The organism is Ignavibacteriales bacterium, from assembly GCA_026390595.1.
GTDB lineage: Bacteria > Bacteroidota > Ignavibacteria > UBA10030 > UBA10030 > UBA9647.
Genome location: JAPLFQ010000025.1, coordinates 115,343 through 230,685, shown reverse-complemented (window position 1 = coordinate 230,685; position 115,343 = coordinate 115,343). Strand labels below are relative to the sequence as shown.

Here is a 115,343-nt window from a genome sequence, read left to right as displayed (position 1 = left end):
CGCCCTGCGAGCATCGTCGCTGCCTTCGGCACAATGAGCACTGCGCAAATCCAGACAACGAGCAGGATAAGGAACGAAACGCTGGACCTGTGTGTCAACGCGGAAACGAATACCCCCAGGAGCATGAAACACGTGGCATAGAGAATGGACGCGAGGACAAAGATTGCATATTGCCCCCAGGAGGACGCGCTCAGATTCACTCCGAGAAGAACGAGCAGGAGAACTCCGACAAGGAATGAGATCAGAACAGGGGCGAGGATTGCGAGCCAGCTTCCGACGAGTTTGCCCACAATATACTCCGCTTTCGAAACTCTGTTCGCAAAGACAAGCTTCAGCGTGCCGCTCTCCTTCTCGCCGTTGACAGCGTTGTACGTAAAGAGAATCGCGATGAGGCTCAGCACGATCAACACGACAAAAGTCGGATCGAGAAACTGAAACGCCGCAAGCATGGGGTCGTCTGAATACTCGCTCCGGACGAGCCGGACGTCCCGGTACGGTCCGATATCCGAATACCGGCCGATGTCGCTGTTTACGCCGTTGGAGAGGATCTCCATCGCTCCCGGTTTCCGCCAGGCGGAGGGGCTCACCATCATCCAGTTGGTTTGCTGGGACGCGAGATCCAGCATCATCTGAACGCCCTGTTCGTACTGGGCGGACCTGGCTTTGTAATGCGTGATGCCCAACCAGATACTCATCACAATAAGCAACGTGCTGACGCTGGCCGCGACAAGAAAACGTGTACTCTGGAGATGATCCCGGAGTTCTTTCTCAGCGATCGTTTTCCACATACGAATCCGTCCTTGATAATGAAGAAGTCACGAGGGACCAGAATGAGAAATCAAAATCGAACTGCGCATTAGCGCAGATCGAATCTCAGAAACGCAACAAACGCCCCGCCGAAGAACAGCGCATTCAAGACAACGAGCAAGCCTAGATCGAACAAGGATGCGGCGATGGTGCTCCCGAGCGGGCGGGGTTGCGCGACAAACTCGGGAAGCTCAGATGGATTCAACTTCTTCTGTTTATCCTCGTCGCTCTGCGTGCTGCTGAATCGCCTGATCACCACGCGCATATAGTCCGCCATCGACCCCGTTTTCGCCTGTATGAATTTCGCATAGGAATCCTGGTAGCGGTCCAGCTCCTGCAAGTACCGGAACTTCATCCCGACGTCCGTACCCGAAAGATTCATCGCCGCAATCTGGAATACGGCGGTCGGCGAGACCCTTGAGATCCCGAATGCCCACTGCTCCTGCCAGTCCTTCTTGTTTCGCCAGTCTTCGTTGAGCCTGCCATAGAAGTCCTGCCGTTCCTGTTCAGATGATTTCGTCACACTGTCCTGGTAGGCGGCGAATTTCGATACGAAACTTGTATCCATTCCCGTCGAACGGCTGCTGAACCACTGCTGCATCGCCGCCATCCGCTTCGTCATCTGGTCTGCGGTGAACTTCCGCTTCTGCGATTCGATCGCATCCATGCTGGGCACCGACGCAATCTGCGACGCCAGCAGGACGCTCCCCTTCGGAACAATGAGAACGGAGAAAATCCAGACAACCAGAGACAGCAGGAACGATACGCTCGAGCGCGTGACCATCGCCGAGATCATGATGCTGAGCGTGAGAAAGACGCCGAAACTGAGGAGCCCGGCGAAGATGAGCAACCCGAGCCGGATCCATTCGTCCCCGCTCATCGGCACTCCGAGGCCGAGCAGCATCAGGCAGCCGATCAACAGCGGCACGAGCAGCGGAACGCCGAGGGCGATCACGCTCCCGAGCAATTTACTCATGATGAAGCTTGCACGCGAGACTCTGTTTGAAAAGACGAGCTTGAGCGTCCCCGACTCCTTCTCCCCGTTGATCGCGTCGTAGCCGAAGAGGATCGCAAATAGACTGAAGACGATGATGACGACAAAGTTCAGATCGAGAAATCTGAACACGGCAAACAACGGATCGGCGCTGAACCGGCTGTTGATCAGGGTCAGCTCTCCCGAAGAACGCATGTCGGTGGTTCGGCCCACATCGTTCGTGACGCCGTTGACAAGCACTTCCAACGGCTGCGGTTTCCGGAACACCCGGTTCTGAACCTGCCTCCAATCGGTCGCCGCGGCAATGGATGCGGAGTTCGTTGCCTTTGCGGCTTCATATTCCCGCATGCTTTCGTGGTAATTTCGTACTCCCACGTAGAAACTGAGCAACACGAGAACCGCCGCGGCAGCAAACGTGATGGCGAATTTCGTCGAGTAAATGATGTCACGAAGCTCTTTTTCGAGGAGAATCTTCAACATGGCAGTGCCTTTATCATTCTATGGATGCCCGCGACAACATCGGGTCTGGGAATCATCAAGCGGCGACTTTGCCCTGGATGTAATCCAGGTACAGTTTTTCGAGGTTCTCGTGTTCAAGCTCCGCCCGCGTTTTGATGGCGAGGAGCTTTCCTTCGCTCATGATGCCGACAGTGTCCGAGATCTCTTTTGCGCGGAAGATATCGTGCGTGCTGATCAGAATTGCACGCCCCTGTGCGCGGAGTTGATGAAGGATGGTCAGGAATTCGTTCGCCGCTTTCGGATCCAGCCCGCTCGTGGGCTCATCGAGAATGATCGCCGGAGCTTCTTTGACGATCGCGATGGCGAGACCGACCTTCTGCCTCATGCCTTTCGAGAAGCCTTTCAGCCTTTGCTCGAACGCCTTCTCCTGCAGTCCGACCTGTCGAAGCACACTATAGTAATCGTCCTTCTTGAGGTTCTGTCTCCCCCCCAGGCGGGCAAAAAAGTCCAGGTTCTGCCGGGCGGTGAAATTCGGGTACAACATCACCACGTCGGAAAGATACGCGACGTGCTGCTTGGCCGCGAGAGGATCTTTCGTCACGTCAATCCCGTTGATGAGTGCGGTCCCTTCGGTCGGATTCAAGAATCCAAGGAACAGGTTGATGGTCGTCGTCTTCCCGGCGCCGTTGTCCCCCAACAGACAGAAAATCTCCCCCGCTTTGACGGAGAACGAGACGTGATCGAGCGCGCAGAGTCCGTCTTCGTAGACTTTGGTCAGCGTCTGCGCTTCAAGTATGTTGTTTTGATCCATGAACGATCCTCTTGACTGATTGTGTGTAATGTTGGATTTCTACTCTTGGATCCCGCTTCGCGGGGCCCATTGCTTTTCATTTTCTATTATTCTCTTTCGTCAACCCGCCTGCTGTTCTTCGACAGTTGTACTGTCGAAGAAGGCCCATGCTGGCGTTAGACTCCAGAAGTCCTGATGAGTTAGTCGAGGGGCTCTACCTGCCGTATTCTCGGGCACAGGTGCCTTGCTCGACGAGATCGACGCCTTGAGCGAGATCCGAGAGTGGAACTCTGGCATGAGTTCAGTCCGACAGTTCAACTGTCGGACAACGGGGAACAATCCTCTTGACTGAGTGTGGTTATCAGTGATAATACATTGAGGAAATACTAAGTACGAATATCGGAATCCTAACGTTTCGTGAGACGAATTCCGAACACGACAATGCCGATGACCAGGCCGACGATGAGAAGTACAATTGCCGCTGTGCCAAAGACGCTCGCCTTGGCCGAGACCTGTATGGTGACGGTCTTCGGCTCGGCTTCGAGCGGCTGGTTATCCGATCTGCCCGTAATGCGGATGCGGATGTCGTACTTCCCCACACCCACATCCTGTGCCGGCTTGAAGGTGAAGCTGATCCGTTTTTCTGCCGAAGGATCGAGGCGGTCCAGCGTGTTCGGATCGATCACCTTCGTCCAGTTCAACGGCAGATCGGCGTCGACGCGAATATTGTCGAGCCACCGGGAACCTTCGTTCACAATGTCCAACGTCATCGAGACAGTCTGATCCGGATTGATCTCATAGTACAGTTGTTGGGCCCGGATCTGGAACTGACCGATCCCGCGCGGAACCAGCTCGAGCTGCGCGTATCCGATATTGAGGGCGCGCACTTGCTCGATGGTCATGTTCTTGGAGCGGTCGATGCGAATGCCGCTGTTTTGGGGAATGGCAAAAACGTAGAACTTGATCGGTTGATCGATCTTGAGCTCTTCGTTCGCACGCGCAGGCAGCAGGACGTTGAGGGAAACATCCTTCGTGTTCACCCCCTGGGTGTACTTCACCTGCGTCAGGCGGGCCTGCGTCAGCGGATCCTGGAAATAAACGTTCAGCTGGAGCGGAAGATTGGCAACTTCGAGCCGGAACGTGTTCTCTGTGCTGGAGAAGAGTTCCATCCTCATCCTGTACGTCGCCGTCGATGCGAGCGGTGCCTCCTGGCTGAACTGCTCCGCAACGATCGCCACACGGTTGGAAGCGGCGTCTTTCTGGAAATAAATCTTCTTCGAGTCCTGGTTCTGCGAGTAGATCAGGCGAACGGTCGCCACGTCGACATCCTGAAGCAGCGTGAACTCGATCGTCGGCGGCTCGCCGACCTTGAGCGCTTCGATCTTGATCTCGTACGGCTGACTGATAATAGCCCCCTGATCATTCAACACCGCAACATAGACATCCGTAATGACGTCAGGTTGCACAAGGGAGTAGAGTCCTTCCTCGATGTTCAGGAGCCGCTTGATCTCACTCGTCCCGCTCGTCATGTTCGCGATCGTGAGCTTTACCCTGCGCTGTCCATTGGGGAGCTGTGACTTCACAGCTTTCTGGATCGCGATGTACCGGCGTTCGTAGATGACCGCCAGGAACGACTGCTGGTAATTCACTTCGGTTTCGCGAAACTGACTCTCAATCCGCTGCAGATCCGCGGCTGAGGCTAGGCCTTTGTCAAAAAGGGCCTTCTGCCTCTCGAAATCAGTTTTGGATATGTTGTAGGCAGCGAGTGCGCGTTTGAGACCGAGGAGCTTATACTGGTCGTCCCGGGGATTGAAGTTTGACCCCTGCTGGCAGAACAATGCGAGAGGAGCCGAGAATAGAAGGGCGAACGAAAGAAGCGCGATGAGAAACTTCATAGGATTGGTCAGAGAGCTTGTCATTGGTATGATCGCATCGAGTGGAACAGTGGATTAGACGGGGATTCCTGCCGGTTGTTCCTCGATTTCCGCGGGGCTACTCAGCCCCCGCTGCAGGAAGGGCAACTTCTGCCGACGTGCGCAGAAAGATAGGAAGAATAGATGTGATTTCCCAAGCTCAGAAGGTGCGTGAGGAGTTCATTTTTCCCCATCTTTTTCTTCGTGCCTTTTGCGCCAGAGGCGCACGAGCCTTTGGCTCAGCGTCCTTGTGGCAAAGTGAACGGAGTCAGTCGGCATGAACCGCGAAATACGCTTCCAGCTCTTTGAGCGTATTTTCGTTGGTTTCCTTGTCGTTGATGATATTTCCCTTTTCGAGAACGACGATTCTCCTGCAGACTTCGGTAACGTGGTTCAGATCGTGGCTCGAAATAAGTAGCGTCACGCCCTTCTCGTTCAACTCTTTCAGAATTCTCTTCAGACGGATCACTGACGACGGATCAAGGTGGGGGAACGGCTCATCGAGGATCACCAAGGCCGGCTCCGGCAGGAGAGCGCCGACAATTCCGACTTTCTTCTGATTCCCCTTTGATAATTCACGTATGAACTTCTTCTTTCCAAGGATTTCACCGCCGAAGAAGTCGGCGTAAGTCTGGATTCTTGCACTCGTGGTTTCTTGTGTAAGACCGTGAATGCTGCCGATGAAACCGAAATACTCTTCCGGCGTGAGGAAATCAACCAGAAAGCTCTCGTCAAGATAGGCCCCGGTGTAGGCTTTCCAGTGGTCGCTCATTTTCACATTCTTCCCCCGCGAGTGAACAGTCCCGCTGGCCGCTTTGATAATGTCCACGATCAGACTGAAGAATGTCGTCTTGCCCGCCCCGTTATTCCCGACGAGTCCAAAGCTCTCCCCTTCCCCGATTGTCAATTGAGGTATGTTGAGAACTGTAACCTTGCCGTACACTTTGGTGAGATTGCGGGCTTCAATCATCGAGGTGCGCTCCGGAATCGAAGGGATCATAGTTGTCTGAATCCTTCCGCCATGATGTATTTTCTTCGCTCAAATTGTCTCGTGAGAAGCACGAGGATCTGATTGTGGAAGACAAATCCCAGCACCCCAAGCACTCCAAGGCCGAGAAGACCGGCCTGCCCTCCGATCAACCACTGGAGAGTAAGAAACGGGACCGCCACAACGATCATAAGCACGAATATCGCCACGAACTGATTCGCTCCCTTCCCCTGGGTGCTGAACACGCTGCCGCTCAAATCGAATCTGCTCTTGTTAAACGTTGACAGGTAGAGGAAGTAGAACGTTGAGCAGCCGATGTTGAACAGAAACATGAGACTGTTCACCACGAACACTCTCATCCCAAAGTAGATGTAGAAAAGAGATAGAATGTATACCAGCGTGGTGACCAGCAGCATGAGATAGTACCGCGCTTTGAGATATATGAACATGTCTATCCTGTTGGTCAGGATCAGGCTGAAGTGTCTGCTCTCATAGCAGAACGTTGTGAGTCCGTAGGACATGATGAAGAAACCGGTAATAAACGTACCTACGAATATCAGCATGAACTCCGTAAATGCGGAACCGATGTTGAAATGCTCCATCCGGTAAAACAGCAGCCCATAGAACACCATGAGGAAGGGCATCCAAAGACTGATGCGCGCTCGTTTGTTCCGCATCATCAACTTGAGGTCCAACGAAATGAGCGTCCCGATTTCGCCGAATCCGCCTAGGAGCGGGAAATGTTCCCGGAACGATTTCGCCCTGCCTCCAGCCACAAGGTCTTCGAGATACAGATGATCTATCAGAAACCGGAGATTGATGCCATAGATCGCTGCCGAGGCGAGAAGCGGGACGGCGGCGAGAAACGGGTGGTGGAGCACTGAACCGAAGAGCTGAGCGCTGAGCAATTCGAACGATAGAACCTGGAATTTCTCAAGGAGGACAATCGCGACAAGAACGCCAACGGCGAGAACCGTTTGTATCGGATGTGTGAAGAACTTCATCTTTGAATAGTTGGCAAGGAAGGTGTTGAATACCAGGAGCGAAAGCAGTGAAACGAGCCAGGCGGTGGAAGCAAGGAAGGGATGAATCCTCAGCACACCGGTGAAGAAGAACGGAATAAGGATAAAGAGCGGAAGGAAGTTGACCGCAGTCCCCATCGTCTTCACGAGAACGAAGTGCGCAATTCGTTTCCGGCTTACGGGCTGCAGCACATATTGGCGGGCCGTAATCGACCGCAGCTTCTGAAAAAAAAGTCTCAGGATAAAGTCGATGCCAAAGTAGAATACCAGCACACCGTCAACAAGGTCGACGGAATCGCTTCCGGGAGGGAGGTTCCGGCTGAGGATGCGATCCAGGAAAAAGCCGAGGAGCAGAAATTCCAGAGCCACGATGAGCATCAGAAGTCCAAAGATGATGTTCGCGGCGACTTTGCTCCGGAAATCGCTGGATCTTCTGATGGATTTCCACTGATGCTGAAAAAGCCAGAGTGTCATGTTATAGAAGAATCATGAACTGCATTGAGTCAAACTCCAGCGTTACAAGACTCGACCGATTGCCGGGACAGGCACGGACAGCGCTCCTCCCGCGGGGACTCACCTGCCGCTGATCGTGATGAGGATTGAAGCCAGTTCCTGCGGAGCTGAGAGAAACGGGGAATGATCCGTCTCAAGCGTGTGAATTTTTCTGCAGGGGGAGTTTGCGTGCATCTCCCTCTGGACGCCGATAGAAATGGCCCGATCGTGCGTACACTCGACGTACTGGCGCGGCACCCGGCCGTACCTTGCCTCTGTAAGCTGAAGCGGAGTCATAAAAGGCGCAAGAGCCTGTGGCACCAATCGCGACTGAGCAGAGGACGCGTCGTTGAGCGAGCAATTCGTGTAGAACGTTTGACGTATCATGCCCTCGGCTACTCTGGCACTCACCTGGTCCTGGGCAACAACCAGGTTTGGCATTACCAGCGCATGAGAGTCACGCCCGGCTACTCCTCCAAGGGTTTCTCCATTCCGGAGCAGAAACGCGCAGACGTACACAAGTGACTTGACCTTTTCCGGGCGTTTCTCCGCCGCCTCGCTGATGACGAGCCCCCCCATGCTATGGCCGACGAGTATTACCGGTGCGGGCTGCTGGTCGAGCAACGCAACGACAGAGTCGGCGTACTTCTTTAACGTGATTTCTCCAACCGGAGTCTGATCCCCGCCATGCCCGGGCAGATCCGGAGTGAGCACCGGATGCCCGCTTTGCCGCAGTAGCTGAGCGACCTTGCTCCAACACCATCCGCCGTGCCATGCTCCATGGATCAGTACAAACGTGCTCATCGTTCACCCCTCATCAGCTTCCGGAAATCGATCCTTGCTTCAGTCGTTCACGCTCCAAATCGACGAGCCGAGCCCCTTCAGGGCCGAACCGCAAACGCCGTTTCCACGGCGTGCCAAAAATAGGAAACTCCGGGTTCATTGTCAACTTCGAGATGCGATGTGCGAACAGGGAAATTCCTGACGGGAACACATCGCGCGGGACCTGAAAGTCGGGAGATTTTTATTAGATTGTCTGAGAGTGATGATACCGAACCCATTTCGCAGCCACCAACATTCTGCCGGAGTTCTCATGAAGAAAACCATGCTCTTGCTCGCGCTCATGTGCATCGCCCTCACATTGTTTGCACAGGCTCCTGACACCACAACCCTGACGAAAGTTGGTCAAGCGGTGCCGGACTTCAACGTGACGACGCTGGATGGAAAGGTTTTGAAGATCGCGGACCTGAAGGGCAAGGTCGTTCTCATCAACTTCTTCGCGACGTGGTGCGGGCCATGCATGGGGGAGATGCCGCACGTCGAGAAAGAGATCTGGCAGCAGCTGAAGAACGAAAGCCTTGTTGTCCTGGCGATCGGACGGGAACACTCGAAGGAAGAGCTGGTCAAGTTCAACAAGGAGAAAGGATTTACGTTTCTCATCGCCCCCGACCCGAAACGGGAAATCTACAGTAAGTTCGCAAAGCAGTTCATTCCGAGAAACTATGTGGTTGGGAAAGACGGAATGATAGTGTTCCAATCGATGGGATACGCGACTGAAGAGTTCACGAAGATGGTTGAACTGATCAAGTCGCAGCTCAAGCCAAAAGTGTAGCAGCCACCTCGGGGAGTGCGATTGGGTTTGCGCCTGCCATTTCAAGCGGATCGGATTGCAGCTTTCAACGCGGGGACGAAGAACCCTCAGAGAATCGGTGAAGAAGATTTTTGACAATCCCTGCAAACCTCAGCGATCTCTGAGACTCTGCCTCAGAAACCACAACACAATACAATTTCCCCTTCTGGCGATTGCGCCAGCTCCTGAGACAGGGAATACCTATGATTTCTCTGTCGAAAAATGCCGGTGCAGGAGTCTCGAGAGTTCATCCAGACGGAACGGTTTTTGGATCTTGTCTGTGAACCCATATTCCGTTGGATTCGCAAGCACCGGATCGTTGGAGTAGCCGCTGGAGACAAATGCGATGACGTTCGGATACTGCTCTCGCAATTTCCGGATTCCCTCCTTCCCTCCAATTCCTCCGGGCACGGTCAAATCCATAATCACCGCATCGAATGCCCTTCCTTCCGTGGAGGCCGAATGGTAGCAATCGATTGCCTCCTGACCCTCCTGCGCGCACACCACTTCATACCCCAGGCTCTCGAGCATGTCCTGTGTTGTCTCGCGAATGGACTCCTCATCATCCATCACGAGGATACGCCCCTTCCCGATGTGCTTCGTGACAACCTGCGGCGCCTCCTCGACGATCGTAAGCTCGGATGCGGGAAGATAGACGTGAAACGTCGTCCCCTTATCCTGCTTGGAATCGACCGTGATTGTTCCGTTGTGTTTCTCGACAATTGAATACACAGTCGTAAGTCCTAGCCCGCTCCCCTTCTGCTTCGTTGTAAAGAACGGATCGAAGATGCGCGGCAGGATGTTGGGGGGGATGCCTGTTCCAGAATCCGTCACAGAAAACCGTACGTAGTTGCCGGCGTCGAGAGGGACACTGCTCTCGGACGTGAGGCGGACGTTCTGTGCGGAGATTGTAATTGAACCGCCAAGCGGCATTGCCTGCTGAGCGTTGATGACCAGGTTGTCGATTACCTGACCGATCTGGTTTTCATCGAAATCGCACAGCCAGAGATCGCTCTCCAACGCAAAGGCCGGTGAGACGCTTGAACCACTCAGCGCGAACAGTGTGTTTTCTCTGAGCACAGGCGCGATGGAACCGGTTTTCCGGTTTGGAGCTCCCCCTTTGGAGAACGTGAGCAGCTGCTGGGTCAGGTCCTTCGCCCGATTGAACGTTGTCATCGCCTTCTCGATATAGCGTTTGGCTTTTTCATTCGGACCGCTGTGATTCTGCGCCAACTCGAGATACCCGAAGATACCACCAAGCAAGTTGTTAAAATCGTGCGCGAGCCCCCCTGCGAGTACGCCTAATGACTGCAGTTTGTCCGCGCGCTGCATGTTAGCCAGAAGCCTCTGCTTCTCGGTCGTATCGCGGAACACGAGCACCACGCCGATGATGTTGCTCTGTTTGTCGAATATCGGTGCCCCGCTGTCTGCAACGACGATCTCGTCTCCGCTCCGGTTCACGAGCACAGTATGGTTCGCCAGTTCGATGACCCGTCTTGTTTCCAGGACCTCTTCGACCGGGTTCTTTCGATTCTCGCGTGTATGTTCATCGATGATGCGGAACACTTCGCTCAGGGGTCTTCCCACCGCTTCATCCAGAGGCCATCCGGTGAGGAGCTCCGCCACGCGGTTCATCAGGAGGATATTGCCCTGGAGATCGGTCGTGATAACCCCGTCTCCGATGCTTCGCAAGGTTACCGCCAGGCGCTCGCGCTCTTCAGAAAGCGCCTCTTCGGCCCGCTTTCGTTCCGTAATGTCCTCGACGACTCCGTCGTAGTAGAGCGCCCGTCCTCCCTCATCGCGCACGACCGTGGCGCTCTCTCGAACGAAAATAACCGTGCCATCCCTGCGCCGCCAGGCGCTCTCAAGCCCTTTGATCGTTCCATCCCGCTCAAGCTTCTCCCGGAATTCAGACCGCGGATAGTCCGGATCAAAATCCTGCTGCTCAATGTTCTTCTGCATGAGCTGGTCAAATGAATCGTAGCCGAGCATTTCCACGACAGCAGGGTTCGACATCAGGACACGACCGTCCGGCGTGGTGCGATACAGGCCCACTGTTGAGTTGTCGTACAGGCTCCGGAAACGCGCTTCACTTTCCTTCAACGCCTCCTCCGCTCTCTTACGTTCCGTAATATCGCTGCTCATCCCTACCAGTCCAACGACGTTGCCGGCAGAATCCCGCAGCGGAACCTTTGTTGTCAGGTGCCACCGGGGCTCGGCAAGCTCCTTGTCGTACGTGATCTCCTCCCTGTCAATAAGCGGCTCGCCCGATCGAATCACCTCTTGCTCATCTTCGAAAAACCTGGAGGCCTGATCGCCGGTAAAGTAATCAAACGATCGTTTCCCTATCACTTCATCCTGACTCGTGGCACCAAGCGAGCGGATATGTGCGAGATTGTTAATCACATACCTGCTCGAGCAGTCTTTGATGTAGATAAAGACCGAGTCCGGCAGGCTGTCGATCAGCGTGCGAAGAAGGTTCCGTTCCTGCTGGAGGGCCTCTTCGGATTGTTTTCTTTCAGTGACATCTTCAAACACCCCAAGAACGCCAAAGATCGACCCGTCTTCTGCGACCAATGGAATTTTTGTGGTATCAATCCAGCGCCCCGGACGATCGACGTTGTTCGAGCGGTGGACGATGTGATGTTTTGGCCGGCCACTCTCGATCACCCCCCGGTCATCTGCACAGTAGGCCTCGGCAATGTCATGGGAAGGGGTCAAATCATAGTCGTTTCTACCGATCACCGCACCCGGAGTGTGGAAGCGTGTATCGCGGGCAAAGGCCTTGTTGCACCCAAGGAATGTGCCATCGCGGTCTTTCCAAAAAACCGACTGGGGTATCGTATCCAACACCTGTGCGAGCATCGATTGCGCCTCCTGCAGCCGCTTCTCCGAAGCCTTGCGGTCTGTAATCGTGCGCACGAAAATTGTGAAGCCTTCGATCGTTCCGTCCACGGTTCGAATCGGCGTATAGACCTCTTCATTGATGGCGGTGCCTCCATTCGCAGTTGGAGAGGAAGACTCCAGGGTCACTTGTTCGCCCTTGAGCACCCTCCCCCCCGCCTCCAGCACCACCCTCCTTCTGTGTTCTGGAAGCATATCCTCAAGCGGCATTCCCACAAAGGGTGTGATCTTGTTCAACTTCTGGACACGTTCAAACACAGGTTTGTTGAAGGCCATCACGTTCATCTCATTGTCGACAGCGACAATCAAGTCCTGCGTACTGTCGAGAACCGACCTGAGAAGCAAACGGCTCATGATTGCTCTCTCTTCGGCTTCTCTGCGGGAGGATACCTCGATTTGCGAATCCCCGAGCGCTTTCGTCAACGAGCCCGTGATGAAAAGTTGTAAGTACCAAATGAGTACCAGAAGCGCCGTGTAGTTGAAAAAGAGAGAGTACGGCGTGATGGTCGATGATGATTGAGGGAGAAGACCGTTCGCCTCAAGAGACGCAAGGCCAAAGGCCACTAGGATCGTCGCGGCCACGGAAACAAACAGTGCTTTTCTTCCCAGAAGGACAGCGGCCGCGAGTGAGAGCACAGCGAACAATAGGAAAACCGGGGACCTGAGCCCTCCGCCAGTCAAACATAATGCGGTTGTCATGAGCCATCCTGAGCCTAGCATGGAAATCGCCGCCACCCGGAGTCCGACCCTCCCAAGGAGGAGGTGCGCGGCAAGAGCGATCATCACGCAGCCGGCAAGGATGAGCGCGTACCGGGTAATGTTCGATGAGAGCACAAGACTGCCTATGAAGTTGATTCCACCGCTGAGGACAATTGCCCAGATGGAATTCCGCAGCAGCGCCACCAACCTCGCCTGATCGGGTTCAGGATTGTCGGGCGATCTGAATACAAATTGAGAGAATTCCTGAAGTTGCTTCTTCATGGCTTCATCCGATCGTTACTTCCCCTTTTCCGGAATTGAGGGGACTTCAAGGCTGAGCGGGATTTTTATGATGATGAGATTCGACTAATTTGGCAAAAGTGTCAATACGCTTTACAGCGTATTAATCACATGGTCCAGAGAATCATGCCTGGAAAATGAGGCGTTTCCCGATAAATCATGCACTATGTGATGAGAGTCGATAACGGGAAGCCGGGGAGGCGGAGGAGAATTTCGGGAGAGCGAGGGGCCATGCGAGGGTCACTTACGAGCGACCCGTGCTGGCTTGTTCCCCCACCCCGCGGTGTAGTCTGAGGAACTTCAACGGACGTGCTCAGGGAACGATTTGAGTTCCCTGAGCGGCCCCTCTTGGCAGATGCGAGGGTTGCTTCTTTCCAAGCCGTGCCCGGCTGGCACAAGCGGGTCGATGTTCAACGTACGATAACGAGCAGAGGAGAAGTCACTCGCATGTATTTCCGGGCAACATTCTTGACGTCAGCGAGTTTCGCATTTTTCAATTGTTCAAGGAATCGCTGGTCGTAGGTCTCATCATTGTGGAAGTAGACCGACGTGCCGAGATAGAAAGCCTGATTGATACTCGAAAGCCTGCGGAACATCATTCTCCCAAGGTACATGTTGATCGATTTTTCCACCTGGTCCTCGGTCAGCGAGTCCAGCACTGACATCTGGAAGAACTTCGGATACTGAGGCACGAGCTTATCCACATTTTGGGGCCTCGTACCCTGCGACACAAAGAACAGCGCCTTGTCCTGGATGATTTCCACACCGGCGGACATACCGTATGCCATTCCCTGTTTCTCCCTGATGTCAAAGACGATATTGTCAGACAGAACAAGCGAGAGGGCCTGCAGGAAAGGGGCATCGGCCGGGTCGATCTTGTTGATGGCTCCCCAGAATACGTACGACCGCTCACCGTTTCCTGCTTTCTCGATCTTCACAGGCTGATCGTGAGAAACAAACGTGGGAGTGAAAACAGGCGGCTCCTCTTTTGTTGGCGAGAAGCCAAACTGGTTGAACAATGAATCGATGCTCTCCGGGGCGGCTGGCGAGACAACCGAGATGATCATGTTCGAAGGCTTGAAGTACTCCCTGGCGAACGCGGCCAGACCATCGTACGTCAGCACGGGCCGCGGCTGAGGAACTGGCTCGGGCGCGTACACGACCGGTTTATATGTTTCATCGAAGAGCTTCTGAGGTTTGTTTCCTCCCATCAACATCGCTTCGATTCCTTTGTACTTCTCAATTGCCTTCTTGAACTCATCCTCTGTCGGCACGAAATCTTTCAGCTGACCATTGAGGTACCTGATTGCCCCGGGAATGTCGTCGGCGAGGCCTTCTACTCTGACATACCCGAAATCGGGGTGGAGATAAATATCGTCCATCGGGATAAACGGATTGTCGTTCACGGTAAACGTGAAACCGAACTGACTGCTCGCTTTTCGATTCGCGTCGGACTTCAGCCGCTGGTCCAGGCACTCATGGAGAATCTTGGAAGCCTCGTTGCCAAACTTCGCCTCAGACGCCGACTTGTGTTTCACCAGGTAATGAACAGCGAGCAGCTTGCTCGCCTCGTTCTGCGCTACGATAAGGTTCTTGCCGGATGCGTCATCGCGGAAGCGCCTCGTCAGTCCGGCTGCCCGGGCCTTTGCCGTGTCCTTCTTCGCCGAGGGGGCCTGGATAAGGACCATAGGATGGAATCCCAGTTTCAGCGTTGCGAGTTCCCCTGCTGCTTTGATCAATCCGTCGCCGGTATACGATCCAAGGACAGATTCAATGCCGCTCTTCGCGATGCCGTCGGCGTTGTAGATTCCGAACATGTGCGGCTTCTCGATATTCCTCGCAAACTCCGTTCGTGCCTTCGTCACCTCGGACTTGACGACATCAGGCGCCAATGCGAAATTCAGTCCGGCCAGTTTCACCGACAGCGAGCTCACCACTGCATCAAGATTGGTCCCGGGTTTCAGAATGATCGCTGCCTCGAAGAGGCTGCCGAGATGCGAGACGCGCGTCGAGAGTTTGACAGATTTCACGTTCTTGCCGAACTCAGCTTTCACAGATGACTGCAGTGCGTCCTTGTTCTTTTCGATAACGAACGACAGCAACTGATAATACTCGGACGGTTTGGACGGAGGGAGCTGATACAACGCCTGAAGGACAACGTCCTCGCCTTCATAGAATCGGTGATACGTTTCAGAGTTTGGAGATCCCGTCAACGAAGGGATCTGAAAGCCGGTTGCCCATTCCAGGTCTTCCTGACGTTCGACACGCCCCGGCCGTGCTTTGCCATAGATTTCCTGAACAAGAGAGAGCATTGCGCTTGTCCGGAAATTCCCGATGACGCTGAGGATCATGTTGTTTGGGACGTAGTTGTTCTTATAGAACGAGTTGACGTCATCTCTGGAAAGCGATTGAATTGTGGAGTAGGTACCGAGCGTTGGCAGTGAGAGCGCGTGCCCCCGGTAGAGTATGGATAGAGTGTTGCGTTCGAGCTGTTCCTGCGGGTCGGCCAGGCTTTTTGAGATCTCTTCCAGGACTATCCCCTTTTCCTTCTCAAATTTGTCTGTCGGAAGCGTCGAATTGAAGAGCATGTCCGCCTGGAGTTCCATCCCCTTTTTGATGTTTTCGGCCGGCGTGACCATCATGTAGTTCGTATAGAATTCCGCTGTGGTCGCATTGTTGTAGCCGCCGATCCGATCCACATCGTCGTACAGCTTTTTCTGCATGCGCGATGTCGTTCCGTTGAAGAGCAGATGTTCCAGCATATGGCTCATGCCGCTGGTTGAAAACGTCTCGTAGGCCGAGCCGACCTTCACGACGACGTTGGCGCCGACCATCGGGAGGGCCGGATTCTCGATCAGGAGGACCTTCATGCCGTTGTTGAGCTGGTAGACAGAAACCCCCTTCGGCAGCATCTGTAGGCGCTGCGCAGAATCGCCAGGGACCACGGCATTTGCATGTGGAAACGCCAAAGCTCCATTGACTGTCAGCAAGACGACAATTGTAATAAGAATTCTTCGCACGATCGATATCTCCATGAGTGAAAGAATGTGAAGATTTGAGTGACGTTGGGACTCTTCAGACCTCTATGAACATACCCAGGCGTTCGCGGAATGTCAACCGATTCCTGCGATCGACGAAGGAATGATGACGAAAGAAAAAGCCCCGGTCACTCTCGCCGGGGCCGCGGTGCAGCAGCTCATGTGTCTTCCGATGTTCCCGAAACAAATGTCTCGCGTCGAGCAATCCCGAGCTCCGGCCCACCTCAGCACCGTGCTGCCCGGAAATCCCTATGATCGATGCCTCCCAAAAACCTGATTCACTCGACTTCGCTCCGAAGTCCAGCCCCGCATCCAAACCGGCCTGCATGCGCCGACATCCTCAGTCGCGGCAGCGCAATTCCATCGTCATCCCAACCACGGCATCATCAGCATTCGGCCCGGTGCCAGTTGTTTTTTCGCCCACATACCCGTATCTTTCAATCGCCAACACGGCCTGCGACAGTTGCCGTTTTGAGCCTACCCGCCACAACAAGATCAGTGAGGGCAGGCGGGCGTCCCGATCTCCATTGCGAATCGCTGAATTGATCGGGATCTGTTTTGCTGCAATCGGCGTGACCCGAAGGATACTCAATTTCAGACTGGAGTCGAAGAACTGTCGGGATCTGCGCTCTTGTCATAAGCACCAGTGACGAAATCGTCGGCCTGGGTTCATCCCCCGAATCGACAATCGAAAATCGGCAATCGAAAGTCTTTTTGCACCCATAGCTCAATTGGATAGAGTACTTGACTTCGGATCAAGTGGTTGGGGGTTCGAGTCCCTCTGGGTGCACTACTGAATTTCGGATTGCGAATTGTCAATTCCGAATTGATCGTTGGCAATTGACAACTAGCCCCGGAATTTCGCTTCCCCATCTGGAACATCATCCAAATCGGCAATTCACAGACTCTCGTCCCCACGGTATTTCCACAACCCACTCGACATCAATAGCCAAGTCCTTCTGGGTGCACAATGCAATTGCGAATTGTCAATTTGGAATTGATGACTTCTTATTCATTCATTTCGCAATTCCCAATCCGCACTCCGCAATCTCCTTTCAGTTCTTCATCACCTCCGCAATCGCTGCCAACACCTTCTCAACGTCCTTCGCCGTTATCCAGTAGTGCGTGACAAGCCGAAGGTCAGCCAGAATTCCCCGCTCTTTCAAACGGTCGAGCATGTGTGGAACAGTCACTTTTGCTGAAGGGGCCAGATGGAAATAGACCATGTTCGTTTGCGGCGACTCTGTCTCGAGTACAATTTCCGGGATGCCGCGCAAACCATCGGCCAGGCGGCGGGCGTTTGCGTGGTCTTCCTCTAAACGCTGGATCGCCGTCTTCAACGCGACGATTCCAGGGGCAGCTACCACACCCACCTGCCTCATCCCTCCCCCCACCTGCTTCCGATTCCGCCGCGCTTCGGCAATGAACTCCTTCGTTCCGCACAACATCGACCCGATCGGCGCGCAGAGTCCCTTTGACAAACAAAGCATCACCGAATCGGCTCCTCCGACCAGCGTTTTCATCTCCACCCCATACGCAATTGCTGCATTCGCCAGCCGTGCACCATCCAGATGCAGTTTGAGACCCCGGCTATGGGCCAGTTCAGCAACACTGCGCGTGTATTCCGGAGTCAGCACAACACCGCCGCAGGAGTTCTGTGTATTCTCGAGGCATATCAGCCGGGTGCGTGGATAATGCACGTCGTCCTCCCGTATAGCGCCGGAGATATCCTCCAATCTCAACGTCCCATCCGGCTGATTCGGCACATGGTTCGCCTGTATGCCGCCAAGCGCCGCCATCCCGCCAACTTCGTGTAGAAAAACATGCGACCGATTTCCCATGATCGCTTCGGTTCCACGCTCACAGTGTGTAAGCAATGCGACCAGGTTACCCATCGTGCCGGAAGCCATAAACAGCCCGGCCTGACAACCGGTCATCTCCGCCGCCATTTCTTCCAGCTTGATAACAGTACAATCATCTCCGAACACATCATCCCCGACATCTGCATCTGACATGGCGGCTCGCATGGCGGGCGTGGGATGTGTGACGGTATCACTTCGCAGATCGATCAGACCATTTTTGAAACTCATTGACAAATCCTCCAGATCAGCATTGTCAGACGGAAAGATCCCGGCTTGTGGATTGAAAGCAGAGTGTAGGCTGTTGGGTGCAATATGGGACCTTGCGTGAGGAAAGCTACCGCACTTCGTTCTCAAAATCAACCAGACGATGGTGACTCCTGTTCCGCATTGACCTGGACAATTCTTGCGGGAGAATGAGAATAGCTTTATACTGTGACATACGCAGCACCGTTCTCTTTTGCAGCCTCACGATCCCGGGGTTCACCTATGACACAACGATTCCTTCTTTTTGTCTCGTTCGCGCTCCTCACGCCGCTCTCACTTTTGGTTGGGAGGCAACGCGCAACAACCCTCATTCCCGGCTTCTCGATCAGTCCCTATTTTAGCGAGCAAGTCACCACCTTCAAATACTATCCTGAGGTGCGGATACACATCAACGCCCCGGCCCCCGATTCGTTCGATCCGTCGAAACCGACAGCCCTGATCTTCTTCGCTCTCCCCAACGGCAACACTATTGAGCAGACTGTCGGGAAGCAGCTGCTGCCGGGCGATGACTGGCACTTCGATATTCAACATATCGGGGCGCAGAGCCGGTTTCTGCGGAAGGCGGTCAAGGACACCAACATCGTTACCATTTATCTCGAGGCAAACGCATCCGCGGGTTCACTTGCTTGGTCGACCTGGAGAAACCAATACGCCAACAATGCCGCCATGATCAAAGGACTCGTCGATTCGATGATGACGCTGTTTGCCTCGTATCACCCCTATGTCGTTCTCTCCAGCCATAGCGGAGGAGGAAGTTTTACCTTTGGTTACATGAACAGCGTAACCTCGATACCGAACGAGGTCCGACGGATCGCCTTCCTCGACAGCGACTACAACTATGATAACTCGTACGGCGCGAAGCTCCGGCAGTGGCTGGATGCCTCACCGGAGCATTTCCTCAGCGTCCTCGCGTATAATGACAGCATAGCCCTATTGAACGGCCAACCGTTCGTGAGCGCGACGGGAGGGACGTGGTACAGAACCCGGATGATGGCTGCTTACCTCTCGGGATTCTATTCTGTCACGACGACAGTGAGCGACACGTTTATCACCTGCCGTGCGCTCAACGGCCGCATTTCCATCATCCTGAAACAGAACCCAGCACGCGCAATCCTGCACACAGTGCAGGTCGAGCTGAATGGGTTCATGCAAACGGTTCTCTCCGGCACGCCTCACGAGGAGCAGGGATACGTATACTACGGACCGAGGGCTTACTCGCAGTTCGTGCAAACCGGCAAGGCACTCCCGAAACTCGTGCAGATCCCGGCCCGGCCGACGGGCTCCATGACCGGCTCGCAATTCATGACCTCGGTCAATTCCATGACGTTCGATCAGCGTGAATCAGAAATCTACAAGGAGATTTCAAAGGGGAACATTCCCGATTTCATGCGCTATCTCAGGAAACTTCAGTCCTCTTTCACGGATGCCAGCGGTGTCGCACATTCCGTGATCTACGGGGTCATGCCTGACTATCTCTGCATCGGCTCAAACGAAGATTTCTGTCGAATCCCGATGGGACCGATCACCGCTCAGAAGCTGGCCAACCTATTCGGGGCAACCATGCCGACGCCGAAGATCGTTGACGACATCTACCTCAAGGCCGATGTGAAACTCGCACCTGTCACGTACACACCTGTCGGGAACCAAAATGAACTCGTTTCGAAATTCGTCGAGCACAACAGTGCGATTGAAGTCCAGCGGACTGCAACTGGCAAACCACTTGGTTCGATTGTCGGCGGCACAAAGAAAGATGTTGTCCTCAGCAATAAGATCACTGATCCGGCAAGCGCGAATCACGTTGTGATCTACGGTTGGCATCAACTGAATGGGGTCCCCATCCAGCCGGCCTACAGCGGCCACATCAACTCCTACGTGGATTACAGCCATGGCATACGCCTGATCAACAACGAGATGCTGGTCGACAGCGTCGTGATGACGAGCGGGCAGATCCTGACGAACGCAACGATGTACAAGATCCTGAGCAATGAGACCAGCCCGATGTCCCAAACAAGTTATCTCAAGGATAACTCAATTCCGGCGGTGCCGAAATCTTTGGGGATAAGGCCGGAATCAGGGACATCCCTGCGCCTCGTCATCAAGCCGGACTCATCTGCAGCGCAGTACGTTGTCGTCACTGGAAAAAACGGGACGACCTTTCCAGACTCTCTCACATTCGCTTCGGGGAACATCGTCGTATCGAATCTGCAGAAGGACTCCCTCTACTTCATCAAGATCAAGGCCGTGAACCTTATCGGCGCATCGGCATTCTCTGAGGTTCTTGCGGGGGTTCCATCTTCGACCCAGCCGCAAACGCTGGTTGTCAACGGATTCGACCGAGCCTCATCCAACAACACGCGCGATTTCATCAGGCAGCACGCGGGGGCGTTCATGGCAAACAAGACGCCAATCGCCTCGGCGACAAATGATGCCATTGCCGACGGATTGTTCTCCCTCGGAGATTACACGATCGTCGACTACATTCTGGGAGACGAAAGCACGGCGGATGAAACATTCAGCGCAGCGGAACAGGCGAAGGTAAAGACATACCTGCAAAACGGGGGAAGACTTTTCGTTTCTGGCTGCGAGATCGCGTGGGACCTCGACGCGAAAGGGAGTGTCACAGACAAAGACTTTTTCAACAACTATCTGAAAATGAAATACGCCGCAGATGCCCCCAACGGATCATCTTCCTCAACCTATCAGGCTGAAGGCCTGACCGGGACCGTCCTGGCGGACGTGGGAATCATCTCCTTCGATGACGGGACGCATGGGACGTTCGATGTTACGTGGCCGGATGTCATCAGGCCATTCTCCGGCTCTGTAGGGTGCGCGAAGTATGCCGGCCTGGACACATCGTTCGGCTTCAGCGCAGTCTCTTTCCAGGGGATGTTCCCTTCAGGCATGAAGGAAGGCCGGCTCGTCGCTTTCGGGTTTCCGTTTGAAACGATGTATCCTGAGAGTATTCGCACCCAGGTGTTTGCGAACATCCTGAAGTTCTTCTCAACGATTTCCGCTATTGGGCACGGGGACGCGTTACCGGAGGGGTGTCTCCTGTTTCAGAACTACCCGAATCCGTTTAATCCAACAACAGCGATCAGCTATCAGCTGTCAGCCGTCAGCTCCGTGGCGCTGAAAGTGTTCGATGTCTTGGGCAGGGAGATCGCGACCATCGTCAGCGACAAGCAGCAGCCGGGCACCCACATCGTCCAGTGGAACGCTTCTCATGTGCCAAGCGGCGTATACTACTACCGCCTGGAGACAAACAACGTGTTCCTGACGAAGAGGATGCTCGTCCTCAAATAGCCCCCCTTGGTGATAAAGGACTTTCCTGCGGCACCCCTACCCGACCTTCAATGCGACAGATATTCCTGCACAACTTGAGACACTTTCTCATCTTGGCCTGTAAAATGTAGAATCTCCACTTCGGCCGGACCAAAAACCCCCGTAGAAACCTCTCCTCGATTCAAATGCTGTGTGGCACGCAGATTGAATCACTGCGTATGTGATTTGTCGCCCTGCGGGTCTTGAAATCATCATCCTCCGGCACCTGGGGAACACGCTCAAAGGCCCTGTGATACGCGTCATTTGACATGACTTCCAAAATATGGTATCATACCCCAGCGAGCGGAAGATCCCGTGAGGGAAAGTGTCCCTCATTTTGAACAACCAATGTGAATTAGAGGAAGGACGATACTGTGGGCACGGGTCAAACGATCCTCACTATGGGAGCCTTGGTACTCCTTAGCTTTACGGTACTGCTGACGAATCGTACTTCGTTGCAATACGGCACGATCATCAACCAGACTGAAATCGATATCTACTCCGTTTCGCTCGCGGAATCCATCATTGAAGAAGCGGCCGGAAAGGCGTTCGACCATTACAGCGCGAGCGATACGGTAGCTAGCGGCATGGTCATTACAGCCCTGGCACAGCTTACCGACCCAACCTTGCTCGGCAAAGAAGCCGACGACAACTACACGGATGTAAACAAGGGTTTCGATGATTTCGATGATTATAACTCCTGGTACAATACACCATATGTCATGTATGTCGCTGGAGTCGATTCCTTCCATATAAAAGCCGAGGTATTCTACGTAGACACGACGGCTCCCGATTTCAAGCTCAACACGCGAACCTGGCACAAGAAAATGATTGTGAAGGTGTGGCCTACAATCGTGCCGTGGGGAGAGACCACAGCGTCCGGCAAAGCGAAACCCGATACAGTAATCATGTCATACATATACAGTTACTGGTGGTTCAGGTGATCCTATGGGCACAAGTACTATTCTCGACATCATAACGTCCGCTGTCATGGCCGGGGTGCTTCTTCTGATCGCGCTCAGACTGAACGCTCAGGCGAACGAATCCACGACGGTGTACAACGGCAGCGTCATTCTTCAGCAAAATATCACAACCCTCGTCGGCTGGATCGAGCATGATTTTCGCCAGATAGGATATTGCAGGGATTGGACGAAGATCCCAAAGTCATCAGATTCATTCAGAAGAGCAGATACATCCGATATCACGTTCTGGACGGATGTAAACAATGCCGGGAACAAGGACTCAATTCGCTGGTACATCGGCGGTACCAATGACAACATCGTCAATCAAACGCCGAATCCTAATGACCGGCTTATCTATCGCGTCGTCAACAATGGGACGCCAAAGGGATGGAATCTCGGCGTGACGCAGTTCAGATTGAGGTATTTCAGATTGAACCGCACGGAAATGACGGCTCCGGTGTCAAGCCCTGACGAGATCTACGAAATCCAAATCTCGATCGCCTGCCAGAGCCCGTACAAGTTCTCCGAACAGTGGCGAGCTTCCGCGGGAGGGACCGATAGCGTCCAGGACTTTCAGGTGTTCTGGCGACAGCTTCGCCTGGCGGCCAGGAATCTAAAAAGCAGATAAGGAGAGAGGAACCACAGATGGGACGATCGTCATTGATCATGGTTATGGGGTTCAGTATGGCCCTCTTGCTGAAAGGGTTCAACCTTTCAGCTGTTTCCTCTGATGCCTACAATAATGTTGTCAATTACTACACCAGGGCCGCGTCGCACAATATCGCCGCGGGTGTCGCCAATATGGGATGCAATGTCATCTACCGCGTGCCGAATGCCTTCCCAAAATGGACAGGCCTCGCTTTTGGCGGCGGCACCGTGAATCTCTGGACGAAGACAGAGGACTCGCTCGGAAGAATACGGTTGACGGCTGCGAGCAACTACAAAGGATATCTCGACACCGTCAGCATCGTATGGGGACAGAGCAATTTCTCGAAGTTCGCATATTACAGTCAGATCGAGGGAGCAATCAACTGGGCGGGCAAGGACACCATCTTCGGACCGTTCCACACCCAGGACAAGATGACTGTCAATGGAGGCACGCCGCCTATAGCTAATCCGGTCTTCTGGGGCAAAGTGACGAACAAGCTGGGGATGACGAAAAGCCCGGCAACCACAACGCCCGAGTTCCACAACGGATATCAGTCAGGCATCGACATTCCAATGCCGACGGATTTCGCCCCATTGAAGAATGCAGCCATCAGCGGAGGGAAGTACATCCATGGTTCGGATGTGACTATCGCCTTCGATAGCGCGAGCACCGGATATATGACAATCAAGATCGGAGCAGCGGCAGCCACAAGAGTGCTCATAAGCACCTACTGCCCAAACGGTGCTCTCCTGATCGACAGCGGAAATGTCCGCATCAAGGGGAAGTTCAAAGGCCAGTTGACGCTTTCAGTTCAATCGGGGGGAAAAGCGGGTAAGGGGAAAATGTATCTTGATAGCAGCGTTGCCTATTGCCGAAACCCGTTGGACCACCCTAACCCGCCGGATCTGCTCGGTCTGTGTGCTGAAGACAGCATCGTCATCACGAACAACGCCAACAACGCCAACGACGTCACAATTCAGGGAGCTCTTTTTTCTCTGAAAGGGGGATTGGGCGTCGAGCAGTACAACAACGGTGATATTCGGGGAAGAATCAACTTGCTTGGAGGAATCTCACAGAAACAGCGCGCCGCAGTCGGCACGCTCTCTGGTGGCGTCGTGAACTCCGGCTTCTCAAAAAGCTACAGGTATGACGATCGGATGATGAATCGAAATCCACCTTTCTATCCAACGACAGGTAGCTATGAGATTCTCTCCTGGTATGAACGTTAGCGCAGCGACCGGGAGTTTGGTTTGATCTGAAGAAGCTAAATTACAGTGGAAGGCCCGAAATCAAGTAACGATTCCGGGCCTTCTTGTTTTTCTGCCGTTCAGGGGAATCGATCTTCGCTCCCCCGCTTGCGGCACAAACCTTTTTAGTGCAGACGCAACCCAATCACTGTGCGGGATGAGACCACGTAAGCGTCCTGCACAATCGTCGCTTCTTTGTCGCCCGGATCCGCGAAATCGTGGGGACTGGTGAGAGATGTATCGAGGAATCGACGCCATTGCCTCACGCCCGCGGGTGGCGGAAGACGGAAGGTCAGTTCGTCTGAGAAAGCGTTGAACACGAAATACAGGTCGTCATCCTGCCCGTCGAACTGGAGTTCCACTGCAATCGACTTCGAGTGCCACGACCAATCCGGGCTGTATGGTTCGGTGCCATGCCATATGATCCTTGGAATTTCAGACCCTTGCCCAATGAATTTTCGCTGACGGAACAACGTGTGACTGAGCCGGAACGCGATGAGGCACTTGAAGAACCTCAGCAGATCTTTGTTGTTTTCTGCAGCAACCCAGTCAAGCCAGCTGGTTTCATTGTCCTGGCAATAGGCGTTGTTGTTTCCACTCTGCGTCCGCCCGATTTCATCTCCTGCCAAAATCATCGGGACGCCCTGGGAGAGAAGGAGCGTCGCGGCCAGGTTCTTGATCTGTCGATTGCGGAGCTTCTGGATCGACGGATCCGCAGTAGGTCCCTCCTCCCCGCAGTTCCAACTGTCATTCCCATTGAGTCCGTCGCGGTTCTGTTCCCCGTTCGCCTCGTTATGTTTCTCGTTGTATGACACGAGATCGGCCAGCGTGAATCCGTCATGGCTCGTAATGAAATTGACGCTGTGGAACGGCGCCCTGCCGCTCCCGCGATACAGGTCAGCACTCCCGCAGAACCTCGTCGCAAGCGAGCGCACTTTGTCAGGTTCCCCTTTCCAGAATTGCCGGACATCGTCGCGAAAGCGCGCATTCCACTCAGCCCAACGCCCCCAACTCGGGAAACTCCCCACCTGATAAAGACCGGCGGCATCCCATGCTTCGGCAATGAGCTTCACGTTGGCCAGAACCGGATCAGCGGCGATCCGTTCGAGCAGCGGCGGATTCGCGAGCACGCTGCCGTCTGTTCCTCGCCCAAGAATGGATGCCAGATCAAATCGGAAACCGTCAACGTGCATCTCTGTCACCCAGTAGCGTAGGGAACCGAGTATTAGATCCCTCACGACCGGATGATTGCAGTTCATGGTGTTACCGCACCCAGAGAAATTGAGGTACCCGCCTGTATTCGGATCGACGATGTAATAGATCGGGTTGTCGAGTCCGCGGAAGGATATCGTTGCCCCCTGTTCATCCCCTTCACCCGTGTGGTTGAAGACCATATCAAGGATCACTTCTATACCGGCATCATGGAAGTCTTTGACCATCGATTTGAATTCACGGACCTCGGCACCGAGGGAGGGATTTGAAGCGTACGAAGCTTTCAATGCGAAGAAGCTGATGGGGTGATAACCCCAGAAGTTCAACAGCTGCTCTCCTGTGGCCGGGTTGCGTACCAGGCAATCAGTCTCCAGAAAATCGTTCACGGGCATTAGCTCCACAGCGGTCACCCCCAGGTCCCTCAGGTAGGGTATCTTCTCCGAAAGGCCATGGAATGTTCCCGGATGGCTGACACCGGATGACGGATGGCGCGTGAAACCGCGGACATGGAGCTCGTAGATAATAGAATCAGCCAGGTGCCTGTTGAGAGGCTGATCGTACTTCCAATCGAATTCAGGATCGATGACGCAAGAACGTCTGAGCCAGGAAGCGCGACGGTCTGTCCGTCCGCGGCCCCAGATTTCTCCTCCGCTCAGCGAGCGGGAATACGGATCGACCAGGATTTTGTCGGCATCGAACCTGTGGAGGTGAAGAGCGGGATTGCCGGACATTTCAACCCTGAATCCGTATTCGACTCCCGGGTCGAGACCCCGGATGCACGCATGCCAAATATCCCCGGTCTTGTTGTATCGGGGATCGAGTGGAAACTCCGCCAGCGGCTCCGCCTGCCCCTGGGCAAACAGCACGAGGCTCACGTCGGTGGCGTGTCGGGAGAAGAGCGAAAAATTCACGCCTCCCCGGACGGATGTGGGCCCGAGCGGAAGCGGGTGTCCGCGCACAATTTCGAACTGCTCCGTCACAACATCCAGTATCGATATCTTCTGCTTTTTCTTCGTCATAGTCGATTCCAATGAATTGATTTCCCGCATTGCGGGACTCAAATGTAAGGTTAGGAAACGATTTCCACAACCACAACAAAGGGTTGGTACACAGTTAGTCGCAGTACTGTGCGGGGATGCGGTTGAGAATCACGTTGACGTGAATTGGAGGCTTTCCATCTGTTCGGACCCGGATTCAGAATGGCGTTCATTCCGTGGAACGATCATTCGTTGATTCCACTCTTTTTTTTGTGCACATTAGTCGAAATTGGAAGACAGAAAAGAACTTACCTCGATGATTGAGCAGATCAGACAGCAATTCATGACGGTCTTGAAGCCCGCAAGGGATTTTTTCATCAGGCATCCCGCGGTGCTCTCTGGCTACATCATCTATGCGTACTTCTTCGTCACGACGATGAACTTCTACCGCGACGTGAAACAATCCCATTTTAAGGTGAGGGGCATTTTTGAACGATTCGATGCGCTCATCTGGATGTGGCTTCTCGCCGTCGTCCTCGTTAAAGTCATCGAGTACCGCAACAAGTTGAACGAACAGGAGAAGATACGGCTGGAGAGGGAAAAGGAGCTGGAGCTGAAGGGTGTGCAGCTGGAAACCGCCCATCAACTGATCCGCACACTGCAGCACCAGATCAACAACCCCCTCACTGTCATCCTTCTCTATGTTCAACGCGCGCTGCGCAAAGGAGAAGGCACACCCGAGTCTCTCGACATCCTTACGCAAATCAAAGAGAGCGCGGAACGGATTTCAGCGACACTGCGCGAGTTTGCCCATGCCCAGGGAATCGAGACTGTTGATTCTCCCGTCGGCGGCCTTATTACACCACGCAAACAGGATGACCCAGCACGATCAATGGATGAAACAGGCCCTTCGCGAAGCTGAGTGGGCATACGAGGAGGATGAGGTACCCGTCGGTGCGGTTGTCGTGCAGAAGGGGAAGATCATCGGCCGCGGGCACAACCAGATCGAGCGGTTACAGGATCCGACGGCCCATGCAGAAATGATCGCGATCACCGCCGCCACAAACCATCTCGAGTCTCGTCGGCTCGAAGATTGCGTTCTCTACGTTACACTCGAACCCTGCTCAATGTGCGCGGGAGCAATCGTCCTGTCGAGAATTCCTACGCTTGTATTTGCCACCTTCGACCCAAAAGCAGGGGCCTGCGGCACCTTGTACAACATCGTGCACGACAAGCGCCTGAACCACACGGTACACGTCATTTCCGGAGTTTGTGACAGGGAAAGCGAAGAATTGTTAAAGGTTTTTTTTGGCAGAGTACGAAAGGTCGGTGCACGGAAGTAGCGATACCCGATCAGACCTCTGACTGGAGTTTTTCCGCTCTGTCTGCCACGCGCAATCTCTCAATCATCTCATCCAGATCACCGTCAATCACGCCGGCTAGATTGTAGAGTGTCAGACCAATCCGGTGGTCCGTAATCCGGTTTTGGGGAAAGTTGTACGTCCGGATCTTGTCGCTTCGATCGCCGCTTTTGACTATCGACTTCCTCGTCGCGGCAACAGATGCGTTCTGCTCGTTCACCTTGGATTCATACAGCTTGGCCCGAAGCATCTTCATCGCCCGTTCGCGATTCTGGAACTGCGAGCGCTCCTGCTGGCAGGCCACGATAATCCCGGAAGGCCTGTGTGTGATACGCACCGCCGTCTCCACCTTGTTGACGTTCTGCCCCCCTTTTCCCCCCGACCGATAGGTGTCGAAGTCCAGGTCAGCCGGGTTGATTTCGACTTCAACCTCTTCGACTTCAGGCATCACGACCACCGATGCTGCCGAGGTGTGAACTCTGCCCTGTGCCTCTGTCTCGGGCACGCGCTGCACGCGATGAACGCCGTTTTCAAATTTCATCTGACCGAAGGCGTTTTCGCCGGACACGGCGAACACAACTTCCTTAAAGCCCCCCTTCCCGGTCTCGTTCCAGTCCATCAGCTCGACTTTCCAGCGCTTGCGTTCCGCGTAGCGGGTGTACATCCGGTACAAATCAGAAGCAAAGAGTGCGGCCTCCTCGCCCCCGGTTCCCGCTCGAATCTCCATGATGAAGTTCTTCGTGTCGTTCGGATCCTGCGGAACAAGGAGGAGCTTCAGCTCTTCTTCAAGAACGGCGACCTGCACTTTCAGCGTATCGTATTCTTCCTGTGCAAGCGCCTTCATCTCGGGATCACCGGCAGACTCGAGCAATTCCTTGCTCCCCTTGTAGTCGTTGCTTGCCTTTTTATATCGTTGATAGGAGGCAACGATCGGTTCCAGCGTACGGAGTTCCCGCCCCAGGTCGCGAAAACGTTTCTGGTCTGCGGCAATCGCCGGATCAGATAGAAGCTGCTGGATCTCCTGCACTCTTTCTACAATTTTCTCGAGCTTATCAAACATACTTAATCAGAGGGGTTCGATGACCCTTTGGTTTTTATTTGAGGAATTAGTTGGCCGATGCCGCCGGGACGCTCTCAGCCTCTGACCGTTCATGAAGAGGGTACTTCGCGGGATCGTCGAGCCCCAGGGCGCACTTCAGGGCAACAATGGCAACTTCAACCTGCGATTCGTCCGGTTCCCGTGTGGTGACACGCTGCAACCAGAGACCGGGAGCAATCAGGAGTTTTCCCCACCACGTGGCTGTGTGTTTCGCGGAGAACTTAATCACCTCATACGAGATACCGCCGACCACCGGAATGAACGGGAGATGCGTGAGGAGACGCGTCACGATCGTCAGGCTTCCAAGGATCTGGATAAGTACTGCATCGAGAAGACTAAACGTGAGAATCGCGACGAACATGACAATCAAAAGAAAGCTCGTTCCGCAGCGGGGATGGAACCGGCTGCGCCCGGCGACAACTGGCGGCACAAGCGTATCGGAGAGCTCGAAAGCAAAAACCGTCTTATGCTCTGCGCCATGGAATTGGAACAACCGCTGTATCTCCTTCGAAAGCGCTATTGCCGACAGGTACGCCAACAGGATGCTGATCCGAATGAGGCCAGCGACCAGGTTGAATTCCAATGCGCTCTGCTCGAAGTGAAACACTTTTGTCGTGATGACAATTGGAAGGATGAAAAAGATTCCGATGCCAAGAGCGAGCGCGAACACCAGGGTAGCGGCGAGCGCAAGTGACGATTGGCTCTTCTTTTTCCGGCCGTTCTTGTTCTGTATTCCATTGTCCGGCTCAAGATCCGCCATGGCGATCTCGGCTGAAAAATTCAGGGTTTTAATGCCCAGGTACATCATGTCCACGAGTCCAACTGCTCCCCGGAGAACCGGCAGCCTGAGGATCTTGTACTTCTCCACCACAGACATATAAGGCTCCTGCCTGACGACAATTGCTCCGTTCAAACGGCGCACGGCCGTCGCCACGGAACCGGACGCCCGCATCATGACCCCCTCGATGACGGCCTGTCCCCCGACCTGCATGGGTTTGGCCGGGTCATAAAGCGGATTTGTAGGTACCCAGCTTGATTCTTGATTTTCTGGTGCCAATTCTCTCTCCTCACAATAATCGGTGCTTGAGACAATATACCAAAGAATGGTGCGACTATCAACGCCGCGATCCAGTCCGGACCGCTGCGAGATGTCATCAACCGTCCTACAGTGAATTCAACGCGGCAGTGATGTTTCCGAGAAGGATGGCAGGGTCTGCTGAATGCGGCGCCCGAGCCGCGTCAACGATGTCGAGTTGAGCGGCGGCCGGAACAAATTGACCGTTAGCGTAGTAGCTTTGAACGAGCAACAACCTGAGACGCCGGGTTGTTACTTTTCCATCGTGTAAGAACCCGTACGCGGGATTCTCCGTCAATGCGGAGTTCGCGTAGAGGACCGCATCGGGAAACATGTTGAGGGCATAGAGTGTGAACGACAACCCCACGCGGGCGTCGTTCAGGACGTTTGCCGCAATGCCTGATGTCGCTATTGCCGCAAAGAAATCGCTTTTCGCATTCGGCAGATCTCGCTTGTACATCGAAGACCAACCTCTTCCTTCGAGAGCCTCACCCCGGATCGCTGGTGTCGAGGCCGCGGCATACGCGCTCGTGAAACTCGACGCAGCCGAGTCATACCGCTGCGCCTCGAACTGCTGCCAGCCTTGTGCGAGATGGTCCTTGTCTGTCAGCGTCAGACCGGGGCCGGAGGGCGTGGAATCCTTCGAGCACGCGAGAAGCGTGAGGGCTGCGAACAATCCTGCCAGTATTCTATGAGAGAAATGCATGACTTATTGAGTCGCTACCTCCATGAGATCCTTCGGATTTGACACTAACATCGTTCTGATGCAGCCTCCATGCAGCGAAGCTGCATGCAACGCCGCCTAAGGAAGCCTGCCGAATTCCGCAATGAGGAACAAGCGAAACGGCGGAGCATGATCGATGGAAATTCCTGTCCGCCGTTTCCATACTACTTCACAAGCACAAGCCTTGTCGTTGCGCTGAATTGTCTATTCGATCCCTGCGCCGATTCCTTCGCGTCCATCCGGCAATAATAAACACCGCTCGAAAACGCAACTGCGTTCCACTGCTCGGAATAGGTCCCAGGGTTCAACTGACGATCAACAAGAGTCTTCACACGGCGTCCCAGAGCATCGTAAATCGTCAATGTCACCCGGGCCTGAACTGGCACATCGAACCGGATCGTCGTGCTTGGATTGAACGGGTTCGGATAGTTCTGCGCCAGGGCGAAACTCGCCGGAGTGAATTGCTTGTCATGCTCGACCGAGACCAGGCTCCCCTGGATTTCGAGGTTGTCGATCAACCATCCCCATCCGGTTGTTCCGGGATCGGAATACATCCTAAAGCGAATGAACACGACATCACCCGGGGAGAACCTGCCCAGCAGATTCATGACGTGTTTCTTCATGAGCGAGGGCGTCCCGGCTGTTTTCGCGTTCCAGGCGCTCAACCAATCCGCCTCCCTCCGTGAATCATATCCATCCTCAATCGGAATCCATGTCGCCCCGTCCTTCGTTGCTTCGACGACGCAGTAATCATAGAATGCGGTCGAGCCGTAGAGGGAACCTGGCTCACCGGGCTCGACCAGTACGACCTCATCGAACCTGAGAAACGCGTTCGTTGGCTGCACCGTGATCGGAATTGTCAACGTCAGCGTGTAGTTACGATTGCTCGAATAGTTGTGCGGCGATCCATATGCCGAATCTGCAAACCCCGACGGCCGCTGGCGCGTCATTCCGCTCAAAGCAAAATTCGAGGTTGCCGCGTTGAAATTGTCGACATAGGATGTGCGCGGTGCCTGGGCAAGTATCACATTCGTGCCCCGCACAGGTGTGACGTACGGCTTTCCTGCCTTGAATGACGTTACACTCATCGTCAACGATTCGGCCTTGGCGACCTGGAATCGAACGATCGTATCCTTTGCGCTCGCGTTGGACGCCAGGGTGAGGTACTTCGCTCCCTTGACAAACACCTGGGTCGAATCGTATCCCGAACGGAGACTGATGTTTATCCCCAGACCGCCGTCAGGTCCCTGGGCGGGCTTGTTCAATCGGGGCGAGAGGGTGACCGTCGGCGGCGGAGCAGTCAGCAGCGCGGGGATCTTGACCGACCAGATGCCCCGGCCGTGTGTAGCAACAACGATTTCGTCGTCGACCACGCGCATCTGCCAGATTGCGACAGCCGGCAGCACGTCATTAGAGTACGTCCATGAAACGCCGTTGTTCGTCGAGATGAAGAGGCCAATCTCCGTGCCGGCCCAGATCTCATTTGGATTGTGCGGCATCACCAAGAGGCTGTACGTCGCAACATCCGGGAATCCGTTGGTGCTCGCGGTCCCGGATCCGAACCCTGAAATATCCTGCCACGACTGTCCGAGATCGGTCGTCCGTAAGACTTTCGGACCCTTGGCAAATGAGAAGAGGGCGAACGCCGTCCTGGAATCTTTGGGATGCGTGGCGAGGCCCGAGAGACGGCCGAGCGTTGCACTGGCATAGTTTGTTGTCGGCGAGAAGGTCACACCACCGTTCGTCGAAACATGGATTTTTCCAGTGGTGCCGCCGTTCGACATTCGGATGCCGGCCCACACAACCTGGGGATCAGCGACGGAGATCTCGGCGTTTGCGCCCGTTCCAAAACCCCAGTTTGCAGACGCGATGGTGAACTGTGTCCAGTTGTCGGCAAAGTTATCCGACCTCCAGACACCAGTGCTGCCGACTACGAACAACATGTCGGGATCGCTGTTGGATTTCCCGACTTGCGTGATAAACGGACCGAGGCCGCTCCCGACATCCGTGAGATCGCCCGTAGCTGAGGAAAAGGACGTGCCGCCGTTTGTGGATCTGCGTATGTCGTTGTAGTACAACGTTCCAATGATCTTGCTGGGGTCTTTGTAGTTCCAGATGCTCGCAAAACCGTCTCCGCCGATCACAGCTGTCCAGGACGATGTGGCAGTCGGCGCAGCAGGCGAAAGCCACGTGCCGTTGTCCTGAGTCCCGCCGATGTATTGACTTTCTCCCGGCTTCTTGTCGACTCCGTAGAACTGGCTCGTGTTGTACCCAAGGTTTGGGTTTGCGAACGACGTTCCGCTGTTGTCAGAGATGCCAACTCCGCCATCGCTCCCGTTGAGCATGCGAAAACTCTGTGTGGACTGATTAAGCGGAATGATGGTAATGTTGTGGTGGTCCGCGTGGACGTACGGCTGCGACTGGTTTTGGACCCAGTTCGTCATGCGCGCCGTTGTTCTGGTTCTGCCCACGATCAATCCATAGTTAATGCGGACATTGGACGTTGGAAGGTTGCTCGCGGTCCAGGTCCCCCCCGTCGTCAAAACGGGCCACAAGGCGTAAATGTTCTTGTATCGTTCGCCCCCCGTGATGGCTATGCTCCCGTTCGGGACCAACGGATCATACGGGACAGCGTGAACAAAAATGTACTCACGCTGGGGGTTCGCAGCATCATACGGGATGAGTTTGTAGACACCGGAGGTATCGGTATCCCTCCACGACGCCATCAATTGCCGGTTGCGCGTGACATCCCAAACCTGGAATGGAACGGTCACATAGTCGAGATACGGGTACTGGAAACTCGCTCCGGAAACAAACCTATGGGCCTTCTGGCTCAGGCCCGGACCGAATCGGATCTCGATCGATGTGTACTCCGAATCAGCGAGGCTTACCGGCGCGCTGGTGGTACCGTAGAAGTCCTTCCCGGTTCCAATTCCGCCCCCGGCATATGGCCCTCCCCAGTTCACAAAACTGAGAAACGATGATGTCCCGTTTTGCGTCACGTCCAGTACACCCGGTGTCTGTGAGGTTCCGGCAGTAATCTGCACCTTGTAGATATCAAGACCACCGACGTAGCAGATATCCCGGTCATATGGATGAGCTGCGACCGCGTTGTCGTACCACCCCTGTCCATTCAACCAGTTTGGCGGAGTTCCGCTGTTGTGCGCTGCCTTTGCCCATGATGTGCCCGCATCATCCGATACATAGAGATCTGAAACTGTGCTGCTGGTTTCCACGGCAAGAAACAGGCGCGCGGTATCGGCTGGAGAGATATCAAGCTCGCCTCGGGCGCCAGATCCGACACCTGTAGAGGATGCGGACCATGTCAACCCGCGGTCCCGGGACTTCAGGACACCGTTTGAATTGCGCGTTGCATACAATGTGTTAAAGTTCTGGGGATTCGCGATAATCTGTTGGATCCTGAATGACCCGCCGTTCCCTCCACTCGAGTAGACAGCAGTCCACGTGGAACCGCCATCCGTGGACCTGAAGATTCCTGTATTGGTTGCCGCGAACACGACATTGGCGTTTGCGGGATCTACGATGACACGATTGACATACGAGAAATCTGTGTTCGACGCAGTGCTGGCGAGCTGTGTCCAGGTTTCGCCGCGATTTGTACTCTTCCAGATGCCGTCACCGCGGATGGCGTCGGTGTTGCCGAATCCTTCACCAGTCCCTGCATAGATAACCAGATGATTGGAGGCCGCCATCGCGAGCGTGACTGTTGCAAGATTGGGGAGTCCGGGCGTCTTGTTAGTCCACGTCGAACCTGCATTCGTCGTCTTCCAGATACCGCCTCCGACCGATCCGGCAAACCACGTGTTCTTCGTCGCATCGTCAGGATCGACGATCATTCCGCGCGTCCTTCCCCCGACATTTCCCGGTCCCACCTCGGACCAGGGAAGTGCCGCGACCTTGTTCAGAGAAGCTGCTTTCCGTTCAACTGCTTTCTGCACCTCCAGAATCTTGTAGTTGGGGGAGTATGCCGGCCCTGCTTCGCCATCCCGCGTGCGGATATCTCTTTCGTAGCGCTCGAATTCTTCCGGAGCATCGGCCTCATCCGCCTTTCCTTCATGAACATCTGGATCGCGCACGACGACGGGGCGCGGCAAGTCTTCAGTGATGGAGAACTTTTGAAGTGCCGGACGCTGCGAGAGCGCGAAAAACATCGCGCAGACTGCCAAGGACATGCAAAAGTGTAACAGTGTGCGTTTCATGAAAAAGCCTCCCCTGTGATAGTCACCTGACATTGACGCTTTCGAGATCTCTGGTTTTCCTGCTGCGAAGATCGAAGATATAACCCTGCCGTGCAGCCGGTGTTTTGTCATCGTCTTTTACCGTTCCGGGAAACACATTGACGACCACCGAAACGTCGTCCATCCAGCTGACCGAACCATTGGGCAGATTGTCTTCGAACAATACGGTTCTGGCCGCGATATCATAGACAAAGAAGGCAATCTGCCGCTGCGGTTGAAGCTGTGTCGGTTTTGAACTCTTCACGCACAGCACTGCGGTCCCCGACGTATTGCGTATGAGATCTGCTACCTTACCATACTTCTGCAGGGCAAGAGATTCATACTGTTCAGCCTGAGTTTCATGTTTTTTCGCCTCTCGGCTGCTGCACGAAACCAGCACAATGACCGAGAGAATTGCCGCTATGGAGTTCAGGATTCTCATGGCTGAAAGGAATATACCCTTTTTCCCAAGTTTCCAAAATGTTTTGCCACACGAGTTCATATACCCAGCAACCGCAACCAACGCACGGCCGGGGACTATCGCAACAAGACCATCTTCCTGGTCATCGCCGAACCTCCGGCACGCAATTGGTAAAGGTAAACTCCCGACGAGACCGCCTCACCCCTGCTGTCTCTGCCATCCCATCCCACCGAGTGGCTTCCAGGTGCCTGGACCCCATTGACAAGGGTCATGACTTCTCTTCCAAGCACATCATACACTTTCAGCGCCACGGAGCTGACGGCTGACAGCTGATAACTGATCGCTGTTGTCGGATTGAACGGGTTCGGATAGTTCTGATCCAGAGCGAACCGGCCAGGAAGGTCTTCAACCTGACCATCCACCTCCCCTTTCTTCATCACAGTAAGAACACCGAGCCGGGATAATGAGGCCGACAACGCCCCGGTGGATTTGTCCAGCACAGATGGAACCGCGAGCCATTTCCCGTTGCGATATTGGGCAATCGTTGACAATTCATCAGTTTGAACACCCGAAATCCGGACGGCTGATGGGTGCAGGAGTCCCATATCTGGAGGGCCCACTGAGAAGAGACCCGAAGATGATCTGGCAGTTGATAGAGCAAAACCGGGATCACCGGCTCCATCACAAGCCGTCACGTAGACGGATGAGCCAACCGAACCCGCATCAAATGATACAGTGAGCGAACCCCCGGGTGTCGAAATCGTCGCGGTCTCATCGGCCCTCAACAATCTGGCATTGAAGGTGACCGTTGTGTCGGAAAAGAATACACCGTATTTCCTCGCTCCCCGCACCCTGATCGAGACCGGGCCGCTGCCTTTGAGTTGCTGCGTGCTGTCGAGAAAGACCTTCGATGTTCCGGGTACGGCGGAGAATTTCAAGATCGATGTGCCGGTCAATTGCGTCACAGAGCCGCTCAAACTCGAGATCCTGAGGTCGGAAGAACTCGCTGCGACGACATCGATGTACTCGCTGAGAAGCGGGTTTTGAAGGTACCCGACCGCGAGCGGCGGCGGGGCGCTTGAATCACTATATTCGAAAACGGCACGGATCATGACGTTGAAACCGTCGAGTTGATGACTGTTGACAGCACTCACTTCCGTCATCGTTTCCCAAGTATTTGGAATCCTCGTATACTTCGGGCCGCGGTAGACATAGGAGTAATCCCCCTGCGTGAAATTGTCAACCGCGAGGTATGTGCCGACCGAGTCGCCCGCATCCTCCATGAACCCCAGATAGACCGGCCCTTTCAGATTCGTCAATGATCTTTCGTACGCTGAGAGATCGATCTCGGCGAACGATCCGAAAGGATAGAGGTCTCTGTTCACACTCACAAGAAACGGTTGAATGAGATCCGTGCCCGGCCGGCCGTTCCGGTCCCCCCAGACGTGGAAAACAAAGTTCTTACTGTCGCTCGGAAGTGCCGTCCCGTTGCTGAACTCCTGATTGAACGCTACCATCATTCTCGCCTTGCGCAGGATGTTTCCCCCGGCTGACGGCTGAAAGCGGACCGCCATGCCCTGCGTGGCGGAGTTATTTCCGAACCCGAGATACGGGGAAAATCCCTGGGAGAAGGGATGAGGCGCGCCGCTGTCATACGATTCCTCGGCGATGAAGCGTGTCAACTCTCCCGTCGCAGAAAATGAGTACGTTGTGATCAAGACCGGCTGCAAGTCGGCCACCACAAACACGACAGAAGTGAACAGCGTCCCCAGCTCGGGAGATGTGAACTCCACTCCGCTCGCGACGTCTCTCACCCGCACTGAGGACGGGCCTGATTCGATCGCTCGAACAGAAACTCCCGAAGGAACGGCGAACGTTGCCCGGAAATTCTTCGCGCCAGCGAAAGAGATGTACTGCACTCCCAGTTGCTGGAGCGTATCAGTCCGCTGCACATTTGGGTCCACGTAGTCGGCCCTCAGGACCGGCCTCACACCCAGCGCTGATGAGTACCGGGTGGCCGGGTCGGCTCCGGCTGTGCCCAACCAGTTAGCCGCAAAGAAATTCAAAGCCGTCGTGCTGAATGACGTCGCGTAGCCGGACTGAACGAGGGACTGATCGAACGCCGAAGTGCCATGGCCCGGATTCTGGACGAGTTTCTTAAGGAACGAGATTCCAAATTGGTCGGCGACGAACCGGGTCCAGAGTGCGGCACGGCTGTAGTCCTCCACGGTACTGTTCCAGCCCGTCAGCATGAGATTGGTGTTGCCGAAGTATCCGGACGCGCTGCGGAACGGAAATCCGCTCAGATATTCGGCATACTCCGAAAGCCCTTCGTTGAAGAACGTGAATTCCGAAGGATCATAATTCCAGTGAATGAGGTGCTGAAATTCGTGAGCAAGCGTGGAAAGAGCCGTGCTCGTGCGGCGATTTCCGTTGTAGAAAATGCCGGGGTATGAATCGATATACAACATGTCGCGCTTGTTGCTGGTGTTGACCGCGCCGCTGTTTGGGTCCACGTCTACTGAGTAGAAGTATCCTGCTACGTAACTCCCTGTCCCCTCCCATCCGTCCTGTATGTCACAGAGAAGGAAGTGGGTTCTACCGTCACCCCCCCCTTTCTGAAAATTCGCGTTGATATTGGGAGGATCGCCGTACACCTGGCGGTCGATCTGCAGGATACCTTTGGTGGAATCAAGCGAAGTCCTGCTGGTGGACCGTTCGAGAGCACTTGACACGGCATCGACTTCTGTTGACGTGACATGACCGTTGTTCCATTCAGCCAGCGCCACCCACACGTAGCTGATCGTCCCGATTGTCTTCAGTTCGGCACGCACCGTGTCAAACACTCTGTTCTTGATGCTGTAGACCCAGAAGAGATTCTGGTCACCTGCACGGAGATCCACGGTCCCCTTCTGCAAGCCCCGTTGTTGCATCGACTCAATAAGTCCGGGGTGCTGCAGGCGCGTGTTTGCCCATGCTTCCCGAATCAACCTCGGATCGTTGACCGCAGGGCTCGCGCAGATTGCGTGCGAACCGTTCTCCATAGGAATAAGGTCCTGGGCGAAGGCTGAGTGCGCCCACGCCGAAAGAGCGAGGAAGGTCCACGTCACCGCTCTATGGAATCTTGACCAGTTCAACATGCTCGACCACGATGGAGGAGGTATCTGATTGTGATTGAGTTGATCTGAATTGCACGCGCAGCCTCTGACCCTGGAGTTCGATCAGCTTCCGGACGATCGCCGATGTGTCTTTCCGGATCTTCACCATCGCGCCGTCCGCTGTTTGGAGAGAGAGATTTGTAAACGGCACATTGCCGGTGATGCAGACAATCCCCACCACCGTACACAGCGCAGGGGGGAGTTCCTTCTGCGCAGAACACGCGCAAAGAAGCATGACAGCAATGAGACAACCGCCGCTGGATACTATTCGCACAGTGGAGCCCGATGAGAGATACACGGATTGGCGATCAGGATCGAACAAACATTTTCGAGAGCGCGTCCCTTGTTTCCTTGATATCCGCACCGTCGAAGACCTTCAGCACAAACACGAGAAGAACGAAGAGGACTGTGGAAACGATCTTGACAGCTATACCGACAGCAGTAGCCGGTGGAAGTCCCAGCAGAAGGACCGGGACAACGATTGCGAATGCCGCGAGCGCGAGACGCGCCAGACGTCCCCATTCGTACTCTACATGATACAACCGCTGCGAGGGGAAATAAATTCCGATGGCCATGACCATGTAGCTGAGAAGCGTAGCCAGGGCAGCACCGGTGATTCCGAGCTTCGGTATCAGGGTAAGATTGACAACGACATTGACCAGCGCTCCTGCGCCGGTGATATATGGGAGGAACTTCGTCTTCTTCTCCAGATATATCCCGACGACGAAATTCACGTACGCACCGGTAAAAACATACGAGAGCAGTATAATCGGGACAATCGAAAGGCCGCCCCAGAAATCCGGGTGAATGAAATACCGGCCGAAGAACCTGATCCGAATCACGTCTTCCACGAAGAGCGACCCTGTCACAAACACGAGCATGAGAAGTGCGACGAAGTATGTAAACACTTTCGAGAAGAGCCTCGGTGCGTCGTGATCCCGCGCGTGGGTCAGGAAGAACGGTCTCCATGCGTAGTCGAACATGCCGACCACAAGCATCATCAACACGCCGAGCCTGTAGTTCGCCTGGTAGACGCCGAGGGTGTCATCGTTTGTCAACGCCTTGACAATCGGCCGGTCAATAACCTGGATGGCGATGCCTGCAAGTCCGGCCGGGATATAGGGAAGCCCGAACCGCAGCATATCCTTGAACAACCTGCCGGAGAGCCGAAGGGTAAGTTGAGGGACAATGATCCAGATCAGGAACACAGCAGTGGCAGCCGAGGCGGCGAGGTTTGCGATGAAGACGGCATCTTCCTTCATCCTGAGTCCCACAAGCAGGAACACCGTCAGACAGATGTTGATCAGGATGTTCACCAGACGAAGGCTCGCGAACAGTCTGGCGCGATTCTCCATCCGGAGATAAGCGAAAGGAACGATGACCAGCGTGTCGAAACAGAGGATCCAGCCGGCATACCGGATCAGGTTCACCTGAAGGGGATCGACCCCGATGGCACCGGCAATGGATGCTGCGTTGAAGTGAACCACCAACGAGAAAAGTATCGAGGTGACCACCAGCGAATAGAAGGGCATGCTGAGGGTCTGCTTCTTGTCGGCCGGATCCGCAGAAGACACAAAACGCATGTACGCGGAATCCATGCCATAGCCGTACAGCACAAAGGCGAACGCGATGTAGGCAAAGACGTTCGAGACGACACCATACTCCCCCTTCGAGAGGTAGTTCGTCAGGACCGGCACGAGCAGGAAATTAAGGAACCGGCCGACGATCGAACTGAGACCGTAGACGGCTGCTTCTTTTCCCAGCTTGAAAATGCGATCGAGCATGGAGGAGGGGATGGGGGGAGAGGTCAGCTCTTCCCGCCCTCATTGACCAGCATGATGGGGATATCGTCTTTCACCTGGTAGACGTGTCCGCAGGACTTGCAGGTGAGAGTTTGTTGATCTGCCTTGTAGTCAAGGTCCCCTTTGCAGCTGGGACAGCAGAGAATTGCGAGGAGCTCAGGTTTGAGCATGCTACTCCCGGAAATTGTTCATCGCTTCTTGCAGCACCTGGAGGAACTGCGCCGGCGCACGCGTGGGACGCCCGGTCGATTCATTGAGAAAACTATGCACCGTGTACCCTTCGACGATCGGTTCGGTTTCACCTTCGAGCATGATGCGGTACTCAATGCGAATCCTTGCGACCGGCATTTCCGAACACCTGGTTTCCACCGTCAGGACGTCGTCGTAGCGGGCCGATTTCCGGTACTTTGCATATGCTTCAACGACAGCAATCAGGATGCCGTGCTTCTCGATCTCCGTGTAGGGCATGCCGATCTCCCTCAAGAGTTCAGATCGGCCCTGTTCAAAGTACTCGAAATACTTACCGTAGTATACAAACTTCATTGCGTCGGTATCTGCGTACCGCACGCGGGTTGTCGTCGTGTTCTTGACCATAAAGCCCTGACTATTCCTTCCACGCTCCCATCTTCGAGAACTTCTCCACGCGTTTTTCCACAAGTTTGTCGGGCTTGAATTTCATCAACGCTTTCAGTTCTTCCAGCAGGATCTTTTTGAGTGTTGATGCCACCATTTCATGATTTCGATGAGCTCCGCCTGGCGGCTCGGGCACAATCCGGTCGATGATCTTTTGTTCCAACAGATCTGCCGCCGTCAGCTTCAACGCCTCCGCCGCCTGTTCCTTGTAATCCCAGCTCCTCCAGAGTATGGAAGAACAGGATTCCGGAGCGATCACGGAGTACCAGGCATTTTCGAACATCAACACACGGTCGCCCAAACCGATGCCAAGTGCGCCCCCCGATGCCCCTTCACCGATAATCACAACGACGATCGGTACGAGCAGGCGGGACATTTCAAACAAATTGCGCGCGATTGCTTCAGCCTGACCCCGTTCTTCCGCGCCGAGACCCGGATAGGCTCCCGGTGTGTCGAGCAGCGTAATGACCGGCCTCTTGAACTTGGCTGCGAGGTGCATCAACCGGAGGGCTTTTCGATATCCTTCCGGATTCGCCATGCCGAAATTGCGAAACACGTTCGATTTCGTGTCTCTCCCCTTCTGATGCCCCAGGATCATGACGGGCTGATCGCCAATGCGTGCAAAGCCGCCAACAATCGCCTTGTCATCTGCGAAGAGGCGATCACCGTGGAGTTCCACGAAATCTTCGGTCATCAGGTGGATGTAGTCCAGCGTATATGGGCGGTCCGGATGCCGGGCCAGCTGTACGCGCTGCCAGCGCGTCAAGTTCGAAAAGATCGATTCACGGAGCTGATCGACTTTCTTCTCCAGCGTGGAGATTTCGTCTGCGATATCGAGGTTATCGGCATACCTCCGCATCTCCTCGATCTTCTGCTCCAACTCCATGACCGGTTTCTCAAACTCCAGTACCAATTTCGCCATAATTGCTCCTCGTGCCGGCAGCGTGTACGCCCGGTGCGTCAGGGTCTACTGCCGTGCTTGCAGCACGGTCTTTAGAAGGATTTCTACGTCCAACGCGAGTGATTGGTTTTTTGCGTAGTACAGGTTGTACTGCTCACGTTCCTGTTCCGAAAGTGTGCGGTTGCGCTGCAGCTGGATCAAACCTGTGAGGCCGGGCTTTCCGAGATACAGCGAACCTCCGTGTCCCTGAGAACCTGCGAACCCGCTGGCTTTTGCTTCGACCGCTTGCTGGAATGTCTCTGGCGGGCCGACGAGGCTTCGTTTCCCGGATAGAACCGCAGGGAGCCGGAGTATGAACTGCGAAGCCGAAGCCCCGGTGACGATTCTCTTCAAATATAGGAAAGGATAGATCGAAATCAAAAGCAGGAATGACACCCCGATGTCGAACAGTCGCTTGAGCGACCGATTTGTGGTCTTTTCGATGTTATAGGAGATTTGGACCAGCGGGAGCTCGTTCAGCGAATCAACGCTCCCCTTTCCGATGATAACTTCCAATGTATTGGGAACCAGGTGGAAATTGACCGACTGCTCACGTGTTCGCCCTATCACGGAAAGGATGTCGGTATAGGAAAGCGTCTGCGTGGAGAAAATCACATCACTCACTTTGAGGTCCTGGATGACCTTCCCGATGTTATCCGTGCTACCGACGATGGAAAGTCCCGAGAGCTCTTCCCCAACCCGTTTCCTGTTGATGTCGATAAAACCGAGCACATCATATCCATCGCTCACGCGGCTTCGAAGCCGGCGGAGCAATTCCTCCGCAGACTTGTCTGTACCGACGATGAGTGTGCGACGGCCCAGGATGCTTCTCCGCCCCTCCGATGAACTCCGTCCCATCATGCGAAGCGCGAATCTCCACGTTGGCAGCAGCATCGTGCTGAGCATTCCTGAAATAATTGTCACGCCGCGGCTGAATCCGTAGTCCTTGAAGAAAAAGACCAGGGCAGCGATGCAGACGTAACTGATTGCCGTCGCCAGGATTGTGCGGGATACCGACATTCGCCGATGTGTGTACACGCCTGCCCAGAACATCCCTCCCACGACAATCAGCGCCGGGACGGAATAGATTATCGGGTATGCATGCGCCGGCAACCGGAAGACGGTACCAAACCAGATGAGCTCGGCTAGTACCAGCGACAGATCGACGAGGATGATATCGACGAGGGCAACAGCCAGCGGCCTCAAGAAGGCCCGGAGGATGGCGATGCGTGAGGAGACCGTGATCGCTAGACGGAGAAGAAACACAAATACCAGCGACCCACGCAGATGTTTTTGCACAAAGAGGTGCATCGCCTGGTAGAAGGTCCGGATTTCATTCAGGCTGCTCCGTTTCGTGCTCTCTCCTTTGTAGTGAATGATCTGCGTTGTATGGACGTAGTAGTTTTTCCACCCGGAGCGCTGAATGCGATAGCACCAGTCAAGGTCCTCCCCGTACATGAAGAAATCTTCGTCCAACCCTCCCACCTGCTCATAGGCCTCTCGTCGGACCATCATGAACGATCCGCTCACGGCATCGATTTCGTACGTTTCGTCGGGACTGAGATAGGTGAGATTGTACCGGCCAAACAGGCGCGACCCCGGAATGAGAGCGCTGAGACCTGTCATCTTGGTGAACGCAGCCCAGGGAGCCGGGAAACTGCGGCGGCATGCAAGCTGGAATGTCCCGTCGGGGTTCATGATCTTGCAGCCGGCAAGACCCACGTCGGGATTTTCCTCGAAAAACCGGATCATCACCTGGAGCGTATCTTCCTGGACGAGCGTGTCGGGGTTGATGAGAAGGATGTACTTCCCGCTGGCTTGCTTCAATCCAACGTTGTTGGCCTTCGCAAAACCGAGGTTAGACTTGCTGGCGATCAGGTGGACTTTCGGAAAGCGCCGACGGACCATTTCGACGCTGCCGTCATCCGAAGCATTATCGACTACAATGATTTCCCCGCGGATCCCCTTCATCGCCTTCTGCAACGACACCAGGGCGTGATGGAGAAAATCACGCACGTTGTAGTTGACGATGATGATGGAGAGAAGTGGTATGTTTTTCTTTGGTCTTACAGCCATGGTAAGATATCACGCAAAGGCGCAAGATGTGCACTTCAAATGTCTTGGCGCTCTCTGCACACTTTGCGGTTTGTTTCTAACCGCCAAGGCCGCAAAGGGGCGCAAAGGACTTTTAGATATTACTCATCTAGATTGTTGACGACCCGTCTAATTCCTTCTTTGATCCGTTTCACGTTGAAGTTGATAAGATATCCAAGTTTACAGCCTGACAGCTTCAAGTAGGTAAGGATTTGGGCCAGATGGACATCATTGAGAGCTTCCACAGCCTTCACCTCAATGACTACTTTGTTTTCGACAAGAAGGTCGATCCGGTAACCGCAATCGAGTTTCACATCTTTATATATGACCGGAAGGGCTTTCTGAACCTCTATGTGCAGTCCCGCATCACGCAATTCATGACAGAGGCAAGCCTCATAAGTGGACTCGAGTAATCCGGGCCCCAACTCTTGATGCACTTGAAATGCACGATCAACAATGATTTTGCCAACCTCGTTTTCGCTCACGCTTACCTCGGGTGATGTCAGCGTCAACGTTCACTTTGCGCTCTTCGCGCCCTTTGCGGTTTGCCTTCTCTTCATCTTCGAGGCGGGGGCGGGAAATCACCTGCCATCAAAGAGGCTTCGAAATTTCAGCCGCCACACCATCCAGACCGCTTCGTAGACTATTTTCTTCGACATCTTCGATACGCCGATCCTCCGGTCCACAAAGACGATCGGAATTTCGACGACGCGGAATCCCTTCCTCCACGACTTGAAGTTCATTTCAATCTGGAATGCATAGCCGTTGGAATGAATCGCGTCGAGGTCGATGCTCTCGAGCACTTTCCGCTTGAAGCACTTGTATCCGCCGGTGGCGTCACGGACCGGCATTCCTGTGATCACGCGGGTGTAGATGTTTGCGAAATAGCTCAAGAGCAATCGCTTCATAGGCCAGTTGACTACGTTCACCCCTTCGATGTACCGCGAGCCGATGACAAGGTCATATTCTTCCGCCTTTGCGAGGAGTTTCGGAAGCATCTCGGGATCGTGCGAAAAATCGGCGTCCATCTCGAAGACAAAGTCGAAGCCGTTGGCCAGAGCGAACTTGAAGCCGGCGACATACGCCGTCCCAAGTCCCATTTTGCCGGGTCGTTCGAGCAGATGAATTCTCGGCTCCGTCTTCTGCATCTCCTTCACGAGCTTCGCCGTACCGTCCGGAGAATTGTCGTCGACGATGAGGACGTTGAAATGGGTCCCGAACTTGAGCACCGCTGGGAGGAGCTCTTGGACATTATCGGCTTCGTTAAATGTAGGAATAACAACCAGGCAGCGTTTCATAATGATGTCGTGTTCGACAGTTGTGGTGATAGTGAATTTGTTCTACTGCTTGCCCAACCCTTCCAGGACTGAATGAGCTATGAACCGCTGTTGTTCTTCGGTCAGCTCAGTGTGTATCGGAAGAGAGAGAACTTCTGCTGCCGCCTGTTCGGTCACCTGGAAGGACCCGGCCGGCTTTCCTGCAACCAGGAACGCCTGCTGTTGATGCAGCGGGATGGGATAATAGATTGCATGAGGAATCTTCTTCTGCGTGAGGTATTCATCCACTTTGTTCCTGTCACCGATCCGCAGCGTGTATTGGTGGAAGATATGACGCGTATATGGTGCTTCGTACGGCGTCGTGATACCGTTCACCTTGAAAAGCTTATTGTAGAAGTGGGCCGACGCCCGACGGGCATCATGCCATTGATCGAGGTATTTCAGTTTGACGTTGAGGATCGCCGCCTGGAGCGTATCAAGCCGGCTGTTCACGCCAAGGACCTCGTGGTAGTACCGTTTGCGTGAACCGTGCATGATAATGACCCGGAGTTTGTCGGCGAGCTTGTCATCGTTCGTCACGATCATACCTGCATCGCCGAACGCACCCAGGTTCTTGCTCGGGAAGAAACTGATGCACCCCATCGAACCGATGCCGCCGACTTTGCGTCCCTTGTAGTCCGCTCCCATCGCCTGGGCTGCATCCTCGATGACCGGAATTCCGTGCTTTCTGGAAATCTCCATGATCGGATCCATATCTGCTGCGTGCCCGTAGAGATGCACGGGAAGTATCGCCTTCGTTCTGGGTGTGATCGCGGCTTCGATGGCCGCCGGGTCGATATTGTAGGTCTGTGGATCGATGTCCACATAGACCGGCTTTGCACCAAGAATGGCGATCGTTTCCGCAGTAGCCACAAATGTAAAGGGGGTCGTAATCACCTCATCACCCGGACCAATTTCCAGCGCCATCATGGCTACCTGGAGAGCGTCCGTGCCGGAGGCACAGCCAATGGCATGGCGCGTGCCGAGGTACTTCGCTGCAGCGACTTCAAATTCCCCCACTTCCTTCCCAAGGATGTAGTAGCCGGAATCAAGGACCTTGTGGATTGCCTCGTCGATTTCGGGCTTGATTTTCTTGTACTGTGTAACCAGGTCAACCATTTGAATATTCAGTGTGCTCATATCAGGTATGTCCTTTTCCCATTATCATGACATAAAATGTATTAAAAAGTATCTTTAAATCCATCCGCCACGACATGTTCTCGATGTAGAAGAGATCATATTTCAACTTCACTTTCACATCTTCGATGGATTCGTCGTACTTGTGCTTGACCTGCGCCCAGCCGGTAATGCCGGGACGCACCTTGAGACGACGCTTGTAGAGCGGTAGTTCCGCCGAGAGTTTCTCCACGAAGAACCCACGCTCGGGACGCGGACCCACCAGACTCATGTCTCCGCGCAGCACGTTGATGAACTGCGGAACTTCGTCGATATGCAGACGTCGGAGAGTTCTTCCGACCGGCGTGACGCGTGGATCCTTCTTCGCGGCCCACACGGGCCCCGATTTCTTTTCTGCATCGACGTACATCGACCGAAACTTAAAGATCCTGAACGGCTTCCCGTTCTTCCCCAGCCGCTCCTGGCCGTACAAGACCGAGCCCGGAGAATTCAACCTGATGACCACGGCGACCAGCAACCAGAACGGCAGTCCCACGACCAGGATCACGAGGGAGGCGAGCATATCGAGAGCGCGCTTGAGTGATTCCTCCCACGGCTTCATGATTTCGGGGTTCACCTCGATCAGGGGTGCACCGTAGATCGAGCTCACGCGGGCCTGGCCGCTCACGATATCATACATATCTGCCATGATCTTCAAACCCACTTCATAGCCGGCACACTCATTAATGATGCGAATAAGTTTTTCGTGTTCGGACGAATCGAGGCCGATCAGCACCTCTCGAACATCATGCTGAAGTATGAGCGACGACAGCTTTTCCATCGAGCCGAGAAGCGGAATATCTTTGTAGTCACCTCGCGTGCGTTTCGGGGTCTTTCGCTTCGCCGTCTCGACAAACCCCACGAGTTTGTACCCCAATGCCGGGTACTTGAGGACCATATCACTCAAATCCCTGGCGCTCTCAGACCAGCCGACAATAAGTGTGTTGCGGGCACCGATCCCGTTTTCGAGCAACCGCTTTTGCGTGGCCCGCATGGCCAGGCGTCCGATGCTCACGAACCCAAACAATACTATCCAGTAGGCAGCGATGAGCGTGCGCGTACTCGACTGGGGGTGCGTCGCTGTGTCATCGATGAAGACAAGGAAGAAGAGGACAAGAACCCCTGCCCCGGTTGTTCTGAAAAGCGTGATAATTTCGTCGAGACGGGATTGGGCGTACCACGACCGGTAGAGACCAAAGAAGGCGAACAGGAAGAGCCAGTAGACATAGATCGTCAGCATCGGCAGGTACAGGTCCGGCTCGATCGGATTGTTGAACAGGCCGCTCCGCACCCGCAACACGTAGTACGCGGTGTACGCCAGGTTGATGGTGAAGAAATCGAGCAAGAGTAGGACTATTCGCTCTGTGCGTTTGTTCATTGGAAGACGCTAAGTCTGATTAGAACATATCTCAAAAAGGGTTGTCACTCCCGACTTGTTTACCCCGAGGACTTTCCTCGGGGCCCCGAATTCCTTTTCGGGGATGTTTCAATCGGGAGTCCAGAACACGCAGTCTGGATACCCCGCCTGACCGCTGGCGGGCTGGCCACCAACCACGAGCGGGAATGACAGTTGAGGTGGCTTTCAGTCCAATGTGTCGGATAGATCGAGATCCCCTTTATTGGATAGATACCACCGGACGTTTTTTTCAAACCCCTCTTCGATACTGTACCGGGGCTGAAAGCCCATCGCAAAGATCTTTTCGGCATTGTGACACGTGGGCGTATTGAACTTCCGGATCCTCGCCGACGTAATCGGAAAATCCCGGCGAGTGATATTGCCCAACAGATCGAACACGCGCGCAACCGAGAGAGCGAGTGGCAGAGGAATTCTCCTGCTTGGGACTGTTACTCCGGCCTTCTGTGCGATAATATCGACGATCTCTTTCGTCGTCAGCTGCGGCCGATCGGAGTAGTTCAGCGTCAACACGCCGGGAGCCATCGTGTTCAGTAGCAAGATCGTCGCATCGACAAGGTTCTCCACGTACGCTACGGACTTGATATTGTCTCCCTTGCCAACCCAGATGAACTGCTTGTCGCAGACTTGCCTGACGAGCCGGAAGATGTTCGCACGATTCCTCGGTCCAAACACTACCGTTGGACGCAGGATGACGACTTCCCTGGCCGGATCTTCCGCTGCCCATACGCGGACTGCGTCCTCTGTTTTCAGCTTGGAGGCGCCATAGTCGTTGTTTGGATTCGGGAGTGTGCCATCAGATGAAGGCTGCGAAGCACCATAGACCGCAACCGAGCTAAAAAAGACAAACTTGTTGATCTTCATCTCCGACGCAGTTCGCAACAGCATTTTCGTTCCATCGACATTGACGCGATAGTATTGGTCTCTGTCGACGCCAAAGTCCTTGTGTTCGGCAGCAAGGTGGATAATGCAATCGGCGCCTTCCATGGCTTTGCGAACAGAATCCTTCTCAAGGATATTCCCCTGCACATGATTGACGACATCTTCGGAGTCACGCAGCGGCCGAAGATCGATCCCATGGACCTTGAAGCCCTGTTTCACAAGAGCTTTCGTGAGATACGTTCCGATAAATCCAACGTTTCCGGTTACAAGGATCATTTCAAATTCCGATTCTGTGCGGCTGCAGGTACGCTTTCTTGCAGATGAGCCGTGAGACCCATCGCCCTGAAAATCTGTTCGTTCACATTTCTCACGTCGAAGCGTTCCTCAGCGAGTTTTCTGCTCTCTTTGCCCATCGCTGCTCGCCGGTCTGGATGAGCAATCATGTCCTTCATAGCTGCTGCCAGCGCATCAGCATCCCGCGGCGGAACCAGCAACCCGTTCCTGCCATTCTCCACCGTCTCTCTGCAACCAGGGACATCTGTCGTGATGATCGCTTTGCCCATCGCCATCCCCTCCAGGACCGATCTCGGCACCCCTTCGCGATACGACGGGAGGACAACCACATCGGCGCGACCGAGAATGTCGCGAACATCGTCGGCTTCACCAAGATACTCAACAAGTCCGTCATTGACCCAACTGCTGACGACCGAACCCTCGATGTGGGTTGGGTTGTCGGTGTCGATTTTCCCCAGCATCTGGAATCTGGCATTGGGTTTTGATTCTCTGGTCATCCTCGCAGCCTCGACAAACTCGAGCACTCCCTTGTCTTTAAGGATCCTTCCCACAAACAGGAACGTGCAGTCCGACTTGTCGTTTGGGCTTCCGACGTAATGAAACCGATCGGTATCAACACCCGATCCTGGGATGACTACGGTTTTTGCTTCGGTGACGAGACGATGGTCAACGAAGTACTTCCTGTCGTCTGGGTTCTGGAACAGAACCGTATGGGATCTTCGCAGCGCGCGCCGGTATAGCCGGTGAACCAGTGGACGCAACATCCGCTGCACCAAACCTTCACCGATGAAAACGAATCCGAGCCCTGAGATCATGTTCACGATCCTGCCAACACCTGCAAACCCGGCCGCCAGCGATCCGTAGATCACCGGTTTGATCGTATTATGGAGCACCACATCCGGCCGTTCTTTGGAATAGATGCGATACAATCGGGCGAGCAGGAGCAAATCACCGAAGGGATTCAGCCCTCGACGGTTCATCCGGATCTCAACGTACCTTGCACCCAGTTCTTCGAACCGGGGCGACCATTCGTCTTTCGGCGCCAGGGCCACGACGTCTGTCCCGGCTGATGCCAGATCACGAAAAATTTCTCCCCTGAAGTTCTGGAGGTACCAGGATGTATTTGCCGCGATTACTGCTTTCAAACTCACTCCCCTCAACAATTTGCGCGATTCACGCAAAAAGAAATTAACCACGGACTTACACGGAAAAGACACGGATCAGATGGATTGACCGCCTACGCAACACCTGTTCCACGATTGCCCTTTTCGAGTTCGACATACCATTGCACGGTCCGTTTGAGCCCTTCTTCCCACCCAACTGTCGGCTTGTAATTGATCGTCCGTTCTGCAAGCGAGATGTCAGCGAGGGAGTGCATCACGTCCCCTTTTCGAATCGGCTGGAAGATCGGCGAGATGGTTGTGCCAAGAGCTTTGTTCAATCCGTTGACTAGATCGAGAAGAGTGCGGGTTTCTCCACACGCGATATTTAACGTTTCACCGGTCATGCGCGGAGCACTGGCAGCAAGAAGGTTGGCGAGTACAATATTTTCGACGTAGCTGAAATCCCGCGACTGCAGACCGTCACCAAAAATCACCGGCTGCTTCCCATTCATCATCATCTTGATGAACTTCGGAATCACGGCGGAATACTGTGAGTCCGGGTTTTGGCGAGGGCCGAAGACATTGAAATACCTCAGCGCCACAGCTTCCAGCCCGTATAGTTTGAAAAATACCTTGGCATAGTACTCGGCAGCCATCTTTGCAACCGCGTATGGCGAAAGAGGCCGGGGTGGAAGGCCTTCATGCTTCCGGTCGATGTCAACGTCGCCATAGATTGATGACGACGAAGCGAACACCACACGCTTCACACCCTCGTCTCTGCTGGCCACGAGGACGTTCAAGGTCCCGCCGGCATTCACTTCGTTGCTGTTGAGAGGCTGCTCGATCGATCGTGGAACCGATGGAAGCGCACCCTGATGGAGCACGACGTCCACTCCACGTGCAGCGATTCGCACGGTTTCGAAATCGGTCAGACTTCCTTCAACGAGCTCGATGGAATCGCCAAACGGGCGGAGGTTTTCACGGTTGCCCGTCGAGAAGTTGTCAAGAACCCGCACACGTTCGCCGCGCTTCACAAGCTCAGCGACAATGTTCGATCCAATAAAACCAGCACCACCGGTGACGAGAAAATGAGCCATTTCTTCAACCCTTTCTGGAATTTCTATCGCACAATCGCCAAAAACTCATTTCAATGCTTTCATCGCAGAGACGCAGAGATCGCCGAGCAACGCGGAGTTTATGACTCTTTTCCTCTGCGATCCTCCCCGCCAGACCGCATGGCGGGCTGGTGCGGACTCCGCGACTCTGCGTTAAGAACCTTGATAATCCAGACCGATACATTTCACAGGGAATGTCGGGAAACACTACACTGATTGCCGGTCGATATACACCCGGTTCCACAGTTCGAAATTGAGCAGGAACCAGAGCGCCGTATCGTATACTTCTTTCCCTTCGCTGTGCAGCTTGTAGAGCTTCTCGATATAGGGCGCGTTGAAATAGCCACGACGTCGAGCCCGCTCATCTGTCAGCGTTTGAAAAACAAACTCCTTGAGCTCTCCTCTGAACCAGGGATCCGTCGGAACGGCGAAACCATGTTTTGGTTTCTTCAGCACTTCCGGAGGAACCAGACTCCTGACTGCCTTCTTGAGTATCATCTTCGTCGAAGTCCCGCGGATCTTGTATTTCCCGGGAATCTGGAATGCCAGTTCGACGAGGCGATGGTCCAGGAATGGGAGCCTTCCCTCGAGACTGACCGCCATCGTGGCTTTATCCACCTTTTCCATGTAGGTATCGGACAGCCACGTCTTGAGATCGACATACATTATCCGGTTGAGATGATCCAGCGATCGAGGACCATTCAATTGACGGTTGTAGTAATGTGGATAGGGCCAGGTCGGGTCGTATCCCTCGATCTCTTTCTGGAATTCCGGCCGGAACAACTCTTCCCTCATCTCGCGGGAAAACACTTCAAGCCACGCCCCATAACGAACTGCGGGATCAGAGATCGGCAGCGTTCGTGCTATGCGTTTCGTCCGGCGAAGACGCGGGACTGCACCGACAAGAGCCGGAACCAGCGATCGGGTGATGAGCCCGGGTAGTCTCTGGTACCTCTGCGCCATGAGGTCGGCAGCGTACCGTCGATACCCTCCAAACAGCTCGTCTCCCCCCTCGCCGGCCAGAACTACTTTTACATGTTTTCGCGCAAACTCGCTGATCAGGTAGACAGGAAAATTGGCGGCGTCCCCAAACGGCTCATCGTACTGATAGACAAGCTTCTGCAGCGTCCCGATCATATCGAGATGATCGACCCGGAGCTCGTGATGCTCGGTCCCGAGGAAGTCGGCAACTCGCTTCGCGTCGGCAAGTTCGTTATACGCTCCGCCGATCGTGAAACCGAGCGAGAATGTCTTGACGCGTTCACGTGTATGCCTGCACATCAAAGCGACGATGGCGCTTGAATCCACTCCGCCACTCAAGAATGCGCCCACTGGCACGTCGGCCACCATCCGGCGCTTGACCGAATCATCGAGCAGCGCGAGAATTCTCTCAGCATACTCTTCTTCTGAGAGTTCTTTTCCGTCGGAGATCTGGGGCTCATCCCCGACATCCCAGTACTGCCTTGTTTCGACCTTGCCTCCCGCCGCGATGAGGTAATGTCCCGGAAGAAGTTTGAAAATGTCCTTGTACATCGTGTCCGGAGCCAGGGAGTGGCCAAACGTCACGAAGTTTGAAAGTCCACGCGGATTCACCTCTCGCGGAATTGTTGGATCTGCCACAATCGACTTGATTTCAGACCCGAAGACCAGTCGATCTCGTCCCCTGAAGTAGTAGAGAGGTTTCTCCCCTATTCGGTCGCGGGCGACAAAGAGGGCTTGCTTCGCGTCGTCCCAAATGGCGAACGCGAACATGCCGTTGAACTTCTTGAGGCAATCGATCCCCCACTCTTCGTAGGCGTGCAGGACAACTTCGGTGTCTGAATGTGTTGTGAACAGGTGTCCGCGTGATTGCAGCTGCGGACGCAAGTCTTCGAAGTTATACAGTTCACCGTTATAGACGATGCAGCACGATTTCTTTTCGTTGAATATGGGTTGATGCCCGCTCACCAGATCGATGATACTGAGCCTGCAATTGCCGAGAAACACCTGCTCGTTCGCCCACGTCCCCTGTTCATCCGGTCCGCGATGATAGATAGCTTTCATCTGTTCCGCGGTATGAGCGAAATGGGAAGGGTTCGTCGAAAGTATGCCGAATATTCCGCACATCAGCGTTTGCCCTTTTGAAACTCTTCAAGCAGCGATGCAAGGCGCGGTGCGGCGACCTGCAACGAATAGCTCTGCTCAACCTTTCCTCTCCCTTTCCGCCCCATTTCCAACCGGAGCGAACGGTTCTCTTTCAGCGTTCTCAGCGCCCGAACCCATTGGTCCGTCGTCGACGCCAGAAAGCCTGTCTTTCCCTCTTCAACGATCGTGCTGTTGACTCCAACCGGCGAGGCAACAACAGGACGGGAGCAGCCCATGTATTGGATCAGTTTGTGTCCGCATTTTCCCCGCTCCCAGGGGCCGTCGATGAGCGGCATAACTCCAACGTCGAACTTCTGCATCTCTTCCACTTCCGTCTTCTCGCTCCACAGCCTGTGTTCACAATGAACACCTGACAATTCAACTCCTTCCGCTCCTATCGTCACCACCCTCGCTCCACCTTCGCGGCCCACGACTTGCAGCGCTTCCCGTATTTCGTTCAGGTAGTGGACCGTCTTCGGTGTTCCGATCCAGCCGATCGTGAACTCGTCGGACTGTGCCGCCGGCGTCACTGGATATTTTTCGAGATCGATGACGGTGGGCAAAATCTCCACTCGTTTCGCGCCCGCCTCCCGGGCGCGTGATGCAAGGTATTCGTTTCCGGCAATAACCAGGCTCGACCGGTTCATGAGGTGATCGATCTTTTTCCCCAGGGCTGCCCGCACGACGGCAGAAGGATGCCGGTCATAGCGATGAAAGATCGCATCGTCATAATCCAGAACAAAAGGTACCGAAGACGACAGGAGCATCGACTCCATCCAGTATGGGATCCACGGCAATGCCTCGTATTCAATCCAGAGGAGGTCGAATTTCCTCTTCTGCAGCATGAGCAGCTTTCTGTGAACAAGTGCTGCGAACACGTCGAACACGGGCATGCTTTTTCCGGCATACAGCCGCTGCAGATAGAGATTGCTGAGCAGCGGTGCAACCTGAACCGTATGGCCCCGGCTTCGGAGATACGGCAGGTATTGATAGCTTCTGTACCGGCTGCTTGCTCCGAGTGTGTCGTATCGGCTGAGTAGCAGAATCTTCACTTCAATTCCTTTTTTCAAATACAGCAAGCATGGTGCTTCTCAACTGCGCCAGAAACGGGAGTCTCGCAATGATGTACCATCCACCAAAGACCATCGTCAGGCCCGGAGAAGACAGCGGGACCTGTTCCAGGAATTGAAGAGTGCTGAGTCTCAATTCCCCGATTCCGTTCTTCATCGCACCCGGCGTGTTACATCGATGGAATGTGGGAAACACGTCTTCGGCGGCTGTGTGAAAAGTTTTCCGGATCAATCCTTCCTTCAGGCGATACGGCAGAAGACCCGGGAAGAACACCAGTGGGCTCAGGCTGTTGGTCGTAAGAACGACCATCTTGCCGCCTGGTTTCAGAATCCGTTCGATCTCCTCAAAATCCCCGGGGATTTTTTCGAGATGTTCAACTACCATTCTCAATGTCACAATATCTGCGCAACCCGAACGAAGGGGGATGCTGCGCAAACTCGCCTGGATGAAAGGAGCGTTTGCGAGTTCCGGATGAATCATCGCGTCAAGACCGACCGCGAGTTTCGTCTTGGTTCCGTAGACCGCGACATTTTCATTACAGCCACACCCGACATCCACCCAAACCTTATCGCTGGAGAGTTCTCCCGAGACCAGTTCATTGTAGACCTCGTAGCGATGGCGATAGCCTGGGTTGACCTTTCGAAAAAGAGATTCCACCACCGTCCGCCTCATGCAAGGTCAGAAAATAACCGCAAAGACCGCGAAGAGCGCTAAGAGTGAACCGCTGTTATCCGCAAAGCGCTGATATTTCCTTTGCGTTTCTTGGCGCCCTTTGCGGTTCTCTTTGTCAAGGCACCGGTCGCATTGAACCGACTCCCTGCCACGACAGGTTGGCAACCTGTCCGACAAGCTTCTCAGTTCTCAAGCCGACTTTCTTCCCCTCCCAACCATCAGCAACGGCAGCGCACCCCATAGGCGGGCATAGCCCTTCACGGTTTCGCTGATTGTTTCACCCGAGCCCTTCAGGATCGCGAACAGAATCCGGGTGATCGGCTCGATGAACAATGTGGCAACGGCAACCATCGTCGCAGTCATTCCGTCAAAGTTCTTGTAGAAGAAGAGGATCCTGCTCCTCAAGGAATAAAACATCCTTGTCGCCCTGATCTGGTCGGTTGTTCCTCCCCCCTTGTGATAAGCCGGAGCCGTTGCAAGGTAGTAGCTTCGCAAGCCAACTCTTCGGGCCCGGAGGGCGAAATCCACCTCTTCAAAGAACACAAAATATCTCTCGTCGAAACCGTGAAGCGCTTTGAACAGCGCGGTTCTGACCATGAAAAACGCCCCGATAACCTGATCTACTTCACGGCTTTCCCTGTGATCCCACTCAGTCATGAAATGACTTCTGAACGCCCCCGGAAACAATCGATCCAGGCCGAACATCATTGAAAGGAATCTCCCAGCGGTCGGGAACCGGGCACAGGAACGGGAGATTGTGCCGTCATCGTCGATCAACTGAATCCCGAGGATCCCGGTTTTCTGCTGTTCCGGAGAACTCATGCACGAAACCGCCGCCGCGAGGGAGTTCTTTGATAACCGCGTGTCGGGGTTCAGAAACAACAGGTGATCAGCCGCGCTCTTTTCTGCCCCTTGGTTGCACGCCGAAGCGAACCCCCGATTTTCGTTGTTGTGCAAGACAGTGATCGGAAGTTTCAAATCCGACAATCCCTGAGTTGAACCGTCCGTTGAGGCGTTATCAATAACTACCACGCGCCGGACTTCGCAACCTGCCAGATGCGACTCCTCGATGGATTGCAGGCACGGACGCAGATAGTTGCCCGCGTTCCAATTAACAATCACGATATCAAGAGACGGCATGGTCGTTATCTATCACGAACGTCGCTTCCTTGGATTCACTGACTCGTCTGAAGCCTCGCCGGCGCTGCCGACAAAGCAGGGACCGCTCGGACCCGGATATAGCGCAGAACGGCATACATCACGACGACATTATACACGAACCAGAGAAATCCAAGAGGGCTATTGAAGAATGTCATGAACATCACGAACATTGCAACGCTGTAGAAAGCAAGGCTTCGGATGTTTGGACTAGTCCGGAGCCAGTAGTAGGCTGAAGCGATACCCCAACCCACAAGAGCGGGAATGATTGCAATTCCGAATGTTCCGAAATCTCGGTAGTAAGTCCAAAATGCAGTGTAAGTATTGTAGTTGCTGGTCAAATAGGGCGTGTCGACCATCCCGAAGTATTCGCTGATCCAATGTTTAAGGCCCACGAGGGCCGTCGTGAAATCAAAGGTGTAGTAGCCGTACGCCAGACTGTCGAGTTGTTGCACCGCTCGTGCGAAATTTTCCAGGTTCATCACAACGTACATGTAAGGCTCAGTGAAGATCGCGTACGCAGGAGAGAATTTCATTGCGGCCGATGTATACAGAAACAATACCAGGACCTGGCCAGTGCGGAGTGATGACACAAGAAGGAAGAACAGGCTCGTCCCCAAAAAGTACCAGATGACGGTCGACTTCCTGAGGTGCGATGTTGTATAGTAGATGAGCGTTGCACAAACGATGCCCGTCATCATGATCTGAAGGCGCTGAAGCAGGAAAAAATACGTGAGCAGGGATATTGCGGTCATCGCCAATACGACCCGTTTCTTTCGCTTTTCACCTCCGGCAATAAGCAGATAGACAACCGAGAAAAAGACAACAACGACAACGTTCTGAAGAAACAGCCCGATGCCAAACATCGTAAAGTCATGTCGGGCAATCCATGGCTTGGCACTAAAAAGAGGAGGTGTCACCCCCTTGATAAACGTTATCACAAAATAACCAAAAATATAGAGGGCGAATGTAACGGCAATACTTATGAAAAGCCTGTGCTCGTCAACGTCTTTCGTCCAGGATTTGCGCATCAACTCGACGGAAAGTAACTGTCGCCCGATATTCTGAACAAACGCTATCAATGTGCCTATCAAGTAGCTGGACACACCGATGATCAGCTGGATCCAGCTTGTGATTGACCAGTTCTCCTGTAAGCCACTCAATTTCAAATTCGTGAGACCTATGGCAAGTGCCCAAACAAATCCGAGCACGCGCGCTGGAGACAACGCGTCCGCATCCCGCCGCATCGCGCTGGCAACAATCGCCAAGCAAATCATGAAACACAGGAATGATAGAGCGTTCATACAATACGTGTCAATGTATCGGGATCAGAGTGCGCGACTGAACAGCTTGACAGAGTTCTTTTCTTGTGCAAAATGCCATTGGATTATCGCACCAAACCGGGGGTGTTCTCAGACCGAGGCATATGGGCCGCATTGCCCGGCTGCTTCGTTAAAGTCATCAAAAGTTCTTCCCCCGCCCTTGGTGAAAACGCACGTACGATGGTCTCAGCGATGAAGTATACGACAGTCATTACTACTTGCCACTTCGTTAGCGGTCGTTCCACCCATGCTCCCTTCAACCTGATGCTTCGGCTTATCACCAGGATTTGCCCCGCATAAACTCCGGAGGAACCGAGGTGATCAACCGAGAACCCTAACGGAACTGCACCCTCGACAAGCGCTGCAAGTGTCTTGAGAGACAAAAGGTGAAGGTGGCGGGGAGGATCGAGCTCTCGCCAAGCCGCGCCGAACATTCTATGGCCGAAACTTTCGATATTTGGAGTCGCTATCGAGAGCTTACCTGTAGGCTTCAATATCCTGTGACATTCTCGAAGCAATGAGCCAGGTTCTTCAACGTGTTCGATCACATGAGTCAAGGTTATTGCGTCAAAGGACCTGGAATCGAATCCTGCTTCGGTAAGCGTGCCGTTGAAGACCGGGATACCAAGTTCTTCTTGCGTCTTTCTCGCAGCGCGAGGATCCGGTTCTACTCCCATTACGTCCCAACCCAGATGCTTCATCCTGGCAAGGAACGAACCATCGCCGCAACCAACATCCAGAAGCCGGCCTCCCCGTTGTCCGTGAAGATTCATGACATACCGCCACGCGATCTCTTTCACCACCGGGACATGCGACAACAAACTCGCACCGGGATTGCGCGCTGAGCGATCATCAGCTTGTCTCTCATAGCCGAACCTGGACATCACGACAGGACGGGCCACTTTCTCGATGAATTCCTCCATTCTCCCCTTGTCAGACCCCGCGTTGTGAGTATAGTAGCTCTGGTAAGCTTTGCCAAGGTCGGATGAGATTGGCCGGGGACTGAGCCACATCAGGCCACAGTCAGCGCACTTGAAAATATTCCACATCCCCGGAGCATCGAACAATCGATCTTGGAGACCGGCATAGAGCATGGTTCCTTTGGTCTTGCAGAGGAGGCAAGTTCTGACCTCTTCCGCGCGGATCTCTGAGTCTGGACTCATCGCGTTCCTTCAGCCAGAAATCCAAGCCCGCGAGCGATGGAAGCAATCGAGTGCCTTTCTGCCGGGCCCAGCACATAGCGCCAGGAAGCGAATGCGAAAAGGCCCACTATTCCAATCGCAGAAATCGCCAGGGCAATTCGGGGTATTCCCATCAATGAAAGGGCAATCAAACCAGATGCAAGCAAAAGAACCGCGGCAAACCCCCGCACCATCTCTTTCCCAAGATCCAGATGCACCCCCACCACCGGGCCCGATGCACCAAAGAGCATCAACGCATCCACCAGAACACGAGTGCTCCAAGCCAGAGCTGCGCCGCGAATCCCAAAGTTGGAAACCATGAACCACATCAATGGGACGGTCAGCACCAACTCCAGCAGATGGAACTTTGCTGTGAGGTCAGGTCGTCCAAGCCCTTGAAGGAGTGCGAAGGGTATCTGCGCCATCGAGTTGAAGAGAATGCCCACGGCGAGAACCTGGAAGACGAGCGCGCTATTCTCCGCAAACTCGGTTCCAAGCCACAGGCGCAGAATATCGCCGGCAAACAAAACCAGGAGCATCACGAGAGGCGCCATCAACAAAAAAAGATACTTCACAGAACGGCTGTAGAGACCCGGCAGCGCATCTCGCGAAGAGGCACTCATTGCGCTAAAAGCGGGGAACAAGGTCATGGTGAGACTCGCTGGAAGGATCCATAGTCTGGTCACCATCTCATACGGAGCGGTGTAGTAGGCCACAGCGGCGATAGAGATCATCGATCCTATGAAGAACCGATCGAGGTAGACCAGGATCGGATTGACAAAACTTGAGATGCTCACCCATCCGCCGAACGTCAGCAGGGCTTTGACCCTGTTGAAGTCAAATGATACGCTTTCCCTCAACACCGGAAAGACCTTGAAGCAGAGCAACAAATAAGCCGTCGCACTGCAAAGTCTCGCAATCATCAGAAGCAGGATGATCCCTCGAACATCAAAACCTAAGAGGATACCTGCAACAGGCATGAGAAACGTGAATGAACTGGAGATGAAATTGACCGAGCTTACATAATCGAAACGCTGGGCCGCCTCCAGAGTGCCCCGGAACACTGTTGAAACCAAGACAATCGGAGTAGAAACGGCAAGAATCAAGAACGTCGTGCTTGCTACATCAACCAATGCCGGAGGGATCCGGAATACACGTTCAGCGAGTACGGGAGCTAAACCAGCGACAACCGCCGCGCCGATGATGCCCATGAAGAGGTTCGTTCCGCACGAACTCCAAAACAGCGTCCTCAGGTTCTGCAAAGCATCGTTGTGCACAGCCTCGGCCACGAACTTCGTTGTGGCTCGTCCGAGTCCTAGGTCGAAAAGCGTGAAGTAGCCCAAGAGCATCCATGCGAGCGACAAAATGCCAAACTGGTCGATACCAAGGCGTTGAATGATGAAGGGGATTGAAATCACACCCACGACGAGAGGTATGAATTGTCCCAGGAAATTCATCACGCTGTTGCGGGCAATCAAACCGCTTCTTGTGTGTCCCATCTCCATAGTTTCAGTTATTCGAATCAAAAAGAACTCACCGACTCCAGCGATTGCAAAGGATGAAGCAGGGAAAAGGGGAGAATTGTACGGGGCACCTTCCCTCAACTTCAGATTCTCGATCTATCTCTTGGCTTTTCGTGTCCATCTCAGGCCGAACCAGTCAGTTCGCATAGTCGACCACAAGGACTTGAACCGATCCGGATCGAGCGCCTCCAGCTTCTGCACACCTTCGATCGCGAAAACGATGCCCAACACGACGATGGTCGAAATAACCATGGCCAGGAAGCCGTAGAGCGATACTTTAGGCTTCGCCTTCCTCTCTGGAACCTGGGCAGAGTCGAGCACGATCACGGAGGGGGTGGCCCTCTGCTCTTCAACCTTGGCCTGCTCATAAAGCGGAGTCACGAATTGCAGAATCTTGTACTGAATCTCGACTTCTCGGTAGAGCCGCACATAGGCAGTTCCGAGCCGCGGAGCTTGTTTGAAAGGAACCAGGACGCTCACATCTCCGGGCGCTCCGGCTGTTCCGTTGTTCAGTTGACGAATCTTGTTCCGCATGGCGTCGAGCTCGATTTCAGCAGCGCGTATGCTCGGGTGATCCTTGGCAACAGTCTGCCGGAGAACGGTGAGCCCGACATCCTGCACCTCCATCTTACCGTAAATCTCCGCCATCGCCTTGATGGACGCTTCCAATTGCTCCGGGAGAGCGATGACGCCATATTTCTGCTGGAACGCTTTCAGGGAATCTTCCGCCCCCTTCAGGTCTGCGAGGTTCTTGTGGTACCGGGTTTCAACGAACAGTCGGTTTGAGCGAGCGTTCTGGACCTGAAGTTGCGAATTGGTCTCGTTCAGAACATGCACAAAGTAGTTCGCCATATCTGCCGCCCGCTGCGGATCCGTATCGTACACGATAATCTGCAGGTTGCCTTCCTCTGCGACCTCAAAGCCGACGTTGGAGAGCAGCTCTTTGATCGTCTTTTCCCGCGGGTAGTTCGTAATCTCGTACACTTTAGTAAGGTCAAACCGCTCGATCACTTTGAGGAGAGCGCTTTCGCTTGTCAGGATGGCCCGGTACCGATCCATCTCTGAAGATCCGGCCAGCCCCGATAGCGCCCGGCCGGGCGAAATGGATTTCACCAGGGATGAGATCCCCTCCAGTCCGGCAAACATATCTGCTTTCTCAGCCGGGAACACCGACGCGGTGGCCTTATACCACTTAGGGCTAAGCAATCCGACCGCGACAGCGATGACAGTGATAATGAAGACCGTTCGGGTGATCAGCTTCCGCCATTTGGTAATGACCGCGAAAAAGTCCAGCAATGCCGTGCCAAGCGGCCGGGGACCATCCGTCTCGGGCTGATTCGTCACGGGACGGTTCGTCTGATCGCCGAGTGGTTCTGTCTGTTTTGATTTCATCCTGATGCCCTATGCTGTGTATGAATCCAATTGCTGCGATGTCACGCTAGCTTTGCAGAGCCCTTGGAGTTTCAAAAGCAAAGATAAACCGCAAAGGCCGCCAAGATCGCCAAGAGTTGATAGTACGGTTCAAACGAATTCCACGACAAGATCTCTGCATTCCATTGTGTGCTTTGCGGTTCTTGGCGTGCTTGGCGGTTTGCTTTTTCACCAGATAGCCGATGGCACCGCACTACTTGCGGCTGATATAGATCAACGTCGCCACCGAGATCACGACGGAGACCACATCTCTGACGATGCCGAAATACGCCCAGAAATTTCTTTTCACTTCCTTCGGCACCCAGACGCGGTCGCCCGGCTCGATCGTTGTATCACCCGGCTTGAACCAACTCGTCGTCCCCTCTTTGATGATCCTCACTTCTCCCTCATCAGCGTACTGCTGATAGTCACCAGCTTTCTTGATGTAGTATTTATAGTCCGCCCCCGGAACAAACGCGAGGTAGCCCGGATTGGAAACCTGACCTTGCACCAACACGGACCGCTCGTTCGACGCGATATAGAGGAAATCCCCGTGTCGCAGTGTGACATCGCAGGTAGTATCGTTTTCAAGCAGAAGCTGCTTGAAATTGACGACCACCGGCTGCCTTCCAACCTTAAGGTCGAGGAAGAAATATGTGCTGTCAACCAGGTCGAATTGATGTGCCCGGAGAAATGTGAGATATTCGAGCTGGGCAACATCGGGAATTGTGTACTTTTCATCTTTGCGCCACAGGACTGATCCGCTGGGAAATGCACGATTCGACAAGCCACCCGCCCCTTTGATAATCTGGCTCAGTTTGGTCCCCTGACGCGTGATCGGATAGTCTCCGGGGGAATTCACCTCTCCGGCAACAGTCACGTAGAAATCCCTTCTTCTATCTGCCTGATGCGGAACGAGTACGCGGTCGCCGCGCTGCAGCGCAAGGTCAGGAGCGGTCTTGTTCAGCACAGCATCGAGATCGACGATGAGCTCCGTGCCTTTCTCCGTCACTCTGTCCGACCGGTAAATCGTTACTGAGTGCCGATCAGCCGTTTCAAGAGTACCCTGCGCAATTTGAAGGATGCCCACGAGGCTGTCCCCCTGAACAAACTCATATCGCCCGGGAGAATTCACTGCGCCGTGGACGCTGACAAAATTCGTCGAAAGGGTCTTGCTCGGCACCACGATCAGGTCCCCATCAACGAGGAACGGGTTGTATCGATTGTCGAGCGTTGCGTAGTATTTTGGAATATCAACGCGCAGCGTGTCCCCGCTGCGACGAATCAGGCGAATATTGCGGACGGAAGTCTGTTCGTCGAGTTCAGATTTCGCGCTGATTCTCGGAACCCTGTAGTCATCCTGGAACACAGGCAGCCCGCTCGGCGTGAGGGCTGGAATTGAGAAGGTTGTATTTGGCGTACTCACGTTGCTTGCAGCCTGCAGGATTATCTTCTCCACTCGTTCAATAGCACTCGCGATGTATTGCCCCGGCCGCGACACAGCACCCCGCAGCGTCACAATGAGTGATCTTGGCCTGACGAGTGTCATCGACACTGCCCCGCGGAGGTACTTCTTTTCGACCGCTTCGGCCACCCGCTTCTTCGCCACAGCCAGAGTCGCGTCAGCAACCCGCACCTCTCCGACGGTCGGGATCAGCAACGTACCTTCCGGAGTGACCGCTATCGTGTATTCCATCGGAGGCACGCCCCAAAACGTGAGCGCGAAGATGTCAAAGGGTCCGACGACATACTGGGTCGGGTCAATCGGCCCTTCCATCGGTATGCCCGTAAGCTTCGGTCCGGAATCGTCCTTTTCTTTCTGATCGCTTTGGGACGATTTTGTCTTGGCCTGATCCCAGACGGAACCATTCTTTTCCTGCGCCTGACTGAACCCCAGGCAGAAACACAGGCAGACGACAATCGAGATCGTTGCGCGGATGTTCATGCGGTACCGCTCCTTAGATTTTCTTCAAAATGATTTCTGCAATCCTTTGAGCCGCGTGGCCGTCCCACAGTTCGGGTATCCGGCCTTTCTTCGGCCGCCCATCGAACACATCGAGACTCTTCTGTACGATCTTCGTCACATCGAGACCGCAAAGCTCATTCGTCCCTACTTCTGTCGTGCTGGGGCGTTCTGTATTTTCCCGCAGCGTAAGGCAAGGCACACCGAGATAGGTCGTTTCCTCCTGAATTCCCCCGGAATCTGTCACGACCAGCTGCGCCTGATCCATCAGGCACAAGAAATCAAGATATCCGAGAGGATCCGTAATGACAAGGTTTGGTATTCTCCCGGCATGTCCTCCGAGGCCGAAACGCTCGAGCATTTTCCGGGTCCTTGGGTGGACAGGGAATACAATCGATGTCCGGCTTGCGAGCTGTTCGAAGAAGCTGACAATCTTGCCGAGCCCTTCCTCTGTGTCCACGTTGCTGGGCCGGTGGAGTGTCACAAGCGTAAACTGTTTTTGTTTAACCTTGAATTGATCCAATGTCGAAAGGCGAGCAGCTTTCTGGCGGTAGTGAACGAGGGAATCGATCATCACATTCCCGACGTAGAATATCTTGTTCTCTGCTACTCCTTCCCTGCGCAGGTTGTGGAGACCGCTGGGCTCACTGACGAACAGGAACTCGGAGACTACGTCCGTCAGCATCCGGTTGATTTCTTCCGGCATCGTCCGGTCAAAACTCCTCAGTCCTGCTTCGACGTGCGCGACGGGAATGCCCATTTTCACGCTGACGAGGCTCGCGGCGACGGTGGAGTTCACATCACCCACCACGATCACGAGGTCCGGTTTTTGCTCCGTCAGTACTCGTTCCACTCCCAGCATCACCTTCGATGTCTGCTCGGCGTGCGTGCCTGATCCGACGCCGAGGTAGAAATCAGGGTGCGGCAGTTCGAGGTCGTCGAAGAATACCTTCGACATCGCGTCATCATAGTGCTGACCGGTGTGCACGATCAGGTGGCGGACGGAATCCGAATACTGCTGGAATGCCTTATGCAAAGGGGCGACCTTCATGAAGTTCGGCCTTGCCCCGACGATGCTGATGATGGTTTTCACGGGTGGAACAGAGTCTGGTTAATTGGTGAGTTGGTCAATTAGGTAAATGGTTAATGGCTGATTCAGCAGGCTGTAGTCTGCAAACTGCATTCTGACTTCTGGATTCTGGCTCCTGCATTCGCAATCCCCACACCTCACCTTCCCTCGTACATCTTCCTGTAGTATTCTTTGTATTCGCCGCTGAGAATCCGCTGCCACCACGGCACGTTTTCCCGGTACCAGAGAATCGTCTGAGCGATGCCTGCCTCAAATGTGTGCCGGGGCTCCCATCCAAGTTCCCGCGAGATTTTGCCGGCGTCGATTGCATACCGCTGGTCGTGCCCGGGACGGTCCTTCACGAAAGTGATGAGTGATTCAGGTTTCCCGAGCGTGGCAAGAATCGTCTTTACCACGTTGATATTCTTCTCTTCGGAATTCCCGCCGATATTGTAGACCTCTCCGGGAACCCCCTTGTGCAGGACTGTGTCAATCGCCGCGCAGTGGTCGGAAACGTGAATCCAGTCACGGACATTCGCTCCATCACCGTACACCGGCAACGGCTTGTCGTTCATTGCGTTCGCTATCATCAGCGGGATCAGTTTCTCGGGAAACTGGTAAGGGCCGTAATTGTTCGAGCAACGTGTAACCACGATCGGGAGCCCGAAGGTGTGCTGATACGCAAGCGCGAGCAAATCGGCCGATGCCTTGCTGGCGGCATAAGGACTGTTGGGGTGAAGCGGAGTGTCTTCCCGGAATTTCCCGTCTTTCCCAAGCGAGCCGTACACCTCGTCCGTGGAGATCTGAACGAATTGCTTCAACTGGTATGCTTTCGCCATCTCGAGCAAGACATTTGTCCCCATCACATTCGTGCGGACGAACTCCGCAGCACCGACAATGCTTCTGTCGACGTGCGATTCGGCTGCGAAATGGACGACAGCGTCGAAAGTGCGCTTTTCGAAAAGCGATCGGACCAGAGCGTCGTCACAAATATCCCCATGGACAAATGTGTATCGGGGATTCCCAACCACGTCTTCCAGGTTCTCCAGGTTCCCGGCATATGTCAGTTTGTCCAGGTTGACGACGCGGTATGCCGGATGTGAATCGAGCACGTAATGGATGAAATTACTGCCAATAAAACCAGCGCCGCCGGTGACAAGAAGATTCATATCTATTGTCGATTATTGTTAGAAGAAGCCCATCGTGATTCTAGAGAACATTACTCAAAATTATCGATTGCCAATTTTCTGCGCCATAGGCGCATCCCCGCCAGCCTCAGTACCGCATCGAGGCGGGCTGGCGCCTTCGGCGGAGATTTTCGATTGAAAAAACGCACTGCGCCCTTGTAATCAGGCAATTTAGCAAAGAATGGCCGAAGAAAAAAGCCTCACAAGCCTGAGAGCGCGGCAACGAGTCTATCAAAAGTGTTATGGTACGAGAAAACGATGGATGGATCAGTAAAGCAGTAGCAAGAGGAAGGTCTGTAGGGCCTCAGTGATGGTTTTAGTGCTATGACAACGTAGCGAAAAATCGGCCGAGTGTCAACGGCACATTCCTGATCATTGGAAACTGTTACATCCGGTCTGGCGCTGAAATACCCAATATTTTGCACCCATTTGCGAGTACAGTTCTCGTCGCTGAACAGAGAGCAAGCCGCGCAACTGAGAGATCACGATCCGGCGTGACAACCCGATGTTCATGGTAGAACTTGTGAAATGCCGTCGCAGCATCATGGAGATACGTTGTGAGCCGTTGCGGCTCAAAACCAAAGCACGATGACTCGACGATCTCGGGGAATTCCAGCAACAGCTTCACGAGTGCAACCTCTTCGGGCTGCACGAGGAGTGAAAAGCTCACGGCGGGCTCGCCTGCTCCGGGAACGGATGAGTACAGCCCCTCGCTTTCAGCGAACCGGAGAATGCTCGCGATGCGCGCATGAGCATACTGCACGTAGTACACCGGGTTCTTGTCTGATTGCTCCAGAGCGAGGTTGAGATCGAACGCAAGGTGCGTCGATACTCCGCGCATGAGGAAGAAATACCGTACGGCGTCTGACCCGACTTCTTCGATGAGCTCGTCCAGCGTCACCATGTTCGCCGTCCGCTTTGACATCTTCACTTCCTGGCCGTCACGCCAGAGAGTCACAAACTGGTGAATAACCACTTTCACCTTATCGGGATCATATCCCAGCGCTTTGACGCCGGCAAGAACGTCGGGGATTGTTGCGATGTGATCCGCACCGAAAACGTCCACGACGAATTCGAATCCGCGTCTGAACTTCTCCCTGTGGTAGGCGATGTCCGGCAGACGGTATGTCGGCTCTCCTGTGCTCTTCACGATAACGCGGTCCTGGTCGAGACCGAGGGACGTCGCTTTCAGCCACACAGCCCCTTCGCTGTCATATGCCAGCTCCAGTCTCCGAAATTCCTCGATCACTTCCTGGATCTTGCCGCTTTTGTAGAGAGAATCCTCATTGAAGAAAACGTCAAATTTGATTCCCATCCGTCCCAGCACGTTCTTGATTGCCTCGAAGAGAACCTGTTCGGCATATGTCTTGCACTCTTCAATCGCCTTTTCCTTTTCCATCCCAGCGAGTTCATCCCCCCGCGCTTCGCTGAGACGCTTCGCAATCTCGATGATATACAGCCCCTGGTAGCCGTCTTCAGGGAAAGGAAACGCCGGGTCGGAAATCTGACGATACCGCGCAAATGTCGATTCTGCCAGCAAACGCATCTGTCTGCCGGCGTTGTTATAATAGTATTCGCGTATTACGTCGTGTCCGGTCCACTCAAGCAGGTTTGCGATGGTATCGCCGATGGCTGCCTGACGCCCATGCCCCACGCTCAACGGCCCCGTCGGATTGGCGCTCACAAACTCCACCTGGGTCTTCTTGTTTCCCCCGGCGTTCGACCTGCCAAACGACTCTCCCTGCGAGAGAAGCGTACCGACCTGATGATTGAAGAACTTCTCCGTAAACCGGAAGTTGATGAAGCCGGGACCGGCAATCTCCACCTTCGAGACAAACTCGGGTTCAACCTTGAGCGCTCCTGTGATTTCCTGCGCAAGGGCACGTGGATTTTTGCCGAGCGATTTCGCCAGAAGCATGGCGATATTCGTCGTCAGGTCGCCGTGTGCTTCGTCGCGCGGCTTATCAAACGTGAGCTTTGCCGCACCTTCATAGTTTAGAGATGCGAGCGCTGTTGTAACTTTCTCGGAAAGGTAACGCTTCATGGAATTCTATCAGATCACGATGGAGTTTTCTTCGTTCGGCGGCCTGAGGCCGGACTTTTACGCTTTGCCGGAACGCGGCCCTTAGCCCGCGCCGCGGGAGGAGTGTCCTCGACGGGGATCAGTGTTGCATCCCCCCAGAGACGCTCCAGGTTGTAGAACGGGCGCACGTCTTTCTTGAATACATGCACCACGACATCAGAATAGTCGAGAAGTACCCACGAGAGGGACCGATACCCTTCCGAGTGCCACAAGGAAATACCAATTCCCTCCGTACCCACTCGTACGGCATCTGAAATGGCCCTGGCATGCGTGTCCGAGTCCGCCGAGCAAACGACAAAGAAATCGGCCGGCGCCCTCAGTTTTCGCAAATCCATCAAGAGAACGTCAGAAGCTTTTCTGGAATGAGCAAACTCTGCAATTTTCTTGGCAAGAGTTCTTGAGGTCAATATCGGATCCTCCCCTTGTTATTTGAACGGTTTGAGTAACCGGAAGTCTTTCCCGATTACCACTGTGACATCAAGATACGCATTGCGGTCAATTTGCTGCACGACGGCGGTTTTGGGAACACCAAGAGCCTCGGCTACCTGCTGGGCTGCCTCCTGGTGTCCGGTGCGGTCAAGGACGCGCGTGTTCTCGACCTTGGAATCCTTGTAGTTTCCCGTCTCCACAACATCGAATCCGCGCGCACGAAGATAGTCTGTAAATTTCTGACTGAGCTTCGGAACTCCTGACCCATTGAGCACGTCGAGCTGAATCGTGTGCGCTGTCCCCCCTTGTACCGTTTCCGGTTTGACGGGAGGATCGATGAACATCCTGTTCACGAATGACCAGATAAAGAAAATCACGATCACTGCAAAAGCCAGAATGAGTCCATTGCCTCCGATACCCTTCCAACTCGTGCGGAAGCGGCGTTTCTTCGGCTTCGACGGAGCCGGCTGGGCTTGTCCCTCTTCGGGAGGAAGCTCAGGAGTATTCAGCGGTTGCTCGGTCTCGTTCACCATTCAGCGATAGACACAAAAAAACCGAGCGCTCGTCTGCCAACGCAGACCAGTCACGCTCGGTGTGGAAAAAGAGCAGAGATTCAATTCAGAGATTTAGCGATTGTCGTCCTGATATCGGCTGAATCCGCCAAAGAAATTGTTTCCACCCATGTACCCATATCCCATCAGAGATCCCGCCGGCACTTGTTGGAACTGGACCTGGAATAGTGTGTTCTTCCAGGGCCTATAGGTCAGTTCCGCCCGGTTCAGAAAAAGTCCGCTCAGACTGCTTTGATATTGCTTCCCCAACGTGTTGTACGGCGAAGCCATCAGGCTGATATCAGCCTTCACATCGAGGTCATCAGAGAACTTGTATGCGAGGCTGTTGGTGTACATCCCCATTGACAATCCCTGGCCACCGAAAGTCTGGTACGACAGGGAGAAGCTGTGATGCATGCTGAAATTGTTTGGATTGAACAGACCGAACATCAATCCGCCGTCATCCGATCGAAGGATGGACTCTGCAACAGTCGACCGGGGCTCAATCGTGGACTTGAATTGCGCTGAAGCAGTCGTGAAGCAGAGCATCACGGCCAACATACACACACCCACTGCCATCTTCTTCATGAGTAGCCCTCTCGCTGTCGATTCCATCGGAATGATACTCAAATGTAGAGTGATAGTCAAGACTCCCCACTACTGGAGAGCCTCCCAGTTTGATTGTGGTTTTCAACGCGGAGGCGCCGAGTCCGCGGAGAAACGCGGAGAAATCCCAAGATTGTGGGCCCTCTGCGATGAATGATTTCTATCAAAGAAGGAAACTATTGATCACCAGGCCGTGCATTCAGAATCCCCCTTGCCTGCTCGAGCTGGTCAAACGTATTAATGCCGTGGATTTCATCCTCATGCTCTGCCACCAACGCAGAAACGGTCCAACGTTGCTGCCAGAAATACTCGAACACGTCGGTCAGATAGTACTCGTTCTGAGCGTTGTCGGGTGTAATGTGATTCAGACCGTCAAACAGCTTCTCTTTATCAAACACATAAATCCCGGAATTGATTTCCGCAATCGTTCTTTCCTCCTCCGACGCGTCCCGATGCTCGACAATCTTCTTGACAGAACCGTCGGGATTGCGAATGATGCGCCCATAGCCTGTCGGATCCTTCATCTTAGACGTGAGAATCGTCGCAACGGCACCAGTGTCAACATGATGCCGCATGAGGTTCTCCATCGTTCGTTTTGTCAGGAGCGGCACATCCCCTGACAATACGAGCACATCGCCTCTGAACGTGTCAAGCGCAGCAGCGGACTGCATCACGGCGTGACCTGTCCCCCGCTGAGGTTCCTGGATTGCACACGATACGGAGGGGTGGTTTCCCGCCAGATAGTCGATCACGATTTGACGCTGATGACCCACGACAACGACAATTGCGGAGGCGCCCAGTTGGCCGGCAAGATCGACGACGTAGTGGATCATCGGTTTGTTGTTCAATTCGTACATCACCTTGGCCCGGGAAGGGTCCTTCATCCTTTTTCCCTGTCCGGCGGCCATGATCACTGCGGCGATTTCTCTTTTCGATCCGGGTTTCTGTTCATTCGGCATGTATCTCTCCCAGGCTGCGATGCAACGACCCTAAGGTCGCGATTTCAGATTATCCTCTTTCCAAAAGCGGAGGAGACAAGTTCAACTGCGATCTCGGCTGACCGGTTTCTATCGTCAAGGATCGGGTTCACCTCGACAACCTCCATCGACGTCATTTTCCCCTGGACAGACAGGGTTTCCATGAGTAAATGGGCCTCGCGATAGTTCAACCCGCCTTTTACCGGCGTGCCGACTCCCGGCGCCAGTTCGGGATCCAGTGCGTCAAGATCGAGACTGACGTGCAGCAGGTCCATCCCTTTCAGCTTGCGAAGAGCCCGCCCCATCACGACCGACATGCCTTCTTTGTCAATATCTTCCATCGTGAAAATGGTGACGCCATGCTGTCCGATGGCCTTCTTCTCGGCCTCGTCGAGATCCCTGATTGCGATGAGCACCACGCGTTTGGGATCCACCTTGCGGTAATCCCCGCCGATGGAAGTGAGCTCCGGCGCGCCGATGCCGACCGATGCGGAGAGTGGCATACCGTGGATGTTCCCGGAAGGAGATGATTTGTTTGTATTGAAGTCCCCGTGGGCGTCGATCCAAAGAACGCCGAGCTTCTTCCCCGTGCGACGCGCTTCTGCCGCCACGCCCGCGATGGTTCCCATGGCGATGGAGTGGTCCCCGCCAAGTACCAACGGGACTCCGCCGGCGCGCGAGACTTTTTCGACTTTCGATGCGAGGAGCGTGCAGGCACGCACGACTTCGGGGAGGTACTTCAGTTTCTCATTGTAGAGCGGTTGCAGCTCAGGAACGGTGGTGGGAATATCTCCTTCATCAACGACGGTGTGTCCCAGTGAACGGAGACGTTCCGCGACCGCAGCGATGCGTATTGCAGACGGGCCCATGTCGACCCCCCGCCGCCCAGCACCCAAGTCCATCGGTACGCCAATGATGTGGATCTTCATACATCGTCAGCCCTGTAACAGTTTCAGCACTTTCGTGATCGTCTCTTTCATATCCTTGCGATGCAGAACGATATCGATGAATCCTCTTTCTTCGAGGAACTCCGCGCGCTGGAATCCCTTTGGCAGATCGCGGCCAATCGTCTGCTTGATCACGCGGGGGCCTGCGAAACCGATCAGGGCTCCCTGCTCGGCAATGTGGATGTCGCCGAGCATCGCGTAGCTCGCGGTCACTCCCCCCGTTGTGGGGTCAGTCATGACGGAAATGTACGGAACCCCGGCATCCGAAAGCTGGGCGAGTTTGGCGCTGGTCTTCGCCAACTGCATCAGCGAATAGGCAGCCTCCATCATTCTCGCGCCGCCGCTGGATGAGATGATGATCAGGGCACTCCGCTTCTTGATAGCACAGTCAATCGCCCTCGCGATCTTCTCCCCCACCACCGAGCCCATACTGCCGCCGATGAACGAGAAATCCATGCAGGCGATGACGATCGGCACTCCGTTGATCTGCGCCGTTCCGGTCCGCACTGCATCATTCAGGCCGCTTTTTCGGGTTGAGTCCTTGAGGCGGTCCACGTAGCGCTTCGTATCAACGAAGTTCAGCGCGTCGACGGAGCGCATCTTGGCATCCATTTCCTTGAAGGACTTCTGATCGAGCAGGATTTCGAAATACTCCTTGCTGCCGATCCGGAAATGATAGCTGCACTTGGAGCACGTGAAGAAGTTTTGCTCAAGCTGTTTCTTATGAATAATCTCACCACAGCCATCGCACTTTGTCCATTGGCCATCGGGGATGTCTTTCTTCGTGCCTTCAGATGAGATGTTTTCTTTGGAACGCCTGAACCACGCCATGGGGATCTCCTTGGTGAAATCCGAACTGTTGTTTATCTCTGAGATTATGCCCGGGTCAGAAGGGGCTGAATCCTCTCAGAGTTTTGTTGCTACCATTCCTATGAGGCTGTCTCAAAAGTACTGACAACCTTCTGAATTACGTCGAGATTCTGTCAATTACTACGTTTTCAGCATCCTCAACGTGGTCGAAATTACATTTCGACCTACATTTGAGACAGCCTCCCAAAGACATCTCTGATTACCCGGCTGTGCATGCCTTCCATCCCCGACCTGCCCACCTTCGTCCTCCGGACTACGGTGGGTAAAAAGGTCGGGGATACGACATTGAAGGTCGGTGCTACGACACGGGCTGAGCCGACCGGATGACAAAATCCTTCAGATACATCGGCTCCAGAGACGGAGCATCTGCAAATTCCTGCCTCATCGCCCCCGCATACCCGAGCGATGCCACGACGTCACCGCGGCAATACGTATGAACATCTTCAATCGTCGCCCCAATGTCAAGAGCCCGAGAAAGCTGATCGACCTTGTCCGTCAGAATCAGCGCACATTTCTCTTCTTTCAATAAGGATGCGGCCGCTGCAAGCGATCTGACCTCTACCGGGCCTGCCTCACGAACGCTTCCGTCGGCAACGAGAAATCGCCCTACGTACCATTCCTCCTTCTTCGCATCGATCAGGACTGCTATCGGTCCCGATGCCCCTGCCAGCCGGCGGGCCGCTTCCGCGATAGCTCCGAACGTCGAAACCGCGACCAGAGGCTTGTCGAGAGCATACGACAGCCCCTTTGCTGTGCTCAGCCCGATTCGCAGTCCTGTGAACGAGCCGGGTCCAATGGAGACGGCGATTGCATCCAGCTCCTTCATTCCGATGCCCGCTTCCTTCATGACTTCCTGCATGAGCGTCAACAACTTCTCGGAGTGTATATGCGACTCGCGCAGTGAATGTTCAACACCAGGCTGTCCCTCGCGGAAGAGCCCGACAGAACAGACGGCAGTGGATGTTTCGAGGCCCAGAATATTCATGATACCGTCGATACCTTTCGCGATCCCGTTCCGCCCGCTCCCGCGTTCAGGGCCTCGATGGAAATCGTGCGATCAGCGTCTTTCTCGCCATAGACCAGCCGTACATCATAGCGCTTTGGCGGCAGGAGATCTCCAAGCTGTTCGGCCCATTCTATCAACGTGATACCGTCACCGTAGACAAACTCCTCAAAGCCGAGATCATAGATCTCCTCGGCTGATTTCACACGGTATAGGTCGAGGTGATAGACGAACAATTCCCGTTGATCCCTCCCCGTTCCCTCATAGCGGTTGAGAATGACGAAGCTCGGGCTTGAGACGTGCCGGTTCGCTCCGAACGCTTCGCACACACCTTTTACGAAACGTGTCTTCCCCGTACCCAGCTCACCCCACAGGGCAACAACATCCCCCCGCTCGAGTCGGCCGGCGAAGGACTGTGCCAGCGTGAGCGTCTCCTCTTCTGAGTGTGTAAGGTGTTCGTTGAGCATTGCCATTCTTTGAAAGGACAAGAAACCACGGATCAACACAGATCTCGACGGATGTTCACGGATGAGAACACACATTTCATTCTCTCAATCCGTCCGATCCGTGCTTCTTCCGTGATCATCCGTGGCAAATTTCTTTACCTCTTGGGCGTGAGCGTCACCACGGGCAGCATCATTTCTTCCATGGAGATGCCGCCGTGCTGGAAGCTGTCGCGATATTGAGCGAGGTACCGATGATAATCCGTCGGATAGACGAAGTAATAGTCTTCCTTCGCAAGGATGTAGTTCGTTGTCACGCTTGCCCGCGGCAGTTTGTAGTCCTGCGGATGCTTCACAAATACCGCATGCCGTTCGTCTACGCGCAGGTTGCGGCCGAACTTGTACCGAAGGTTCGTCGAGGCCTCACGGTCACCGATTACTTTCGACCCGCGCATACAGCGGATACTGCCGTGATCTGAGGTGAGGACGATCTTCACGTTCTTCTGCGTCGAGAGCACCTTGAGCATGCTGAACAACGAGGAGTGCTGGAACCAAGAGCGCGTCAGCGACCGATAGGCTGCTTCGTCCGGTGCAATTTCCTTGAGGAGTTGAGAGTCGGACCGGCCATGGGCCAGCATATCCACAAAATTCACCACCACCGCCGTCAGCTTGCCCTTGGTATAGGAGAGGATGTTCCCCTCGACCTGCCGCCCGAAGTCCGCATCCAAAATCTTGATGTACTTGGGCTCGGGCTTCAAGGCAATGCGCTTTCTCTCCAGCAGCTTGTCCAGAAGCTGATGCTCGTCCCGGTTCCGGCTGTTTTCATCATCGTCGCCGGGGGCCCAAATCTCCGGGAACCGCTGTTCAAGCTCGACGGGAAACAAGCCGCTAAAAATCGCGTTGCGGGAGTAGGGTGTCGCCGTAGGCAGAATGCTGAACTGGAAGGAACGCTCGACCGAGAAGTAATCTGAAAGGAAGTGCTCCATCACAAGCCACTGGTCCAGCCTCAGACAGTCGATGATAAAGAGAAACACCGATCCCGTGTTGTCGAGCTCCGGAATGACGAACTGCTCAACGACCTGCGTGGAAAGAACCGGCTTGTCCGTTGTCTGGTTGATCCAGTTCCGGTAGTTCCTTTCGACATACTTACCGAATTCCGCGTTGCATTCCCGTTTTTGGTCGACAAGTGTCTGACGCAGGCCCAGCTCGGGATGCTCATCGAGCTCCATGTCCCAGCCCGTGAGTTTGGAATACAACTCATACCACCCGTTGTGATCCATCGGATTCATGAGGGCGAGAGAGATCTGGCTGAATTCCGCCGAATAGTCGCGGGACACGTGCTCGCTTGAGATCTTCTTCCCTTCCAGAATCTTCTTGCAGGCAAGCAGAATCTGACTGGGATTCACAGGTTTCGTCAGATAGTCGCTGATCTTCCCACCGATTGCCTCCTCCATGAGACTTTCGGCTTCGTTTTTCGTCACCATCACGATCGGGATCTTCGGATCAAGATCCTTCATTTTGGAAAGTGTCTGGAGTCCGCCCATCCCCGGCATCATCTCATCCAGAAAGACCAGATCGTACCCCTTTTCCCTCGTCATCTGGAGAGCATCTTCGCCATTCGTGGCTGTTTCCACAGTGTACCCTTTCTCTTCCAGGAGGCGCACGTGCGCACGGAGGAGATCAATCTCGTCGTCGACCCACAATATTCTTTTCTTCGTCATCATTTTCCTTCTATGAAAGTACCCAATCTAGTCCTGAGAATCAACGAACGGGCACGTTGCCCGCCGTCTGCCGTGCAATTGCGGGATCAGCCCTCGAGTTGTCTGGCGCAAAGATCGTTCACGAGCTCGTCGAGACGCTCCAGCAGCTTCTGCCGTGGAACCACCGCAAGCTTCTCGTCCAGCGGATACATGAACTCATACAGAAATCCTTCGGTAACATATTCGCGGATGAACTTTCCCTCCGCCGGGAGCGAAGACTTCTTTGAAACAGGCAGATGGGAATAGAATATTTCTGACTTCTTTCCCATTTCGATCGCCTCCTTCGGAAGCGTGTGACCAAGACCGATTGCCAGGATGATATGGTTCGTATCAGACTCGTCAATGTTGAGAGCATTGAACCAGACAACCCACTCGGCGGTGTCGGAGACTTTTACACCCTGCGATTCAAACCACCGTGTCAGATGTGTGTGGATTTCTCCTTGGCCAGCCACGGATGGTCGATACATCGACAGCGTCTTAATGCGAACGCTGGCCATTTTGTCGGGTCGAGCTCCAGCGGAACTGACTGCGGCTAGCGCACAAGAGAGGATGATGATCCAGGTAAATCTGCTCAGGTGATTGGACATGGTGACCTCCGGGACAAAATGTTCATCGAACGGTGAACTAAGATGTCGTGAACAAGGTCCGAAAAGTCACCTCCGTGGAATGGTCATGTTTTGAAACAAACTTCCGCAGCAAAAGAAGATCTCATCAGGGCTGGATAGAAATACGAACATCCAGCCCCCCCTCATTCGTTGTTGAACCAGGGATGCGCGAGCCGCCTTCGTCGGGCTTGAGCTTCGTGTACTTGTAGTATACAGAAGCTGTGACTCTCGCACTGAGAATGTACCGGATACGGGGTTCCAGAATCGTCCTGCTGGAGCCCTCAAGCGGCGTCCCTTCCGGCTTGAAGTTGTCGGAGTTCAGATCGTACACGCGCCGTGCGTTCTTGGAATTGCTGTACGAGAAACTGACTTCAATGTCGTTGGAGAGGGCCAGACCGAAGAACGGAATCTCGAAGCCGCTGCGTGAGAATCCGCCGGTGATAGTCATGTCTATAATGTCTGACTGGACGATATTCTGCGCGGCCGGAGTCAGGTCGTAGTTTGTCGAAGTCCCGTAGCGGAAGTTCGCTGTAAAATTCCCCTTCAGAATCTGCTTGAACGTAACATTGAAACCGACGAGCGGCGCAAAACCGTAGCTCACACCCTGACTTTCAGTGATCTGGTTCCCCGTCGGATCGATTCTCCAACGCATCTTGTAGCCCGATGTATAGCTGTGATCGAATGCGATGCGCGTGGTGATCAAATTGAAGAGAGGTAATTTTTCAAGGCCGTCCCACCGGATCGTCCAGTTCGGACGGGGCACCAGGTTACCCAGGAACTTCTGCGCGAACGGCAGAGCTTCCAGCCCTTTTTCAAACGCTTCCGAGATTTTCGCGTCGCTCGAGCGTACGTCACTCGGATTATCGCGCGCGAGCACATATTGTTTCTGAACCTGCTCGATGCTCGTGTTCAGGAATTTGAAAAACAGAATGGACGGGAAAGAAAGATAGGATCGCGACACATCGCCGCTGACGACCTTGCTGTTCACCGTCGTGAACCCGAGACTGTCCGACTGGATCGTTTTGTTGACGTTGTAGTTCCAGTTGAGGTTCCAGTTCAGCTCAATACTCGCCCCTTCCCACAAGGGACGATTCGTCCTCATGGTTAAGTTGTTGGCCTGAGAATACTGATCCACAAGATTGCCGTTCGGAGCACGGATGCCTGGAATCGTATAGCCGCCGATGAATGGGAACTTGTTGGTGCCCTTGACGATCACCTCGCCGTGAGGATCAGAGGAAAGCCCGAGCTGATACATCAACGATGGGCCATTCTCCGGGAGTGAGCTCTCAACAAACGGGATGCGGCCGAACATGTTCGCGAATCCGGGTCTGCCGATCACGCCGCTGTTCTGCGTCCTCGTTTGCTGCGTGAAAGCCATGCTCAGTTTTTCGAAATCGAAAATCGTGGTCTTGAAAAGGACCCGCGACGCACGATCCAGCGTCTTCGCCAGATTGAATGCGCTCTTCCCTTTTCCCGTGTCGGTTGCGGCTTCCGGCGCACCCTGCTGCTGCGACCAGATTTGCTCGCCGATAACCTTCATATTGACGTCGAAGTTCAGGCTTGCGTTGCCTGCAGCACCGGCGCCTTTCCCGAGGCTGCCTGCCTGAAGGTTGTTCACCCAGTCATAGCGCGCGGAATAGCGTGTCGAGACAGAGAATATCCGGTCCAGCATGAGGATGGGAGGAATCAGAATCCTCGGATTGATATTGATGGACTGTCCGTAGTTCAGATCATTTCCAAAATCGATGAGCTTGGACTTGCCAAACATCTCAGACATGATCTGCGAGAATGACCGCTGGCGGCCGAAATCGTCTGTCTCGAAGTTCAGCAGCGTGCTCTGGACATCAAGGGAATATTCAGTCCCCAGGTTGAGCAGCCCCCCATCGGTAAACTGCCACGTGAAGGACATTGACCGGCCCGCGGCGAAGTTCCGGACTGTTGGTTTGGCGATAGTCTGGTCCCGCGCCTGCTCCTTCGTCTGTCCCCGCGCAAAGGACGCAGACACGTTGAAATTGCGCGGCGAGAAATAGATCTTGAGGTCTTTCCAGCTCTTCGTCAGGAAGAAATCCCCGAATGGCGCGAAGGGAGAAATGAAGTTCCGGTCGCTGAATGTGAGACCGTAGGCCGCCCTTGCATTCCACTGCCACTGTTCCATAGATTCGGTGACGGGGCTTCGCTGCGACGACCGTGTGAACGAATACGAGAGCGACAACTTGTTGATCGTTTCTGTCACCAGCCACGAGTTGACCGGGACGTTGAGTTTGATATTCGGAAGCGCAAACGTTTCCGAGACGCTCAGCGTCTGTGTGCGCAGACGGACGGAGTCTGCTTTTCCCTGCACGATTGCGTCCGGGGTGCCCTTCGCCCGCTCGGCGTCAGCGACCACCTGTGAGGCCTGATCAACGAGGATGTCCGTCCCCGGCATGTATTTGGGATTCTGGAGCTGCTCCGAACGTGAATAGGAAAAGGAGAGTCCGGTTCCCGCCCAGCTCTGCGGCAGGAATCTTTCGAACGCAACGGAAGCTGCGATAGCCCAATTGCGATCCTGATTACGGGTGCCGAATCGGTCTTCCAACGAGTGGAAGTTCGCATCGCGCTGAGTCATGTTGAATGTCACGTTCGCGATATCAGCGATCTTGACAGACGAATCGAACCGGTACGCCCAGCCGGGCGTGTTGTCCACATCGGTAAGGCGGAGTTCGTTAACCCACACTTCGGTGGTGACGACGCTCGGGCCTTTGAATGAAGGGTTCTGAACACCGACAACAATTTGCCGTATGTTCGTCAGCGTTGGCAGCCCGCGAACCTGATAGGTCGCTCCGGGCGGTCCACCCGGGACCGGAATTCTCGGACTGAGAGTGGTGAGAGAGTCACGGCCGAACTGTTTGATCGCCGTGATCTCTGCGAAACTGATATTGACATCGTTCAGATCCCATCCGGCATGAATCGGCGCCCGGTATTCATAGTAGTTCAGGGAATCGGATCCAAAGCGGAGGAAGAGTTCAAGATCATAGTTCGTCGTATCGTTGTAGTGGATGCGCGTCCCGGGGCGCTCGTCGCCGTGAACGAACATCTGCATCGCCCGGTAGCTGAACAGATCCAGCGGCCGCGTGGGGAATCGCTTGATGGACTGACGCGATTCTCCGTCCTTCAGGCCATTGACGATCAGGTTGAGGGATTGCTCGTTCAGGAGAATGACCTGGTCCGGTTGATTTGGATCTCTTTGCCTAGGGAGCGACGACGGCGACACATAGTTCGGGTTGTCCTCGATGTTCACGACGCTCACCCTGAACGTGCTGTCGTTCTTCACGAGTTCTTCCCACTGGTTTCCGACAAGGTTGAATTCCGCGATCCGGATCAGCGTCTCGTCCTGGGCGCCCGTCAGCCAGACACGCATCGCTTCAACAGTGCCGAACGAGGGGTCACCGATGCTGCGTTTGAAGCCATTGAGGGGAATGCGTACCTGGTACCACCCGTTGTTCCCGCCGGTGACGAACTGGCGAAAATCGTTGCTCAGCGTGTCGAGGGAGAGCTCGTATTCGAAATAACTATTCGTCCTGTCGACGTTGTTGTTCCGGTTCAGATCTTCCGAGTCGGGGAAGCGGCCGACATCGCTCTGCGCGTTATTTTCCGTCCCGTTGATTCCCCTGTAGTCATTGGGATCCAGGGACTGCGGATTCGGCCTTACCCAATCATCGCCGGACGGATCTTCGGCATACTCCGGATATCTTGTGATGAAATCATGGTATTGGATTTTCTCCTGGTCATTGCTGTATCCGTCAATACCAATGTCTTCCCCGGGCCGGAGAATTCCGTTCTTGATCCCGCCGTCGAGACCGTCTTCCGTATCGAGCCGGTTGTTGGGGATGACGTCCTCGCTGATAAGCCCAAGGTCGATGTTGAGCTTCACGGTGCTTTGTACCTTGTTGAGATGCACCCACAGTTCGATGAAGTTGATATTTTCATCGAGAAGGTTCGTCGCGGTAGATCCAAGCAGCCTCTGGATACCTGCCCAGGTCTTCTGATGATTCGCTCTGAGCTTTGTATCGAGATCCATGGAGTAGTTGTACGCCGCACGTTCATTCGGGCGGTACCAGAGGTTCAGCACCGTTACCTGGTCCTGGCCTGCGCGAACGCTCTTGTTGGGCCAGATCTGCGTGGCAGACACATCGCTTGGCTGCACAGTATACCAAACGAGCTTGGCCTTGTATTCCATCTTCGCCTGACTCGTCAGCTTCAGCGGAGTATCCAGCGTCGAGATGAACTCGGGCACGCTGGCGTCACGCCATGCCCCATATTGGGTGGCGAGCGGAATGGTTTTCCGGGACCCCTCGAAGTCATCGATGTACGCGACTGACGCACCATGGTCAGTGGAGATCGGGCTTGTGCGCGTATTCGGATTCGGGCTCATATACGCCGCTTCCCCCTTGACGGAGATGTTGGAGACGGCATTCGTCTGGACGCCCGGCAGCCAGTTCACAGCCCGCGTCAGGAAGTCAAGGTCAAACGTCGTGCCTCCGTCCAGGCCCAGGATGGTATTGCTGATTGGTTCCTCACCCAGTCGGATTTTATCGCTGAGGGACTGCTGACTCAGATTCATGACCGTGAAACCGAAGGAAGAGTTCTTCCCCAGGTTCAATTCGCCGCGCGCTCCAAGAAGCGATTTGGACGCGAGCTGCAAGAGGTCGTTCGCTTCGTACTGGATCTGGAGATTTGCGCCGGGGACCAGCAGGGCCTGGTTCTTAATCGTCACCTGTCCTGAGATATAGTCGACGGAATAGTCGGTGTTGAGAACAGCCTGATTGCCGTTGACAACAACTTTGACGCTTCCTTCCACCGTGTTGAAGCCGATCTGATACGTCGAGGCCATCGATGACGAGGTTGACCCGCGGATCAGGAACTTGTTCCTCTGGCTGTTCGATGCACCATTGAACGTCGTGTCATACACTTCCCTGAACGCGAACGAGTCGGCCTGGGCGACCGACAGCCCCTTCGACAGGAAGAACTTCCGGACTCCATCCAGGAAGGGCTCCGCACGCGGGAAGATCAATTCTCCCCTGCTTTCGTTGATGGTAAGAAGCGGTGCATAGTCGAACTTGCCGTCAGGCGGCGAGCCGGGTTGTTCGCCGTACCGGTCGAGGCCAAAGACCTCGAGAAGATTGAACAAGCCCAGGATGTTGTCCTGAGGTTCCTTGCCGGGTACTTCGTAGACGAGCTTGAGTTCGAATCCTTCTTTCTTGATACCGCGGCCGCCCAACGGATAGACGTTTTTCATCATCATCCGCCAGGCCGTTTTGTACTGCGGGCCGAGTTTCTGCGGGCGGACGAGTTTCATGACGAGCTTGGATGTTTTCGCAGTGTCGCGGGACCCGAAATTACCCACGCTGACGCTCTTCTGCGGATTGGTCGGATCTGGAAGCGCATATGCCACTGCGATCGCCTGCTCGGTCTGCAGCGAACGGTTGAGCGTGATGTAGCCGGCGTACTGATGATAGGTGTAGTCTGAGTTGGGATCGAGTCGAATGAACCTTCCAACCTCGACTTCACCAGGCACCATGTCATATTCCTGCCTTCGGGCAGCCGGATCACCCTGTTTCGTCAGAACTTGATTCTGGTCCATGAACGCGACGACGTCGCGCTCGTTCGGATCTTCATTCCCGATGCGGGTAACCCACACCTCGAGGTCACGTATTTCTTTCCGCAGGTTCACGACCGGCGGAATATTGATGTAGGCTGAATCGAACCAGGCAATGTAGCTGGTGTCGATAAAGTAGTAGTCTGTCGAGTAGTCTGTCGCCCGCCTCTCGAACGGCGTCGGCTTGCCACCTCCCGAGACCGAAAGCGCTTTGATCTGGCCTTTCTTCTGCGAAGCGACCGTCGTCAGCTTCAACGGGCCGATCTGGAATCCCGCTTTGATTCCAAACAGGGCCGAACTGCTGGAAATGAAAGAGGAGTTCGTCGTCAGCGAGACGTTTCCGGCCTCGACGCTCTGAATGATGTCGTCGTCATACCCTTTGTAATGAACCTTCAGCTGGTTTTCGTACTCAAACTGACGCTGGGTGTTCCAGTCTGCATCGAGTGTCAGCTTGTCGCCAATCTGGCCCTTGACGTTTACCTGCACCTCCTGGCTGAAATCGGGTTCGCTGCGGCTCTGCGCCAGCGGGTTGTTGAGGAACAGGTCCGATGCAGTATTCCGGAATGCACCGTGGATATCCACCGCGCCGTTGATCTGGATGCGGATGATGTTCGGACCGAAGATGCTGAAAATGGGGTTTTTGGGGACCGGGATCTCGATATTGGTCACCGAACCGAAGAGATCGCCGAGCCCTTTCTTCTTGTCCGTTTCCAATTCATACGCGTGGGCTTTCGCCTCCCAGTTCTTCCGAATCGTCTGCCGCAACCTGAGTTCGCGGTACTCATCGAGCGTGAACGTCTGGGGAATCCGTGTATCCATGGTCCCATAGAGCCGCCGCACACGGTATTCCAGCCTCGTGGAATCCAAAGTCTGTTGTGTGCGGATGATCATCGGATCGGGAAGGTAGAGAGCATGGCTTGGACGGCTCAGCAGGTTCACGACCTGCTCATCCCGCCGGACATGCTGAAAGGCGAGCCTTGCGGAAGAGTCACGCGGCAGTGCTTTGATCGCTTCGAGGATTCGGGCAGCTGATTTGGTGACGTCGGTCGTGTCGACCGATTGCGATCTCTTTTCCAGCGCGCGGGCACGGCGCGACATCGTGCCTGCCGGCCGACGCCGTGTGGTATCCTGAAGAACGGGGGAACTTCCCGGCGATGCAGCGAGTACTTCTGCTTTCTCGCGCGGCAATGCGGCGAGGGGTGCGGCAAATGAATTCGTTTCAGGAATAAGGGATGAAGCGAGGGAAAAAAGCGCAAGGATGAGTGCTGCAGCACCACCCATCAGTCTGCCAAGGGACAGACTTTGCCTGCCCGACGTCTTCGGACTCCGTAACTCGCTACCTTGTCTCACGCCGCTCTACGAGATGTGTCAGTAAGTGACCACGAGAACTTACTCTCGAGGAATCAATGCACTGGTATGGTAGCGAATGAATCGATAAATCTCCGTCCGTTGACGTGAACAAAACGCCCTGATGGGCTGGTGAAAACTTAAAGAAAAGGAAGAACAATAGCAAGTTTCTTTTGATCCAGAGCTCACGGCCGCACTATTTCTGCGGCGGGCTTCCGTTTCCGTCGTGAATGGCGTCGTAGATGCGCGCAAGAATTATGTTCGGCACGTACGGCTTCTGAACGAAATCGATCGCGCCTTCCTTGATCATGTCCATTCTGAGATCCGGATCGAAGTACCCGCTCGCGAGGATACACCGAATTTGGGGATTCATTACTTTCATCCTGCGAAAAGCTTCCCAGCCTCCGAGTTTTGGCAAACCCATATCGGAAAGCACAATACTGATTTCATTTCCGTGTGCCGTGTACACGTCCACGGCTTCCATGCCATCCTTTGCTGTCAGCACGCGGTATCCATTCTCTTCAAGGAGTGCTTGAAGGAGATCGAGCAGCATCTCTTCGTCTTCAACCAGCAGCACCGTTTCGCCTGAGCCCTGCACCGGCTCCTGATAGAGGTCTTCGGAAGAAACATGTTCCTCGACAGGCACGACGGGAAAGTACAAAGAGATCGACGTTCCTGTTCCCGGTTCAGTCTCCACGTCAATGAATCCGCGATGGCCGTCTACAACACCATAGACGACCGAGAGACCCAATCCTGTTCCCTTCCCTGGGGGCTTGGTCGTGAAAAAAGGCTCGAACATTCTCCCCTTCGTCGCCTCATCCATACCAACCCCCGTATCCTGAACGCGGATGAGCACATACTCTTTTTCCACAGCAGCGGGGAATCGGCCGGTGAGGCCGCTCCCCTGCGCGCGAGCGGTTTCGATCGTCAGCGTCCCTCCAGCCTTTTTCCCAACCGGACCATCGATCATAGCGTCCCGCGCGTTGATGCAGAGGTTCATCATCGCCTGTTGCAGTTGACCAGGATCGGCGAGAAGCAGAGGAACGTTCGCTCCAAGCGTGACATCAAACCGGATGCTCGAAGGAAACGCTTCGGTCACCAATACGGTCAATTCCTGGACGAGCTCATTCACGCGGACGGCTTCCTGGACACCGCTGGTCTTTCGGGCAAATGTCAGGAGTTGCTGGACCAATCCGGTTCCGCGCGCGAGCGCCTTGCGGATGGAATCGACAGTGTGGGCCTGCGACGCGGGATCGGTTCCCTGCTTCTCGAAGCGCGCGAGGTATCCGATTGCAATCGAAAGGATGTTGTTAAAATCATGAGCGATGCCCCCCGCCAGCGTGCCGACACTTTCCATCCGCTGGACCTGGCGCAATTGCTCCTCGAGCCGGTGTTGTTCTGTCACGTCGCGGAGAATGCCGCGGTAGGCAATCACGTTGCCCGACAGATCCCGGACCGCCGTCGTGGTCTCCAGGACCATGAGCTTCCGCCCGTCTTTCGTTCTCGCCTGTGTCAGATGCTCTTTCAGATACCCCTGCTCGGCGAGCAACTCGCCGGCTCTCATCCTCGCTTCGGAGTCGATGTACACGTCATGAGCAATATCGACCTCAAGTAATTCTTCTTTGCTGGAATATCCAAAGAGCTCCACTCCAGCCGGGTTGATGTCGAGGAATTTTCCATCTGGCGTGCTGATGAAGACCACGTCTTTTGATTCCTCGAAAAGGGCTCGGTATTTTTCCTCCGATGTCCGCCGTTCCTCCTCCGACCGGAGCCGCTGGGTCACGTCCCGAAAACTCCAGACCCTCCCGACCGTCTTTCCCCCGATCTTCTGCGGCTTTGAATAGCGTTCCACGATCCTTCCATCTTTCAATCCAAGGATGTCGAAGCTTTCCATCTCGGGTTGAGCGTACACGGCCCTCAGCGTCTCCTGAAAGTCACGATAATCCTCGACCTGTTCGAGCATCGAGGCGATCGTAATGTTTTCATCTCGTTCGAGCATGATCCTTTGAGGGATCTTCCACATCTCGACGAATTTCCGGTTGTAGTTCACAACCCGGCCAGTCTCGTCCACGACAAGAATGCCATCCGTCGACGATTCCAGCGTCGCGCGCAGGACAGAGAGCGATTGTTCCAGTTCCTCTTCGCCGCGTTTGCGCGCCGTGATGTCCTCGATGATGCGTACGGCGTACAACGGAGTCCCATCAGCTTCTCTGACAACAGACACGGTCAAAAGTCCCCAGATCACGTCTCCCTTCTGCGTAAGGAAGCGTTTCTCCGTCCGGTAATTGGCAATCTCCGCCTTCGCGAGAAGCTGGATGCGCTCAACGTCCTTCCCGACATCCTCGTGATGCGTGATGCCGTCAAAAGTGATTCTCCGGAGCTCGGGTTCGGAATATCCCACCATGGCGCAGAACGCCTTGTTGACTTTCAGTATCTCTCCGTCGAGTTTCACGAGCATCATGCCCACCGGCCCTTCTTCGAATACCTGCCGGAATTGTTCAACGCTGTTGCGAAGCGTCTGCTCGATCATCACTCTGTCGGTTTCGTCGAGAACAAATCCCTGGATCTGCACGAGATCATTCTCGTCATCGAACTCGCCCGTGATGCTCGCCACGACGTAGATGCGGCTTTCATCCTTCCGCCGCATGATCATCTGAAAGTGCTTCAGTTGCCGGTGTTCGCGCAGCAGCTCCGTAAAGTTCTCAAATGCCCGGGGGCTCTCATAGAAGTTCGTTCCCTCCGAATTCATGACCTCCAGCACGGAGACGTACCCGAACATGGAAGCGAACGAGGGATTGCAGGCGAGAATCTTCCCCTGGCGGTCGGCGATAAAATTCCCGGAAAGGTCTTCCTCGAAAAACTGACGGTACCGCTTCTCACTCTCCGCGAGGGCGACGCTGATGACCCGCTGCTGCCGCTGGATCTCTTCCGGGGCGGACACCGCGACCATAACCCGGTGGACTCCGTAGAGCCCAAAGAGGAGAACCACCAACCCGGCGATCTTCGCGAGATAGAATAGTACAAGAGCTGCGGAGTTCGGCAATCCACTCGCCCCCAAGAAGAGCCCCCCCTCCATAGTCGGGCGGAGGACGAGGTCCAGCAGGAGGAGCACGAAGCCGATTGCGATGAGCACAAAGGACGGAAGGAGAGCGCGGGAAAGGCGCCTGGCGAGAAGAACAAACGCGCTGATCAAGGCGATCAGCAGGAGTATGCGGGCCCCAGCGAGGTAATCCACTACCGATCCATCATTAGGACGCTATCACTTGAAGAGGTCATTGGAATTCGTTTACGGAGAGAGCCGCTCGATCACCCAGACACCCCCCTGCAGGGAATACCGGATGCGGTCATGGAGCCGGTTTTCCCGCCCCTGCCAGAACTCAAATACCTGTGGCAGCAGACGAAACCCTCCCCAGAAAGGAGGCACCGGAACCTCACGGCCGGCATAACGCTCTTTCAAATCGAGGACCTTCTGCTCCAGGTCACTCCGGCCGGGAATCACCGCACTCTGTCTCGACGCCCATGCGCCGAGCCGGCTCTCGAGAGGCCGTGCCTTGAAGTACTCCTCCGATTCCCCGCGTGAAGTTTTTTCCACGGTCCCTTCGATACGAATCTGCCGTTCGAGTTCAACCCAGAAGAAGAGCAGCGCTGCGTTCGGGTTTCTGAAGAGCTCGGAGGATTTTCTTCCCTCATAGTTTGTATAGAAGACGAAACCCCGCTCATCGTATCCCTTGAGAAGAACCATGCGAACCGAGGGCTTCCCTTCTTCTGTCGCAGTGGCGAGAGCCATCGCGTTCGGCTCCGGCACGAGGGCACGCAGCGATTCCTGGAACCAGCAGCTGAACTGCACAAGCGGATCAAGATCAACGTCCGATTCGCTCAGGGCGTGGCGTGAGTATTCTTTTCGCAGGCGCCCAAGGTCATCAAGGTTCATGAAACGACGGCTCGTTGATTCGTTGGAGTTCCTCGTGAAATCTTTGACGCTAAGATACACAAAGCCACAGAGCAAATCAACCAAACCCTTGTGCTCTGCGCCGGGGACGATTCAGGAATACGCACCTGCGACGCCTGCAGAGCCGACACGACGTCACTTGTAATCAGAGACCATTCTGAGTATATTTCCAATAGTATGTCCATTCTTTCACGCCATATTCTGCAGCGGCACGTAACCCCTTTCTTATTTTCAGTCTCCGTCCTTGTCTTCATTTTTCTGCTGCAGTTTGTCATGCAGAAGATGGACCAGTTGGCGGGGAAGGGGCTGAGCGCCGGCGTCATCGCCGAGCTGATCGTCATGAACCTCGCGTGGATGCTCGTTCTCGCCGTCCCGATGGCCGTGCTTGTCGCCACGCTCATGGCGTTCGGCAATCTCTCATCGGGGAACGAGATCACGGCGATGCGAGCGAGCGGGATAAGCCTGTACAGGATGGTCGCCCCGGTATTCCTTCTTTCGATGCTTCTCTGCTACCTTCTGGTGCTCTTCAACAACAGGGTGCTCCCCGATGCCAACCACCGCGCAAAGATGCTGATGACCGACATCTATCGGAAGAAACCGACATTCTCGATCATGCCCGGCATGTTTTCGGATCCCCGCGAGATTCAGGGATACAGCATCCTGGTGCGGAAAACCTTCGAACACACCAACGACCTCGAAGGAGTGACGATCTTTGATTATACCAACAGCGCGGTCAGCACGACCGTCACAGCGGACCACGGAACAGTGTCGTTCTCGCCGGACTACCAGAAGTTGATCATGGATCTTTATGACGGGGAGATCCACGAGCTGAGCATGGCCGATTTCAACCAGTACCGGAAGATCCGTTTCGAAAAGCACCGGATTGCAATGAACGCCGAGGGGTTCGATTTTCAGCGCTCGCAGGAGAGTGCTTTCTCACGGGGCGACCGTGAGCTGAGTGCCTCTGCCATGACGACGATTGTCGACAGTCTCCGCCAACTTCTCGATACATCACGGGCCCATATTGCCGCCCTTGTGCAACGTGAACTTGACGCCGTGTATAACCCGAAAAGGAGCCCGGACTTCCAGGCTCTGTACCTTGGAGATCCGATCACAGGAGCTGAGGCCCGGATGGCATCACTCTCGTCATCGCTTGAAGGTGAACAGGCACGCGCAGGCTACTTCGCCCGACGGATTCACGAATACTCCGTCGAAATATACAAGAAATATTCGATCCCGTTTGCTTGCATCGTGTTCGTACTGATCGGAGCGCCGCTCGGCATCATGGCGAGGCGAGGGACCTTCGGCGTCGCTGCCAGCCTGAGCCTCGGGTTCTTCCTCCTCTATTGGTCATGCCTCATCGGTGGTGAGAAGCTGGCCGACCGCGGGTTTATCGACCCCTGGTTCGGTATGTGGTCTGCCAACATCATCATCGGAATCATGGGCCTCTACCTCACATTCAGGACCGCCCGGGAGAATCTGACCATCAACTGGTCCATGCTTCTGCGGCTCGTCCCGAAGCAATGGCGTTCCGAGGAAGCGTCCGCGTGACCATCCTCGACCGCTATATCATCCGTCAGTTCCTCAGCACCGTCATCTTTGGCCTCGTCACGTTCCTGCTGATTTTTGTTGTCATCGACATGATGGAGCACCTGGATGACTTCATCGACGCGAACGCACCACTCATGACGATCGTTCAATACTACCTCGCCTTCACGCCGGAGATCATCAAGCTCATGACGCCGGTGGCGATGCTCCTGGGAGCGCTGTTCGTCGTTGGCCGGTTGACGAATCAAAACGAACTTCCGGCCATGAAGTCGAGCGGACTCAGCCTCTACCGGTTCCTCACGCCGTTCATCCTCGTTGCTCTCGCCGTCAGCATCCTGTCGATCTATTTCAACGGCTGGATTGTGCCGTACGCCAATCAGAAAAAGGCGTCGATCGAACGAACAAACCTCAGACCCTCGCTGAGCAATCGAAGCATGCTGCCGCTGTTCTTTCAGGACGGGAAAACGCGCCTCGTTTCGATCAACTATTATGAGAGTGTGAAACAGGTCGGATACAGGGTCAGCGTCGAAGAATTTGCGGATTCCAACGCAACTGTGCTCCGGAGACGATATGATGCGCGGCAGATGGAGTGGGGACATCCCTGGGCGAACGAGGGAGATTCACTCCGGGATGGATGGATTCTGATCAACGGCGGTATCAGGGAATTCGAAGGAGAGACCGAGCGTATCACACCTTTTAACCGAATGGCGCTGGGGAGGCTCAGCATCAGCCCCACCGACATCGAGAAGAAGCAGCGGAAGCCGGACGAGATGAACTACACAGACCTACGGGAGTTCATCACGAATCAGCAGAAAGCCGGGCAGGATGTCTCGCGGTGGCTGGTCGATTACCACAACAAGATCGCATTCCCCTTCGCGAGCGTCATCGTGGTCCTCTTCGGCGTCCCCTTCGCGTCGATCAAGCGACGCAGCGGCATTGCGATCGATTTCGGCGTGTGTGTGGCAGTGACGTTTATCTACCTGGGCTTCATGAAAACGAGCCAGGTGTTTGGTTATAACGGGGATCTCAATCCCCTCCTCACTGCCTGGCTCGCCAACATCATTTTCCTGGCACTTGCTCTGGTCAATCTGCTGAGGGTTCAGAAGTAGGATCACCTGTTGGACAGCTTGTCAACCTGTCCGACAAGATTGCTGCTACGACAAAATCGCGACCACTTTTTCCTGCATCGGTAATCCTGTTACAACCGCCTCTTTCGACTTCGTGATATACATGTCGATCTCAGTCCTCACACCGAATTTTCCGGGCAGATAGATTCCGGGCTCGATGGAAAATGAAGTCCGGGGGATGATCTTCCGCTCATCGCGGGTTTCGAGGTTGTCGATATTCGCCCCGTTGCCATGGATCTCCTCACCGATGGAGTGCCCCGTGCGATGGACGAAATACTGATCGTATCCCTTCTCTTTGAAGTAGTTCCGGGCGGCGTCGTCGATCTGGAAACCGCAAATCTCCTTCCCCGCCTTGAATGAATCCTGCACGAAGCGGATCGCGGCATCGCGTCCCCCCTTCACCACTTCGAAAATCTTCGTATACTCATCGGGCACTGATTCCCCGATATACCCGGTCCACGTAATGTCCCCATACACTGAACGCGGTTTGTTCTTCTTCGCCCACAGGTCCAGGAGCACGAAATCCCCCTTGTGCAGCGGGCTGTGGATTTCCTTCGTCGGTTCATAATGGGGGTTCGCGCTGTTCGCGTTCACCGAACAGTTCGGGTCGCTCTCGGAGAAGAGATCGCGCTTCTTGAACTCGGAAAGCATGAACAACTGCACATCGTATTCCGTCGTCGGCGTCCCGGCATTGATCCTCTGCTTGATGAAACCGAATGTCACATCGACGATCTGGCGAAGGTGCTTCGCCGTCATCATGTTGTCTTCGGTCTGCTCATCGTCCCATGTGGACTCGAACCGCGAGACCAGATCTGCGGACGTGACAACTTCCAGCCCGAGCGAACGTACGAGCTCCACCGTTCCGGCATCGACATTGGAGACGTAGGGGATGTTGTTCATCGGCGAGTACTCCATGGCGACCTTCTTTGCTCCGCCGACAATCTTCCGGATGCCTTCCCGCAGCGACTGCCAGCTGACGTACAGCGTCTTGTCGCCGGGGATACCGTCGAGGTTCCACTGTTCGATGTTGTGAACGAGTTTCTGCGGCACGCCGGAGGCCGGGATGAAGTAGAAATAGCGGCGCGTTTGCATGATATGCGCCGGAAGGCTCAGGATGCGGGTGGCAAAAACATTGGAACCGCGAAAATTATAGAACAGCCAGCCATCAACGTGTTCTTCGCGAAGGACTTCCTGAATCAGTCTGACTGTTTCTGGTCCGAGCGTTGGCATGGGTCATCTCCCTCATTGGAATGATCAAATCCTCTGTTCGAGGATTATTCTGTCTCTAATGAAACAAAAAAGCCCGCAGCTAGCAAGCGCGGGCTTTCTCAAAAGGTGAATGGAGGGACCTATTTGTTCACCGGCTCCGGTTCTAACTCGCGTTTTGCCGGTTCGTTCGGAACCACCTTCTTCTCCGTCATCCTCCGGCGGCGCCGGTATTTTGTCTCCACGACCAGCTGCGGTTCGGGCTGTTCTTCCTCGACATCCGGATACGTGAAGATTTCATACTTGTAGTTGCGAAGGATGATATCTTTCCCGTTCCGTCCGAGGACGTATTGCGGCAGCAACGGTATCTTTCCGCCGCCGCCCGGCGCATCGATCACATAGTAGGGAATTGCCAGGCCCGACGTGTGCCCGCGCAGCTTGTCCATGATCTCCAGACCCTTGCGAACCGGGGTCCTGAAATGATTGGTCCCCTTGGTCAGATCAGCCTGGTAGATGTAGTACGGCCGGACACGCATCTTGAGCAGTTTGCGATGGAGATCAAGCATGACGTCGGCGTCATCGTTGACCCCTTTCATCAGAACCGCCTGGTTACCGACCGGGCAACCGGCATCGGCCAGCATCGCGCACGCTTTGTCCGCTTCAGGCGTGCACTCCCATGGGTGATTGAAGTGGGTATTGACGTAGATAGGATGGTATTTCTTCAGCATCTTGCACAGTTTCGGCGTGATGCGCTGAGGGAGCACGCATGGCATTTTTGTGCCCAGACGGATGATCTCGACGTGAGGAATCGCGCGCAGGCTGGAAAGGATGCGCTCGAGCACGTAGTCAGTAACCATCAACGGATCGCCGCCCGATAGGATGACATCACGAATCTCCGGATGCGCCGCAATATAGTCAACGCCATCCTGGATCCACTTCGAGTTGATCTTGGTGGAGTCGCTCACCTTGCGCTTCCTCGTACAGAACCGGCAATACATGGAGCATTGGCTCGTGACGAGAAAGAGCGCCCTGTCGGGGTAACGATGCGTGATGCTCGGAACAGGACTGTCAGCGTCTTCGTTCAGTGGATCTTCCAGACCGTTGCGATCTTCGAGCTCCACAGCATCGGGGATGCATTGGAGCCAAATGGGGTCGCCGGGATAGCGGATCAAGCTGAGATAGTACGGATTCACTCGGATGTGAAAGAGCTTGTTCAGCCTTTCGGCGAGCTCCTTGTCAAATCCAAACCGTTCGACGAGATCCTTACCGCTGTCCACACTCTGTCGCAACATCTCTTGCCAGAGTTCCATACAGGTTGTTTGTTCCTCCTCAGAGGTATTTGATGTACACCACGAGCCCGTCGCCACGAGCATAGTAGTCGTTGATGCGCGACGCCTCGGTGTAATGATTGTGCTCGTAAAACAATCGTGTCTTCTCGTACTTCGGCAGCGAGGAAGTCTCAGCGACAACAAGTTTGCCGCCGTGTTCTTTGATGTACTCCTCACTGTGCCGAAGCAGCTGCTTCCCGATTCCCTGACCATGGACCCGGGGATCAACCGCTATCCAGTACAAATCGTATGTGGATTCTGTCATAGGTGTCTGCCCTATGCAGTAGTATCCGCGGATGGTGCCGCTCTCATCTTCATGCGTCGAGATCACATAATCCTTCTGCCCGGGCTGCCTGGCCACTACCTCCATCAACTCCCGCGCAACATCCACTTCCTCCGGCCGGAATACATCCGTCGCTTTCACCAGGGCCACAAGCGGTTCAAGATCTTCTGCACGAAACGGGCGGATGGCCATGGCTTCTCTTACGGTGTACGCTCAAGCGCGTACTCCACAATCTTGTTGATGATTTCGTCGAACGAGTATCCGTACGCCCGCGCAGAGCGCGCGAAGCCCGCATCGTCGCTGATGTCGGGATTCGGATTGACTTCGATGACATACAGGTTGTTGTTTTTGTCGAGCCGCATGTCGACGCGCGCGTAGTCGCGGCATCCCATGACGCGGTAGGCCTGCAGAGCAATCTCCTTCGCCTGCTTCTCGACCTCCGGAGGAATCTGAGCCGGACAGACACCGACCGTACCTTTGTACTCGTCCGTTCCCTCCAACCACTTCGCCGCATACGTCACAATCTTCGGCAACTCGGCTGGCAGCCCGGAAAAGTCTATCTCTGAAATCGGCAGAATGATCGGCCGCCGGTTGCCGATGATGGCAACGTTGAGTTCCCGCCCCTCGATGTATTCATCGACGAGAGCCGGCTGATCGAAGTTCTGGAAGATATGGCGGACACGTTTTTTCAGAGCAGGAAAGTTGTCGACAACCGAACCATTATCAATCCCCACGCTCGCGTCTTCAAGCGAGGGCTTCACAATCACCGGAAACTTCAAGTTGAAGCTGTCCTCAACGACCTCGTTGGCGTTCTTATACAGGGCGAACTTGGGGACCTTGATATCATAAAAGCTCAGGATCTGCTTGGTCCGCGCCTTGTTCTGGCACGTGCCGAGAGCAAATGCGCCAGCCCCGGTGTAGGGAACTCCCATCAGTTCGTAGAGACCTGCAACAAACATTTCATGCGTCGCCTCGTCGCCGACAGACTCACACAGATTGAAGATAAGATCGGGTTCTTTTTCTTCGATGAACTGAATAAGCCGTTTGATGTCGCTGTTCATATTAAAGAGCGACGTCTTGTAGCCGGTCTTCGATAACGCGTCCTGGACTTGCGCCCGTTCTTCGAGAACGCCTACTTCAGACAAATCGACGGACTGCGCCTGGTTCGCCGAGATCACCTGTGCGCGCGTCACGGCCGCCTCGATCTTCCCCATCTCCGAGATGAATTTCCTCCCGGTTGATGTTGCGACCGTGGGCTCGTTGAACACGACAGCAATGTGTACCTTCTTCGCCATACTCTCTCCGCACTAGTGTGAACCGGTAACCGGTTTCTTATTTGCCGGCAATCGTTTAAGCAATTCCATATCTCTGGATGGCTGCATCCAAGACAGCGTTAAGCATTGCGTTATAAGAAAATCCGGCCGCCCGCGCCGCCATCGGAAAGCTCGAATGATCATCGGGATTCGGCAGAATTCCCGGAAGAGGATTCAACTCAACGATATTCGGCGTTCCGTGCTCATCCAGACGAATGTCGATCCTCGACCAATCGCGGCATCGTAAAACAGTGAACACCTTTATACAAGTCTCTTTGATGCGGCGTTCAAGGTCGGCATCAATTTTCGCCGGACAGTCATACATTTCCACCGGATGGTCGCTCTGATCCCACACCCATTTTGCCTCATATGAATAGAGGGGATTGACCCCGGCGGGAAGTTTGTCCAGGCGAATTTCTACTATTGGGAAAACACGCAAAGATTGGCCGTTTCCAAGAAGCGCGACGGTGAATTCGCGACCGGGGAGGAACTTTTCAACGAGAGCCGGTTCCGCGTATTCGTTCAGAACGCGTTCGACCTGAACTTCAAGTTCATTCTGCGTCCGGACGATAGAAGCGTTCAGAATCCCCTTGCTCGATCCTTCGTGCAGAGGTTTCACGACGGACGGGAATTCGACAGAGCAATGCCGAAGCTCGTCGACCGATGCGATGACGTGAAATGCCGGATTGGGGATTTGATAAAAGGAAAGAATCTCTTTCGCGCGCGCCTTGTCCAGACAGATTCCCAGCGTTACAGGATCAGATCCTGTGTACGGGATTCCAAGCATGTCCAGGATGGCGGGGATCTGCGCTTCTCGGGAGGGTCCTCTCAATCCTTCCGCGATGTTGAACACAATATCGGGTCGGGCTTCGAGAAGTCGTTGGGGAGCATCCTCAGTCGCTTCGAACATCGTCACGCTGTGTCGCTCCGCCAAAGCTGCCTTCACGGCGAGAATGGTCGCTTCGCTGTCCCATTCTGCGTATGTGTCGTGTCTCGTCTCCTGAAGTTTCGTTTGCGCTGCAACCGACACCTCACCCTCTCCATTGCCACCACTCCGGGGATGAGTCGAAACTTCATCCGCGTGTTCCTTCTTCATGTTATAGACGAGCGCGACATTCAATCGCGGTAACAAGCAGGTTGATCAACCTTTCAGATGTGGGAGGACGACCTATCAATGAACGTGTATCGTTGATACAAATATAAGCTTTTAAACGTCGTTGTCAAGTCTGAGACGGGTTTTTCGCGCTTCCAACGCGCGATCTTCCTTGACACGATCCGCGGATCGGTCACCACGCGCGACTCGGTCGGAGGTGATCACGCGATGTCAACGACCGACCGCGCGAGGTCGCGCTCACGGAGCAAGCGTCGTCGACCGAGCGAAGGACCATGAGGATCTTCTCAGGTGAGAGAGGAGAGAAGGGATGGATCAAGCGATGCTGCCGAGCGCGAGAGCATCTCGGTAGCGCTCTTCGAAGTGTTTCCGGAGGTTCTTGTGAGATGATAACCGGAGCTGGGGATCCTGCTCAACCAGAAGAAATGCTTCTTTTCGTGCGATTGCGATGATATCGCCGTCCTCCACGGGGTTGGCGATGCGGAATTCCGGTATGCCGCTCTGCCGGATGCCGAAAATCTCCCCCGGCCCCCGGAGTTTCAGATCCACTTCGGCGATCTTGAAACCGTCGGACGTCTCCACCATCGTGTCGAGCCGGATCTGGGCGTTCAACTTCTCCCTCTTCAGCTCGCCGACTTCCTTGCCCCTCCGGTGGTCATCGAACCAACCGTAGTTGGCCACGAGGATGCAATAGGACTGGTCGGCCCCTCTCCCGACCCTCCCGCGGAGCTGGTGAAGCTGCGACAACCCAAACCGCTCGGCATTCTCAACGATCATGATCGTGGCATTGGGAATATCGATACCGACTTCGATGACGGTCGTGGAAACGAGAACGTGGATCTCGCCGGCCTTGAATCGTCCCATGATCCCGTCTTTTTCTTCGGACTTCATGCGGCCGTGGAGCAGGCCCAATGTGTATTCAGGAAACACCGCGGTCTTCAGATGTTCGAACTCCTCCGTCGCCGCCTTCAGATCAACCTTCTCCGATTCTTCAATCAGAGGGAACACAATATACGCTTGGCGGCCGCGCCGCACTTCCTCGCGCACGAATTGGTACACTTTCTCTTTCTGATTCTCCAGGCGCACGCCGGTCTTGATCGGCTTGCGGTCCGCGGGCATTTCATCGATCACCGACACGTCAAGGTCGCCGTAGACCGTGAGAGAGAGCGTGCGGGGAATCGGCGTCGCTGTCATCACGAGGACGTCGGGGTTGAGTCCCTTTCCGCGGAGCGTCGCACGCTGCATCACGCCGAAACGATGCTGCTCGTCGATCACCACAAAACCGAGCTGCGCAAACGAGACGTTTTCTTCTATAAGAGCATGGGTACCGACAACGATATGCGCCCGGCCGCTCCGGATATCCTCCAGGACGTCTTCGCGCAGCTTCTTTCGTTGACCCCCGGTCAGCAACCGCACGGTCACAGGGAGGTTTTTCAGATACCCTGCCAGCGTGCGAAAATGCTGATCCGCGAGTATTTCTGTCGGCGCCATCAGCGCGACCTGATATCCATTCTGCACCGCAACCAGCATGGCAAGGAGTGCGACGATGGTTTTCCCGCTGCCGACATCTCCCTGCAGCAGCCGGTTCATCGGCTTCGGTGCGCGCATGTCATCGGCGATCTCGTTCAGGACCCTGCGCTGCGCCCTGGTCAATTCGAACGGGAGCGAGCCAGCAAGCGACCGCGCCAATTCGCTTTCTGTGGAGTAGGTGATCCCCTTCTTCTCCTCACTGAGACGCCGTTTGCGAAACGCGAGCATCAGCTGGAGAAAAAACAACTCGTCGAATTTCAGCCGCCGGCGCGCTGCTGCAAGTTCGTCCTGATTCGCGGGAAAATGGATCTGTCCAAGCGCTGTACGACAACCCGCAAGGTTTTCACGCGCGCGGATCTCATCAGGAAGGAATTCCTCCACCGTGTTCAGGTGACTCTTCAACGCACTGCGAGTGATCCTGCGAAAGCCACGACTGTCGAGACCGACTTTCGTCAGGTCTGCCGTAGAGCTGTACTTCGGGATGATGGAGCCGGTATTGAAGAGTTTTCCCCAGTCCGGTTCGTCTTCTTCTTCCGCTCCCTTGAGGCGGTCGAACTCGGGATGCGTGAACTGGATTCGACCCAGCTTGTCAAAGTCCGGGTAGGCGGACACCGCCAGGAGTTCGCCTGCTTCGAACGCATCTTTGAACCACTGTACTCCCTCGAACCAGACACACGGCAGGTGCCCTGTCGCATCCTCCAGTGTCAAAATGAAAATGAGACGGTTTGAACGCCGCGAGCGACGCATCTCCTGACGAAAGACCTGGCCGATGACGGTCACGGGCTTCTCAGCATCGACATACTTCTTGAGGTCGCGGATGCTGACGATACTGCTCCGGTCGAGGTAATCGAAGGGGAAATTGTGCAGAAGGTCCCGCACCGTGCGGATCTCGACGGATTCGAGCGCGGCCGCCCGCTTGGGCCCAATACCCTTAACGTACTGGAGCGGCGATTCAGCGCGTTGGATGATATTCGTCTTAGGTTTGGTCGGTGGTCGGTTCACGATGATCGTCGTCTGATTGGGTGAATATAGCAAAGTTTCCCCGTTGGCGGGATAACGACAGGGCGAAATGAACTTCGCGCTGCAACTATTCCCCCCCTTCCTTCAATCTTCGGGATATGTCTTTGAGTGATGTCCAGCTCTCCAGGAGCTCAGGGATATATTCCGATGTCGTGATGAAGGTCCAGATATACGCGACGATCGAATAGATCGCACCAGTGCTGAAGTTGTCGAGGTCAATGGAGATGTAGAGTACAGCGATGAAGATCACCAGGAGTGCAAGTCTCATGATGCCAAAATTGAACGCTCCCCAATTCGCGATGCTCTGCTTGAGGGAAGTCAGCCTCGCATAGTAGGATTTGACCTCTTCCACACTTTGACGTGCGAACACATCAGTCGTGGTCTCAAAGTTGTCGTGATATTGCTTCTGAAGCGTGCTCACTTTCCGCGTGTAGACACCCGTAACCTGCATAAGCGGCAGGATGATCGTAAGGCATGCCACCGATAATCGCCAGTCGAATGCCGCTAATGCAATGACCGCCCCCGTGATAGACACGATCTGATCGATTATCTCGGGCATGCGGTACTGGAGGAAAGAAATGTACTGCTCGGACAGCTGAGTGAGGGCGACGGTTTTCGAAACCGTGTATTGCTTCCTTTGGCTGCCGGTGGCCACGCCGGTTGCGAGTTCGGCGTAGATCCGGAGGTAGATCCGCTCATCGACGATGCGTCGAACTACTCCCGTACCGGAATTGACTGCAAAGACGATGATCCAGAGAAAAAGGGGCGTGACGTTCAGGGATTGGAGAGCGGGACCCTCAGTGCTCGCGCGATCGATCAACGCATCGATCACCTTACCGAACAAGGCAGGTTCAATGATCCACGCGACGTGCTCGATCACGACGAGGGAAAGGGCAATGAAAATTCCTTTTCGGAATCTCCGCGCCAGATCAAGAAGGTTCATTCGCTCGCACCGCGAAGTGCTGTCAGTTGATCAAGATTGCCCACCCGATCACTTTGCGTACACAGTTTTTCCGCCGACAATAGTCATCTCGACGCTGACGGTTTCGATCTTGACAGGATCGATCGTGAGGATATCATCCGAAAGGACGACAAAGTCCGCCATTTTCCCCGGCGCGATCGAACCTTTCTCATTCTCTTCGAACACGGCGTAGGCGCAGTTGACCGTGTAGGCTTCGATCGCTTCCGCGACTGTAATCTTTTGTTCAGGGAACCAACCGTTCGGATTGGCGCCGTCTGTCGTCCGGCGTGTTACAGCAGCATAGATACCAAGCACGGGGCTCAACGGTCCGACCGTCCAATCACTTCCGAAACACATCCTGACGCCGTTGTCGAGAAACGTCCGGAACGGATACGTCGTCTTGCATCGTTCGCGCCCGATTCTCTGCTCCGCCCATCGCCCGTCGTCGATGGCGTGGTAGGGCTGCACGGACGCGATCACGCCGAGCTCTGCAAATCGCCGGAAGTCCTTCGGCGCGATGTGCTGAGCATGTTCAATCCGGAATCTTCTGTCCCACTTCGGATTCGCTTTCGCAATCCTCTCGAAGATATCCAGCGTGAGGCTGTTCGCGCTGTCACCGATCGCATGAATCGAAAGTTGAAGCCCGGCCTTGTCGGCACCCATCGACCATTTTTCCAGCTGTCCGTCGAGCACCACATCCATGGCAAGACCGTGCGTGCCAGGATCGGATAGGAATGGTTGAAAGAAGAGAGCTGTTGATGAACCGAGCGATCCGTCTGCGAATTCCTTCAGAGAGCCCATGCGAACCCATTCATCGCCAAACGGGACCTTGATGCCCACCGCGGCGAGATTTCCCCACTGACTGAGGGGCACCCTGCAGTGGAAACGCGCAGTGAGTTCACTCTTGTCCCGCAGGATCTGGTACACGCGCACATCACCCCCGGAGGAAACGTCTTGTATGCTGGTCACTCCAAATCTCCGCGCCTCGGTAAGTGCCAGCTTCGCAGCTTCGATCATTTCCGGCTCACTGGGATCGGGCACATGCCGGTAGACAAGATTCATCGCGGCATCCTTCAGAACTCCTGTCGCTTCCCCGGTTTTCTTATCCCGGACAATGGTTCCCCCCTGCGGATCGGGTGTGTTCTTGTCGATGCCGGCAAGTTTGAGCACATAGGAATTCGCGAGTGCCATGTGGCCGTCGTACCGGTTGACAAACAGAGGAGTTTGTGCCGTGAAGCGATCGATGAGTTCTTTCGAGGGGAGGTTGCCTCCGGGCCAGTTGTCGTGGTCCCAATCGCCTCCCGTGATCCACCGGCCGGGATATTTTTCAGCCCTGGCTTTGATCAACGCCGCAAACTCCGATTCGCTCTTCGCATAACGGAGGTCCACGCTTTGGAGCTGAAATCCGCCGCTCATGAAATGAGTATGATTGTCGATGAAACCGGGGAGCATGCGTTTCCCCTTGAGGTCGACGATCCGCGTCCCGGTGCCGGCAAGTTTCAGTATCTCGCTGTTCGAGCCCACGGCAAGAATCCGGCCCCGCTGGACAGCGAGAGCTTCTGCGCTTGGTTTTGCCTTATCCACAGTCCAGATCTTTCCATTGACGAAAAGGACGTCGACTGGCTGCCCCTGACCGAAAGCGGGGGCACCAAGGAGGACGAGGAGCATGCTGTGAAAGAGTAGGCGCATAAGAAATACCTCTCGGATTTTGGGGAATCAGGTGAGCATACCGGTGTGGAGAAAAGATAGCCAAACACCGGCTGAAATTCAACGATTCACGGCCTCAGAAAATGGGGGTTGACTTTCCACTGCCATCTCTCTAATTTGGAGGGCGCGTGAACCCCCCATCACCGCATCAACCCAATGGAAACGAGGATTACATGAGCACAATGGTATCGAAGTGTTTTCTTTGGACACTGATGGTGTTACTCATCGCGGCGGCTTCTCCTGCATCAGGCACTCCGGCAACTCCGCAGAACCAGAACCGCGTCTTAAGTCAGGCGGAAAAAGGCAAAAAAGACTCCGCCGACAAAGCGGGATTTGCGAACGTCGATGAAATGGCGAGGCGGGTTGACAGCCTTCAGTTCATCGTGGTTTACAACGCGCAGCTGCTCCGGCGGGACCTGGATTCAAAAGTGGTTTGGATCTACGTGATGCTGGGGGTCATGATCATCGCGAGTATGATGATGTACGGAGCGCTGAATCAGGCACAACGACAGCGCAAAGATCTTGAGGCAAGAGTATTCGACTCGCTTGCTACTTCGGCGGCGGAACTGGATGCGAAAATTAAACAACTTGAATCGGCAATTCAACCGCCTGCACCTCCGAAGCGTCCCCCCTCCCCCAGGAAGAAAAAATAGCTCAGTGATGCAGACTGAGCAAAGCGACATGATCAGCAGTACAGCAAAAAGTCCCGCCGGATAATCTTCGGCGGGACTTTTCTTTCTATGTCCTGTACACATCTGACAGGCATCGGCACCTTCACTTCTTCGATGCAAGCTCCTTCAATTCTTCCCGCGCTGACGCGGCGAGAGCAGCCTTCGGTGATTCTCTCAGGACCGCTTCGAACATGGAAATTGCCTGCCGCCTCGCCCCCAGCTGCTTGTAGGTTTGGCCCAGGACAAAAAATGCGTCCGGCCTCATGCTGGACCCTTTACGATCTGTGATAGTCTTGAGTGATGCGGCAGCCAGATCGAATTGCTTCAGGTTGAAATAGCTCACACCAAGCATGAAGCGATACTTCTCCTCGAGATCTTTCGTAATCCCGGGCTGCAGCAATCCTCTTAGGACTTCCACCGCCTCCTTATGATGGCCTGCTTCGTAGAGCCGCACAGCCTTCTCGTCCGCTTGAACCGCCGGTTTCGGCTCGGGCGCGGAGGGTTTGGCCGTTTGGGCGGCGGTTTTTTTCGATGAATCTCTCTGGTCTCCTTTGCGGGAGGTTTCGAGACGCTGCAGTTGGTCCGTGAGCGCTCCGATGCGTCTGTCCTGGTCTATCTGCCGCTTCACCAGTGTATCCGCTTTGTTGTCCCACGCCGAGAGATTGGCAGGAGCTGCCGGTGCTTTCTGTACTGGGAGACGATTGACCGACTTGAGGGGTTCGAAGAACGCCTCGTCCCCAGTAGCCGCCTGCTTTGAGCTTCGACACGCTCCAAGAAGCGCACTCACCGCGAACAGGAAGGAAAGCGAAACGAGAATATGACGTGTCGATCTGGACATGAGATTGCCGGTCATTCCACCACCGGGACTTTTTTCATCGTCATCATATAACTGAGAAAGCCGAGAAAGCCGCTCGCGATGACGACCGCGGTGAGCTGATGTTCCAGCGTCCGTCGTCGGCAGAAGATCATCAACACGCCACTGGGTACCATCGAAATACGAATTGCCCCGCGGCAGAATCACATCACGGACAACTCCCAAGGGCGGAATAGTCTGCACGGCGGGCTGCGACTTTGTTGAATCGTAGAAGGTTGACAAGTTCCGTACCGGTGAAGGCATAGTGTGGATGGAGATTGTTGCCTTCGGCCAATCGATGCGCATCTCGGCTGGAGAAATGTTCTGGGCCTGGAACCGGATCCCCGGATCGTCCACGCGGAATTGAATCATCAGCTGCTCGTCCCGAAACAGCATGTCCTTCGATCGTTCCGGTCCGGTCATGGAAACAGAATACTTGTACTTGTTGCCGAGCGCAGATTGGAGTCTCGACGACGCCGTGCACCCCATGAGCACAAGTGCGGGCAGCAGAAGAATGAAGAACTGTCGAGACATCATTACTTTTCTCCAGGATGAACGAGTTCTATCCGGCGTGTTCTTTCGCCGCTTTCACAAAGTCCCGAAACAGGGGATGCGGATTGATGGCACGGGACTTCAGCTCGGGATGGAACTGTCCGGCGACGAACCACGGATGATCAGGGAGCTCGATAATCTCGACAAGCGTATTGTCGGGGGAAACGCCGCTGAAGACCATTCCCCCTTCAGCAAGTCTCTTCCTGAACTTGTTGTTGACTTCGTACCGGTGACGGTGGCGTTCAGAAATGAGATCTTTGTGATAGGCCTTTATCGCCTTTGTCCCTTTGGCGACGATGCATGGATACGCCCCCAGCCGCATCGTCCCTCCCATGTTTTTCACCCCTTTTTGATCCATCATCAGATCGATGACGTTATTTTTTGTCTTCTTGAACTCCGCGCTGTTCGCCCCCTTCAAGCCGCACACATTGCGGGCAAACTCGATCACGGCACACTGCAGTCCCAGACATATCCCCAGGAACGGGATCTTGTGCTCGCGAACGTATCGGATCGCCTGGATTTTTCCCTCGACCCCGCGCTCCCCAAATCCACCGGGGACCAGCAAACCGGCGACATCGCTCAGGTAGTGCTCGGCTCCGTCATGTTCAATATCCTCCGCTTTCACCCAACGCACCTCCACCACAACGTCATTTTCCGCCCCGGCGTGTACAAACGCCTCGTTGATGCTCTTGTACGCGTCGAGAAGATCGGTATATTTTCCGCACACTGCGATGGTGACCTTCCCCCGCGGGTGCTTCACGCGATTCACGAACCGGGTCCAGCGACGCAAATCCGGCTTGCCGCACTTCAAGTTGAGCTTTTCGAGGACAATCTTCGGAAGCTGCTCGCGTTCAAACAATAACGGGACTTCGTATATGGATTGGGCGTCACGTCCCTCGATGACGGCTTCCGTTTCGACGTTGCAGAAGAGCCCGATTTTTTCCCGCAACTCGCGGCTCAGGTGCTTCTCGGACCGGCAAATGAGAATGTCCGGCTGGAGACCTATCTCAAGCAAAGTCTTCACGCTGTGCTGCGTCGGCTTTGTTTTGAGCTCACCCGCAGATTTGATATACGGGACCAGGGTCACATGGATGTTCAAGGCGTTGCGGTGGCCGACCTTCAGCGTGAATTGCCGGATTGCCTCGAGGAACGGGAGGCTTTCGATGTCGCCAACCGTGCCCCCGATTTCGGAGATGATCACATCATACTTGCCGGTCGCCGCGAGCGAAGCGATACGCCTCTTGATCTCGTCGGTGATGTGGGGAATGACCTGAACCGTCGCACCGAGATAGTCCCCGCGCCGTTCCTTGGCGATGACCTCATAGTAGATCTGTCCGGTTGTCGCGTTATTCTGGCGTGTGGAGCTCACGTCAAGGAATCGCTCGTAATGCCCAAGATCGAGATCTGTCTCCGCTCCGTCATCGGTCACATAGACCTCGCCGTGCTGGAACGGGTTCATCGTTCCCGGATCCACGTTGATGTACGGATCGAATTTTTGAATCGTGACTCTCAGGCCTCTCGCTTTCAAGAGCAAACCAAGTGAGGCGGCGGCGATCCCTTTACCCAGCGACGACACTACACCGCCGGTGACGAAGATGAATTTGACATGGTTTTTTGGCATGGCTTCGTTCTATCCAGAAAAAATGAATATCCTATTGTTGAGCCCGCAACAGTTCGATGACGCGGCGAACGTCATCAGGAGTATCGATCGGGACGCTGTCGTGTTCTGTAATACCAACCTTGATCCGGTACCCGCGCTCCAGGATCCTGAGCTGTTCCAACCGCTCCGCCTTCTCGAGGCTCGATTCCGGCATCGAGGCATACCTGAGAAGGAAATCCTTCCTGAAAACGTACATTCCAACATGCTTGAAAAATGTGTGATGTTTCAACCATTGGGATTGATCAGGGACATCCCTCAGAAAAGGGATCGCAGTCCGGGAAAAATAGAGCGCATCGTTCCCGGCACTCACAACCACTTTGACGACAGCCGTGTTCGCGAGGTCATCCACGGATTCGATCTTCCTGACGAGCGTCCCGACCATCACCGCGGGATCATCGAGGAGGACGCGCGCGGCCTCATCGATCATGGCTGGTGCAATAAGCGGCTCATCCCCCTGAACGTTGACGAAAATTTCTCCCGGGAGTTCACGCGCAACCGCCGCAACCCGGTCGCTGCCGCTCTTGATGTCAGGCGAGGTCATCATCACCTCTCCTCCGAACTTCCGCACAACATCTGCTATGCGTTCATCGTCAGTTGCAACAATGACACTTGTGGGTAACGAGGCTTTCCGGACTCGCTCGTACACCCGCTGGATCATCGGCTTACCAAGAAGGTCCACCAGCGGCTTCGCCGGCAAGCGCTGCGACGCGTAGCGCGCCGGGATGACAGCGATGACACGCTCCATGGTCAATGGTCCCCTATGACTTTGGGAACTTTGAAGAATTTCTCGTTCTTCGCCGGCGCATTCTTCAAAGCGTCTTCCTGGCTTACGCCCGGCCTGACGACATCCACGCGAAAGGCATCTTCGAGTTCGATCACATGAGCGAGCGGTTCGACGTTCGTTGTATCAAGCTTGTTCAGCTGCTCGACATAGGCAAGGATGGAGTTCAGTTGATGTGTAAACGTCGCCTTTTCCTCGTCTGTGAACTCGAGACGGGCAAGCTTCGCAATATGATCGACATCCTTCAGCGTAACAGACATATGACCTCTTATCCTTGTTCCGTGAAGGCGGCTGCGATGGCCTGGCGTACCTGTTCCATCAATCGTTGTTCCCCGTCCCTCCCGTCGATCGCCGTAGTCTGGATGGGTTCACCGAAGACCAGTTCGATGTCGGCAGGGTTTACGCGCAGCGATCCTCTCGGCAGAATCCTGAACGTGTTGTTGATTGTGACAGGTACTATCGGGTTCCCGGCCTTGACGGCCAGCGTAAATGCTCCGCGCTTGAACGGCTGCAGCCTGCCGTCACGCGTGCGGGTCCCCTCTGCAAAGAGAATAACCGAGGCACCGTTGCGCATGTGCACAGCCGCCTCGTCCAGACTTTTCATAGCATCGCGCGCTTTTCCGCGATCGATGGTGATGTAATGTCCGTACTTGAGCGCCCATCCCCAGATGGGGATTCGGGTGAGTTCTTTCTTCAGAACAAACCGGATACCATCCGGGATGCCGACAACCACGGCGGGGATGTCGAATGCACTGGCGTGGTTCGAGATATACACATATCGCTGTTTCGGGTCGAGCAACTCCGCCCCTTTGGTCCTGATCTTGATGTGAAAAAGCCAGAGTATGAAGCTGCACCAGAGGCGGCTCATCAGGTGAAACGTCACCCCCGTCCGGTCAAGCGGGGTGGAAATGAGTGCAATGATCGACACGGGAATCGCGGCAATCCAGATAAGGCATATCTTCAAGGACGTAAGGATCATCGTTGCGCCCCCGACGCTGTGCGAATGGCCGCGAGGTCAATCGCTCTGATCCGCTTTTCAATGGATGGGTGACTATGGAACAGGAATTCCACCCATGGATGGGGTGACACGTCAGCAAGATTGATTGACGCCAGTTTCTTGAGGGAATTTCCAAGCGCTTCAGCGTTTCCCGTAAGGCGAACAGCAAATCTGTCTGCCGCGTACTCATGCGCCCGCGAGATCATGTTCGTGATCGGGTTTGCGACGAGTGAATATACGCCAAGCCAGAGCGCGAGCAAAGGAAGCGCCGCAATCTGATCGAGCGAAACAAATCCGAACCAGGTCAGGCTATGCGCATACACAAGCGCCGTCAGATAGAGACCGAAGAAACTACTGACGGTGCCGAGAGCCATCATCACGGCGATATGCCTGAGTTTGTAATGTCCAAGCTCATGGGCAAAAACGGATTCGATTTCCTCGTCCCGGAAATTAGCGACAAGCGTATCGCCGAGTATGATCCGCTTCGACTTCCCTATCCCCGTGAAGGCCGCATTGGCCTTCTTCGTGTTCTTGCTCATATCGAATACAAACACTCCCTGCACGGGCATACCAACGTTGTGGCAGAGAGTGAGAATCCTCGTCTTCAGCTCACCATCCTTCAGCGGCTTGAACTTGTAAAAGAGCGGGAGAATGAGCACAGGAGCGAGCCTCGCCAGGACCACGGATACAAGAAAGAGCAACGATCCGACCGGCAGCCACCAGAGTGAACCGAACGTCCGCACACAATAGTACAGCACCGCAATCAGAGGTACGACGATCGGGATACTGACCAACGATCCTTTTAGGCCTTCCCACATCCATGCGCTGAGCGTCTGATTGGAGAGGTTGTATTTATGTTCAAGGTAGAATCCTGAGTAGTACTGCAACGGAAGAGTTAGGATGACTTCTGCCACACCAAGCGCCGCGGTGAATACGAGCAGGACACCGTAGTCGTTGTCAAAGAACCTTCGCGCCGTCTCTTCAAGAATCCTCGTCGCATCGCTGGCAAGGACACAGATGGTCAGCACAAAGAACAGAGCGGTGCCCAGCAAGCTCAATCGCAGCTTGATTCTTGCATACCTTTTGGCAACTGAGGCCGTGTCTTCTGAACGTGTTGAGATGTTTGTCTGACGGGACTGCTGCGCCGGGGGGTCTACCGCATCATGGGGTGATTGCTGTCGCACGGTGAAGTTTGCGGCCTGCTCCATGAAACGAATGACTATGCGCGTGAGCTTCTCTGTGGTTTGTCAATAATACCAAAGGGATGGCTGAAAAGCAAGGAGGGAAAAGCTCGAATGGAAATGCCTTGACGAAAACGGACGGCAGATTGCTTTTCCAAAAAATCAGGTTATATTTGAGTCATCGACTCAACTGCATTGAGGAAAAGAATGTCAAGAGAGTTCACCGCGGTGATAAGGAAAGAAGGCAAATGGTTCGTGGCCCAGTGCATCGAGGTGGACGTTCCGAGCCAGGGAAGAACTGAAAAATCCGCCCTTAAGAATCTGCAGGAAGCTCTCGAGCTCCATCTCTCAAGGCCAGAAACTTCTATTGTCTCCGCCCCGTTTCGCTGAACCAGAACTCTTTTGAAGAGAGGTTGTCCACCCACGCCTGTGTCATTCCCGAACGTATCTGTCGGGAATCCAGACAGGAGTCCAAAGGACGACCAGGCTACTCTGCGCAATGTCTGGATTCCCGCCTACGCCTTGCGGGAATGACATCTGTCGAAAGGGCTGCTTTTTGGGGAGCCGGCTCAGTCGTAGAGAAGATACTTCTGACGCTCTACCATGAAAGGCGCTTTCTCACGATCGATTTCGCGGAGGATCTCTTCGACGGATTTTCGACTCTGAAACATTTTGCGCATCCGGTCCGACCCCATTGCCTTGTCGAAAGAACCGATCCTGTCGGGCTTGGCCCGCGCAAAGATGTTCTTCTCGGGGAACACCCGCTGCAGAGCATCAATGACGCTGATCTGGACCGCAGTCATATTCAACTTTTCACGATCCGTGACGTGTATCTGCACGCCAAGAAATCGTGAATCCCCCGTGTCAAAGTAGAACGGCCTGTACGAAAGAGGGCGGAATCGGACTCCCGACAACCCTCGGCTGTTAAGATCGTCTGCAAGCTTGTCCCCATTCACCCACGAAGCCCCGACGAGTTCGAAGGGCATCGTATAGCCGACTCCTTGATTCGCCGTTCCCAGCTCACCGAGCAAGCCCGTCATAACGTAGAACAAAGGTGTTGAGGCATGTGGAATGTGAGGAGAAGTGGGAACCCAGGGCAGACCTGTTTCATCCCACCACATCGATCGTTTCCATCCTTCCATCGGGACTACGACCAGCTTGCACTTCACTCCCTTGTCCAGCCAACCTTCCATATTGATCATCTCGGCGAGTTCACCCGCCGTCATTCCGTACACATACGGGATGCGGTAGGCGCCGATGAACGATTTGTAATTCAGCTCTAGCATCGATCCTTCCACCCGGACTCCCGTGAGCGGATTAGGACGGTCGAGGACAACAAACGTCACGTTGTTCTCAGCCGCTGCTTCCATCGCCAGACCAAGCGTCGAAATATACGTGTAGGAGCGAACGCCGATGTCCTGGATATCATAGACCAGGACGTCGATGCCGCGCAACATGTCTTTCGTGGGCTTGCGAGTTCTCCCGTACAGAGAGTACACGGGAAGACCGGTCTGGCTGTCGTTGAAACTATCCACGATCTTCCCCCCTTCGGCGTCACCGCGAACACCGTGCTCAGGTCCGAACAGGGCAACCAGCTTCACGCCGGGAGCAGAGTGCAGGATGTCCACTGTCTGTTCCAGGTCAGCGCTCACTCCCGTCGGATTTGTGATCAGGCCTACTCGCTTCCCTTTCAGTATGTCGAATCCGCGGCTGCGGAGCACGTCAATACCCGGCTTGACGAGAGCCTTGCCGGCGAACTTCGGTTGTCGGGGGAAAACCACCGATAGAATCAGGAAAACGAAAACGAAAAGAGCGGAAAATCTCCGGAAGTGCCGATGTTCGGACCGAGTGTTACTCATGGGTTTCAGCCTTGCGATCAAGTGAGCGAACGTGGAGCAATAGACTGCGGGACGCTATGACTACATACACCAGACACAACAACGCAGATGCGAGCAACAGCCAGGCAAGGATCGAAACCGGGCCGTCAAGCAGAACCGCGAGCGTCAAGAGGAGAATCGACAGGGAACCAGATATCGTGATTCTCCGCAGTTCAGCTGCTGTATCGATATCAGGCGGCACTTCACCTTTGTTTTTCGCCATCACCCACCAAGCCCCTCGGGAAGTCGACCCCCGTCGAGAACCCAATTCTTCACCACAGAGAGATCCGTGATGAGCAGCATCAGGTGCTCCAGGCTCTCTGGCGTCAGTGCGAAAAAGAAAGAAAGCATGCGGCACCTGGATTCCTCCGGGGCCAGCCCGACGATCTGCTTCAGCAGAGCGGATATTTTTTCAAGACACGACTGAAATTCGGCGGCAAGCTTGTCGTATCCTTCCCCGCCGTTGCCAATCCGTTTCATCACCGCCGAGGATTTCATCACGAATTTTGCTAGAAATATGATCTCGTTGAACACATCCGCCAGCTGTTGTTGATGAACCAGTTCGATAAGCGAGCCGACTTCGTCGCGGTAATTCAGTGACCGGGCTGAGGATCGTTCGATCTCACTCAGGAGGTTCTGTGTTCCAGCACGGAGTTCCATCGGCACTTTCCCAATTTCAAGCACGACAGATTGGCGATCTGTCGGATAGTTGGATCATTTCTTCATCCACGTTTCGAGCAATTCCTCATATTGGGACTTGGAGAATTTGCCCGAACCGTAACCGTTTTTCAAGAGACGCTGTCTGAGCGCTTCATATAACGTGATAGCGCACGCCACGGACACGTTGAGGCTCTGTATCATGCCGAACATGGGTATCTGGAGCATCCCGTCGGCATCCTCTGCGGCTTCATCCGATACGCCGCGGTGTTCGTTCCCAAACACAAGAGCGACTTTCTGCGTCAGGTCAATATCGTACAACGAACGCGCTTTTTCGTCGAGGCGGGTGGCGTAGATTCGGAATCCTTCGGATCGAAGCGTCCCGTAGCATTCTGAAACCGTCTTGTACTTCCGTCGACCTACCCATTTCCCTGCACTTGCTGAGCTTTTCTTGCCAATCTTGGGAAAGGCGTCACTATTATAGAGCAGCTGCGCTTCCCACACACCGGCAGCGTCGCACGATCTGAGCATCGCGCTGACGTTGTGCGGGTCGTGAATGTTCTCCATCACCACGGTCAGATCGGGCTGACGATGTTTCAGGACATATTCGAACCGCGCGATTCTCCGTTCACTCGGCATGGCGACGATCCTTCAGAAATTTCCGAAACGAATCCCGGCGCACCTGAAGCAGGAGCACCGATCCTACGACGCCGACAGTCCCGGCGACCTGCACTGCGTTGATCGATTCGCCCAGCGCAAGCCAGGCAACCGTGATCGCGATGGCGGGTTCCAGTGTCGTCAGGATGCCTACCGTGGTCGCCTCCAGAATCTTCAATCCTTTCGCGAAGAAAATATACGGAAGAAGAATGGACGCAACGGCGAAGCCCAGAAAAACTCCCCAGTCACTCATGCCATATCCTCTTGCAGCGATGACCCACGGCGGATTGACGAGAAGCCAAAACATCGTCGCGAAACCGAGGCCGCCCACAAGAAGCGTCCAGACGCCATAGTGGCGAAGGACACGTTTTGAGAAAATGAGCATGAACGCATAGGTGAGCATCGACAACGGGGCCGTGAGCAAAGACCAGCCTGTCAGACGCACTTCACTCATCGAACCCCCGCTCACAGCGAAGAAACACCCGCAGAGGGCAAGCACCAGGGAAATGACCTTGATCCCTGTCAATTCCTCCTCTTTGCTTATGGCCACAGCGTAGATCATGACAACGACGGGGGCGATGTTCTGAACCAGAATAGCGGTAGCGACCGATGATTCTTTCACGGTGAAGTAGTACGTGAAATTCGTCGCGGCAATACCGACGATGCCTATGAGAGCAAATCTGTACAACTCGCCCAACCGGATGCGGAACACGGAACGGTCGGTAATCAGGAAGTACGCTGCAAGCAGCAGAAACGAGAGCGAGGACCGCGTTTGGGTGATGATCAGCGGGTCGTACCTGGTTTGGAACAAGAATTTCGCGAGAGATGCTGAACCTCCCCAGAGAGAGACCGCGAGAACAACGAACAACATCCCGCGGGAGGAAGGACGGTCAGTTAAGGTCATTCGGCGTCTTCGGTCGATCCGGCTGTTCTGCGAGGTCCCGATAATACTTGCTCTGTTCCTCGTCGCCAATCAGATGGTAGAGATGAGAAAGCCGGCTGAGGATGACCTTCTTGTTGCTGACGTGACCGAGGCTGGTCTTGAGGAATTCCAGGAGCACGTCGACGGGAGGTATGTTGAGGTCCGGGTCGTAGCAATCACACGCGTCAAGATAGGGATCGGGAGCACTCGGCCTTGCATCCGCGGCCTTGCGATAGTATTTGATCGCCAGCTCGAAGTTGTCGTACGAGGAATAGGTCACTTCGAAGACGCTTGCCAGCCACATGTAGATGTCGTAGGCAATGCCTGAGAACTCCTTCGCGAGCTTTTCCCCAAAGAGGCAGAGTTCATCAGGACCAAGCGAGTGGTTCCAGAACAGGAGCCGGTACAGCTCAACATCCTGCACGCGCTGAGCGACGGCATCCTCGAATGCATCGAAGATGTCGTTGAAATCCGTCGAGTTAGCAAATATTGAGCGTATCTCTTCGAGAGTGTAGCGCGGCATGAACGATGTCCGATGCGCCCGAGAATGATCAGAAGGGGATAGAATTCCAATGAAAGTAAGAAATGGCGGCGTGAAAGGCAAGGAACACAGCAGGGTCGATCGAGTCTCAATTCGATTCACCTTCTTCATTGGACGCTTCTCCGACGCGGCGTTCTTTGACTGAATCGACCTGACTGCATCACCAAACCCCGGCATCATCGGGGAACCCAGTTTGAACAGAAAGAGCAACCGAATGAACTTCCCGGCCTGATGTGATCCCAGAGCTTGATTCTGCGTGTTATAATTTACTATAATGACAGGACACACCGCACCGAACAACAAAAGTCCACGTGGCATTTATCTCAAAAGTACAAGCAGTGAGGACAGACCTCAGGGAGGATTGTTATGCTCCGGATCTTTTCGATACTATTTCTCATTCTTCTCTTGCCAACACTTGCGTTCGCTCAAGGGAGCAGCATCGGATCGGCAACGGCGATTTCGCCGAGCGGCAGCGCCGGCGGATCCATGAACGACGCATCCAAAGATCATTATTGGAAGGTGACAACCACAACAGATGGCTACCTTCGGATTCAGATTACTTCGACTTCAACGATCGACATCGACGTGACGCTCTACGATAACGACGGAACAACCTATATTACTTCGGATGGCCAATCGGGTACATATTCAGAGGTATTCGGATTCCTGAAGCCGGGCACCTACTATGTGTATGCGCGCCGGTGGACGGGAACATCGGGTACGTACACGATCACTTCCACGTTTGCATCGCCGAGCCGGGCCGTGGATCTTGAACCCAATGACACGCCGGCGGGCGCGTTGGTTCTCAGTCCGACCGGTACGTCCTCCGGACACCTCGGCTTCTATGGTGCGGGGAATACCGACAATGCTGACTACTGGAAGATTACAACGACGGAAGACGGCTGGCTTCGCGTTCAGGTGCGATCCGATTCTCTGGACTTGCGCGGGGATCAGAATTTCGATCTTGATTTCACGATGTATGATATCAACGGCACATCATATATCGCAAGCGACAGCCGAACCGGCACCTTTTCCCAGGTGGATGCCTTTCTGCGCCCGGGCACGTACTTCGTTCGCGTAAACCGATGGACGGGGCGCGGGGGAAGCTACGATATCAAGGCGGAGTTCTTTGCCCCCCCACTCGCCAACGAGGCAGCAGAAGGTAATGATACCTACCAGACCGCTTCCACTTCTGTGGTCAACGGAAGCGTCACGGGCCATTTAGGCTACTCCACCAACGGCTCGACCGATACGCAAGACTACTGGAAATTCACAATCGCGGGCGACGGCAAAGTCACCGTCGGCGTCACGAGCGATTCGCTCGACCGCTCGGGTGCCAGGTACGACCTCGATCTTACTCTCTTCGATGTCAACGGCACGACATACCTCACGTCTGATAGTCGCTCCGGTACGATCTCCGAATGCATCGTGTATCTCCGTCCCGGGACATACTATGCCCGGTTGAGTCGTTGGATCGGAAACGGGGCCAGTTATACACTTCGAATCACTCACGTTCCACCGGTTCGGGCGAATGATGTCGAAGGCAATGACTGGTTTGCGACCTCGACCACACTCGCATTCAATGCCGCGAGCACTGGCCACTTAGGTTACTATTCAACCGGCTATACCGACACGAGAGACGTTTGGCGACTCGTTGCACCGTCAAGCGACTCTGTTTACGTCCACGTCTCTTCTGATTCGACAGTGGACCTCGATGTTACGGCATTTGCGCCAGACTCTGTTTCATACATAACCTCAGATTCGCGATCGGGAATATACTCACGGGTTGGGATCAAGCCCACGCCTGGAGCGGCGTACTACTTCAGAGTCAGCCTCTGGACCGGTACGGCAGGAGCTTACTCGATCATTGCAACACGGTCATCACTGGCCGTCGGAGTGGAGAAGATCAGCGAGGAGAGGCTGGTACCGACTCAACTCACGCTTGACCAAAACTACCCGAATCCTTTCAACCCGAGCACGACAATCCGATACGGCCTTCCAGAGAGCCAGAACGTCCGAATCAGCGTCTTCTCCATCCTTGGACAGGAAATCGCCGTTCTCGTGAATGGTATGCGGTCACCTTCCACCTACACTGTTGAGTGGAACGGAAAAGACAAGCATGGAGTGGATCTGCCCAGTGGGATCTACATGATTCGGATGCAAGCCAGCCCAATTTCTGGCGGGCAGAGTGGCGAGAAACAGATCGTGAAAAAGGCAATGATCGTGCGGTAAGCGGAAAAGGAACTCGCAACAACCTAGGATGTGCGAAGGATGAGTTGGTGAAGATTTGAAGAAGGAGTCGCTGGGAAACCGGCGGCTCCTTATGTTTTTACAACCTTGCCGATGATTTCCAACAGCTTGACAATCGTGAACGGCTTCTCGAGATACTCAACAGCGATATCCGAATTCCATGCTCCAGCCGCAGAAGCCGCGCTCGTCATCATGATGACAGGGATGGACGCCGTGGCCGGATATTGCTGGAGTTCCTCGACCATTATGAAACCGTTCATGTTGTCCATGTGCACATCGCTCAGGATCACATCCGGTTTGTGACGCGCGGCCATGTCTACTCCCTCCAACCCGTCGGCGGCCTCGGCAACCGCCCAGCCTTTGAGCTTCAGCTGGCTTGCCAGCGACTTGCGAAACGATTCTTCGTCGTCAACGATCAGGATTTTTTTCATGACCTCTCCCGTGGTGGTAGGGCAAAAAGTAGCGATTCAAGGGACGAAAAGCAAGAACGGGTCTTCCCTGCTGTTTCCATTCTTTCAGTTCGTCGGGGCCCATTCGCTCTTGAGTGTATCAATTTGATATTCATTACTTCGCAAAGACCATCTTCTTCGTCTCCACGAAACCTGCCGTCCGGCTATTGCCCACGGGAAGAGCATTGAGTCGATAGAAGTACACGCCACTCGGCAAGGACGAAGAGTCCCAATGAACGATGTGCGTTCCCGCGCGTCGTGTGTCGTTCACGAGCGTGGAGACCTCCCTCCCCAGAACGTCAAAGACAACCAGGTTCACGAAGCTATGAGCTGTTAGCTGATAGCTGATTGCTGTTGTCGGATTGAACGGATTCGGATAGTTCTGTGAGAGCGAAAATGCGGAGGGAACCTGATCATCCGCTCTATCAACTCCCACGAGGATCTTATCCGCACCGCCCGCGTCCTTGTATCGGGCGGCAAACTCCTGAAGGTACTGGTTCGCAATCCGGTTGCTCTGAATGATCAGCGCGTTCTCGTTGTTCGACGTCTCCGCCGCACTCGTCCAGTTGTGTGAACCGGTGATGACATATTGCGCCGCCGTGGTCACCTCTGCGTCGACGATGCCATATTTGTGATGGAGCAAGCCGGGTGTATTGCTTTTGAGTCGTATGTCGACACCACCCGTCGTGAGGAAACTATATTGAGATCCGGTGTCGGTTCCGTTATCCAATACTCCCCGCACTCTCACTCCTGCGTCCTTCTTTGACTTCATCGCCCCGGCGATGTCGGAACGCGTCAGTGTGAGAAGCGCTACGTTGATGGAATTCTGCGCCTTCGCGAGTGTGCTCAGGATGTGGCTCGTCGTCCTGTCCGACGGACTGAAATAGAGTTCGACAGGCGT

The 115,343-nt window shown here is 54.5% G+C and carries 90 protein-coding genes and 1 tRNA gene (2 of these 91 running past the window's edge); 13 read left to right on the top strand and 78 right to left on the bottom strand.

The features are described from left to right. From NTU47_14845 to NTU47_14815, 7 genes are all read right to left on the bottom strand, one after another. Positions 1-788: the 5' portion of an ABC transporter permease subunit gene (locus NTU47_14845; protein ID MCX6135088.1), read on the bottom strand. The gene continues 658 nt to the left of window position 1, outside the view; only the first 788 of its 1,446 coding nucleotides appear in the window; its start codon is at positions 786-788; its stop codon lies beyond the left edge, outside the window. Positions 789-856: 68 nt separating this feature from the next. After that, positions 857-2,281, bottom strand: coding sequence for an ABC transporter permease (locus NTU47_14840; protein ID MCX6135087.1), 1,425 nt, complete (start codon positions 2,279-2,281; stop codon positions 857-859). 55 nt (positions 2,282-2,336) lie between these two features. After that, a complete protein-coding gene (locus NTU47_14835; protein ID MCX6135086.1) occupies positions 2,337-3,071 on the bottom strand; it encodes an ABC transporter ATP-binding protein in 735 nt (244 codons plus the stop codon). Positions 3,072-3,457: 386 nt separating this feature from the next. Further along, positions 3,458-4,945, bottom strand: coding sequence for an NEW3 domain-containing protein (locus NTU47_14830; GenBank protein ID MCX6135085.1), 1,488 nt, complete (start codon positions 4,943-4,945; stop codon positions 3,458-3,460). A 286-nt stretch (positions 4,946-5,231) separates the two neighbouring features. After that, positions 5,232-5,963, bottom strand: coding sequence for an ABC transporter ATP-binding protein (locus tag NTU47_14825; GenBank protein ID MCX6135084.1), 732 nt, complete (start codon positions 5,961-5,963; stop codon positions 5,232-5,234). Then, complete coding sequence (locus NTU47_14820; protein MCX6135083.1) at positions 5,960-7,447, bottom strand: DUF5687 family protein; 1,488 nt, start codon at positions 7,445-7,447, stop codon at positions 5,960-5,962. The genes NTU47_14825 and NTU47_14820 overlap by 4 nt, the downstream gene beginning before the upstream one ends. A 99-nt stretch (positions 7,448-7,546) precedes the next feature. Next, positions 7,547-8,269 carry an alpha/beta fold hydrolase gene (locus tag NTU47_14815; protein MCX6135082.1) on the bottom strand — a complete coding sequence of 241 codons (723 nt, stop codon included), beginning with the start codon at positions 8,267-8,269 and terminating at the stop codon, positions 7,547-7,549. A gap of 289 nt (positions 8,270-8,558) precedes the next feature. Here NTU47_14815 and NTU47_14810 point away from each other — a divergent pair, with 289 nt between their 5' ends. Continuing rightward, the gene (locus NTU47_14810) at positions 8,559-9,077 is read left to right on the top strand and encodes a redoxin domain-containing protein (GenBank protein MCX6135081.1); all 519 of its coding nucleotides are present in this window, start codon (positions 8,559-8,561) and stop codon (positions 9,075-9,077) included. A 219-nt stretch (positions 9,078-9,296) separates the two neighbouring features. On the opposite strand, the gene NTU47_14805 is transcribed toward NTU47_14810, so the two are convergent. The 3 genes from NTU47_14805 to NTU47_14795 form a co-directional block, all read right to left on the bottom strand. Next, a complete protein-coding gene (locus NTU47_14805) occupies positions 9,297-12,980 on the bottom strand; it encodes a PAS domain S-box protein (protein ID MCX6135080.1) in 3,684 nt (1,227 codons plus the stop codon). A 428-nt stretch (positions 12,981-13,408) separates the two neighbouring features. Continuing rightward, complete coding sequence (locus tag NTU47_14800; GenBank protein ID MCX6135079.1) at positions 13,409-16,018, bottom strand: insulinase family protein; 2,610 nt, start codon at positions 16,016-16,018, stop codon at positions 13,409-13,411. Positions 16,019-16,376: 358 nt separating this feature from the next. Further along, the gene (locus NTU47_14795) at positions 16,377-16,628 is read right to left on the bottom strand and encodes a hypothetical protein (protein MCX6135078.1); all 252 of its coding nucleotides are present in this window, start codon (positions 16,626-16,628) and stop codon (positions 16,377-16,379) included. 124 nt (positions 16,629-16,752) lie between these two features. Between NTU47_14795 and NTU47_14790 the strand changes: the two genes are divergently transcribed. Beyond that, positions 16,753-16,826, top strand: a tRNA-Arg gene (locus NTU47_14790). Between the two features lie 265 nt (positions 16,827-17,091). Here NTU47_14790 and ltaE read toward each other — a convergent pair. After that, positions 17,092-18,126 carry a low-specificity L-threonine aldolase gene (ltaE, locus tag NTU47_14785; GenBank protein ID MCX6135077.1) on the bottom strand — a complete coding sequence of 345 codons (1,035 nt, stop codon included), beginning with the start codon at positions 18,124-18,126 and terminating at the stop codon, positions 17,092-17,094. A 258-nt stretch (positions 18,127-18,384) separates the two neighbouring features. Between ltaE and NTU47_14780 the strand changes: the two genes are divergently transcribed. The 4 genes from NTU47_14780 (at position 18,385) to NTU47_14765 (ending at position 24,323) form a co-directional block, all read left to right on the top strand. Next, positions 18,385-21,465, top strand: a complete 3,081-nt coding sequence (locus tag NTU47_14780; GenBank protein MCX6135076.1) for a T9SS type A sorting domain-containing protein — start codon at positions 18,385-18,387, stop codon at positions 21,463-21,465. 392 nt (positions 21,466-21,857) lie between these two features. After that, the gene (locus NTU47_14775; protein MCX6135075.1) at positions 21,858-22,427 is read left to right on the top strand and encodes a hypothetical protein; all 570 of its coding nucleotides are present in this window, start codon (positions 21,858-21,860) and stop codon (positions 22,425-22,427) included. A 4-nt stretch (positions 22,428-22,431) separates the two neighbouring features. Continuing rightward, positions 22,432-23,073 carry a hypothetical protein gene (locus NTU47_14770; GenBank protein ID MCX6135074.1) on the top strand — a complete coding sequence of 214 codons (642 nt, stop codon included), beginning with the start codon at positions 22,432-22,434 and terminating at the stop codon, positions 23,071-23,073. Between the two features lie 17 nt (positions 23,074-23,090). Then, positions 23,091-24,323: a hypothetical protein gene (locus NTU47_14765; GenBank protein ID MCX6135073.1), complete on the top strand. Its 1,233-nt coding sequence runs from the start codon at positions 23,091-23,093 to the stop codon at positions 24,321-24,323. Positions 24,324-24,466: 143 nt separating this feature from the next. Here the strand turns inward: NTU47_14765 and glgX are convergent, their stop codons facing one another. Further along, positions 24,467-26,572 carry a glycogen debranching protein GlgX gene (gene glgX / locus NTU47_14760; GenBank protein ID MCX6135072.1) on the bottom strand — a complete coding sequence of 702 codons (2,106 nt, stop codon included), beginning with the start codon at positions 26,570-26,572 and terminating at the stop codon, positions 24,467-24,469. Positions 26,573-26,846: 274 nt separating this feature from the next. On the opposite strand from glgX, the gene NTU47_14755 reads away from it, so the two are divergent. Further along, complete coding sequence (locus tag NTU47_14755) at positions 26,847-27,452, top strand: hypothetical protein (protein MCX6135071.1); 606 nt, start codon at positions 26,847-26,849, stop codon at positions 27,450-27,452. Next, positions 27,427-27,873, top strand: coding sequence for a nucleoside deaminase (locus tag NTU47_14750; protein MCX6135070.1), 447 nt, complete (start codon positions 27,427-27,429; stop codon positions 27,871-27,873). The genes NTU47_14755 and NTU47_14750 overlap by 26 nt, the downstream gene beginning before the upstream one ends. A 10-nt stretch (positions 27,874-27,883) precedes the next feature. On the opposite strand, the gene prfA is transcribed toward NTU47_14750, so the two are convergent. From prfA to pdxH, 44 genes are all read right to left on the bottom strand, one after another. Next, entirely contained in the window at positions 27,884-28,951 is a 1,068-nt protein-coding gene (gene prfA, locus NTU47_14745; protein MCX6135069.1) for a peptide chain release factor 1, read from the bottom strand. Between the two features lie 46 nt (positions 28,952-28,997). Beyond that, entirely contained in the window at positions 28,998-30,047 is a 1,050-nt protein-coding gene (locus NTU47_14740) for a DUF1385 domain-containing protein (protein MCX6135068.1), read from the bottom strand. Positions 30,048-30,153: 106 nt separating this feature from the next. Beyond that, entirely contained in the window at positions 30,154-30,771 is a 618-nt protein-coding gene (locus NTU47_14735; protein MCX6135067.1) for a hypothetical protein, read from the bottom strand. Between the two features lie 182 nt (positions 30,772-30,953). Further along, the gene (locus tag NTU47_14730; protein ID MCX6135066.1) at positions 30,954-35,009 is read right to left on the bottom strand and encodes a T9SS type A sorting domain-containing protein; all 4,056 of its coding nucleotides are present in this window, start codon (positions 35,007-35,009) and stop codon (positions 30,954-30,956) included. 22 nt (positions 35,010-35,031) lie between these two features. After that, the gene (locus NTU47_14725) at positions 35,032-35,469 is read right to left on the bottom strand and encodes a hypothetical protein (GenBank protein MCX6135065.1); all 438 of its coding nucleotides are present in this window, start codon (positions 35,467-35,469) and stop codon (positions 35,032-35,034) included. 95 nt (positions 35,470-35,564) lie between these two features. Beyond that, positions 35,565-38,588, bottom strand: a complete 3,024-nt coding sequence (locus tag NTU47_14720; protein ID MCX6135064.1) for a T9SS type A sorting domain-containing protein — start codon at positions 38,586-38,588, stop codon at positions 35,565-35,567. Continuing rightward, on the bottom strand, positions 38,563-38,880 hold the full coding sequence (locus NTU47_14715; protein ID MCX6135063.1) for a hypothetical protein: 318 nt from the start codon (positions 38,878-38,880) through the stop codon (positions 38,563-38,565). The genes NTU47_14720 and NTU47_14715 overlap by 26 nt, the downstream gene beginning before the upstream one ends. Before the next feature lie 34 nt (positions 38,881-38,914). Continuing rightward, entirely contained in the window at positions 38,915-40,390 is a 1,476-nt protein-coding gene (locus NTU47_14710; GenBank protein ID MCX6135062.1) for an oligosaccharide flippase family protein, read from the bottom strand. Between the two features lie 23 nt (positions 40,391-40,413). Continuing rightward, the gene (locus tag NTU47_14705; protein ID MCX6135061.1) at positions 40,414-40,578 is read right to left on the bottom strand and encodes a Trm112 family protein; all 165 of its coding nucleotides are present in this window, start codon (positions 40,576-40,578) and stop codon (positions 40,414-40,416) included. 1 nt (position 40,579) lies between these two features. Continuing rightward, positions 40,580-41,002 carry a thioesterase family protein gene (locus tag NTU47_14700; protein ID MCX6135060.1) on the bottom strand — a complete coding sequence of 141 codons (423 nt, stop codon included), beginning with the start codon at positions 41,000-41,002 and terminating at the stop codon, positions 40,580-40,582. A 10-nt stretch (positions 41,003-41,012) separates the two neighbouring features. Continuing rightward, positions 41,013-41,963 carry an acetyl-CoA carboxylase carboxyltransferase subunit alpha gene (locus NTU47_14695; protein ID MCX6135059.1) on the bottom strand — a complete coding sequence of 317 codons (951 nt, stop codon included), beginning with the start codon at positions 41,961-41,963 and terminating at the stop codon, positions 41,013-41,015. 45 nt (positions 41,964-42,008) lie between these two features. Further along, a complete protein-coding gene (locus NTU47_14690) occupies positions 42,009-44,057 on the bottom strand; it encodes a glycosyltransferase (protein MCX6135058.1) in 2,049 nt (682 codons plus the stop codon). 119 nt (positions 44,058-44,176) lie between these two features. Then, positions 44,177-44,560 carry a GxxExxY protein gene (locus NTU47_14685; protein MCX6135057.1) on the bottom strand — a complete coding sequence of 128 codons (384 nt, stop codon included), beginning with the start codon at positions 44,558-44,560 and terminating at the stop codon, positions 44,177-44,179. 96 nt (positions 44,561-44,656) lie between these two features. Continuing rightward, positions 44,657-45,373 carry a polyprenol monophosphomannose synthase gene (locus tag NTU47_14680; GenBank protein ID MCX6135056.1) on the bottom strand — a complete coding sequence of 239 codons (717 nt, stop codon included), beginning with the start codon at positions 45,371-45,373 and terminating at the stop codon, positions 44,657-44,659. A 42-nt stretch (positions 45,374-45,415) separates the two neighbouring features. After that, a complete protein-coding gene (locus NTU47_14675) occupies positions 45,416-46,531 on the bottom strand; it encodes a DegT/DnrJ/EryC1/StrS family aminotransferase (protein MCX6135055.1) in 1,116 nt (371 codons plus the stop codon). Between the two features lies 1 nt (position 46,532). After that, complete coding sequence (locus NTU47_14670; protein ID MCX6135054.1) at positions 46,533-47,945, bottom strand: sugar transferase; 1,413 nt, start codon at positions 47,943-47,945, stop codon at positions 46,533-46,535. A 204-nt stretch (positions 47,946-48,149) separates the two neighbouring features. Continuing rightward, entirely contained in the window at positions 48,150-49,139 is a 990-nt protein-coding gene (locus NTU47_14665; GenBank protein ID MCX6135053.1) for an NAD-dependent epimerase/dehydratase family protein, read from the bottom strand. Then, positions 49,136-50,302 (bottom strand): glycosyltransferase family 4 protein, encoded by a 1,167-nt coding sequence (locus NTU47_14660; GenBank protein ID MCX6135052.1) that lies wholly within the window; start codon positions 50,300-50,302, stop codon positions 49,136-49,138. The genes NTU47_14665 and NTU47_14660 overlap by 4 nt, the downstream gene beginning before the upstream one ends. Positions 50,303-50,394: 92 nt before the next feature. Then, positions 50,395-51,357, bottom strand: a complete 963-nt coding sequence (locus tag NTU47_14655) for an SDR family oxidoreductase (GenBank protein ID MCX6135051.1) — start codon at positions 51,355-51,357, stop codon at positions 50,395-50,397. Between the two features lie 225 nt (positions 51,358-51,582). Continuing rightward, positions 51,583-53,481 carry an asparagine synthase (glutamine-hydrolyzing) gene (gene asnB / locus NTU47_14650; GenBank protein ID MCX6135050.1) on the bottom strand — a complete coding sequence of 633 codons (1,899 nt, stop codon included), beginning with the start codon at positions 53,479-53,481 and terminating at the stop codon, positions 51,583-51,585. After that, on the bottom strand, positions 53,481-54,551 hold the full coding sequence (locus NTU47_14645; GenBank protein MCX6135049.1) for a glycosyltransferase family 4 protein: 1,071 nt from the start codon (positions 54,549-54,551) through the stop codon (positions 53,481-53,483). The genes asnB and NTU47_14645 overlap by 1 nt, the downstream gene beginning before the upstream one ends. 1 nt (position 54,552) lies before the next feature. Then, complete coding sequence (locus NTU47_14640) at positions 54,553-55,227, bottom strand: class I SAM-dependent methyltransferase (GenBank protein MCX6135048.1); 675 nt, start codon at positions 55,225-55,227, stop codon at positions 54,553-54,555. 204 nt (positions 55,228-55,431) lie between these two features. Continuing rightward, on the bottom strand, positions 55,432-56,382 hold the full coding sequence (locus NTU47_14635; protein MCX6135047.1) for a glycosyltransferase family 2 protein: 951 nt from the start codon (positions 56,380-56,382) through the stop codon (positions 55,432-55,434). 35 nt (positions 56,383-56,417) lie between these two features. After that, on the bottom strand, positions 56,418-57,704 hold the full coding sequence (locus NTU47_14630; GenBank protein ID MCX6135046.1) for an O-antigen ligase: 1,287 nt from the start codon (positions 57,702-57,704) through the stop codon (positions 56,418-56,420). A gap of 83 nt (positions 57,705-57,787) precedes the next feature. Further along, the gene (locus NTU47_14625) at positions 57,788-58,885 is read right to left on the bottom strand and encodes a class I SAM-dependent methyltransferase (protein MCX6135045.1); all 1,098 of its coding nucleotides are present in this window, start codon (positions 58,883-58,885) and stop codon (positions 57,788-57,790) included. Next, positions 58,882-60,402: a flippase gene (locus tag NTU47_14620; GenBank protein MCX6135044.1), complete on the bottom strand. Its 1,521-nt coding sequence runs from the start codon at positions 60,400-60,402 to the stop codon at positions 58,882-58,884. The genes NTU47_14625 and NTU47_14620 overlap by 4 nt, the downstream gene beginning before the upstream one ends. Before the next feature lie 120 nt (positions 60,403-60,522). After that, a complete protein-coding gene (locus NTU47_14615) occupies positions 60,523-61,818 on the bottom strand; it encodes a Wzz/FepE/Etk N-terminal domain-containing protein (GenBank protein ID MCX6135043.1) in 1,296 nt (431 codons plus the stop codon). A 232-nt stretch (positions 61,819-62,050) separates the two neighbouring features. After that, a complete protein-coding gene (locus NTU47_14610) occupies positions 62,051-63,781 on the bottom strand; it encodes an SLBB domain-containing protein (GenBank protein ID MCX6135042.1) in 1,731 nt (576 codons plus the stop codon). Positions 63,782-63,794: 13 nt separating this feature from the next. After that, positions 63,795-64,892 (bottom strand): UDP-N-acetylglucosamine 2-epimerase (non-hydrolyzing), encoded by a 1,098-nt coding sequence (gene wecB, locus NTU47_14605; protein ID MCX6135041.1) that lies wholly within the window; start codon positions 64,890-64,892, stop codon positions 63,795-63,797. Between the two features lie 134 nt (positions 64,893-65,026). Further along, positions 65,027-66,037 carry a dTDP-glucose 4,6-dehydratase gene (gene rfbB / locus NTU47_14600; GenBank protein ID MCX6135040.1) on the bottom strand — a complete coding sequence of 337 codons (1,011 nt, stop codon included), beginning with the start codon at positions 66,035-66,037 and terminating at the stop codon, positions 65,027-65,029. 403 nt (positions 66,038-66,440) lie between these two features. Continuing rightward, complete coding sequence (argS, locus tag NTU47_14595) at positions 66,441-68,099, bottom strand: arginine--tRNA ligase (protein MCX6135039.1); 1,659 nt, start codon at positions 68,097-68,099, stop codon at positions 66,441-66,443. 14 nt (positions 68,100-68,113) lie between these two features. After that, positions 68,114-68,545: a ribosome silencing factor gene (gene rsfS, locus NTU47_14590; GenBank protein MCX6135038.1), complete on the bottom strand. Its 432-nt coding sequence runs from the start codon at positions 68,543-68,545 to the stop codon at positions 68,114-68,116. 18 nt (positions 68,546-68,563) lie between these two features. After that, on the bottom strand, positions 68,564-69,100 hold the full coding sequence (locus tag NTU47_14585; GenBank protein MCX6135037.1) for a LytR C-terminal domain-containing protein: 537 nt from the start codon (positions 69,098-69,100) through the stop codon (positions 68,564-68,566). Between the two features lie 93 nt (positions 69,101-69,193). After that, on the bottom strand, positions 69,194-69,706 hold the full coding sequence (locus NTU47_14580; protein ID MCX6135036.1) for a hypothetical protein: 513 nt from the start codon (positions 69,704-69,706) through the stop codon (positions 69,194-69,196). Between the two features lie 194 nt (positions 69,707-69,900). Further along, entirely contained in the window at positions 69,901-70,683 is a 783-nt protein-coding gene (locus NTU47_14575) for a sugar phosphate nucleotidyltransferase (GenBank protein MCX6135035.1), read from the bottom strand. A gap of 44 nt (positions 70,684-70,727) precedes the next feature. Beyond that, entirely contained in the window at positions 70,728-71,630 is a 903-nt protein-coding gene (rocF, locus tag NTU47_14570; GenBank protein MCX6135034.1) for an arginase, read from the bottom strand. Between the two features lie 6 nt (positions 71,631-71,636). Then, complete coding sequence (accD, locus tag NTU47_14565; protein ID MCX6135033.1) at positions 71,637-72,479, bottom strand: acetyl-CoA carboxylase, carboxyltransferase subunit beta; 843 nt, start codon at positions 72,477-72,479, stop codon at positions 71,637-71,639. A 337-nt stretch (positions 72,480-72,816) separates the two neighbouring features. After that, positions 72,817-73,503, bottom strand: a complete 687-nt coding sequence (gene tsaB, locus NTU47_14560) for a tRNA (adenosine(37)-N6)-threonylcarbamoyltransferase complex dimerization subunit type 1 TsaB (protein MCX6135032.1) — start codon at positions 73,501-73,503, stop codon at positions 72,817-72,819. Further along, complete coding sequence (tsaE, locus tag NTU47_14555; GenBank protein MCX6135031.1) at positions 73,500-73,988, bottom strand: tRNA (adenosine(37)-N6)-threonylcarbamoyltransferase complex ATPase subunit type 1 TsaE; 489 nt, start codon at positions 73,986-73,988, stop codon at positions 73,500-73,502. Before tsaE ends, tsaB begins: the two co-directional genes overlap by 4 nt. Before the next feature lie 134 nt (positions 73,989-74,122). Next, positions 74,123-75,685, bottom strand: a complete 1,563-nt coding sequence (locus NTU47_14550; GenBank protein MCX6135030.1) for a response regulator — start codon at positions 75,683-75,685, stop codon at positions 74,123-74,125. 86 nt (positions 75,686-75,771) lie between these two features. Further along, positions 75,772-76,311: a hypothetical protein gene (locus NTU47_14545; GenBank protein MCX6135029.1), complete on the bottom strand. Its 540-nt coding sequence runs from the start codon at positions 76,309-76,311 to the stop codon at positions 75,772-75,774. A gap of 124 nt (positions 76,312-76,435) precedes the next feature. Next, complete coding sequence (sprA, locus tag NTU47_14540) at positions 76,436-83,245, bottom strand: cell surface protein SprA (protein ID MCX6135028.1); 6,810 nt, start codon at positions 83,243-83,245, stop codon at positions 76,436-76,438. Between the two features lie 262 nt (positions 83,246-83,507). Continuing rightward, positions 83,508-86,546, bottom strand: coding sequence for a PAS domain S-box protein (locus NTU47_14535; protein MCX6135027.1), 3,039 nt, complete (start codon positions 86,544-86,546; stop codon positions 83,508-83,510). A 51-nt stretch (positions 86,547-86,597) separates the two neighbouring features. Then, on the bottom strand, positions 86,598-87,242 hold the full coding sequence (pdxH, locus tag NTU47_14530) for a pyridoxamine 5'-phosphate oxidase (GenBank protein MCX6135026.1): 645 nt from the start codon (positions 87,240-87,242) through the stop codon (positions 86,598-86,600). A gap of 195 nt (positions 87,243-87,437) precedes the next feature. Between pdxH and NTU47_14525 the strand changes: the two genes are divergently transcribed. Together NTU47_14525 and NTU47_14520 are read left to right on the top strand one after the other, a co-directional pair. After that, a complete protein-coding gene (locus NTU47_14525) occupies positions 87,438-88,811 on the top strand; it encodes an LptF/LptG family permease (protein MCX6135025.1) in 1,374 nt (457 codons plus the stop codon). Next, entirely contained in the window at positions 88,808-89,917 is a 1,110-nt protein-coding gene (locus NTU47_14520; GenBank protein ID MCX6135024.1) for an LptF/LptG family permease, read from the top strand. Before NTU47_14525 ends, NTU47_14520 begins: the two co-directional genes overlap by 4 nt. A 45-nt stretch (positions 89,918-89,962) precedes the next feature. On the opposite strand, the gene NTU47_14515 is transcribed toward NTU47_14520, so the two are convergent. The 8 genes from NTU47_14515 to NTU47_14480 all read right to left on the bottom strand — a co-directional run bounded on the left by NTU47_14515 (position 89,963) and on the right by NTU47_14480 (position 100,376). Beyond that, positions 89,963-91,165 carry a M24 family metallopeptidase gene (locus NTU47_14515; protein ID MCX6135023.1) on the bottom strand — a complete coding sequence of 401 codons (1,203 nt, stop codon included), beginning with the start codon at positions 91,163-91,165 and terminating at the stop codon, positions 89,963-89,965. Between the two features lie 119 nt (positions 91,166-91,284). Further along, positions 91,285-92,451: a KamA family radical SAM protein gene (locus NTU47_14510; GenBank protein MCX6135022.1), complete on the bottom strand. Its 1,167-nt coding sequence runs from the start codon at positions 92,449-92,451 to the stop codon at positions 91,285-91,287. Positions 92,452-92,470: 19 nt separating this feature from the next. Then, entirely contained in the window at positions 92,471-92,944 is a 474-nt protein-coding gene (locus tag NTU47_14505) for an N-acetyltransferase (GenBank protein MCX6135021.1), read from the bottom strand. 8 nt (positions 92,945-92,952) lie between these two features. Beyond that, positions 92,953-94,047 (bottom strand): ATP-grasp domain-containing protein, encoded by a 1,095-nt coding sequence (locus NTU47_14500; GenBank protein ID MCX6135020.1) that lies wholly within the window; start codon positions 94,045-94,047, stop codon positions 92,953-92,955. Positions 94,048-94,102: 55 nt separating this feature from the next. Then, complete coding sequence (locus NTU47_14495) at positions 94,103-95,161, bottom strand: ATP-grasp domain-containing protein (GenBank protein ID MCX6135019.1); 1,059 nt, start codon at positions 95,159-95,161, stop codon at positions 94,103-94,105. A gap of 330 nt (positions 95,162-95,491) precedes the next feature. After that, entirely contained in the window at positions 95,492-97,708 is a 2,217-nt protein-coding gene (gene recG / locus NTU47_14490) for an ATP-dependent DNA helicase RecG (protein MCX6135018.1), read from the bottom strand. A gap of 85 nt (positions 97,709-97,793) precedes the next feature. Further along, entirely contained in the window at positions 97,794-98,669 is an 876-nt protein-coding gene (locus NTU47_14485) for an ABC transporter six-transmembrane domain-containing protein (protein MCX6135017.1), read from the bottom strand. 48 nt (positions 98,670-98,717) lie between these two features. Beyond that, entirely contained in the window at positions 98,718-100,376 is a 1,659-nt protein-coding gene (locus tag NTU47_14480) for an amidohydrolase (GenBank protein MCX6135016.1), read from the bottom strand. A gap of 191 nt (positions 100,377-100,567) precedes the next feature. On the opposite strand from NTU47_14480, the gene NTU47_14475 reads away from it, so the two are divergent. Continuing rightward, positions 100,568-101,047 carry a hypothetical protein gene (locus NTU47_14475; protein MCX6135015.1) on the top strand — a complete coding sequence of 160 codons (480 nt, stop codon included), beginning with the start codon at positions 100,568-100,570 and terminating at the stop codon, positions 101,045-101,047. 121 nt (positions 101,048-101,168) lie between these two features. Here the strand turns inward: NTU47_14475 and NTU47_14470 are convergent, their stop codons facing one another. The 6 genes from NTU47_14470 to NTU47_14445 are packed head-to-tail and all read right to left on the bottom strand — an operon-like array spanning position 101,169 to position 107,092. Continuing rightward, positions 101,169-102,455, bottom strand: a complete 1,287-nt coding sequence (locus tag NTU47_14470; GenBank protein MCX6135014.1) for a tetratricopeptide repeat protein — start codon at positions 102,453-102,455, stop codon at positions 101,169-101,171. Between the two features lie 25 nt (positions 102,456-102,480). Then, positions 102,481-104,091 carry a CTP synthase gene (locus NTU47_14465; protein MCX6135013.1) on the bottom strand — a complete coding sequence of 537 codons (1,611 nt, stop codon included), beginning with the start codon at positions 104,089-104,091 and terminating at the stop codon, positions 102,481-102,483. 31 nt (positions 104,092-104,122) lie between these two features. Continuing rightward, entirely contained in the window at positions 104,123-104,875 is a 753-nt protein-coding gene (gene kdsB / locus NTU47_14460; protein ID MCX6135012.1) for a 3-deoxy-manno-octulosonate cytidylyltransferase, read from the bottom strand. 2 nt (positions 104,876-104,877) lie between these two features. Further along, positions 104,878-105,171, bottom strand: coding sequence for an Asp-tRNA(Asn)/Glu-tRNA(Gln) amidotransferase subunit GatC (gatC, locus tag NTU47_14455; protein MCX6135011.1), 294 nt, complete (start codon positions 105,169-105,171; stop codon positions 104,878-104,880). A gap of 8 nt (positions 105,172-105,179) precedes the next feature. Then, positions 105,180-105,890, bottom strand: a complete 711-nt coding sequence (locus tag NTU47_14450; protein ID MCX6135010.1) for a lysophospholipid acyltransferase family protein — start codon at positions 105,888-105,890, stop codon at positions 105,180-105,182. Then, on the bottom strand, positions 105,887-107,092 hold the full coding sequence (locus NTU47_14445; protein ID MCX6135009.1) for a M48 family metallopeptidase: 1,206 nt from the start codon (positions 107,090-107,092) through the stop codon (positions 105,887-105,889). Before NTU47_14445 ends, NTU47_14450 begins: the two co-directional genes overlap by 4 nt. A gap of 204 nt (positions 107,093-107,296) precedes the next feature. Between NTU47_14445 and NTU47_14440 the strand changes: the two genes are divergently transcribed. Continuing rightward, the gene (locus NTU47_14440) at positions 107,297-107,479 is read left to right on the top strand and encodes a type II toxin-antitoxin system HicB family antitoxin (protein ID MCX6135008.1); all 183 of its coding nucleotides are present in this window, start codon (positions 107,297-107,299) and stop codon (positions 107,477-107,479) included. Between the two features lie 179 nt (positions 107,480-107,658). On the opposite strand, the gene NTU47_14435 is transcribed toward NTU47_14440, so the two are convergent. From NTU47_14435 to NTU47_14410, 6 genes are read right to left on the bottom strand one after another with little or no spacing between them, the layout of a single operon-like run. Beyond that, on the bottom strand, positions 107,659-108,948 hold the full coding sequence (locus NTU47_14435; protein ID MCX6135007.1) for a DUF1343 domain-containing protein: 1,290 nt from the start codon (positions 108,946-108,948) through the stop codon (positions 107,659-107,661). Next, positions 108,941-109,189: a hypothetical protein gene (locus NTU47_14430; GenBank protein MCX6135006.1), complete on the bottom strand. Its 249-nt coding sequence runs from the start codon at positions 109,187-109,189 to the stop codon at positions 108,941-108,943. Before NTU47_14430 ends, NTU47_14435 begins: the two co-directional genes overlap by 8 nt. Beyond that, on the bottom strand, positions 109,189-109,626 hold the full coding sequence (locus NTU47_14425; protein ID MCX6135005.1) for a hypothetical protein: 438 nt from the start codon (positions 109,624-109,626) through the stop codon (positions 109,189-109,191). The genes NTU47_14430 and NTU47_14425 overlap by 1 nt, the downstream gene beginning before the upstream one ends. A gap of 54 nt (positions 109,627-109,680) precedes the next feature. Then, a complete protein-coding gene (locus tag NTU47_14420; protein MCX6135004.1) occupies positions 109,681-110,262 on the bottom strand; it encodes an RNA methyltransferase in 582 nt (193 codons plus the stop codon). Continuing rightward, positions 110,252-111,184 carry a DMT family transporter gene (locus NTU47_14415; protein ID MCX6135003.1) on the bottom strand — a complete coding sequence of 311 codons (933 nt, stop codon included), beginning with the start codon at positions 111,182-111,184 and terminating at the stop codon, positions 110,252-110,254. The genes NTU47_14420 and NTU47_14415 overlap by 11 nt, the downstream gene beginning before the upstream one ends. After that, positions 111,171-111,725 carry a hypothetical protein gene (locus tag NTU47_14410; protein ID MCX6135002.1) on the bottom strand — a complete coding sequence of 185 codons (555 nt, stop codon included), beginning with the start codon at positions 111,723-111,725 and terminating at the stop codon, positions 111,171-111,173. Before NTU47_14410 ends, NTU47_14415 begins: the two co-directional genes overlap by 14 nt. Positions 111,726-112,109: 384 nt before the next feature. Here NTU47_14410 and NTU47_14405 point away from each other — a divergent pair, with 384 nt between their 5' ends. After that, entirely contained in the window at positions 112,110-113,975 is a 1,866-nt protein-coding gene (locus NTU47_14405) for a pre-peptidase C-terminal domain-containing protein (GenBank protein MCX6135001.1), read from the top strand. Between the two features lie 89 nt (positions 113,976-114,064). On the opposite strand, the gene NTU47_14400 is transcribed toward NTU47_14405, so the two are convergent. Then, positions 114,065-114,424 carry a response regulator gene (locus tag NTU47_14400; GenBank protein MCX6135000.1) on the bottom strand — a complete coding sequence of 120 codons (360 nt, stop codon included), beginning with the start codon at positions 114,422-114,424 and terminating at the stop codon, positions 114,065-114,067. 133 nt (positions 114,425-114,557) lie between these two features. After that, positions 114,558-115,343: the 3' portion of a phospholipase D-like domain-containing protein gene (locus NTU47_14395; protein ID MCX6134999.1), read on the bottom strand. It continues 2,571 nt past the right edge of the window; only the last 786 of its 3,357 coding nucleotides appear in the window; its start codon lies beyond the right edge, outside the window; it ends in the stop codon at positions 114,558-114,560.

Bases quoted from the DNA above. Each gene is read 5' to 3' on its own strand.
- NTU47_14840 (MCX6135087.1), bottom strand. From the start codon at position 2,281: ATGTTGAAGATTCTCCTCGAAAAAGAGCTTCGTGACATCATTTACTCG.
- NTU47_14835 (MCX6135086.1), bottom strand. From the start codon at position 3,071: ATGGATCAAAACAACATACTTGAAGCGCAGACGCTGACCAAAGTCTAC.
- NTU47_14830 (MCX6135085.1), bottom strand. From the start codon at position 4,945: ATGAAGTTTCTCATCGCGCTTCTTTCGTTCGCCCTTCTATTCTCGGCT.
- NTU47_14825 (MCX6135084.1), bottom strand. From the start codon at position 5,963: ATGATCCCTTCGATTCCGGAGCGCACCTCGATGATTGAAGCCCGCAAT.
- NTU47_14820 (MCX6135083.1), bottom strand. From the start codon at position 7,447: ATGACACTCTGGCTTTTTCAGCATCAGTGGAAATCCATCAGAAGATCC.
- NTU47_14815 (MCX6135082.1), bottom strand. From the start codon at position 8,269: ATGAGCACGTTTGTACTGATCCATGGAGCATGGCACGGCGGATGGTGT.
- NTU47_14810 (MCX6135081.1), top strand. From the start codon at position 8,559: ATGAAGAAAACCATGCTCTTGCTCGCGCTCATGTGCATCGCCCTCACA.
- NTU47_14805 (MCX6135080.1), bottom strand. From the start codon at position 12,980: ATGAAGAAGCAACTTCAGGAATTCTCTCAATTTGTATTCAGATCGCCC.
- ltaE (MCX6135077.1), bottom strand. From the start codon at position 18,126: ATGAGTTTCAAAAATGGTCTGATCGATCTGCGAAGTGATACCGTCACA.
- NTU47_14780 (MCX6135076.1), top strand. From the start codon at position 18,385: ATGACACAACGATTCCTTCTTTTTGTCTCGTTCGCGCTCCTCACGCCG.
- NTU47_14770 (MCX6135074.1), top strand. From the start codon at position 22,432: ATGGGCACAAGTACTATTCTCGACATCATAACGTCCGCTGTCATGGCC.
- NTU47_14765 (MCX6135073.1), top strand. From the start codon at position 23,091: ATGGGACGATCGTCATTGATCATGGTTATGGGGTTCAGTATGGCCCTC.
- glgX (MCX6135072.1), bottom strand. From the start codon at position 26,572: ATGACGAAGAAAAAGCAGAAGATATCGATACTGGATGTTGTGACGGAG.
- NTU47_14755 (MCX6135071.1), top strand. From the start codon at position 26,847: ATGATTGAGCAGATCAGACAGCAATTCATGACGGTCTTGAAGCCCGCA.
- NTU47_14750 (MCX6135070.1), top strand. From the start codon at position 27,427: ATGAAACAGGCCCTTCGCGAAGCTGAGTGGGCATACGAGGAGGATGAG.
- prfA (MCX6135069.1), bottom strand. From the start codon at position 28,951: ATGTTTGATAAGCTCGAGAAAATTGTAGAAAGAGTGCAGGAGATCCAG.
- NTU47_14735 (MCX6135067.1), bottom strand. From the start codon at position 30,771: ATGCATTTCTCTCATAGAATACTGGCAGGATTGTTCGCAGCCCTCACG.
- NTU47_14730 (MCX6135066.1), bottom strand. From the start codon at position 35,009: ATGAAACGCACACTGTTACACTTTTGCATGTCCTTGGCAGTCTGCGCG.
- NTU47_14725 (MCX6135065.1), bottom strand. From the start codon at position 35,469: ATGAGAATCCTGAACTCCATAGCGGCAATTCTCTCGGTCATTGTGCTG.
- NTU47_14720 (MCX6135064.1), bottom strand. From the start codon at position 38,588: ATGTTGAACTGGTCAAGATTCCATAGAGCGGTGACGTGGACCTTCCTC.
- NTU47_14710 (MCX6135062.1), bottom strand. From the start codon at position 40,390: ATGCTCGATCGCATTTTCAAGCTGGGAAAAGAAGCAGCCGTCTACGGT.
- NTU47_14705 (MCX6135061.1), bottom strand. From the start codon at position 40,578: ATGCTCAAACCTGAGCTCCTCGCAATTCTCTGCTGTCCCAGCTGCAAA.
- NTU47_14700 (MCX6135060.1), bottom strand. From the start codon at position 41,002: ATGGTCAAGAACACGACGACAACCCGCGTGCGGTACGCAGATACCGAC.
- NTU47_14695 (MCX6135059.1), bottom strand. From the start codon at position 41,963: ATGGCGAAATTGGTACTGGAGTTTGAGAAACCGGTCATGGAGTTGGAG.
- NTU47_14690 (MCX6135058.1), bottom strand. From the start codon at position 44,057: ATGGCTGTAAGACCAAAGAAAAACATACCACTTCTCTCCATCATCATC.
- NTU47_14680 (MCX6135056.1), bottom strand. From the start codon at position 45,373: ATGAAACGCTGCCTGGTTGTTATTCCTACATTTAACGAAGCCGATAAT.
- NTU47_14675 (MCX6135055.1), bottom strand. From the start codon at position 46,531: ATGAGCACACTGAATATTCAAATGGTTGACCTGGTTACACAGTACAAG.
- NTU47_14670 (MCX6135054.1), bottom strand. From the start codon at position 47,945: ATGAACAAACGCACAGAGCGAATAGTCCTACTCTTGCTCGATTTCTTC.
- NTU47_14665 (MCX6135053.1), bottom strand. From the start codon at position 49,139: ATGATCCTTGTAACCGGAAACGTTGGATTTATCGGAACGTATCTCACG.
- NTU47_14655 (MCX6135051.1), bottom strand. From the start codon at position 51,357: ATGGCTCATTTTCTCGTCACCGGTGGTGCTGGTTTTATTGGATCGAAC.
- asnB (MCX6135050.1), bottom strand. From the start codon at position 53,481: ATGTGCGGAATATTCGGCATACTTTCGACGAACCCTTCCCATTTCGCT.
- NTU47_14635 (MCX6135047.1), bottom strand. From the start codon at position 56,382: ATGCCGTCTCTTGATATCGTGATTGTTAATTGGAACGCGGGCAACTAT.
- NTU47_14630 (MCX6135046.1), bottom strand. From the start codon at position 57,704: ATGAACGCTCTATCATTCCTGTGTTTCATGATTTGCTTGGCGATTGTT.
- NTU47_14625 (MCX6135045.1), bottom strand. From the start codon at position 58,885: ATGAGTCCAGACTCAGAGATCCGCGCGGAAGAGGTCAGAACTTGCCTC.
- NTU47_14620 (MCX6135044.1), bottom strand. From the start codon at position 60,402: ATGGGACACACAAGAAGCGGTTTGATTGCCCGCAACAGCGTGATGAAT.
- NTU47_14615 (MCX6135043.1), bottom strand. From the start codon at position 61,818: ATGAAATCAAAACAGACAGAACCACTCGGCGATCAGACGAACCGTCCC.
- NTU47_14610 (MCX6135042.1), bottom strand. From the start codon at position 63,781: ATGAACATCCGCGCAACGATCTCGATTGTCGTCTGCCTGTGTTTCTGC.
- rfbB (MCX6135040.1), bottom strand. From the start codon at position 66,037: ATGAATCTTCTTGTCACCGGCGGCGCTGGTTTTATTGGCAGTAATTTC.
- argS (MCX6135039.1), bottom strand. From the start codon at position 68,099: ATGAAGCGTTACCTTTCCGAGAAAGTTACAACAGCGCTCGCATCTCTA.
- NTU47_14585 (MCX6135037.1), bottom strand. From the start codon at position 69,100: ATGGTGAACGAGACCGAGCAACCGCTGAATACTCCTGAGCTTCCTCCC.
- NTU47_14580 (MCX6135036.1), bottom strand. From the start codon at position 69,706: ATGAAGAAGATGGCAGTGGGTGTGTGTATGTTGGCCGTGATGCTCTGC.
- NTU47_14575 (MCX6135035.1), bottom strand. From the start codon at position 70,683: ATGCCGAATGAACAGAAACCCGGATCGAAAAGAGAAATCGCCGCAGTG.
- rocF (MCX6135034.1), bottom strand. From the start codon at position 71,630: ATGAAGATCCACATCATTGGCGTACCGATGGACTTGGGTGCTGGGCGG.
- accD (MCX6135033.1), bottom strand. From the start codon at position 72,479: ATGGCGTGGTTCAGGCGTTCCAAAGAAAACATCTCATCTGAAGGCACG.
- tsaB (MCX6135032.1), bottom strand. From the start codon at position 73,503: ATGAATATTCTGGGCCTCGAAACATCCACTGCCGTCTGTTCTGTCGGG.
- tsaE (MCX6135031.1), bottom strand. From the start codon at position 73,988: ATGCTCAACGAACACCTTACACACTCAGAAGAGGAGACGCTCACGCTG.
- NTU47_14550 (MCX6135030.1), bottom strand. From the start codon at position 75,685: ATGACGAAGAAAAGAATATTGTGGGTCGACGACGAGATTGATCTCCTC.
- NTU47_14545 (MCX6135029.1), bottom strand. From the start codon at position 76,311: ATGTCCAATCACCTGAGCAGATTTACCTGGATCATCATCCTCTCTTGT.
- sprA (MCX6135028.1), bottom strand. From the start codon at position 83,245: ATGGGTGGTGCTGCAGCACTCATCCTTGCGCTTTTTTCCCTCGCTTCA.
- pdxH (MCX6135026.1), bottom strand. From the start codon at position 87,242: ATGAACCTTGATGACCTTGGGCGCCTGCGAAAAGAATACTCACGCCAC.
- NTU47_14525 (MCX6135025.1), top strand. From the start codon at position 87,438: ATGTCCATTCTTTCACGCCATATTCTGCAGCGGCACGTAACCCCTTTC.
- NTU47_14515 (MCX6135023.1), bottom strand. From the start codon at position 91,165: ATGCCAACGCTCGGACCAGAAACAGTCAGACTGATTCAGGAAGTCCTT.
- NTU47_14510 (MCX6135022.1), bottom strand. From the start codon at position 92,451: ATGGAACTCTGGCAAGAGATGTTGCGACAGAGTGTGGACAGCGGTAAG.
- NTU47_14505 (MCX6135021.1), bottom strand. From the start codon at position 92,944: ATGGCCATCCGCCCGTTTCGTGCAGAAGATCTTGAACCGCTTGTGGCC.
- NTU47_14500 (MCX6135020.1), bottom strand. From the start codon at position 94,047: ATGGCGAAGAAGGTACACATTGCTGTCGTGTTCAACGAGCCCACGGTC.
- NTU47_14495 (MCX6135019.1), bottom strand. From the start codon at position 95,161: ATGAAGAAGGAACACGCGGATGAAGTTTCGACTCATCCCCGGAGTGGT.
- NTU47_14485 (MCX6135017.1), bottom strand. From the start codon at position 98,669: ATGAACCTTCTTGATCTGGCGCGGAGATTCCGAAAAGGAATTTTCATT.
- NTU47_14480 (MCX6135016.1), bottom strand. From the start codon at position 100,376: ATGCGCCTACTCTTTCACAGCATGCTCCTCGTCCTCCTTGGTGCCCCC.
- NTU47_14475 (MCX6135015.1), top strand. From the start codon at position 100,568: ATGAGCACAATGGTATCGAAGTGTTTTCTTTGGACACTGATGGTGTTA.
- NTU47_14470 (MCX6135014.1), bottom strand. From the start codon at position 102,455: ATGATGTCTCGACAGTTCTTCATTCTTCTGCTGCCCGCACTTGTGCTC.
- NTU47_14465 (MCX6135013.1), bottom strand. From the start codon at position 104,091: ATGCCAAAAAACCATGTCAAATTCATCTTCGTCACCGGCGGTGTAGTG.
- kdsB (MCX6135012.1), bottom strand. From the start codon at position 104,875: ATGGAGCGTGTCATCGCTGTCATCCCGGCGCGCTACGCGTCGCAGCGC.
- gatC (MCX6135011.1), bottom strand. From the start codon at position 105,171: ATGTCTGTTACGCTGAAGGATGTCGATCATATTGCGAAGCTTGCCCGT.
- NTU47_14450 (MCX6135010.1), bottom strand. From the start codon at position 105,890: ATGATCCTTACGTCCTTGAAGATATGCCTTATCTGGATTGCCGCGATT.
- NTU47_14440 (MCX6135008.1), top strand. From the start codon at position 107,297: ATGTCAAGAGAGTTCACCGCGGTGATAAGGAAAGAAGGCAAATGGTTC.
- NTU47_14435 (MCX6135007.1), bottom strand. From the start codon at position 108,948: ATGAGTAACACTCGGTCCGAACATCGGCACTTCCGGAGATTTTCCGCT.
- NTU47_14430 (MCX6135006.1), bottom strand. From the start codon at position 109,189: ATGGCGAAAAACAAAGGTGAAGTGCCGCCTGATATCGATACAGCAGCT.
- NTU47_14425 (MCX6135005.1), bottom strand. From the start codon at position 109,626: ATGGAACTCCGTGCTGGAACACAGAACCTCCTGAGTGAGATCGAACGA.
- NTU47_14420 (MCX6135004.1), bottom strand. From the start codon at position 110,262: ATGCCGAGTGAACGGAGAATCGCGCGGTTCGAATATGTCCTGAAACAT.
- NTU47_14415 (MCX6135003.1), bottom strand. From the start codon at position 111,184: ATGACCTTAACTGACCGTCCTTCCTCCCGCGGGATGTTGTTCGTTGTT.
- NTU47_14410 (MCX6135002.1), bottom strand. From the start codon at position 111,725: ATGCCGCGCTACACTCTCGAAGAGATACGCTCAATATTTGCTAACTCG.
- NTU47_14405 (MCX6135001.1), top strand. From the start codon at position 112,110: ATGCTCCGGATCTTTTCGATACTATTTCTCATTCTTCTCTTGCCAACA.
- NTU47_14400 (MCX6135000.1), bottom strand. From the start codon at position 114,424: ATGAAAAAAATCCTGATCGTTGACGACGAAGAATCGTTTCGCAAGTCG.